The organism is Methylacidiphilum infernorum V4 (genome assembly GCF_000019665.1).
GTDB classification, from domain to species: domain Bacteria; phylum Verrucomicrobiota; class Verrucomicrobiia; order Methylacidiphilales; family Methylacidiphilaceae; genus Methylacidiphilum; species Methylacidiphilum infernorum.
Map to the genome: position 1 here is coordinate 57,672 of NC_010794.1, position 115,343 is coordinate 173,014.

The 115,343-nt window shown below is 45.4% G+C and carries 89 protein-coding genes, 3 tRNA genes and 1 riboswitch (2 of these 93 cut by a window edge); of the genes, 55 read left to right on the forward strand and 37 right to left on the reverse strand.

Going from position 1 to position 115,343, the window contains the following annotated elements; genetic code table 11:
- Positions 1–366 carry the 3' end of an aspartyl protease family protein gene (locus tag MINF_RS00275; protein ID WP_012462406.1) on the forward strand. It extends 873 nt beyond the left edge of the window, so only the last 366 of its 1,239 coding nucleotides appear in the window; its start codon lies off the left edge, out of view; it ends in the stop codon at positions 364–366.
- Positions 367–392: 26 nt separating this feature from the next.
- Here MINF_RS00275 and MINF_RS00280 read toward each other — a convergent pair.
- Positions 393–464 (reverse strand) — tRNA-Lys (locus MINF_RS00280).
- A gap of 143 nt (positions 465–607) precedes the next feature.
- On the opposite strand from MINF_RS00280, the gene folE2 reads away from it, so the two are divergent.
- From folE2 to lpdA, 5 genes are all read left to right on the forward strand, one after another.
- Complete coding sequence (gene folE2, locus MINF_RS00285) at positions 608–1,408, forward strand: GTP cyclohydrolase FolE2 (RefSeq protein WP_012462407.1); 801 nt, start codon at positions 608–610, stop codon at positions 1,406–1,408.
- Between the two features lie 91 nt (positions 1,409–1,499).
- Positions 1,500–1,612: riboswitch (TPP riboswitch) on the forward strand.
- Positions 1,613–1,670: 58 nt separating this feature from the next.
- Positions 1,671–3,581, forward strand: coding sequence for a phosphomethylpyrimidine synthase ThiC (thiC, locus tag MINF_RS00290; protein WP_079200397.1), 1,911 nt, complete (start codon positions 1,671–1,673; stop codon positions 3,579–3,581).
- A 132-nt stretch (positions 3,582–3,713) separates the two neighbouring features.
- Positions 3,714–6,446 carry a 2-oxoglutarate dehydrogenase E1 component gene (locus tag MINF_RS00295; protein WP_048810403.1) on the forward strand — a complete coding sequence of 911 codons (2,733 nt, stop codon included), beginning with the start codon at positions 3,714–3,716 and terminating at the stop codon, positions 6,444–6,446.
- 43 nt (positions 6,447–6,489) lie between these two features.
- Positions 6,490–7,719, forward strand: a complete 1,230-nt coding sequence (gene odhB, locus MINF_RS00300) for a 2-oxoglutarate dehydrogenase complex dihydrolipoyllysine-residue succinyltransferase (protein ID WP_012462410.1) — start codon at positions 6,490–6,492, stop codon at positions 7,717–7,719.
- Positions 7,720–7,747: 28 nt separating this feature from the next.
- A complete protein-coding gene (gene lpdA / locus MINF_RS00305) occupies positions 7,748–9,148 on the forward strand; it encodes a dihydrolipoyl dehydrogenase (RefSeq protein WP_012462411.1) in 1,401 nt (466 codons plus the stop codon).
- Here the strand turns inward: lpdA and alr are convergent.
- The 7 genes from alr to MINF_RS00340 all read right to left on the reverse strand — a co-directional run bounded on the left by alr (position 9,139) and on the right by MINF_RS00340 (position 15,836).
- Positions 9,139–10,302 carry an alanine racemase gene (gene alr / locus MINF_RS00310; protein WP_012462412.1) on the reverse strand — a complete coding sequence of 388 codons (1,164 nt, stop codon included), beginning with the start codon at positions 10,300–10,302 and terminating at the stop codon, positions 9,139–9,141. The two genes, lpdA and alr, sit on opposite strands and share 10 nt — an antisense overlap.
- Position 10,303: 1 nt before the next feature.
- On the reverse strand, positions 10,304–10,879 hold the full coding sequence (tsaB, locus tag MINF_RS00315) for a tRNA (adenosine(37)-N6)-threonylcarbamoyltransferase complex dimerization subunit type 1 TsaB (RefSeq protein WP_012462413.1): 576 nt from the start codon (positions 10,877–10,879) through the stop codon (positions 10,304–10,306).
- Positions 10,880–10,930: 51 nt separating this feature from the next.
- Positions 10,931–11,356 carry a tRNA (adenosine(37)-N6)-threonylcarbamoyltransferase complex ATPase subunit type 1 TsaE gene (gene tsaE / locus MINF_RS00320; protein ID WP_012462414.1) on the reverse strand — a complete coding sequence of 142 codons (426 nt, stop codon included), beginning with the start codon at positions 11,354–11,356 and terminating at the stop codon, positions 10,931–10,933.
- On the reverse strand, positions 11,319–12,245 hold the full coding sequence (gene thiL / locus MINF_RS00325; protein WP_148205066.1) for a thiamine-phosphate kinase: 927 nt from the start codon (positions 12,243–12,245) through the stop codon (positions 11,319–11,321). The genes tsaE and thiL overlap by 38 nt, the downstream gene beginning before the upstream one ends.
- Positions 12,246–12,307: 62 nt before the next feature.
- Entirely contained in the window at positions 12,308–13,087 is a 780-nt protein-coding gene (locus tag MINF_RS00330; RefSeq protein ID WP_012462416.1) for a CPBP family intramembrane glutamic endopeptidase, read from the reverse strand.
- 157 nt (positions 13,088–13,244) lie between these two features.
- Positions 13,245–14,240, reverse strand: a complete 996-nt coding sequence (gene sppA, locus MINF_RS00335; RefSeq protein WP_012462417.1) for a signal peptide peptidase SppA — start codon at positions 14,238–14,240, stop codon at positions 13,245–13,247.
- 69 nt (positions 14,241–14,309) lie between these two features.
- A complete protein-coding gene (locus tag MINF_RS00340; protein WP_048809980.1) occupies positions 14,310–15,836 on the reverse strand; it encodes a class I tRNA ligase family protein in 1,527 nt (508 codons plus the stop codon).
- A 178-nt stretch (positions 15,837–16,014) separates the two neighbouring features.
- Between MINF_RS00340 and MINF_RS00345 the strand changes: the two genes are divergently transcribed.
- From MINF_RS00345 to rlmN, 9 genes are all read left to right on the forward strand, one after another.
- Positions 16,015–16,353: an HU family DNA-binding protein gene (locus MINF_RS00345; protein WP_048809981.1), complete on the forward strand. Its 339-nt coding sequence runs from the start codon at positions 16,015–16,017 to the stop codon at positions 16,351–16,353.
- Between the two features lie 52 nt (positions 16,354–16,405).
- Entirely contained in the window at positions 16,406–17,623 is a 1,218-nt protein-coding gene (gene hisS / locus MINF_RS00350; protein WP_012462422.1) for a histidine--tRNA ligase, read from the forward strand.
- 136 nt (positions 17,624–17,759) lie between these two features.
- Positions 17,760–19,562, forward strand: coding sequence for an aspartate--tRNA ligase (aspS, locus tag MINF_RS00355; RefSeq protein WP_012462423.1), 1,803 nt, complete (start codon positions 17,760–17,762; stop codon positions 19,560–19,562).
- Between the two features lie 36 nt (positions 19,563–19,598).
- Entirely contained in the window at positions 19,599–21,020 is a 1,422-nt protein-coding gene (gene pyk, locus MINF_RS00360; protein ID WP_012462424.1) for a pyruvate kinase, read from the forward strand.
- 17 nt (positions 21,021–21,037) lie between these two features.
- Positions 21,038–21,895, forward strand: coding sequence for an SDR family NAD(P)-dependent oxidoreductase (locus tag MINF_RS00365; RefSeq protein ID WP_012462425.1), 858 nt, complete (start codon positions 21,038–21,040; stop codon positions 21,893–21,895).
- Between the two features lie 70 nt (positions 21,896–21,965).
- Complete coding sequence (locus MINF_RS00370) at positions 21,966–22,712, forward strand: alpha/beta hydrolase (protein WP_012462426.1); 747 nt, start codon at positions 21,966–21,968, stop codon at positions 22,710–22,712.
- Positions 22,713–22,949: 237 nt separating this feature from the next.
- Entirely contained in the window at positions 22,950–23,078 is a 129-nt protein-coding gene (locus tag MINF_RS11780; RefSeq protein WP_274377014.1) for a hypothetical protein, read from the forward strand.
- A 123-nt stretch (positions 23,079–23,201) separates the two neighbouring features.
- Positions 23,202–23,771, forward strand: a complete 570-nt coding sequence (gene dcd, locus MINF_RS00380; RefSeq protein WP_012462428.1) for a dCTP deaminase — start codon at positions 23,202–23,204, stop codon at positions 23,769–23,771.
- A gap of 37 nt (positions 23,772–23,808) precedes the next feature.
- Positions 23,809–24,933: a 23S rRNA (adenine(2503)-C(2))-methyltransferase RlmN gene (rlmN, locus tag MINF_RS00390; RefSeq protein ID WP_079200398.1), complete on the forward strand. Its 1,125-nt coding sequence runs from the start codon at positions 23,809–23,811 to the stop codon at positions 24,931–24,933.
- A gap of 225 nt (positions 24,934–25,158) precedes the next feature.
- Here rlmN and MINF_RS00395 read toward each other — a convergent pair whose 3' ends face one another.
- Both MINF_RS00395 and MINF_RS00400 read right to left on the reverse strand, forming a co-directional pair.
- A complete protein-coding gene (locus MINF_RS00395; protein ID WP_012462430.1) occupies positions 25,159–25,503 on the reverse strand; it encodes a DUF3088 family protein in 345 nt (114 codons plus the stop codon).
- 32 nt (positions 25,504–25,535) lie between these two features.
- Positions 25,536–27,176, reverse strand: a complete 1,641-nt coding sequence (locus tag MINF_RS00400; protein WP_238523498.1) for an outer membrane beta-barrel protein — start codon at positions 27,174–27,176, stop codon at positions 25,536–25,538.
- Positions 27,177–27,318: 142 nt separating this feature from the next.
- On the opposite strand from MINF_RS00400, the gene MINF_RS00405 reads away from it, so the two are divergent.
- From MINF_RS00405 to MINF_RS00430, 6 genes are read left to right on the forward strand one after another with little or no spacing between them, the layout of a single operon-like run.
- Entirely contained in the window at positions 27,319–28,758 is a 1,440-nt protein-coding gene (locus tag MINF_RS00405) for an NfeD family protein (RefSeq protein ID WP_148205269.1), read from the forward strand.
- 18 nt (positions 28,759–28,776) lie between these two features.
- Positions 28,777–29,247, forward strand: coding sequence for an NfeD family protein (locus MINF_RS00410; protein WP_012462433.1), 471 nt, complete (start codon positions 28,777–28,779; stop codon positions 29,245–29,247).
- 43 nt (positions 29,248–29,290) lie between these two features.
- Complete coding sequence (gene floA, locus MINF_RS00415; RefSeq protein ID WP_012462434.1) at positions 29,291–30,307, forward strand: flotillin-like protein FloA; 1,017 nt, start codon at positions 29,291–29,293, stop codon at positions 30,305–30,307.
- Positions 30,308–30,323: 16 nt separating this feature from the next.
- Positions 30,324–30,797, forward strand: a complete 474-nt coding sequence (locus MINF_RS00420) for a hypothetical protein (protein ID WP_148205067.1) — start codon at positions 30,324–30,326, stop codon at positions 30,795–30,797.
- A 56-nt stretch (positions 30,798–30,853) separates the two neighbouring features.
- On the forward strand, positions 30,854–32,263 hold the full coding sequence (locus tag MINF_RS00425; protein WP_012462436.1) for an efflux RND transporter periplasmic adaptor subunit: 1,410 nt from the start codon (positions 30,854–30,856) through the stop codon (positions 32,261–32,263).
- A gap of 3 nt (positions 32,264–32,266) precedes the next feature.
- Complete coding sequence (locus MINF_RS00430; protein ID WP_012462437.1) at positions 32,267–35,497, forward strand: efflux RND transporter permease subunit; 3,231 nt, start codon at positions 32,267–32,269, stop codon at positions 35,495–35,497.
- Positions 35,498–35,629: 132 nt separating this feature from the next.
- Here the strand turns inward: MINF_RS00430 and MINF_RS00435 are convergent, their stop codons facing one another.
- Together MINF_RS00435 and MINF_RS00440 are read right to left on the reverse strand one after the other, a co-directional pair.
- On the reverse strand, positions 35,630–36,043 hold the full coding sequence (locus MINF_RS00435) for a hypothetical protein (protein ID WP_012462438.1): 414 nt from the start codon (positions 36,041–36,043) through the stop codon (positions 35,630–35,632).
- A 306-nt stretch (positions 36,044–36,349) separates the two neighbouring features.
- Positions 36,350–37,243 (reverse strand): YihY/virulence factor BrkB family protein, encoded by an 894-nt coding sequence (locus MINF_RS00440; RefSeq protein ID WP_012462440.1) that lies wholly within the window; start codon positions 37,241–37,243, stop codon positions 36,350–36,352.
- A 115-nt stretch (positions 37,244–37,358) separates the two neighbouring features.
- Between MINF_RS00440 and MINF_RS00445 the strand changes: the two genes are divergently transcribed.
- The 4 genes from MINF_RS00445 to MINF_RS00465 all read left to right on the forward strand — a co-directional run bounded on the left by MINF_RS00445 (position 37,359) and on the right by MINF_RS00465 (position 39,525).
- Entirely contained in the window at positions 37,359–38,015 is a 657-nt protein-coding gene (locus MINF_RS00445) for a lytic transglycosylase domain-containing protein (protein WP_012462441.1), read from the forward strand.
- Between the two features lie 6 nt (positions 38,016–38,021).
- A tRNA-Arg gene (locus MINF_RS00450) sits at positions 38,022–38,095 on the forward strand.
- Between the two features lie 377 nt (positions 38,096–38,472).
- A tRNA-Gly gene (locus MINF_RS00460) sits at positions 38,473–38,543 on the forward strand.
- Between the two features lie 148 nt (positions 38,544–38,691).
- Positions 38,692–39,525: a L,D-transpeptidase family protein gene (locus MINF_RS00465; RefSeq protein ID WP_238523499.1), complete on the forward strand. Its 834-nt coding sequence runs from the start codon at positions 38,692–38,694 to the stop codon at positions 39,523–39,525.
- 15 nt (positions 39,526–39,540) lie between these two features.
- Here the strand turns inward: MINF_RS00465 and MINF_RS00470 are convergent, their stop codons facing one another.
- From MINF_RS00470 to mutS, 7 genes are all read right to left on the reverse strand, one after another.
- On the reverse strand, positions 39,541–41,202 hold the full coding sequence (locus tag MINF_RS00470; RefSeq protein WP_012462443.1) for a nitroreductase family protein: 1,662 nt from the start codon (positions 41,200–41,202) through the stop codon (positions 39,541–39,543).
- A 44-nt stretch (positions 41,203–41,246) separates the two neighbouring features.
- Entirely contained in the window at positions 41,247–42,638 is a 1,392-nt protein-coding gene (locus MINF_RS00475; protein WP_048809987.1) for a glutamate decarboxylase, read from the reverse strand.
- An 88-nt stretch (positions 42,639–42,726) separates the two neighbouring features.
- Entirely contained in the window at positions 42,727–43,743 is a 1,017-nt protein-coding gene (locus MINF_RS00480; protein ID WP_012462446.1) for a Ppx/GppA phosphatase family protein, read from the reverse strand.
- 17 nt (positions 43,744–43,760) lie between these two features.
- Entirely contained in the window at positions 43,761–44,135 is a 375-nt protein-coding gene (locus tag MINF_RS00485; protein ID WP_012462447.1) for a hypothetical protein, read from the reverse strand.
- Positions 44,132–46,741, reverse strand: a complete 2,610-nt coding sequence (clpB, locus tag MINF_RS00490; protein WP_012462448.1) for an ATP-dependent chaperone ClpB — start codon at positions 46,739–46,741, stop codon at positions 44,132–44,134. The genes MINF_RS00485 and clpB overlap by 4 nt, the downstream gene beginning before the upstream one ends.
- A 33-nt stretch (positions 46,742–46,774) precedes the next feature.
- On the reverse strand, positions 46,775–47,143 hold the full coding sequence (locus MINF_RS00495) for a DUF423 domain-containing protein (RefSeq protein WP_012462449.1): 369 nt from the start codon (positions 47,141–47,143) through the stop codon (positions 46,775–46,777).
- Between the two features lie 125 nt (positions 47,144–47,268).
- Complete coding sequence (mutS, locus tag MINF_RS00500) at positions 47,269–49,773, reverse strand: DNA mismatch repair protein MutS (RefSeq protein ID WP_012462451.1); 2,505 nt, start codon at positions 49,771–49,773, stop codon at positions 47,269–47,271.
- A 38-nt stretch (positions 49,774–49,811) separates the two neighbouring features.
- Between mutS and MINF_RS00505 the strand changes: the two genes are divergently transcribed.
- Positions 49,812–50,606, forward strand: coding sequence for a thymidylate synthase (locus tag MINF_RS00505; protein WP_048809988.1), 795 nt, complete (start codon positions 49,812–49,814; stop codon positions 50,604–50,606).
- A gap of 25 nt (positions 50,607–50,631) precedes the next feature.
- On the opposite strand, the gene MINF_RS00510 is transcribed toward MINF_RS00505, so the two are convergent.
- Positions 50,632–51,669, reverse strand: a complete 1,038-nt coding sequence (locus tag MINF_RS00510; protein ID WP_048810404.1) for a fatty acid desaturase family protein — start codon at positions 51,667–51,669, stop codon at positions 50,632–50,634.
- A gap of 885 nt (positions 51,670–52,554) precedes the next feature.
- Between MINF_RS00510 and MINF_RS00515 the strand changes: the two genes are divergently transcribed.
- From MINF_RS00515 to MINF_RS00535, 3 genes are all read left to right on the forward strand, one after another.
- The gene (locus tag MINF_RS00515; protein WP_012462457.1) at positions 52,555–56,250 is read left to right on the forward strand and encodes an alkaline phosphatase family protein; all 3,696 of its coding nucleotides are present in this window, start codon (positions 52,555–52,557) and stop codon (positions 56,248–56,250) included.
- A 1,660-nt stretch (positions 56,251–57,910) separates the two neighbouring features.
- Positions 57,911–61,102, forward strand: a complete 3,192-nt coding sequence (locus tag MINF_RS00530) for a TonB-dependent receptor plug domain-containing protein (RefSeq protein ID WP_012462459.1) — start codon at positions 57,911–57,913, stop codon at positions 61,100–61,102.
- A 13-nt stretch (positions 61,103–61,115) separates the two neighbouring features.
- Positions 61,116–61,730 carry a hypothetical protein gene (locus MINF_RS00535; protein ID WP_012462460.1) on the forward strand — a complete coding sequence of 205 codons (615 nt, stop codon included), beginning with the start codon at positions 61,116–61,118 and terminating at the stop codon, positions 61,728–61,730.
- Between the two features lie 64 nt (positions 61,731–61,794).
- On the opposite strand, the gene MINF_RS00540 is transcribed toward MINF_RS00535, so the two are convergent.
- A complete protein-coding gene (locus MINF_RS00540) occupies positions 61,795–61,992 on the reverse strand; it encodes a hypothetical protein (protein WP_048809990.1) in 198 nt (65 codons plus the stop codon).
- A gap of 303 nt (positions 61,993–62,295) precedes the next feature.
- On the opposite strand from MINF_RS00540, the gene MINF_RS00545 reads away from it, so the two are divergent.
- The 9 genes from MINF_RS00545 (at position 62,296) to MINF_RS00585 (ending at position 79,267) form a co-directional block, all read left to right on the forward strand.
- Complete coding sequence (locus tag MINF_RS00545) at positions 62,296–65,922, forward strand: phospholipase C (protein ID WP_012462462.1); 3,627 nt, start codon at positions 62,296–62,298, stop codon at positions 65,920–65,922.
- Between the two features lie 204 nt (positions 65,923–66,126).
- The gene (locus MINF_RS00550) at positions 66,127–67,077 is read left to right on the forward strand and encodes a Fic family protein (protein ID WP_048809991.1); all 951 of its coding nucleotides are present in this window, start codon (positions 66,127–66,129) and stop codon (positions 67,075–67,077) included.
- 77 nt (positions 67,078–67,154) lie between these two features.
- Positions 67,155–69,368: an efflux RND transporter periplasmic adaptor subunit gene (locus tag MINF_RS00555; RefSeq protein ID WP_012462464.1), complete on the forward strand. Its 2,214-nt coding sequence runs from the start codon at positions 67,155–67,157 to the stop codon at positions 69,366–69,368.
- A gap of 59 nt (positions 69,369–69,427) precedes the next feature.
- Positions 69,428–70,303, forward strand: coding sequence for an efflux RND transporter periplasmic adaptor subunit (locus MINF_RS00560; RefSeq protein WP_052292023.1), 876 nt, complete (start codon positions 69,428–69,430; stop codon positions 70,301–70,303).
- Between the two features lie 17 nt (positions 70,304–70,320).
- Complete coding sequence (locus MINF_RS00565; RefSeq protein WP_238523500.1) at positions 70,321–71,793, forward strand: TolC family protein; 1,473 nt, start codon at positions 70,321–70,323, stop codon at positions 71,791–71,793.
- Between the two features lie 71 nt (positions 71,794–71,864).
- Entirely contained in the window at positions 71,865–74,054 is a 2,190-nt protein-coding gene (locus MINF_RS00570; RefSeq protein ID WP_148205068.1) for an efflux RND transporter periplasmic adaptor subunit, read from the forward strand.
- Positions 74,055–74,230: 176 nt separating this feature from the next.
- Positions 74,231–76,771: a TonB-dependent receptor gene (locus MINF_RS00575; RefSeq protein ID WP_238523501.1), complete on the forward strand. Its 2,541-nt coding sequence runs from the start codon at positions 74,231–74,233 to the stop codon at positions 76,769–76,771.
- Positions 76,772–76,890: 119 nt separating this feature from the next.
- Entirely contained in the window at positions 76,891–78,216 is a 1,326-nt protein-coding gene (gene mnmE / locus MINF_RS00580) for a tRNA uridine-5-carboxymethylaminomethyl(34) synthesis GTPase MnmE (RefSeq protein WP_012462469.1), read from the forward strand.
- Positions 78,217–78,220: 4 nt separating this feature from the next.
- A complete protein-coding gene (locus MINF_RS00585; protein WP_012462470.1) occupies positions 78,221–79,267 on the forward strand; it encodes a quinone-dependent dihydroorotate dehydrogenase in 1,047 nt (348 codons plus the stop codon).
- Here MINF_RS00585 and MINF_RS00590 read toward each other — a convergent pair.
- Both MINF_RS00590 and MINF_RS00595 read right to left on the reverse strand, forming a co-directional pair.
- Positions 79,256–79,936 carry a metal-dependent hydrolase gene (locus tag MINF_RS00590; protein ID WP_012462471.1) on the reverse strand — a complete coding sequence of 227 codons (681 nt, stop codon included), beginning with the start codon at positions 79,934–79,936 and terminating at the stop codon, positions 79,256–79,258. The two genes, MINF_RS00585 and MINF_RS00590, sit on opposite strands and share 12 nt — an antisense overlap.
- Before the next feature lie 165 nt (positions 79,937–80,101).
- The gene (locus tag MINF_RS00595; protein WP_048810406.1) at positions 80,102–80,911 is read right to left on the reverse strand and encodes an arylamine N-acetyltransferase family protein; all 810 of its coding nucleotides are present in this window, start codon (positions 80,909–80,911) and stop codon (positions 80,102–80,104) included.
- Positions 80,912–81,280: 369 nt separating this feature from the next.
- Between MINF_RS00595 and MINF_RS00600 the strand changes: the two genes are divergently transcribed.
- Together MINF_RS00600 and MINF_RS00605 are read left to right on the forward strand one after the other, a co-directional pair.
- On the forward strand, positions 81,281–83,671 hold the full coding sequence (locus MINF_RS00600; RefSeq protein ID WP_238523502.1) for a TonB-dependent receptor: 2,391 nt from the start codon (positions 81,281–81,283) through the stop codon (positions 83,669–83,671).
- A gap of 47 nt (positions 83,672–83,718) precedes the next feature.
- Positions 83,719–84,804, forward strand: coding sequence for a class I SAM-dependent RNA methyltransferase (locus MINF_RS00605; RefSeq protein ID WP_012462475.1), 1,086 nt, complete (start codon positions 83,719–83,721; stop codon positions 84,802–84,804).
- A 54-nt stretch (positions 84,805–84,858) separates the two neighbouring features.
- Here the strand turns inward: MINF_RS00605 and MINF_RS00610 are convergent, their stop codons facing one another.
- Complete coding sequence (locus MINF_RS00610; protein ID WP_012462476.1) at positions 84,859–85,272, reverse strand: hypothetical protein; 414 nt, start codon at positions 85,270–85,272, stop codon at positions 84,859–84,861.
- A 55-nt stretch (positions 85,273–85,327) separates the two neighbouring features.
- A complete protein-coding gene (locus MINF_RS00615) occupies positions 85,328–85,903 on the reverse strand; it encodes an O-acetyl-ADP-ribose deacetylase (protein ID WP_048809992.1) in 576 nt (191 codons plus the stop codon).
- Positions 85,904–86,332: 429 nt separating this feature from the next.
- Between MINF_RS00615 and MINF_RS00620 the strand changes: the two genes are divergently transcribed.
- Entirely contained in the window at positions 86,333–86,578 is a 246-nt protein-coding gene (locus MINF_RS00620; protein WP_012462479.1) for a hypothetical protein, read from the forward strand.
- Between the two features lie 90 nt (positions 86,579–86,668).
- Positions 86,669–86,821: a hypothetical protein gene (locus MINF_RS11275; protein ID WP_187146949.1), complete on the forward strand. Its 153-nt coding sequence runs from the start codon at positions 86,669–86,671 to the stop codon at positions 86,819–86,821.
- Between the two features lie 557 nt (positions 86,822–87,378).
- On the opposite strand, the gene MINF_RS00625 is transcribed toward MINF_RS11275, so the two are convergent.
- A complete protein-coding gene (locus MINF_RS00625; RefSeq protein ID WP_048809993.1) occupies positions 87,379–88,170 on the reverse strand; it encodes an arsenite methyltransferase in 792 nt (263 codons plus the stop codon).
- 248 nt (positions 88,171–88,418) lie between these two features.
- Positions 88,419–89,135, reverse strand: a complete 717-nt coding sequence (locus MINF_RS00630; protein ID WP_012462484.1) for a class I SAM-dependent methyltransferase — start codon at positions 89,133–89,135, stop codon at positions 88,419–88,421.
- A gap of 559 nt (positions 89,136–89,694) precedes the next feature.
- On the opposite strand from MINF_RS00630, the gene MINF_RS00640 reads away from it, so the two are divergent.
- Both MINF_RS00640 and MINF_RS11280 read left to right on the forward strand, forming a co-directional pair.
- A complete protein-coding gene (locus MINF_RS00640; RefSeq protein ID WP_012462486.1) occupies positions 89,695–90,570 on the forward strand; it encodes a hypothetical protein in 876 nt (291 codons plus the stop codon).
- Between the two features lie 13 nt (positions 90,571–90,583).
- Positions 90,584–90,760, forward strand: a complete 177-nt coding sequence (locus MINF_RS11280) for a hypothetical protein (RefSeq protein ID WP_187146950.1) — start codon at positions 90,584–90,586, stop codon at positions 90,758–90,760.
- 875 nt (positions 90,761–91,635) lie between these two features.
- On the opposite strand, the gene MINF_RS00655 is transcribed toward MINF_RS11280, so the two are convergent.
- From MINF_RS00655 to MINF_RS11075, 4 genes are all read right to left on the reverse strand, one after another.
- Positions 91,636–92,469, reverse strand: coding sequence for a hypothetical protein (locus MINF_RS00655; protein WP_148205069.1), 834 nt, complete (start codon positions 92,467–92,469; stop codon positions 91,636–91,638).
- A gap of 662 nt (positions 92,470–93,131) precedes the next feature.
- Positions 93,132–93,542, reverse strand: a complete 411-nt coding sequence (locus MINF_RS00660; protein ID WP_012462490.1) for a HEPN domain-containing protein — start codon at positions 93,540–93,542, stop codon at positions 93,132–93,134.
- A complete protein-coding gene (locus tag MINF_RS00665; protein ID WP_012462491.1) occupies positions 93,539–93,889 on the reverse strand; it encodes a nucleotidyltransferase family protein in 351 nt (116 codons plus the stop codon). Before MINF_RS00665 ends, MINF_RS00660 begins: the two co-directional genes overlap by 4 nt.
- A 25-nt stretch (positions 93,890–93,914) precedes the next feature.
- Positions 93,915–94,121, reverse strand: a complete 207-nt coding sequence (locus MINF_RS11075; protein WP_148205070.1) for a hypothetical protein — start codon at positions 94,119–94,121, stop codon at positions 93,915–93,917.
- Positions 94,122–94,580: 459 nt separating this feature from the next.
- Here MINF_RS11075 and MINF_RS00670 point away from each other — a divergent pair, with 459 nt between their 5' ends.
- Both MINF_RS00670 and MINF_RS00675 read left to right on the forward strand, forming a co-directional pair.
- Positions 94,581–95,246 carry a hypothetical protein gene (locus MINF_RS00670; protein ID WP_012462492.1) on the forward strand — a complete coding sequence of 222 codons (666 nt, stop codon included), beginning with the start codon at positions 94,581–94,583 and terminating at the stop codon, positions 95,244–95,246.
- A 236-nt stretch (positions 95,247–95,482) separates the two neighbouring features.
- A complete protein-coding gene (locus MINF_RS00675; RefSeq protein ID WP_012462493.1) occupies positions 95,483–95,680 on the forward strand; it encodes a hypothetical protein in 198 nt (65 codons plus the stop codon).
- Between the two features lie 992 nt (positions 95,681–96,672).
- On the opposite strand, the gene MINF_RS00680 is transcribed toward MINF_RS00675, so the two are convergent.
- Positions 96,673–98,847, reverse strand: a complete 2,175-nt coding sequence (locus MINF_RS00680; protein WP_012462494.1) for a thioredoxin domain-containing protein — start codon at positions 98,845–98,847, stop codon at positions 96,673–96,675.
- A 90-nt stretch (positions 98,848–98,937) separates the two neighbouring features.
- On the opposite strand from MINF_RS00680, the gene MINF_RS00685 reads away from it, so the two are divergent.
- Positions 98,938–99,816: a hypothetical protein gene (locus MINF_RS00685; RefSeq protein ID WP_238523504.1), complete on the forward strand. Its 879-nt coding sequence runs from the start codon at positions 98,938–98,940 to the stop codon at positions 99,814–99,816.
- A gap of 24 nt (positions 99,817–99,840) precedes the next feature.
- Positions 99,841–100,605, forward strand: coding sequence for a lipid-binding SYLF domain-containing protein (locus tag MINF_RS00690; protein WP_012462496.1), 765 nt, complete (start codon positions 99,841–99,843; stop codon positions 100,603–100,605).
- Here the strand turns inward: MINF_RS00690 and MINF_RS00695 are convergent.
- Together MINF_RS00695 and MINF_RS00700 are read right to left on the reverse strand one after the other, a co-directional pair.
- Positions 100,602–101,921, reverse strand: coding sequence for a sensor histidine kinase (locus MINF_RS00695; RefSeq protein ID WP_012462497.1), 1,320 nt, complete (start codon positions 101,919–101,921; stop codon positions 100,602–100,604). The two genes, MINF_RS00690 and MINF_RS00695, sit on opposite strands and share 4 nt — an antisense overlap.
- A 54-nt stretch (positions 101,922–101,975) precedes the next feature.
- Positions 101,976–102,692 (reverse strand): winged helix-turn-helix domain-containing protein, encoded by a 717-nt coding sequence (locus tag MINF_RS00700; protein WP_048810407.1) that lies wholly within the window; start codon positions 102,690–102,692, stop codon positions 101,976–101,978.
- Between the two features lie 305 nt (positions 102,693–102,997).
- Here MINF_RS00700 and gyrB point away from each other — a divergent pair, with 305 nt between their 5' ends.
- Together gyrB and gyrA are read left to right on the forward strand one after the other, a co-directional pair.
- Positions 102,998–105,523 (forward strand): DNA topoisomerase (ATP-hydrolyzing) subunit B, encoded by a 2,526-nt coding sequence (gene gyrB / locus MINF_RS00705; protein ID WP_012462499.1) that lies wholly within the window; start codon positions 102,998–103,000, stop codon positions 105,521–105,523.
- 32 nt (positions 105,524–105,555) lie between these two features.
- Positions 105,556–108,165 (forward strand): DNA gyrase subunit A, encoded by a 2,610-nt coding sequence (gene gyrA / locus MINF_RS00710; RefSeq protein ID WP_048809998.1) that lies wholly within the window; start codon positions 105,556–105,558, stop codon positions 108,163–108,165.
- Between the two features lie 602 nt (positions 108,166–108,767).
- Here gyrA and MINF_RS00715 read toward each other — a convergent pair.
- Positions 108,768–109,742 carry an L-threonylcarbamoyladenylate synthase gene (locus tag MINF_RS00715; protein WP_012462501.1) on the reverse strand — a complete coding sequence of 325 codons (975 nt, stop codon included), beginning with the start codon at positions 109,740–109,742 and terminating at the stop codon, positions 108,768–108,770.
- Between the two features lie 154 nt (positions 109,743–109,896).
- On the opposite strand from MINF_RS00715, the gene fmt reads away from it, so the two are divergent.
- The 5 genes from fmt (at position 109,897) to MINF_RS00745 (ending at position 113,560) form a co-directional block, all read left to right on the forward strand.
- A complete protein-coding gene (fmt, locus tag MINF_RS00720) occupies positions 109,897–110,859 on the forward strand; it encodes a methionyl-tRNA formyltransferase (RefSeq protein ID WP_012462503.1) in 963 nt (320 codons plus the stop codon).
- Complete coding sequence (locus MINF_RS00725) at positions 110,849–111,307, forward strand: hypothetical protein (protein WP_012462504.1); 459 nt, start codon at positions 110,849–110,851, stop codon at positions 111,305–111,307. Before fmt ends, MINF_RS00725 begins: the two co-directional genes overlap by 11 nt.
- A 44-nt stretch (positions 111,308–111,351) precedes the next feature.
- On the forward strand, positions 111,352–111,993 hold the full coding sequence (locus MINF_RS00730; protein ID WP_238523505.1) for a DUF4412 domain-containing protein: 642 nt from the start codon (positions 111,352–111,354) through the stop codon (positions 111,991–111,993).
- An 827-nt stretch (positions 111,994–112,820) separates the two neighbouring features.
- Complete coding sequence (locus MINF_RS00740) at positions 112,821–113,252, forward strand: winged helix-turn-helix transcriptional regulator (RefSeq protein WP_012462506.1); 432 nt, start codon at positions 112,821–112,823, stop codon at positions 113,250–113,252.
- 65 nt (positions 113,253–113,317) lie between these two features.
- Positions 113,318–113,560, forward strand: a complete 243-nt coding sequence (locus MINF_RS00745; protein ID WP_012462507.1) for a hypothetical protein — start codon at positions 113,318–113,320, stop codon at positions 113,558–113,560.
- 390 nt (positions 113,561–113,950) lie between these two features.
- Here MINF_RS00745 and MINF_RS00755 read toward each other — a convergent pair whose 3' ends face one another.
- Both MINF_RS00755 and acs read right to left on the reverse strand, forming a co-directional pair.
- Entirely contained in the window at positions 113,951–114,277 is a 327-nt protein-coding gene (locus MINF_RS00755; protein ID WP_079200458.1) for a DMT family protein, read from the reverse strand.
- Positions 114,278–114,432: 155 nt separating this feature from the next.
- Positions 114,433–115,343 carry the final stretch of an acetate--CoA ligase gene (gene acs, locus MINF_RS00760; protein ID WP_012462510.1) on the reverse strand. Its footprint extends 1,048 nt past the window's final position, so only the last 911 of its 1,959 coding nucleotides appear in the window; the start codon falls outside the window, past its right edge — the gene reads right to left on this strand; its stop codon occupies positions 114,433–114,435.

The window sequence follows — 115,343 nt, forward strand, 5'->3', positions numbered from 1 at the left end:
TCTAAGATCGTGGCTGAAATTCCTTTTTTTCTTAATCCCCAGGGATTGATCTTTCTTAAAGGAAAATGCCGCTTGAAGGAATTTTTATTTCTCTTCGATACAGGCTCGAGAGATTATCCTATGGAATTTTCTAAAGAATTTGTCCGAGCCTTGAAGCTCACCCGGGGATCTTTAGATGATCCTTTGAGTTGTGTGACCCTGGATAGCCTGCAGATCAAAGGATTAAGGGGCGATTTTACTCCCTTGTCTTTGGAAATGCCTACCTTGGAAAAAATACCTTTTGGGGGAATTATTGGAAATAGCTTGTTGCATCGCTACAAGCTGTTTTTTGATTTCCAGAGAATGGTATTGCGACTTTTTTTATAGAATGAGAGCAAAAAAAAAATATAAAATGGGCAGACAGGGATTCGAACCCTGAACCAAGTGCTTAAAAGGCACCTGCTCTACCGTTGAGCTATCTGCCCTTGATCCATAGAATTTATTTTCTTTAAAAAAAATGTCTAAAAAAAATCTAAAATTTTTGATCTCTTTTTCTTATATGAAAATAACGTTGTTTTTGTCTATCCAAAAGGTATAGTTTCAAAAACCCGGTGATTACCATATTCTTATGAAGAATATCTCAGTGACTGCCTTAGCCGATTGTCAAAGCCAGAAAGACCATAGAAAAATCAAGATCAACAGGGTGGGGGTTAAGGGACTTAAATATCCGATAGAAGTTCGAGATAAGAATTTTGAAAGCCAGCATACCGTTGCGACCGTATCCCTTCTTGTCGATCTTCCCCACCATTTTAAGGGGACGCATATGAGCCGATTTGTCGAAGTGCTCAATGCTCACGGGCGGATGATCCATGTCAGCAATGTTTTTGCCATCGTTCATGAACTTCAAAGGAAACTGCATGCTGAAACAGCTCATGTCATCTTAGAGTTCCCCTATTTTATAGAAAAAAAGGCCCCGGTAACGGAATCAAAAGGGTTGGTGGACTACTGGGTTCGGTTTGAAGCGGCAGCCTATCTCGATGAGACCGATTTCGTGATGTGGGTGACCGTACCGGTTACCACTTTGTGCCCCTGTTCAAAGGCGATTAGTGACAGAGGGGCACACAACCAGAGAGGGTATGTTTCCGTGGCTTTGCGATTTATCCATACGATTTGGATTGAAGACGTCATTGAGATGGTGGAAGCGTCGGCAAGTAGTCCGATTTATTCTCTTCTCAAAAGACCCGATGAAAAGTATGTGACTGAACAGGCCTTTGATAACCCGGTGTTCGTGGAAGACTTGGTTCGCAACGTGGCTCTTAGACTTAATGCCAATCCCGATATTTTCTGGTATAGGGTGGAAGCCGAAAACATGGAAAGCATCCATAATCATGCCGCTTATGCTTGCGTGGAGAAAGGATCAGAAAGTTAAAAAGCTAGATCATCCTCTTTTTTCTTTTCCTAAAAAGAAGAAAGGTTATTTTTATTGCGCAATTTTTTAAATTGAGTTATAAATACTATTTATAGATCCGTGGGGGAGCCTTTATGGCTGAGAGGTTTCCCTTAATGAAGAGGGAAACGACCCTATGAACCTGATCCGGATAATGCCGGCGGAGGGAAAGGATGGATTTTCTTTTTTTTGATCTTATCTTCTTTTCTTCTTGTTGGCTCTTCTCTCAATGGAGGAAGTAGCGATGATTCAAAACCAATCCCGTTTGACTTATCTTGATATTGTTTCTAAAGGAAAAGAATTAAGTTCATTTCTGTTGTCTTTTTTTCCCAATTCTCAAAAGATTTACCTCAAGGGTGATAATCCAGGGGTCAATGTTCCATTTAGGAAAATAAAACTATCGCCAAACAGCGGAACTCGTAGCTCGGAGCCTTCCTTTTTTTATTCGTATGATACCTCCGGCCCTTATACGGATCCTTCATCGGGGGTAGAAATAGGCAAAGGACTTTTTCCAGTACGGGCGCAGTGGATACAACAAAGAGAAGATTGTGAATTTTATGAAGGTCGAATTGTGCAATTGAAAGAGAGGGGACGGCTCCCAGATGCCCAGAAAGAATTGGCCTTTAAAAATGGACAATTAGGGCTTTTCAACCGCATGCCTTTACGGGCTAAAGCGGGAAGAAGGGTAAGCCAGATGCATTATGCCAAAAAAGGAATCGTTACCCCGGAGATGGAATTTGTGGCCATAAGAGAAAACTTAGGGAGAAAAGATTTTTCCTTGCGCCGGGGTGAAGGGTTTCTCTATTCCCAGCATGTGGGTTGCTCATGGGGAGCATCGATTCCCGGGGAAATTACTCCGGAATTTGTCAGAAGAGAAGTGGCCGCGGGTCGGGCGATTATTCCTTCCAATATTAACCATCCCGAACTTGAACCCATGATCATTGGCCGAAATTTCCGGGTTAAAATCAATGCCAACATAGGCAATTCGGCTATCAGCTCTTCGATGTCCGAGGAAGTGGCTAAACTGCTCTGGGCTATTCTTTGGGGAGCGGATACGGTCATGGATCTTTCTACGGGTAAAAATATCCACCAGATCCGTGAATTAATTATCCGTTCCAGTCCTGTGCCCATTGGCACGGTGCCCATCTATGAAGCCTTGGAAAAGGTTGGAGGTGTTCCAGAAGAATTAAGTTGGGAAATTTACAGGGATACTTTAATAGAACAAGCCGAGCAGGGAGTGGATTATTTTACCATTCATGCAGGAGTCCTTTTAAGGTATATCCCCTACACGGTCAATCGGCTCTGCGGTATTGTGAGTAGGGGAGGATCGATCATGGCCAAATGGTGTTTGGCCCACCACCAAGAAAACTTTCTTTATACTCATTTTGACGAAATTTGCGAGATTTTAAGCGCTTATGATGTCAGTATTTCCCTTGGAGATGGATTAAGGCCGGGGGCGATAGCGGATGCCAACGATAAGGCACAACTCAGCGAGCTTTATACTCTTGGAGAATTGACTAAAAAAGCTTGGGATCATGATGTCCAGGTGATGATTGAGGGACCAGGGCATATCCCGATGCAGCTGATCAAAGAAAATATGGATTTAGAATTAAAACATTGTTTTGAAGCCCCCTTTTATACCCTAGGGCCTTTGACTACCGACATTGCTCCCGGCTACGATCATATTACCAGTGCGATAGGGGCAGCCATGATCGGTTGGTTTGGTTGTTCGATGTTATGCTATGTTACTCCTAAGGAACACTTGGGATTGCCCAACTTGGATGACGTAAAAACTGGGGTTATTGCTTATAAAATTGCTGCGCATGCGGCTGACCTGGCTAAAGGTTTCCCCGGTGCGCAACTCCACGATAATTTTTTGAGTGACGCCCGGTTTCATTTCCGATGGGAAGATCAATTTAATTTAAGCCTGGATCCGGTCACAGCACGTAGTTTCCATGACGAAAACTTGCCCCAGCCGGCGGCAAAAACCGCCCATTTTTGTTCAATGTGTGGTCCGAAATTCTGTTCCATGAAAATTACCGAAGAAGTACTAAAATACGCAGAAGAGAACAACTTAGCCCTTAAAGATGCCTTTAAAGAAGGAATGAAAGAAAAAGCCCGTCAATTTAATCAAATCAAAAATATTTATATTTGATATATTTTTTTTTATTTTTCTCCTTTTCTTTTTCGTATAATTATATTTTATAATCGAAACAAAAAAATTTTTGAATCTGTTCTTCGCTCTTTTCTTGTTATTATGGAACGTCATTTTTCATCCTCCGGTTTAATGAGTTCGAAGAAAAGGTCCATTGGGCTTGAGAATCTTTCGCTCATCGAAGAATACTACGAGCGTTGGAAGAAAGACTCTTCGTCGGTGCCTGATGATTGGAATGCGTTTTTCGAAGGATTTGAATTTGGCTATAACGAATCTTTAAAAAACGGGCCGATAGAAGTCGGGAAGAAAAAACCTATTTCCATTGATCTCAAAAAGCAGAGGGCTGTTTATGAACTTATAAATGCTTATCGGACTCTTGGTCATTATATAGCCAATTTAGATCCTTTAGGATTCAACCGTTATGAATTCGACGAGTTGAAGCTAGGGAGATTCGGATTAAATCAAGGAGATCTTGACCAAGAATTCGATTCTGGAGACCTGGCCGGGGGGGGAACAAGAAAATTAAAAGAAATCCTGGACATTCTCAAGGAATCCTATTGTTCAACCCTGGCTGTTGAATTCATGCACATGGACTCTTTTGTCCAGAGACAGTGGATAGCCCAAAAAATCGAAGGGAAATTCTTCAAGCTGAAGTTTTCCAAGGAGCATAAAAAACAGATCCTTTATGATTTGCTTAAAGCCGAACTTTTTGAAGCTTTTTTACACACCCGTTATGTGGGTCAGAAGAGATTTTCTCTCGAGGGATGTTGTACGCTCATCCCCATGATGGATGCCGTCATTGAAAATTGCCCGATGCATGGAATAGAACGTATCGTGATCGGGATGGCCCATAGGGGTAGGCTCAATTTTGTCACGAATATTTTGCAGCAGGATTACAAAGTTATCTTCGATGAATTTTCCGAAAATTACGTTCCCGAGGGGGTGCTAGGGGATGGGGATGTGCGTTACCATCTAGGATTTGAGGCGGCATTAAAAACCCGTTCGGGTGAGATCGTAACCGTGGGCTTGGCTCCCAATCCCAGCCATCTGGAAGCTGTCAATCCAGTGGTGGAAGGCAAAGCAAGGGCGTGGGAGAGAAGATTGCTCGACACGGAAAAAAGAAAAAAAGTTTTACCGGTCCTCATCCATGGGGATGCTTCTTTTATGGGGCAAGGAGTGGTTCAGGAAACATTAAATTTGTCCAGGCTGGAAGGATATAAAACGGGAGGAACGCTCCATATTATTATTAATAACCAGATTGGTTTTACTACGGTTCCTCAAGATGGGCGATCCACTCATCACTGTACGGCGGTAGCCCTCATGTTGGCCGTTCCTATATTTCATGTTAACGGGGATGATCCTTTAGCCGCGGTTTTTGCTGTATTGACGGCATTAGAATACAGACAGGTTTTTGGTCAGGATGTAGTGGTAGACCTCATTGGCTATAGAAAGTACGGGCACAATGAAGGCGATGAACCCAGTTTTACCCAACCGCTTCTCTATAAGGCGATTGCCCAACACCCCAACATCAGTGATGTATTCCTCGATCAATTAATAAAGACGGGGGATATGACGAGGGAAGAAGCCAATGAATACCGCAAGATTTTTGTTGCCGAATTGAACCAAAAAATGGAGGAATCGAAAGCCTGGATAAAGAGTGAAGAACCCCCTACTCTCAGACAAAGGATGTCTTGTCCAAGGATTTTGGATCCGGTAAAAACAGCGGTTCCCTTGGAAGAGTTGCTTTATGTTGGCCGCTGCCTGGTCCAGGAGCCACCCGATTTTAATCTTAATCCAAAAGTGAGAAAAATCCTTGCAGAAAGAAAAGCGATGATCGAGGGCAAAGAGCCCATCCTCATCCCTTTTGCGGAGATGTTGGCTTTCGGCACACTCCTTTACGAAGGTATTCCGGTAAGACTGTCCGGTCAAGACAGCAGGCGGGGAACGTTTAGTCAAAGACATGCCGTTCTTTACGATACGAAAGCAGCCAAGAAATACGTTCCTCTTGAACATATCCATCCTAACCAGGCTATTTTCTGCATTTATAACAGCCCTCTTTCTGAATATTCCGTTTTAGGGTTTGACTACGGCTATTCTTTGGATTATCCCGAAGCCCTGATTATCTGGGAAGCTCAATATGGCGACTTTGTCAATGGGGCACAAGTCATTATCGATCTCTATTTAGTCAGTTCGGAATCAAAATGGGGGGTCACATCGAATATCGTTTTGCTTTTACCTCATGGATATGAAGGTCAGGGTCCAGAGCATTCAAGCGCCCGTGTAGAAAGATTCCTTCAGGCTTGTGCTGAAGATAATATCGTTGTTGCCAATTGCACTACTCCAGCCAATTATTTTCATATCTTAAGAAGACAGGTTCTACGCGGTTTTTCCAAGCCCCTGGTTCTTTTTACCCACAAAAGCTTGTTGCGGAACCCTCATTGTTCATCGGAAATTTCGGAGTTTGTGCAAGGCACATTTGAAGAGGTGTTGGCTGATCCCCAAGTACATCAACCTTCTCCAAAGGTTATTCTTTGTTGCGGCAAAGTCTATTATGACCTGTTGGAGTATAGAAAGAGCATAGGAAAAATGGATGTACCCCTAGTTCGAATCGAGCAACTCTATCCTTTGCACGAAAAGAAACTAAAAGAGATCATCTCACGTTACCAACCTCAATCCCTTGTATGGTGTCAAGAAGAGCCTAAAAACATGGGAGCATGGAATTACATTTTCCCTAAACTGCAAGAACTATTTTCATTGCCTTTGACCTATGCGGGAAGAGAGGCTTCCGCGAGCACGGCGACAGGATCCTTAGCCTATCATCGACTTGAACAACAAAAGTTGCTTTCGGATGCCTTTAAAGAGTGAGTTTTTATAAATTATTTCAATTTAATTTTAATCGAGGAGCTTTATGGCCGTAGATATAAAAATGCCTTCTGTAGGAGAATCTATCCAGTCGGGACTTCTTGGCAAATGGATCAAAAAAGAGGGAGAAAGGGTTTCTCCGGGTGATGCTTTATGTGAAATTGAAACTGAAAAAATTACAACTGAAATCTATGCTGAAAAAGAGGGCATTTTACATATCTTGGTAGACGAGGGTTCGGAGATTAAAGTCGGTCAAGTCATAGCTCGGCTGGAGGAGACACCTCAAGAGGCAACTGAACAAAAACCCGCCGTCCTTCTCACCGGCAAAGAAGAAAAAGCAGCCGGTTTAGCTTCTATCCCTAGCTATAAAGAACCTGGAGAGACCTTGGAAAGTCCTTTGGAAGAAGAACTCCCGGAGGCAGTTCCTTTAAGGGAACCTTTAAAACAGCCATCCCGGATTACAAGGGAAGAAGCTTTACGTAATTTAAACCTGGAAAAAGAAGAAATAGAGGAAGAAAGGCAAGAGATAGCAGAGAAAATCCAGCCTCAAAAAGAGGTTCAGCCTCCCACCTGGGATCTTAAAGGAGCAAGAAAACGGCTCAGTCCCATCCGGGTGAAAATTGCCCAGCGATTGCTCGAGGCCCATGTAGGGACGGCGCATTTGACCACCTTTAACGAGGTCGATATGACCACGATCGTTGAGTTGAGAAAAAATTATGGGAAAAAATTCGAACAAAAATATGGGGTCAAGTTGGGGTTCATGTCCTTTTTTGTTTGCGCCGTCGTTGAGGCTTTGAAAAAAATTCCAGAAGTAGGAGCAAGGATTGAAGGTCAGGAACTTGTTTATCCTTCTACCTTGGATTTGGGAATAGCCGTTTCTACTGACCGTGGATTGATCGTTCCCGTTCTTCGCTCGGCAGAAGAACTGGAATTTCATCAAATCGAAAAGGGAATTGCTGATTTAGCTCAAAAAGCCAGGGAGGGTAAAGTTACCCTTGAAGACATTGAAGGGGGAGTTTTTACGATAACCAATGGGGGAATCTTTGGCTCATTGCTTTCTACCCCTATTATAAATCCTCCCCAGAGCGGTATATTGGGTATGCATGCGATCAAGGAAAGACCGGTAGCCGTTAATGGGAAGGTTGAGATCAGGCCCATGATGTACCTCGCTCTTACTTATGATCATCGGGTAATCGATGGGAAGGAAGCTGTGAGTTTCCTTGTGCTTATCAAGGAATTCCTAGAGCAACCGGCTTCCGTTCTTCTCGGGTTGTAATTTTTTTTCCTCCCCTTTTGAAAGAACAATGAACAACTTTGACGTCGTCGTAATTGGATCAGGTCCAGGAGGGTATGTTGCGGCTATTCGTGCTGCTCAGCTTGGTTTAAAAGTGGCCATTGTTGAAAAGGATAAAACACTTGGGGGGACCTGTCTTAATGTAGGTTGTATTCCAAGCAAGGCCCTGCTTTCCCTCTCAGAATATTTTCACTTTGCCCGCCAAAAGTTTGCCTCCAATGGGCTCATGGTGGAGGAGCTCTCTTTTGATCTTGAGAAAATGATGGAAAAAAAAGAACGCATTGTGCAAAAACTTGTCCGAGGCGTCGATTTTCTCATGAATAAAAATGGGATTGAGCAGTTTCATGGGGTAGGGTCTCTTTCCGATCCTCAAACGGTGATCGTAAAGGATGAAAAACGGGGAGAACTAAAAATAAAAGCCAAAAATATTATTCTTGCCACCGGCAGTCGTCCGGCGACTCTCCCTTTTTTAGCTTCCTTCGACGACCAAATTGTGGATAGCACATCGGCCTTGAGTTTCAAGTCCGTTCCTAAAAGCTTGGCGGTCATAGGGGCTGGAGCCGTTGGCTTAGAACTGGGTTCGGTGTGGAACAGAATGGGTTCCAAGGTTTATGTTATAGAGCTTTTCCCACGCATCTGCCCTTTAATGGATTACGATGTTTCCAAGCATCTAGAAAGCTTTCTTAAGAACCAAGGAATGGAATTTTTTCTTGAAACGCGACTTCTTGGTATAAAAAAAGATAGCGGCGAAGTCGTTCTTGAATTGGCTTCGCAGTCCAAGACTTTATCGTTAAACGTTGAAAAAGTCCTTGTTGCCGTGGGAAGGATTCCCCATTGCCAAGAGCTTCAATTGGAGGAAATAGGGATTAGGAGAACAAAAAAAGGATATGTTGAAGTCAACTCGCGTTGGCAAACGACACAAGCACATATCTATGCTATCGGTGATGTCATAGAGGGACCCATGCTTGCGCATAGGGCCCAGCAGGAGGGAATTGCAGTAGCGCAGCTTATCGCTGATCAAGATCCCTTTCCAGTCGACTATTCGGCTATCCCCTCTATTATTTATACCTTCCCCGAGGCGGGAGGAGTGGGTTTTACGGAAGAAGAATTGCAGGCTTGGGGTAGGCAGTATAAAGTCGGGCATTCTAGGTTTGCTTCTAATGGAAGGGCTTTGGCAGGGGATGTCGCCGAGGGCTTTGTCAAGATTTTAGTCGATGTTAAAACCGATCGAATTTTAGGGATCCATGCAGTTGGCCCCTCTGTTTCCGAACTCATATCCTTATCCACGGTGTTGATTATGAAAAAAATACGGGCAGGAGAATTTATGCAAGTCCCTCTAGCCCATCCGACCCTTTCCGAAGTACTCAGGGAGGCTACTTTTTCTGCATACAAAAGGGCGATTCATTCATAGAGGGAAAGTTCGTTGGAATGGGAAAGAAAATGGCGGTAATTTCGACGGATATGGGAATGGATGTTAGTAATGATTTCATAAGAGATGGTTTGAGACAGCTTGGCTAACTCATCGGCGGTGATGCTCTCTTTGCCTTGAGTCCCTAATAACACCGCTTCATCCCCAACCTTACAAGAGGGCAGATCGGTAATGTCGACCATGAGGAGGTTCATGGTTATGGCTCCCCTCACCGGGCATCGTTTCCCTTTAATAAGAACAGAAGCCTTATTGGATAATGATCTGCAGTAGCCATCCCCGTATCCCACTGAAAGCACGGCTATCCGGGAAGGTTTTTTGAGTTTATAGGTGGCTCCATAACTGATGGGATGTCCTCGGGGAAGCTCTTTAATAAGAACGATTTTACATTTCCACGTCAGGATAGGTTTTAAAAATCTTCGAAGAAAAGGCATGGGAGCTATTCCATAAAGGGCAAGACCGATCCGGACGTAATCACAGGCATAAACGCTTTTTCTCCATAAAGCCGCGCTATTGGCTACATGAATAGGAAGTCCTTTGAAATAGTGTCGAAATTTGAGTAGCTCCAGCCACTGCTTTTCAGTGGCCTCGATATCCGTTTCCGCTTGAGAAAAATGGGTGCAAATAGCGGCAATAGAAAGAGAAGAAAGCCTTTTTATTTTTTCCATCTCTTGGATGAATTGAGAAGGGATAAAGCCTAATCTTCCCATACCGGTATCGATTTTGATATGCACGATCGCTTTTTTGCCTTGGCGTTCTGCAGCTTGACTGAGCCATTTTGCTTCATTGTAAGAAGAAATGACTACTCCAACATTATAAGAGACAATTATAGAAGCTTCCGAAGGTAAGATCGGACATAAAATCAATAGAGCCGATCTGATGCCCGCCTGCCGCAGTTCTATGGCTTCATCGATGTTATTGATACCCAGGACTTCAACACCGGAATGCACGAGCTCCTTAGCAATGGGGATAAGGCCGTGTCCATAAGCTTCAGATTTGACGACGGCAATAATTTTGGTTTTTTTAGGGATTCTTTCCCTGGCCACGCGAATATTAAACCGCAGTGCTCTCCCATCGATCTCAACCCAGCTTCGAGGATGCGCAGGAAAAGAACAAGATGGATATGTCTCCTGGGTCATTTTAAACAGGTCCTCTCAAATAGATAGGTTCAGGAAAGGGATTATCATCAAAGGGTGGACATGAATCGGGTAAAAGAAAAAAGTCTTCAGCCCGTGGATAAGCACGAATAATCTTCTCATGCAGCTCCTCGGTGCTGACGGCTAAATCCAAGCTGTGAATCGTCTCATAAAGTTGATTTTTAGCAATAAGATAAGGGCCCTTTACTAATTTTCCATAAGAGAAAAGAGAACAGAAAAGCTCTCCTCTTCGAGCATCGGAAAAAACTCCAAGGGAAGGAACTTGGGCAAATTGCAAGCCTATGGACCATACACTAGGGAGGGAAAAAAGCGGGGCGTTCTTGGCGATTCCAAGCCCTTGAGCGGCGGCAATGCCTACTCTTATAGAAGAAAAAGAACCGGGCCCTGTCCCGATGAGAATTTTTTCTATCTTTGTTGAGGAAAGATTGAGCCGCTCCAGGCATTGAAACAGGGAAGAAAAGTGACGGCCGCCTTTGAAAAAAGAGCGCCACACTACGGTTCGATTTTGGGCAAGCGCTATGCTCCCTATTTCAGAGGAGGTGTCGATCGCAATAATCATATCCCGGCAACGGTTAATATAGTTGTAGAATGAAATAAAAGAAAAGAGGGATCAGCGCAGTCGTTTAATTTTTCTTTCATTTTCAGAAATGACGGTTATTTCCCAATATTGGGTCCAAGAGGGTAACCATTTTTCTATTTTTTCAGGCCATTCGATAAAGCATACTTCTCCAGAGTATAAGATTTCTTCCAAATAAAGGTAAAGAGAGCTCTCCCCTTTTTCTATCCTATAAAGATCAACATGAAAAAGGGAGTACTTTTCCCCCTCGTAGCAGTGAACTAAATTAAAGGTCGGGCTTGTGACTTCCCCTTGAAAACCTAAAGCCAGGGCTGCCCCTTTGACAATTTGGGTTTTCCCTGCTCCGAGTTCTCCTATTAATGCAAAAACTTCTCCTCCCCGAGTTGTTTTGACAAGCTCTTTGCCGAAATCGATAGTTTCTTTAGGGCTCTTGGAAATGATCGAAACCTCTGAATTCATCGGGGAAATTCCTTTTTCCTCTTTGGCTAAAGAAGCCAATTTTTTTCAAGGGAACATCAAAAGGCCAACTTTGGATCAGTTTATTTTCTTTTTCTTTGGCGACAGAAAAGAGCAGCTCATAGTCTTCCCCTTCTGTTAAAGCGGCTTTGATTGTATAGCCACCGCGGATGGGAATGGCATCAAAGTCAATTTCAAAACCTATTGATGAAGCCTTGGCCATCCTTGGCAAATCCTTGGCTAGGCCATCACTGATATCCATCATCGCTTTTGCCCATCGGCCATTGGCAAGCCATTTACCTTCTTTTATTCTAGGCATGAACACCAGGTGATGGCCGGATTGAAAGCTTCCTCCAAGAACCCCTGTAACAAAAAGGCCATCCCCATCGGTTGCTCCCGATCTCAACACCGGTTTGTAGCCCTCGGTTTTTCCCCATAGGCTTACAACTAAAAAGAGTTGTTCGGAAACGGTGGTTTCTCCGCCGATGATCAAAAGATCGAAGGCTTGGGCTAAGGAACGGATCCCTTCGTAGATTTTTTTTATTTTCTCTATTTTCTGATCCTTGCTGATGCCGATACCGACTAGGGCATAGAGCGGCTCTCCCCCCATGGCGGCGATATCCGAAAGGGCCCGAGCTAAGGCTTTTCTTCCAATCAGTTCAGGAGGGGTGCCGGCCTCGAAATGGACATTTTCAACCGTAGCATCAACTTTAAAAAGATAATAAAGGTCATTTCCCCTTCCTTGAACCACTGCGCAATCCTCTCCGATGCCGACGATTCCAGGCCTGTTGGTCTGAAAGTCCTTGAGAAGGATTTCTAAAAGTTGCTCTTCGTTAATATCTCTGAGCAGAGATTCAGAAGAAAAAGAAAGAGGGATTTTATGGGATTGCACTTGATAAAAAAAGCTTTTAGTTAAAAGGTTCAACTCGGATTCAAGAAGTCAAGAAAGAAACTTTAACCATACTTTGCCAAGAGAAGAAGGCAGGCTGTAAAACCGTTAAACCAGAAGTGAACGGCCATCGAGAGGACCAGAGAACCGCTGAATTCGTAAACGACGGCTAAAATCATTCCGAAGAAGAAGAGGGGAAGAAAAGTGATCCAGTGGATGTGGAGCAAGGCAAAAATAAGGCCACTGATGACAATGGCTTTTCTCCTGGTGAAATGATACCTCAGAAATTGATACAGAAATCCTCTGAAGAGGAGTTCTTCCCCGATAGGGGCAGCTATGAGGATGAGAGATAAGATAATCACAATGTCAATGGGTTTTGAAGCATGTAAAAAAAGATCAACCGCGGGTTGTCTTGGGACAGGAAGATGCAAAGATCTGCCAATAGTTTCGCTCAATCCGGCAAGCATTTGGAGAGGAAGATAGGCTGAAAGGCATATCCAGAAGCTGGCAACAGCGATTTTGAGTGGATCGTACAAAGAGACCCCCAGGTAATCGGAAAGGTTATAACCGTGGAAACGCACCAAGAGAACGACGAGAAAAATGGAGAAAATGCTTAATCCGGCAGCCACTCCGAGCAGTATTCCTGAAAAAAGAAAAAGAGAGACGGCCAGTAACTCCCACCAGCTAAAGGGTATACTGAGAAACTCCCCAAAGGGAGTAAACCCCGATTTTTTCCAGCGGAAAAGGAAAAGGCCCATTAAGAAGTCAGCCAAAAAGGTCAGCAAAATGAAGCCGACGATAAGAGGCTTGTAGTGAACGATGAGTCTTTGGGTCAGTTCATCCACTTTGTTCTCCTTGCTCAGAACCTCTAGAGATCATCCTCTCTTGCTGCTATTCTTGTTCGTTTTTCGGCCCGGGGCAGTTAGTTTTTTATCTTTAACCGATCAACATGAAGGGTGGTTTTCATTTAATCCATAGGGTTGAAAGAAAAAGTTGCGTTATTTACGAACTTAATCCAAAAGCTTGTGGATATAAGTAGTAGAGCTGTCCTGAGGATAAAGGAAAACGAACCGCCGGATAGCCCAGTTCGATTTTCGGCGTCATCCCCTTGGAGAACAACCGGAACAGGTTCGATATCTTAAATGGAGGAACATAGCGAATGAGACGGGCGGATTGCACCTTGGAGAGTTCTTTGCACTTGTTAAAAGCATCTTCAAAATAGCCGAGGCCGTCGATTAACCCGTTTTTTAGAGCATCCTCTCCCATGAAGATCCTTCCATCGGCAAGGTTGCTTTTAAGCTTGTTGATGTCGATATGCCTTTCTTTAGATACAATCGATATAAATTTGTTATAGGCTTCATCGATGAGCCCTTGGACAAAAGCTTGTTCTTCGGGAGTCATTTCCCTCGTGGGATTGAGCAGGTCTTTCATTTTTCCCGACTTAAACACGAAAGCTTTAATGCCCACCTTGTCCATTAAGTCCTTAACAAGGAACGATTCCATGATTACACCAATGCTCCCTGTAATCGTCAAGTCATTGGCCATGAGATAGGATCCTCCGACGGCCGAATAATACCCTCCTGAAGCGGCCATCGATTCCATGTAAATAACGACGGGTTTTACGTTGCGGGTCAGTCGAATTTCATGGTAAATGACATCGCTGGCGTTGACTTCTCCACCGGGAGAATTAATAGCCACAATTATTCCTTTGACTTTTTTGTCTTCCCGGGCGGCTTTGAGTTGAACTTTTATGTCTTCGACACTGTTTTGAGTAAAACTCCCCGCTTCATCCTGACTTATAAGTCCGCGGAGATGGATAAGGGCGATTTTGGAATCTTTCGTGCTAAAATCCCCGCTCACGAATTCTTCTTCTAAGGGAACGGGGGCGATTGCTCCCTTTTTAGATTGCAAAATCGATAAAAAAACGAGGTTTAAAAGAAGACTAAAGCCTAAGATCAAAACTAAAAAAACCGTAAAACAGCCACCTTTCTTATTCATTGTGTACTTCCTTCATTTCGCAGAGTAAACCATTTGGACTCTTCTGCAACATTAAAAAGCTTCATGAGATCATGAGGAAACCTTTCGAGGAAACAACGGGCTGGGAGCCGATATTTCCTTGCCGGCTAGGTCCATGGCAAAGAAAAGGTCGTCGAGTTTCCAGGGTTGGGTTTCAATATTCAGCAATGAAAGTATTTTGTTGGCGGTTTGGGGCATGACGGGATCGATAAGAAGGGCATACCTTTTGAGGCAAATGCTGGAGGCTAAAAGAATGCAATCCAATCGTTGAGATTGCTTGGAATTTTTTGCCAAGGACCAGGGTGCATTGTTCTCTATGTACCTGTTTAGCTTTTTTATGTGCTGCCATATTTCCTGCAAGGCCTGTGCTATGTCATATTTTTCAAAACTAAGGCAATATTTTTCGAACAGGTCTCGATCGAGAAGTTCTTTTTCATTTTCCTCCATCATCGTTTCCGAGCATGAAGGAATGACTCCCGATCGATATTTGTGGATCATCACCGTGATTCTTTGGACGAGATTGCCTAGGTCATTGCACAGATCGCTGTTATATCGAGCCCAAATTTTATCATCTGCAAAATCGGCATCCTGGCCGAAAGCCATTTCTCTTAAAAGATAATAACGCAGGGCATCGGCTCCAAAAATTTCCAGGTAGGGGAGGGGATCGATGAAATTGCCTAAAGATTTGCTCATCTTTGCTCCCTTGTTCATCCACCATCCATGAATTAAGAAATGCCTAGGTTGTTCTAGTTCCAGGGCCTTGAGAATAATCGGCCAATAAATAGCATGGGCGGGAATAAAAATATCTTTTCCGATTACATGGAGTTGGGCTGGCCACCAGCCTTGATTGTCACCCTCTTTTCTGGCAAAAGAAACGTAGTTCAGTAAGGCATCAAACCAGACATAGGTAACATAATTTTCATCGAAAGGCAGGGGAATTCCCCAAGAAAGCCTGCTGACGGGTCTTGATATGCAGAGGTCGGCTAAGGGCCTTTCCAAGGCTCCCAATAGCTCTTTTCTTTTTGATTGGGGAATAAACCAATTTTCGTTGTCTCTTACATAACTTTTCAACCATTCTGAGAATGCCGACAGTCTAAAGAAGTAGTTTGGTTCTTTGGTTTTAATGACTTCTCCGTAGATCTCCGGCCATTTCCCGTCGACTAAATCTTTTTCTGTGACAAATTGTTCTTGTCTTAAGCTGTAGTAGCCTTCGTGTTCTTTGAAATAAATGAGTCCTTTGTCGGCCAGTTTTTGAAGAGCATGACGCACATATTGAACGTGGGAAGGCTGGGTCGTTCGAGCGAAAGCATCATAATGGATCTGGAGTTTTTCCCACAGCTGAAGAAACTTTTCGGCTTGGATATCACAAAATTTTTTTACCTCCATTTTTTCTTTTTCAGCAGATTGCTGGACTTTTTGTCCATGTTCATCAACCCCTGTAAGAAAAAAAACGGCATATCCCCGGTTTCGGTAATAGCGGGCGATGGCATCGGCCAGGATTTTTTCATAGGCATGACCAAGGTGCGGGGAGCCGTTGACATAATCGATAGCTGTGGTGATGAAAAAGGAATCAGGCATAAAGAAGAGGACAAAAGATATGGCTTGGTGCTGTTAATTCATTTTTTCATAAAATTTTTCGAGTAATATTCTTGAGAAAAAAGAAAATATGCTACCTTTTATTTTGATCATTATCACTTTAAGCATAGTCTAAATAAAAGAGGGGAGCATTCACAGGAAAAGTAGAAAGTAATATGATATGGGGAATTTGACAAGAAGAGATTTGGTTGTCAAGGTTTCGACAAAAACCGGTCTGCCTCAGCAAGAGGTGGCTAAAATCTTTGAGGAGATTCTTGACGTATTCATGGAGGTATTCAAGAAAAAAGAAACCATAGAGCTGCGCAATTTCGGGGTTTTCGAAGTCACCTTGAGAAAGGCTAGGATTGGCCGAAACCCAAGGAATCCTGAAAAGGACATCCTGATACCTCCAAGGGCGGTTATTCGGTTTAAACCGGGGAAAGAAGTCAAGGGGATTCTCAATGCGATTACAAAGGATCTCCTAAAGGAAGAAGAAACAAAGAAGAGAAAAAAGATTTAACCTCTTTTTTGCTTTCTTAAAAATTACACCCGGTCTATAAATCTTTATTTTTATGCAGCCGTTGCCAGGTTTTCGCGATTTTTACCCTTCTGATTGCGCTTTCAGGAATTTCATTTTCTCTCGTTGGAGAGAAAGCTGCAGGCGATTTAATTTTGTCGAATATGATGGACCTTTGCTCGAAACGATTGAACTTTACCAAAAAAAATCTGGAGATGAAATTCTAAGCCAAATTTATCATTTTATAGATAAAGGGAGTCGTCATGTAGCCTTAAGACCGGAAATGACTCCAACCTTAGCAAGAATGATTGAAGCCCATTTCAAGGAATACAAAAAACCGATCAAATGGTTTTCCATTCCCCAGCTTTTTCGTTACGAACGAGCTCAAAAAGGACGATTAAGAGAGCACTACCAGCTAAACTGTGATATTGTGGGTGAAGCTGATCTAGAAGCGGATATCGAGCTCATCAATTTAGCGATTGATATTCTTCTTTCTTTTGATTTGGGGAAGGATGATTTTGTAGTTCGTGTCAGTGATCGGTTGTTTTGGACGGAGTTTTTGAAAAAAAAGGCAATCCCTAGGGATGATTGGTATGCCTTTTTTCAAGCCATTGACAAGATTGAAAGGGAGCCCAGGGAGGAGATTGAACGACGATTAGGTGATTTGGCTAAAGAGGTGTTTGCAATACTGGAAAGTCCTCCCTGCTGGGAAAGATTTGAAATCCTGTTGGAAGGGCTTCGTCATAGGGGGCTTGCAGAGTACGTTTGTATAGACCTTGGCATTGTTCGAGGATTAGCCTATTATACGGGAATCGTTTATGAAATTTTTGATAGAGCGGGAGAATTTCGGGCAATAGCCGGAGGAGGAAGGTATGACGATCTTCTGAAGCAGATAGGAGGAGAAGATATACCTGCTGCGGGTTTTGGAATGGGAGACGTGGTTCTGGGTGAGATTATCAGGAAAAAGAAAGTCATTGAACCTTCTTTTCCAAGGCTGGATGTTTACGTGGTCTTTCCAGAAGGGAAGAAAAATCCTCAAGGATTATTTTTAATAGAACAGTTACGAAGGCAAGGCTTTTCGGTCGATTTCTCTTTCTGTCCTTCGAAACTGAAAAAGCAGCTGGCCACGGCTCAATCTTTGAACGCGCGTTTTGCACTCATTGTGTCTGACAAGATAGAGGAAGGTGTTGTTGAGATTAAAAATATGGATGAAAGAACGCAGCTTACCCTGCCTGTTGAGCAACTAGCCGGGTGGCTTAAGGAAAGAAGCTAAAAGAGAGGCTCTTTGATTCATTTTAGGATTAAAGAATGCGGTTTGAGGGGAAAGCCCCTGGCAACAATGGGGCTCTCTTTATAAAAATAACCCTACTCTCAGCAAGGCTAGGATTTGAAATCATGTCGAGGATTAAATGAAAAAAAGTGAAATGAAAGGGTATAGAACTCATCATTGCAATGAACTGAATTTGGCGCTGGTCGGTCATAAGGCAAAACTGTGTGGTTGGGTTCATTCGAAAAGAGATCATGGAGGACTCCTTTTCATCGATTTGAGGGATAGGGAAGGTATTACCCAAGTTGTTTTTCATCCCGAGAAGGATCCCCCTCTTTTCGCTAAGGCAAAACAGCTTAAAAATGAATTCGTGGTTAAAGTCGAGGGCAAGGTTGTCGAGAGACCGGCTGGTACAAAAAATGCATCCATTCCCACCGGAGAAATCGAGCTCGAAGCCGAAAGCCTTGAAATCCTCAATCCTTCTCAGCCTTTGCCTTTTAACCTGGACGAAGACATAGAGAATGAAGAATTAAGACTGTCATTTCGTTTCCTGGATTTGAGGAGAAAGAAGATTCTCAATTGTTTGAAGGTTCGTCACCTTGTTTCGTCTGTCGTTAGAGAATACTTGTCAAGGGAAGGATTTCTTGAGGTCGAGACTCCTATATTATCGAAGAGCACTCCCGAAGGAGCCAGGGATTTTCTTGTGCCCAGCCGGCTTTCACCGGGGAAATTTTACGCTTTACCCCAGGCTCCTCAACAATACAAACAGCTCTTAATGGTAGCGGGCATAGATAAATATTTTCAAATTGCCCGCTGTTTTAGAGATGAAGACCTGCGTTCGGACAGGCAACCTGAATTTACCCAGATTGATCTTGAAGCCTCTTTTGTCGAGGTCGAAGACATAATGAAGTGGGTCGAGGAAATGATCCAACTGATATTTTTAAAAGTTCTTGGAATTGAACTTTCTTTGCCTTTTGTCCGTCTGACTTATAGCGAGGCTTTGGATAACTACGGATCGGATAAACCGGATTTGCGGATAGAATGGCAAATTCAAGACGTGGGGACGGTATTTAAAAATACCCAGTTTAAATTGTTCCGAGACGTTATTGAAAAGGGGGGAGTCATCAAAGCTTTAAATGCAAAAGGCAGGGCTCCAATGGTCAATTCCTCCGCCCTCGAAGAGCTTGTGGGCATTGCGACCTCTATGGGTGCAAAGGGCTTGGCTCATATTCGGGTTGAGAACCAGGAATGGAAATCGCCCATCGTTAAGTTTTTCTCCTCCGAGGAGAGAAAAGAACTGGAAAGATTGCTCCGCATGGAACCTTCCGATTTAGTTTTGTTTAGTGCCGGTCCCCGAGAGCAGGCCTGCCTGATTCTAGGGAAAATAAGGCTCCATCTTGCTGAAATGACCCAGGGTATTCCTGGCAACCAATGGAAGTTTGCCTGGATCACGGATTTTCCGCTTTTTGAATACAGTCCCTTGGAGCAGAAATGGAACAGCGTGCACCATCCCTTTACCCGGCCTCATCCTGAAGATTTAACAAAGTTAAACGAAGGCAAATACGATGCCATTAGGGCTCTTGCTTATGATATCGTGCTTAATGGTGTTGAACTGGGAGGGGGGAGTCTTCGAATATACGAGAAAGAACTCCAGGAAAAAGTTTTTTCGATTTTGGGGATAGGTAAAGAAAGACAAGAACTTCTTTTTGGTCATCTTCTTAAAGCTTTTCAATATGGAGCTCCTCCTCATGGCGGCATTGCCTTGGGTCTTGATAGGTTTGTGATGCTCTTAACAGGATCTGAATCCCTTAGAGAGGTGATCGCCTTTCCTAAAAACAGGCATGGAGTCGATCTGCTTACCCAATCCCCTTCCGAGGTGGATTACCAGCAACTTAAAGAGTTGAATATCCAATTGAGTTTTCCTTCAATAAAAATAGAGCCTTAACTCAAAGATAACAATGAATCGAGAAAGAGAAATTCAATGATTCCTTTTAAAAATTGGAAACGTCGAACGAAAATCATTGCTACTTTAGGGCCGGCCACGGAATCCGGTGAAAAGATTTTTTCACTCATAGAAAAAGGGGTTGATGTTTTCCGATTCAATATGTCTCATGGCAACCCTAACTGGGTAAGAGAAAAGGTAGGTCTTATCCAGGAGTTTTCGAAACGGCTGAGCAAATACGTGGGGATGCTTCTGGATACCCAAGGCCCGGCTATTAGGACAGGGGATCTGCCAGACCCTATGCAATTAAAACCAGGCGATTCTTTTACTTTTACGGTAAGAGGGGAAAAAACCGACGATCTTCATTCTGTTTCGGTCAATTACGATGACATTGTCAATGACATCCACGTAGGCGATGTAATGCTCGTAGACAATGGGAATATCCAGATGAGGGTCATCGCGAAGGAAAAAAATATTTTGCGCTGCGAGGTCTTGACCGCAGGAGTGATGAAGAGCAGACGACATATCAATATTCCCGGAGTAAGGATAAATCTCCCTCCGCTTACCCAGAAGGATCTAAGAGACATCCAATTAGGAATAGAATGCGGCATGGATTTTTTTGCCTTGTCTTTTGTCCGGGAAGCCAACGATTGTGATCTTTTAAGGCAGATCCTTATTTCAAAGGGATCTCATGGGAAAGTGGTAGCAAAAATAGAAGACCAGCTTGCGGTAAAAAACTTATCCCAGATTATCGATTCTTCAGATGCGATCATGATTGCCCGCGGCGATTTAGGCATAGAGTGTCCTTTTGAAGAGTTGCCTATTATCCAAAGACGCATAGTTAAATCCTGTATCCAGAAAAGAAAGCCCGTTATTGTCGCTACCCATCTTCTGGAAAGCATGATCATGAATCCCGCCCCAACACGCGCGGAAATAACGGATATAGCCAACGCTGTTTATGAACAAGCCGATTGCATCATGCTCTCCGGAGAGACAGCTTCAGGAAAGTATCCGTTGGAGTGTATCCAGGTATTGGATCGTGTGGCTGTAAGGACAGAAAAAAGCGGTGGGGCTGGTTATGCTTCTTTGGTAGAACTTTTTGATGATGAAGAAAAATTAGCTAAAACGGCGGTGCACCTTGCCGATGACGTGGGTGCGCCGGCAATTTGCGTGTTTACCCGTTTCGGGCACCTGGCAACTTTGATTGCTGGACTTCGACCTCGTTACTCCTTGATCTATTCTTTTTGTCCTGACGAAGATGTTTGCAGGAAACTTACCCTGCATTATGGGGTTGAACCTTGTTTGGTGGTTTTCCCAAAAAGCCAAGAAGAAAGTATAGAGCTGGTAGAAAGCTACTTAAAGAAAAAAGGGATAGAGAGCGGCCAAAAGATTGTTTTGATTTCTGAAGTTCCTTTAAGAGGAGAAAGAGATCGATATATTTTACTCCACCAGATTCACTAGCATGGAGTTTATGGTTTATGAAATCCTTTAGAGGAATGACTGCCTTGGTTACCGGAGCTTCTTCTGGATTAGGTTCGGAATTTGCCCGTCAACTTTCTTTAGAAGTCAGCCAGTTGTTGATCACATCGAGGAGGGCGGATCGGTTGCAGGCTCTTTCCAAAGAAATCCAAGCCAAATCCCCTCAAATTAAGGTTTTTTGGTTTCCCGCTGACTTAAGTTGTCAAAAGGGAAGAGAAATTCTTTGTGATTGGTTGACTGCAGAACGATTGGAGATAGACATCTTGATCAATAATGCGGGCTGTGGGGATTACGGACTTTTTGAAGAGTCTCGATTCGATCGGATTCGATCCCTTTTGGAACTCAATGTGATTTCCTTGACTTACTTGACCCGGTTTGTTTTGCCGCAAATGATCCGCAAAAAACGAGGTATCATCATTAATATTGGATCGATTGTAGGAAGGAAACCTCTTCCTACTTGCGCTGCTTATTCTGGATCAAAGAGCTATGTTCATGCTTTTTCTGAAGCTTTAAGATTAGAAATTGAAGGCAGTGGTGTGACCTTAACGGTCATAGCTCCCGGCCCTTTACATACTGAGTTTTTCTACAGCGCATCGAGGAATGATTCAGAGGAGAAACCCTTTGTTCCGCCATTTATGTGGGTTTCCCTGGAAAAAGTAGTTAATGAGTCATTGGCTGCGGCGAAGGCGGGCAAAGCTTTTTATGTGCCCGGGTTTTATACCCGCATTGCTTCTTTTTTGCACTACTTGACCCCTTCTTTTTTCTTAAAGCCTATTTACCGGATGATCTTACCCATCCATTTGAGGCATGACTCTTCAAAAAAAAACTCGCTGCGTTGTTCTTTGCCTCTCCAATAACGGAAGGATAGTTTTGGGCTTTTGAGAGATTCTTGACATAAAAAATTTCTCCCATTAAAAAGAAAACAGTATGAACCATTCAATTCCTTCAGAAATTCGCAACGCTCATGGAGAGCGGTTAGACTTTATTTATACCCCTGGATCTGCGGATAATAATACCCTTATTATCATTGCCCATGGTATTACTGCCCATAAGGACAGGCCGATGCTTGTGACCTTGACCAACTATCTTGCCAAAAATGGGATTCATTCTCTTCGATTTTCTTTTTCGGGACACGGAAAATCCGAAGGGAAGTTTGAAGAATTCACTCCGACAAAAGAAGTCGGAGATTTGCAATCCGTGTTTAATGCCCTTCCCGGGTGGACCAAGTACGGTTATGTCGGCCATAGCCTTGGTGCTGCCGTGGGTGTCTTATTTGCGAGTCAGGATCCAAGAGTTTCTTTTTTGATTTCACTTGCAGGGATGGCTTATACGGCTGCTTTTGCTGAGAGGGAATTTGGAACGGTTACGCCGGGCCAAGGGTACATGTGGGATATGCCCGAATTTCCTCTCTCCAAGGTTTTAATAGAAGATATGAATCGTATAGACAACGTGAAAGAGGCGGCAAAGAAAATTAAACTGCCCTGGTTATTTATTCATGGGCTTGCCGATGATGTCGTCCCTCCCCAGGATTCCCGCGATCTTTTTGCCATCGCTTCCGGGCCAAAGAAACTGGTTGAGATTCCTGGATGTGACCATCTTTTTCCTCCGCCTCATGATTCCTTCATGGCGGAAACGGTGGTCAATTGGTTAAAAGAACTCCAGCTGATTTCCTGACTATAGGTCAAATTCCAAGCCTAAAAGATAAGGTTCAAGACACGGTTGCTTTTGAGGGGAGACTTGCAAAAAGAAGGGCTTGAACGGTTTTGAGCAGTTAAAAAACTTTTTGCACGTTCATGCTCATCCATGCTTATTTTATGGGTATGTCCTGCAAGGTGGTCCACATCCGCGAGGCCGCGGGATCCCTGGATGTCGCGGTGCAGACCTTGCGGCAGTTGCCCTGCATGGCCTGCGGTGCCGAGCATAACCGCCAGCGTTTACGGCTCGGTCAACGGGAGAGAGATGGCCGTGAGTTCCACGGTGTTAGCCTGGGCAGAGGAGGGTTCTGGCCCAAGACGCCAATGCCGTCTGGATCCAGCCTAGGAGTAACTTGACTTCATTCCAGATTGGACAGAAATGAGCAACTCCGAGGAAACGGTTGCAGGAAAGACGTTGTTTAGGTCGGTTTTGGGCTAAAGAAGAGGATTGAACAGCTAAGGAGGAACGATGGGTGTCCATTCGGATGATTGGATTCGGCAAATGGTAAAAAAACATCGAATGATCGAGCCTTTTGAAGAATCTCAAGTCAGGAAAAAAGTTGATGGCTCACAGGTCATAAGCTTCGGCCTTTCAAGTTATGGTTACGATTTAAGGGTTTCCAGGGAGTTTAAAATCTTTACCAATGTTTTTAATAGCGTTGTCGATCCGAAGGCTTTCGATCCCAGGTCCTTTGTTGAAATGGAGTCGGATTGTTGTATCATCCCTCCCAATTCTTTTGCTTTGGCTAGAAGTGTCGAATATTTTAGAATACCCAGGGACGTGATCACGATCTGCTTGGGAAAATCCACCTATGCCCGCTGCGGTATCATTGTCAATGTTACTCCTTTTGAACCGGAGTGGGAAGGTTATGCAACTTTGGAAATCTCCAATACGACTCCCCTTCCTGCCAAGGTTTACGCTGAAGAAGGACTGGCGCAGGTCATTTTTATCCAGGCCTCTGAGCCCTGTTCTATATCTTATGCGGAAAGAAATGGAAAATACATGTACCAGAAAGGAGTCACTGTCCCCCGATTATAATTTGATCTTTATGGGGATTGTATTCAATTAATAAGAGATGAAGTTTTTTCTCGATCTCTTGCCTTCTGAATGGGATTTTTTCGACTCCGAGCCTGAATACAGAAGAAAACAGGTGGCCGAGTGGATATTCAAGAAGAGGGTTTTCTCCTTTTCCTTGATGACGAATCTCTCCTTGGACTTGCGAAAGAAACTGGCTGAAAATTACCAAGTTAAGACCTTGGAATTGATCCATGAAAAACAATCGATTGACGGCACAAAAAAATTTTTATGGCAGCTTTGCGATGGTCATGCCATAGAAACCGTATTGATTCCTGCAACAGACAGTAGAGGATCTTCGGAGCGTCTTACCCTCTGCGTGTCTACTCAAGTCGGCTGTGCTTTAGGGTGCCATTTCTGCGCCAGCGGCCTTCTTGGATTCAAAAGAAATCTTTCTTGCGGTGAAATTGTTGAGCAGGTACTGCTGAGCGAATCGATTGTTAAGCAAAGAGTCAGCCATATCGTGTTTATGGGCATGGGGGAGCCCCTGCTGAATTACGATCAGCTGATCAAATCGATCCGACTTATTTCTTCTTCTTGGGGAATAGGGATTAGCCCGAGAAAAATAACCATTTCTACAAGTGGGATTGCTCCCCGCATTAGAAAACTAGCCCTTGAGACTTTGCCTTTTCGGCTCGCTGTTTCCCTGCATGCCACAACAGATGAGTTGCGTAGCAAGATTATGCCCATCAATAGCAAATATCCCTTAAGTGAGCTTATTAAAAGTTGTGAAGAGTTTTGCTCGCGAAGAAAGCAGAAAATTACCCTGGAGTATATCTTAATTTCTGGATTAAATGACCGGAGGGAAGACGCAGAAAGACTTGCTCGCATAGCTACCTCACTGAGGGCTAAAGTCAATCTCATTCCCTATAATCCGATAGAGCGGTTAGCTTGGAAGTCTCCAGATCAAAAAGAACAGCTTTCTTTCTTCCGGTGGCTTAAAAACAAAGCTGTCCAGGTTTCCATAAGAAAAGAACGAGGCCGGGATATCGACGGGGCTTGTGGACAGCTTAGACTTCGCTATCTCTTCGAAAGAAGCAAAGAACCAAAAGGGATGCTTGGTGAGGGCTTGAACAGCGTAGGAAAGCCAAAGGAAAGTGAAGAAAAAGAACCAAGCCTACGATAGCCTCTTTTCCCAGTTTAAGAGATGACACAAGGAGAACCCCCCTGGCTTAGTCGCATCATATCCTTCTAGGCCTACGGTCCTGCTTGGCTGCGAGGATCCGGAAGGTCTAGCCAAGACCCTGAAAGCTAATAGCTACAGGGAGTCAACCGCTCAGGATTTTTTAGGTTTTAGCATGGAGAAAGAGCGGTTCTTTTTTAGAGTCCATGCTTTCCTGAATGGCCTCCGTTAGAAATGAGGCCTTGGAATCTGGAAGACCCTTGAAAGAAACAAGCCGATTTCTTCAGGTTCATTAAGAAAAAGCCTATCGCCATAGCGATTAGCCTTGAAAGGAAGCAATGAAGCATAGGATTGATCGAAGACGATCACCGGGCAGGATTGGTTTTCTTCTCCAATGAGATCGATGATCTCTTGCCTGGGTTTTTTGAAATCAACGTATCGGAGCTCCAATTGATGGGTTAACCGGGGATAGACTTTTAAAACACCTTCAAACATCATGCAGTAGGGGCAATAATAGGGATCACCGGGGCCATCATAAAACCCTGGTTTTAAGAGAAACAACAAGGGATTCATAATCTTTTTAAGCTAAAAAAAAATATAATCCACTAGTAGCTGTAGACAAATTCAAGCCCTACGAAATAGACCGGGCCGGTTGAACTGCCCAAGAGAGCCGAAGGACTCCCGGTCGGGTTCTGGAAAGGAAACCCGTAGTAGCCGAGTACTCCTCTTCCCCAGTCCATCCTGTACTCAAGCCTGATCATGAAGTTATCGGCCAGGTCAAACCCAAGCGTTGCCGTGTAAGCCCATATGTCGGTCGGGCTGTTGTGCCCGGCCAGGATCGAGTTCCATCCCGATTCCACCCAGTCGGCCCTCTGCGCTATGCTGATGATGTCGGTTAGCTGGTATTTCATGTGCACCGATGCCCCATACCAGTTGGAGGGCCCGCTCGATAGGTTGACCGGTAGCCCGCTCACCGCCGCTGGCACAACCGTCACGTTGTTGTTGTAAAATCCCCCCGTAAACTCAAATCCCAGAAGAAGCTTGTCATGCGCAAACTTCGGCGCCCACGAACCCCATACATCCCCAAGAAAAAACGCATTGTTCTGGTTGAAGGGCCCCTCCCCCCTTATCCCCTGGGCTATCCCATAAGGCTGAGCTACCCCGTCTATGGGCGAAGCCCCAAAACCCGGCGGGTTGACCCCGTTAAAGCCGTACATCAAGGTCGCACTCAAGGTGGCATTCTTCCCCTTCGCATCCCACTGGCTGTTCAAAAAAAGCAGGTAGGCGTCGCTGTTGTTAATCATGTTGTTGAGATAACCAAAATATTCCATTCCCCCCCGAGAAACGTTGAACCCCCCGTCAGCTATCCCAAAGCGGCTCGTCCACTGCTCATCCCACCGGTAGATCGCCTGCATCCCCGTCAGCGTCGTCGGCAACAGGTTGGCAAACAATAGCCCATAGGTAAAATCCAGGTTCACCGGCCGCTCCACCACCTCGTAGCCCGCCGGATCCACAAACTTCCCTATCTTTATGTCTAAGCCGTTGCCTACAGGGGCCCGGAAAATCACGTAAGCTTGCTCAAGCCAAAAACTGGAAGTGTTGAACGAATACCAGGAACTAAAGGGAACCCCAAGGCCGGTAATCGCATCGGGTGCCCCCACGACCGCGTCCTGGCCTACGATCAGGTCCGCCCTAAAGCCCGCCTGCCAGCGGTTCTCCTCGGTCAAGGGCTTCTCCAAGGCCAGCTTGAAGGCGTTCATGTTAAAGCCTCCCCCGGGAATCGCATCCACCGGTTCCCTGCCCGGAATCGCCGGGTAACCCTGGGCAAAGCCCGCCGCATTGGTCGGTCCCACGTAACCCGGTGGGGGAACAAAACCGGGCACCTTGTTAAAAGCCGGTGCATTGATAAAATTGTAGGTGTAGCTGGCATCAACATAGCCGCTTAAGACTATCCCCTTGGTGTTCGCCTGCACCGGTATGCCCTGGTCTTCCAGCTTCTTGACCAGTTCCGCTATCTCTTTGTTCTTCTCTTCGATTATGGATGAACTATCAGCAGAATTGTCCTGGTTGGTTTTGGGCTTTTGCTTTTTGGAAGTTTTCTTTTTGATTGAGGGAGAACCCTGGGTGTTGGAATCTTCAGCAAGAAGGACCTTGGAAAAACCGAGGAAAAGCAACAACCCTACGCAAAAATACAAAAGAGAGGAAGAAAAAAAACGAGGAATGAAACCAGGAGAAATAATCTTCACGATGATAGGGACCTTGCAATGATTCTTTAAAAGGAATGCCTCATTGTCAACAAGGAAATGCAATATTAATGATCTAGAGAAATACCACCTCGATAAAATAAGAATAAATTAAACATAGGATTTAAAAAAAACACCTTTGAAAATGTTCCAAGAAGCCTACCCAAAAGAGGTTCAAGGGATGAGGTTGGGCATGAGAAAGATCGCTGCAATCTTCTTGTCGTTCTTTTCCTTTTGTTCTCCTTTATTTCTCAACGCCGGAGCGATAAAAGGGGAGGGCAAGATCGTGTATGTCTTACCCATAAGGGATGAAATTGAACAATCGATGGTTTACTTCGTCAGGAGAGCTGTTAATGAGGCGATGAAGAATGGAGCCCAGGGATTGATTTTGGACATCGACACCCCGGGGGGGTTGGCGAACTCCATGGAAAAAATAATTCGGGAGCTCGAACGGTTCCCCCTCCAAGAGAATACCTATGCGTTTATAGATCATAAAGCGTATTCGGCAGGCGCTTTTATTGCCGCTTGTTGCCGGCACATCTACATGGCGCCTGGTTCAGTTATCGGTGCAGCAACCCCTGTAGTATTTTCTCCTCAAGGGGGAGTCCAAAATCTACCGGAAAGCTATGAAAGAAAAATGCTTTCTGCTTACCAAGGGTTGATTCGTGCTATTGCCGACAGGCACGGTCATAATCCCGCCGTTTTCAATGCCATGGTAGACAAGGATAGCGGTCTTAACATTGATGGAGTTGAAATCCTGCCCAAGGGAAAAATTTTAACTTTAACCGACTCTGAAGCCTGTAAAAAGTATGGGCATCCTCCAAGACCCCTCTTGGCAGAGGGGATTGCTCAAAACCTGGAAGAACTGGCTCAAAAGGGATTAGGCGTATCTCAGCCGAAACTGGTTGTTGTGAAACCCACCGGTTTCGAAAAAATAGGCCGGATGATGACCTTGCTTGGACCTATTTTTTTAACCCTTGGGTTAATCTTTGGTTACTTGGAATTACAAACCGGGGGTGTGGTGCTAGGCTTGCTTAGCCTGTTTTTTTTCTCCCTTTATTTTTTAGGTCACTACCTGGCCGGATTAAGTGGTTATGAACCCTTTCTTCTCTTTCTTTTGGGATTATCTCTCGTTCTCTTTGAATTTCTTGTTTTTCCGGGGCTGATCATTCCTACCTTGATCGGCTTCCTGGTTATCCTTGCCGCCTTGCTTTCCTCTGCCGTTGAAAAGATGCCCTCTGAAAGCCTTGTAAGCTGGCTTTCTCGAGCAAAAGAAGCCGCTTTTTCCCTGGTTTTAGCTTTAGGTCTTTCCCTTTTACTCATTTTTATGCTCTCTAGGCTTATTCCTGCCAAAGCCCCGGTGAGCGAGGTATCTAAAGAGGGGAGGGAGCAGCCAAGGGATCTGGCCATAGGCATGAGGGGGCAAGCGCTGACCGTCCTCAGGCCAAGCGGCTTGGGGAAGTTCCAGGATAAAATCGTTGATGTAGTCACCCCAGGCCAGTTTGTTTCTGCAGGGACCCCGATCCAGATCGTCCAGATCGAGGGCATACGGATCGTGGTCGAACCCATAAAAAAGAAAGTTTAGATAGCCAAGAAAAGGAAGATGAAAACCCTCCTATGTATTTTAATTTTTTCGGGAAGTTCCGTCCTTTTTATTGAATTACTTTTTCCTAGTTACATCATGGCATTTTTAGGGTCATTGCTTCTGGTAGGAGCATTGGCCTTGGGTTTTATCTTTTATGGGCCTGGAGGGGCTGTTGTCGTGATAGGGGCTGAACTTCTTGTATTGTTAGTGGCTTTAGGGATAGGAATCAAAATTTTTCCTCGAACCCGGCTCAAGAAGAAAATGCAGCTTGAGGAAACGAATAGAGAGCAAACAGCTTTCGACATAAACCGGTTGGTGGGAAAGGAAGGGAGGTGCGAATCTCCGTGTAAGCCTGAAGGTTTTGTCAGGGTAATGTCGAAAAGGTTGGAGGCGGTATCGGAAACAGGATATATTGAGGAGGGCTTAAGGATAAAAGTCGTGGGAACAAAGGAAGGTAAAGCGATAGTCAGAGCTATAAGAAACGGTTGAAGAGCATGAGCTTTTCATTACTCAAGCCGTTTAAAAAGAAGGGATGAGCATGATCGGTTGGATTTTGATCGGCATTTTACTTGTAGTTTTGCTTATTGTTGCCGCCATCCTCTTTAATTTCATCGGTCTTTGGATTAAGGCGATGATTACAGGAGCAGCAGTCAGCATCCTTAATCTTGTGGCCATGAGACTTAGAGGGATACCCCCTTCCTTGATCGTCAACACAAGAATTACCGCGGTCCGGTCCGGTCTTTCCATATCAACGGCACAACTCGAGTCCCATTTTTTAGCCGGAGGGAATATCGAGCATGTCGTTAGGGCTTTGGTGGCTGCGGATCGGGCAGGCATTCCCCTTACTTTTAATCGGGCATGCGCTATCGACCTGGCAACGATAGGAACCGGCAAAAGCGTGTATGAAGCTGTTCGAACGAGCGTAAATCCTAAAGTAATTGATTGTCCTTTTCAGGCAGGAGGCCCTACCTACATAGCCGGAGTAGCCAAGGATGGAATAACCGTCAAGGTTAAGGCACGGGTTACGGTAAGGACGAACTTGGAAAGGTTTGTTGGGGGAGCGACCGAAGAGACGATTGTGGCTCGGGTTGGAGAAGGGATAGTGACGACTATCGGAATGGCCAATACCTACAAGGAGGTGTTGGAACATCCGGATCGAATATCGAAAATCGTTCTCCAGAAAGGGTTGGATTCAGGGACGGCTTTCGAGATTTTATCCATAGATATTGCCGAGGTGATTATAGGGGATAATGTTGGGGCGAAACTCCAGGCTGAACAGGCTGAAGCGGATAAAAGGGTAGCCCAAGCCAAAGCCGAAGTGAGAAGGGCTGCTGCCGTGGCTTTGGAACAGGAAATGAAAGCAAGAGTCGAAGAGATGAAAGCTAAGGTGGTGGAAGCCGAATCCCAAATCCCGATGGCTATTGCTGAAGCCTTTAAAAAGGGATATCTTGGGGTCATGGATTATTACCGGTTGCGCAACATCCAGGCCGATACGCAAATGAGGACGAGCATTGCAACTGAAGGCTCTTCTTCTGCGGGTCTTCCTTGAGTTGTGTTTGGAGATTATGAGAACTTTACTTCCTTTTCTTTTTTTCCTGTTTATTGTGGCACTCCAACTGCTTTATGGATTGAGAAGAGGCGGCAAACATCCCCCTCAGCCGGATAGAAAACCTTTTCCATGGGAAAAAGAGCAATCGGCCGATGACGACATCCCTCAACCCGAATCTAAAAAAGAGGATTTCAGCACCTCTTTTGAAAAAAATCTTTCCGTTCTCTATGTCCAACCTGAGAAAATTCCAGAAACGAAAGAGCTCCTTTCAGCTTTTGAGCCAACAAAATTCGAAGAGAAAGAATATAGCTGGGAAACATCGGCTTATGATAAACTGAAGACCGCTTCCCAAGAGATGGAGTCTAAGAAGTTAGCCTTTTTTTTGAAAAACCCCGGAGGGTTGAAGAGGGCGATCGTCCTGGCAGAAATTCTAGGTCCACCGCCTTCTATCGCTCCACGGGAAATGAAACCCTCATGGTATGATCTTTGACAACCAAGGCCTTTTTTCTTCGTGAAAAAAATTTTTTCCTCTTCCCCAGATAATCAATGAAAGGAACAAAGCATTTCCTGGAGCTCTTCCTTTATTTTTTTCTCTTTCTTTTTTCTTTTCTTAGCGTTGTTCGGTCCGAAGAAAGAAAGGGGGATATCCTCTATTATACCTGTACCATGCATCCCAGTGTGAAATCGAAAACTCCCGGCAAATGCCCTATCTGCTCGATGGATCTTGTTCCCGTCCATTCGAGCAATGTTGAAACTCATGCCACGGAAATGGTCCAAAAAGAAGTTGCGGAAAGCACTTCCTTTTTTATTCCTCCCGAGAGGCTCCAAGCCATTGGGATAAGGACCGAAGAGGTAGCGATTCGGCCTTTAAAATTAGATATCAAGGCCCCAGCGATCGTTTCCATCAACGAATCTCAAGTTTACGACATCAACGTCAAGGCGGGCAACGGCTATGTCCTCAAATTATATGCCAATTACGTGGGTAAACATTTTTCGAAAGGAGAAGTTCTAGCGACTATCCTGAGCCAGGATTGGGTTCAAGCCCAGATGGATTATATTAGGGCTTACAGGGCTTGGCGAAGAAGCTTGTTGGTCAAAAAAGATAATCCCATTCTGCTAGACCAGCAATTTTATCACGTGCGGGCGAGGTTGCGGGTGTGGGACCTGGACGATGAGCAGATCAAGGAACTGGAAAAATATGCTTGGTCGATGTCTGTCAATGACGTACGGACGGCAAAAGGGATTCGAGGCACTTTTGAGCTGCGATCTCCCGTGGATGGTCATGTGCACGAAAAAAACGTTTATGAAGGGATGTATTTTACGGCGGGTCAATCTTTGCTTAGGATCGTGGATCTTCGAACGGTCTGGATTTTAGCTGAATTGCCTGAAGACCAAGCCAAGTATGTAGCTATCGGCCTTCCTTGTCAAATCCGTTTCCCGGCCCTGCCTGAAAAGATCTACGAAGCCAAGATCGATTTTATTCAACCTCACTTTGAAGAAGAGACGAGGAGGTTGCAGCTCAGGGTCGTTTTGCCTAATCCCCAGCATAGGATTCATCCGGGGATGTATGCCGATTTTAATACGCTAATCGATTTTGGCAAGAGACTTGCCGTGAGTGAAGATGCCGTCATCCCCACCGGAGAAAACTTCGTTGTGTTCATCGATCATGGAGGGGGACATCTAGAGCCGAGATTTGTGGATATTGGAGAAAAAATAGATGGGTATTACATCGTGCGCGGAGGGTTGAGAGAAGGGGACCGCGTGGTCAGTGGAGCGAATTTTTTAATCGATGCTGAAGCCCGGGTGCAAGGAGCGCTTAAAATTTGGACACGGGAAAAGAGCCTTTCCCCTGGAGGTTCAACAACCCAGCCTGGGAAAAAAGGGCAGGAGCCTTACCCGATGGACCATGGTCCCATGCACCATGGTCATATGCATGGGATGCCGGGCATGGAATGAGCCATGATCAACCGAATTATTCTTTGGAGCGGAAAAAATCCCTTCCTTGTGTTTATTTTGGTTTTTTTTGGGATTATTCTTGGCATCTATTCGATTTTGCACGTTCCCCTGGATGCGATTCCCGATCTTTCCGACGTTCAAGTCATCGTCTATACGGAATGGCCGGGGAGAAGCCCTACGCTTGTCGAGGATCAGATCACTTTTCCCATTTCGACCCGTTTTATTTCCGCCCCAAAAGTCAAGTATGTGAGGGGGGAGTCGATGTTTGGCAAATCTTTTGTCTACGTGATCTTTGAAGATGGCACCGATCTTTATTGGGCGAGAAGCCGAGTCCTGGAATATTTGAACACGGTGCGGGCCAATCTCCCACCCAACGTTGTGCCTACCTTGGGACCGGATGCAACGGGAGTAGGATGGGTTTATGAATACGTGTTGGTCGATACTTCCGGGAGGCATACCCTGTCTGAATTGCGCTCTTTTCAGGATTGGACTTTACGCTACGGCCTTGCTTCGGTGCATGGGGTTTCAGAGATAGCCAGTTTTGGGGGTTATGTGAGACAATACCAGGTGAATATCGATCCTAACAAGCTTTTAGCCTATGGGGTCCGCTTTGATGAGGTTGTCCAGGCGATACAAAAGAGCAACCAAGATGTTGGGGGCAAAAGCATCGAGGTATCAACGGTTGAATTTTACATAAGGGGAAAAGGCTATTTTAGAAACCTCCAGGACATCGGCAGTGTCGTTGTAAAGAGAGACAGGAGGGGAATTCCGGTCCTTGTCAGTCAACTGGGGAATTTGACTATAGGAGGAGACCTTCGCTTTGGAGTAACCGATTTCAATGGCCTTGGGGAAGTGGTAGGGGGTGTTGTCGTGATGAGGTATGGAGAAAATGCTTTGCAGGTAATCAATGGAATAAAAAAGAAAATACAAAGCCTCGAACCCTCTTTTCCCAAAGGAGTTAAACTGATCCCGGTTTACGACCGCTCTGAGCTGATCAATAGATCGATTGATACCCTTAAAAAAAAGCTTGTTGAAGAATGTCTTATTGTCAGTGTTGTCTGTGTTATTTTTCTCTGGCATATCCGCAGCTCTTTTGTGCCTATCATCATGCTGCCGACCGCCGTGGTCTTAGCGTTTATTCCCTTCTCCAGTTTTCATTTAACGGCCAATATCATGTCGCTTGGGGGTATAGCCATAGCGATAGGGGCGATGGTTGACGCCGCTATTGTTATGGTTGAAAATGCCCACCGATCGCTTGAGGAATATAAAGTTCTTACAGGTTCTGAGCCTAGTGGCCCTACCCGGAAGGAGATTTTGCTTGAAGCTTCAAGAAACGTGGGCCGGCCCCTGTTTTTTTCTCTTCTTGTCATCACCGTTTCTTTTCTCCCCATTTTCGCCTTGGAAGCCCAGGAAGGAAGGCTCTTTAAGCCTCTTGCCTTTACCAAGACCTTTTCCATGTTTTTTGCTACCCTGCTTTCGGTTACTCTCGTACCCCCTCTTATGATCGGTTTTGTAAGAGGGAAAATCATCCCCGAACAAAAAAACCCGGTGAACCGTCTTCTTTTCTTTCTCTATACGCCCCTGCTCGAACTAGCTCTCAAACACCGGCTGGTGGTGATTGCCTTGGCTTTGGTTATACTCGGATCCACCTATTATCCTTTGTCCAAGTTGGGAGCGGAGTTCATGCCTCCCCTCAATGAAGGAACGATCCTTTATATGCCCACGGCCGTGCCTGGAATAAGTATTTCTGAAGCATCCCGGTTTCTCAATCTCCAGGATCGCTATCTAATGACTTTTCCGGAAGTAGAAATGGTTTTTGGAAAATCGGGACAGGCGGATACGGCAACCGATCCGGCTCCCCTGTCTATGACCGAAACGGTGATCAGCTTGAAACCTAAAGAGAAGTGGAGAAAGGGAATGGATTGGGATAAGCTGATCGCAGAAATGAATAAAAAGCTGCATTTTCCGGGAGTGGCTAACGTGTTTTGGATGCCTATCCAAACGAGGATCCAGATGCTTACAACGGGTTTTCGATCCGTGTTGGGAATCAAGATCTTTGGGAAGGATTTTGAACAGTTGAACAAACTGGGAGAACAGATAGAAAGAGTCCTCCTGGAGATGCCTGAAACCCGGAGCGCTTATGCCGAAAGAATTGAAGGAGGCAATTATATCGATATCGTTCCAAGGAGAGAGAAGCTGGCTCGCTATGGTTTGACTGTCGAAGACGTCAATCAAATTATCGAAGGAGCCATTGGGGGGAACACGGTTACGACGACGGTCGAAGGAAGAGAGCGTTACCCCGTCAGCGTGAGGTATAATAGGGATTTTAGGAAAGACCTGAGTAGCCTTTCTCAGGTTCTCGTCCCCCTGCCTCCACAACCCCCTTTACCCAAGCAGATGGCGGCAGAGGGTATGCCCCCGGTAGCGATTGCTTCTTCGCAAGTTCCCCTGGGAGACATAGCCGATATTCGTTTTAACCAAGGACCTCCGCTTGTCCGAAGTGAAAATGCTCAATTGGTCAATTTCGTGTTCGTGGATACGGCAGAAAAAGACCTTGTCGGCTACATCAAGAAAGCGGGGCAAAAGTTAGCGATGCAAGTCTTTTTCCCTCCCGGCTATTATATTGAATGGGCCGGCTCTTATGAATATTTCTTGCGGGCGAAGGCCAAATTTTCCGTTCTGATTCCTTTAACTTTGTTTATCATCTTTATTTTAATTTTTATTAATACCGGCTCTTTGAAACGGACGCTCATTGTACTGCTGGCGTTCCCTTTTTCCCTGGTGGGAGCCTTTTGGTTTCTTTACATTTTGGGCTATAACTTGAGTGTGGCCGTTGCGGTTGGTCTGATCGCTCTGGCGGGTATCGATGCTGAAACCGGTGTCGTCATGCTCCTTTATCTTGATCATGCTCTTAGGGAAGCAAAGCAACAGGGAAAGATGAACACGATGGACGATCTTTTCAAGGCGGTGAAAGAAGGAGCGGCCGGAAGGATAAGGCCAAAGGTGATGACCGTCTGCGCCATCCTTTTTGGTCTTTTGCCCATATTATGGAGCCAAGAAACGGGAGCGGACGTCATGAAAAGAATAGCCGCTCCCATGGTCGGAGGCGTTATAACCTCGGCCCTGTTGGAGCTGATCATCTATCCGGTAATCTATATTTACCTTGAAAGAAAGTCCGTCCTTTCGGCTCAAAAGCCTTCCGGACGTCGCCTCTTGAAAGCCGTAGATGAATAAACGATTAAACCGTGCCAAACCCGGGATAGGTTTTTTCTTCTGAATATCCATTATGCCCGGCCATTGAGAACGGTCAAAAGTCTCAGAAAGTTCGAAGCGGGCCCTAAGTCAAAAGCCCGCTTCCCACTAGGGTTATTTGACCGAATGCATCTCGGCAACAAGATTGATGTATTCCTTGGCTTTGTCTGCAAGTTTGTGGGTGTAACTCATTTCCGAACTTTCTCCTAACCCCTTGCTATGAAGCTCCTTCATTGTTTTACTTGTCAAAACCCGGTTGATTAAGCTTTGAGCTTCCCTAATGTGATGCCTACCATGTTCAATCGATAGCTCATCTGTACCCGGAGACATTCCCATCTCTCCCAACATGATTAGGTTAGAGCCTTGAGCGGCCATCTCAACGGCATGATTGATCATTTCATGCATGTGGTGGAACTTCATGCTCGTTCCTTCTTCATGGTGGTGATGGCCTTGGGCATAAAGGGGAATAGCCCCTGTGCCAAATCCTAAAAAGGCAAGCGCCGATAGCATATAGGCTATTTTTTTCATAGGTTTCCTCCCTCTTTTTTCTGAATTGTTTTGATTAGGGTCTCATTCTCTAAGAATTTCATGGAGAATGACTTTATTGTAATGTTAAACCATTTGCTTAAAAATAAAAAGTTGAAAAAAGGTATTAAACAATTTTCTTGGACTAGGCGAGGAATAGAAAGAAAATGGTATGAAAAATGCTTTAAAAGGTTGGCTGTGGAGGCCAAAAAACCATTGATACCTCCTTATGGGCCATAACGATCTATTCAATGCCGTTTTAGGATGGCTTCCACAGCTTTTCTAAGTTAGAGCCTTCCTTTCCTTTACCTACTGGATACGAGACAGAAAGGATAATGTTTTTTTGTCTTCCTTTTTTTTCTTTCCGCATCTGGCTTTTAACAGGGCGTATTCTCGGCTGAGTTCGGCTCCAAAGAAGAAAATTTGCGAGCAGTAGAAGATCCACAGCAGGAGCATGATCACCGAACCCCCGGCCCCGTAAATTGAAGCTACGGCACTTTTTCTTAAGGCTATCCAAAGGAGAGATTTCCCTAAAAAAATCAGTAAAGTAGAAAAGGCTGCTCCGAACCAGACATCCTTGAAATAAACTTTGGCATCCGGTAAAATTTTATACAGCAAGGAAAATATAAGGAATTCAGCGAGCAGGCTGGCGAATTGAATTCCCTCAGGGATGTATTTTTTCAACCCCGGTGAAAATTCCCTTATAAAGGTGGCCGTTTCCAAAAATGTAGTCGAAAGCAATAGAAAAAGCAGAAGGAGTAATCCTGATAAAAAAACGATAAAAAAGGACAAGAATTGTTTTCGGACAACATGCCAAAGACCCGCTTCTTTACCCGGACCTATTTCCCATATTTCGTTGAGAGATTTTTGCAATTCTATAAAAGCTCCAGAAGCGCCGAATACCAAGGAAAAAATAACGGTCAGGCTCGTTTGAGGATTTCTCCAGAATCCAATAGAAGCATGAATTTGATAGTTCTTTAAAATATTGATCGATTCCTCTCCCAGGATCTGCAAAAAAATGAAGATGATTTCTTGATTAACTTTAACCGGGTCTACAAAAAAACTCGCTACGGATACAAGAACCAATATCAGGGGAATTATGGAAAAAAGAATGTAACAGGAAAGGGCCGCACCCATTTTTGAGTCGTTATGCTTAGTCCATCTCCAAATTGCTCCTTTGAAAAGATTGAACAGAAATCTCATAACGATGACCCTTATGAATAATTGTCCTTCTTTACCTGAGTCTTTCTTTAGATAAAATAAAATTAGGATTTTTTTTGAAAGGGAGTTCTCTTTCCAGAGGGCTTAATAGATAAAAATGACCAAAACCATCAATCTCATCCTTATTCTTATTGCCTCGCTCGTCATGATCCTTTTTTTGTGGCAAGACATCGCTTCAAAAATTGAAATGCGCTACGATGCGTTTATTGCCGAGTATGCTCATGAATACGGGGTAGATCCCCTACTCATTAAGGCGATTATCTGGAAGGAAAGCCGTTTTCGTCCAAATAAAATTGGAAGATCGGGGGAAAGGGGATTAATGCAAATCCGAGAGCCGGCTGTGCAAGATTGGGTCCAGAAAGAGAAAACCTCTCCTATCCCCATGGATGATCTGCTGGATCCGAAATTAAATATCCAAATAGGGAGTTGGTATTTAGGTCAAGCTTTTAGAAGATGGAAAAACACGGATAATCCCATGGTATTTGCTCTTGCCGAGTATAACGCGGGCAGGCGTAATGCTCTCCATTGGGTAGATCCCCAGAACCCAACCAGTGCGGAGGCTTTTTTAAAGAGGATTGATTTCCCCTCGACCAAAATATATATCTTAAAAATTCTCGAGCGGTATAAGGAATATAAAGGTGGGTTTTTTTGGCTTTCCTGGAACGAGGTTCTTACGTTAATGGGGGGCGAAGACTCCAGGGGAAGTGGGCCAAACCAAAAAACTCCTCCCCTTCAGAAACAGAAGCTTTTCTAAAAAAGAGGGCCCTTAGCTCAGCGGATTAGAGCGGCTGACTACGGATCAGCAGGCCACAGGTTCAAATCCTGTAGGGCCCATAAAAAAAAGAACCGAAAAGATTTTCCCCTTTGTCGGGGTTTGAACAGTTGATTGATTATTTCTTTTTCAATCTTTCTTGTACATTTTACCCCGTATTGGCCGTCCCGGACGGCCCTACGGCAAGTTCCACCGGAAGGCAGGCCTGCGGGAGAGGAAGGCTCTGGCCTGAGGCGAATATGCCGGCCCCGTCCGCCTCGACGAGTAAGTCTGTCAGCTTTGCCCCTGTTTGAGCAGCAGTGAGTAAGTCTGACGGAACGGAAATAAGCTAACAAGGATCACCCAAAAAAAAGAGTTGATTTGGGCTTTGCTTTGAACATATAAAAATATAATCGAAGTTTTTATCCTCCTTTATCTTTTAAACAATGTAGTTCAAAAAGCGGGTGTAGTTCAATGGTAGAACGGCAGCCTTCCAAGCTGCACACGAGGGTTCGATTCCCTTCACCCGCTCATTTTTTAGATATGCTTTGCTTTCTTTCCTTTTATAGCTTAATAAGGTAATTCTAAGTTGTGAATAGGCTCTCGGTGTAATTCCATGAATTCTCACTCTATAAAAAAATATTTATCTCTATTGATCCTTTCTATTTTGCCTTTTTCGATGAGCATTTCGAGAGGTTTTGCAGAAGAGGGAGGATACGAAGGAACTTCGGCAATCAATCCCGGCAACGGCCAGCAAGACAATCAAGGTGATTTGAATTCTTCTTCTCCTTTAGAAAATTCTCCCGAACTGGATACAGGGTTATCCCCAGAACAACTTAAAAAGATTTTAAAACAGAAAGAAAAAGAAGAGAAGAAGAGACTAAAGCAGTTAGAAAAAGAAGAAAAAAAGAGAAAAGAAGAAGAAGAAAGGAAAAGAAAAGAAGAAGAAAAGATACAAAAAGAGCAGCAGAAAAAACAACCGGGGACCAATGCATCAACTTCTCCCCTAGAAAAAAAGCCTGGTACCGAACGAGTTTATACGGTCAGCCGCATTTTGCCCGCTATTTGGTGGAATATTGATCCTTCCCAGAAAGTCACCAAGCTTGAAATCGTCCTTAGCGAACAAAAGCTCTACGTGTATCAAGGAGGAAGACTGGCCGCTATTGCCCCTATATGTTCAGGAACAAAGGACCATCCTACCCCGCTTGGTCGATTTGCGGTCATCAACAAGGAAATCCTTCATCGCTCAAACAAGTATGGCTGTTTTGTCGATTCCAAGGGAAAGATCATTTACGCTAACGCCACGGTGGGAATGACTCCACCGGCAGGCTTGCATTATGAGCCGGCGGATATGCCTTTTTTCCTTAGGCTTACCGATGATGGGGTCGGCCTTCATGGAGGTTACCTGCCGGGTTATGCCGCCTCCCATGGCTGCGTGAGACTTCCTAAAAGTTTTGCTCAAGATCTTTATCCTCTTGTCTCTTTAGGAACACCGGTACTCGTTAGAAATTAATCGACCTAGCGAAGATTACTGAAAAAAATCGGATTGGGACCGGAGTTTTTCGAGAAAACCGTAAGGATCGATTTTTTGAATCCTTTTATCCACGACCTCTTTCCCCAGGGTAAAATGGTATAAAGATTGCCATCTTTTATCTTTAATCCCCAGGATCTTGTGGATTTCATCGTCAAAGAAGCAACCGATCCCCGTGGCTCTCCATCCGTTTGCTTCTGCTTCGAGATAAAGAAATTGTCCTAGCAAGCCGCATTGCCAAAAAAGTTCAGGATAGATGGATTGGCCAAAATTTTGAATGGGCTCCTCAAATTTTACGATCATTCCAAGAGAAAAAAAACTATCAGCCGCAATGGATTGATGGCAATGAACCCTCTTTGCCAAAATATCCGTATTGAGGGGGCGGAGACAAAAAAAGGGCAGAGAGTCAAAAATCTTTTCCCAGAGGAAAGCTTGATCCAGCCTTTCCTTGAAATCTTCAAGCTTTGACAGGAAACTTAATAAGTATATCCCTTGGGATAGCCCTTCGACGTGGTTGACAAAGAACAGGAGGGCCACGATAAAATTCTCTTGGAAAAAGTCAAAAGGAAATAATCGCCCTTTCAGAGAGTCATGTAATTTTTGCAAAAGGAATTGGAATCGGTCTATGGGGCATCGCTCCCATTTATTCATCGCCTGCGCACTTCTTCTTTTACGGATAATTTCCCTAGCGGGCAGGCGGCGATCCAATATGGGGATAGGGGCCGGGGATGTTTTACCCCATCGGATTTTGAGAGGTAAAAAAGAAGGAATTCGGCAGCTATTGGCTACTCTTTCAATTTCCGGCCAAGGAAAATGTTCCTTGCTAAGCGTGTTGGGATGTCCAAGAAGAGTTCGAGGAATAAGCTTTTCTAATTGTTCTTTCCCCAGGGTCGTCTCTCCTCTTTTCTTCTGGTCGGGAACAATCAACAAGAGAGCTTCGGGATGTTCCTTTTCGGGACCTTCTTGGGAAGCAAGGCCAAGGATGGAACCGAGCAAGTCCGTTCCAATTCCTTGAACTAAATAGCTTTCCCATCCTAACAGGGATGCGGAATAACGGATTGATCCCAGGACATGCCCGATATCCAGTTGACAATACCGATAGGCTCTTTCTCCGTATTTCCAGGCCTCCCGCCAGAATATAGAACTAATCCCTACGAAAAACCCCTGCTCGGGCAAACCGCAATCCGCCAAGAGATGGCTGCCCAGGATCGCCCTTTTTTCCAAGCAGTGGTACAAAGGGCAATAATGATATAAGGCTGTGATATTACCTTCGTCTTCCAGCCAATCGATGAGAAGATAAACTTCCGTAGGATGGAGGTTGCCGCTTGAAGGATTGATTCTCAAACTCCATGGAGAAAGACCAGGAGCCGATTTCCATGCTGAAATGGAAAGGCTGTCAAGAAGAAAAAGACTAAGGGCTTCCTTGTCCACGGGCCTAGCCTCAATGTCCGCAAAGCCGAGCTGATCATAAAATAAAGAGGAGAGTTCTTTGATGATGGCTAGGTGGAGCTTGGGAGCTCCTTCATAAATCCTAAAGGGGAAAGGCTCATTCTCCCAATCCAAAAATAGGGGAGAGGGAGCATAAGCTTCGAGCCGATGTTTTGTCCTTTCATGGTAGTCAAAAACCGTTTCATCCTCGATTTTTATGTTTTTCTCCATGGATTAACGATTGACAAAAGAAAGTTTTAATGAAAAACCCAAAATTAATGAATAAAACGGAGGGATTTTCTAGGTTGGCGGCTGAGGGTGTGAGTCCGAAGCTCTTCAACGGCGGTTTTAATATCATGGAAAAGAACATCGGCCATGTCTCTAGAAAATCCTTCACGAATAACTATTCTCATCACCGCGGTATTTTGAGCCTCTGGAGGCATAAAATAGGCGGGGACCTGCCATCCTTTTTCTCTAAGCCTATGGGAAAGATCAAACACGCTAAATGGCTCTTCTGCTTTAAGCTCAAAGCAGATTACCGGAATATCCTTTCCTCGGCTGATCATTTCAAAGATCCTCAAGGATTCTATTTTCTCTGCCAGATGAAGGCTGATCGATTGCATAGACTTGAGGATTTGGATGTAACCTTCTTCCCCAAGCCTCAGAAAGTTATAATACTGGGCGATAACCTGGCTCCCCGGGCGGGAAAAGTTTAAGCTAAAGGTGGGCAGTTCTCCTCCTAGATAATTGACTTTGAAGATAAGCTCTTCAGGCAAAGACGATTCAGTTCTCCAAATAGCCCATCCTACACCCGGGTACACCAAGCCGTATTTGTGACCCGAAACATTAATCGATTCAACAAGAGGGAGCTGGAAATCCCACTTGAGCTCGGGGTGAATAAAAGGAGCCACGAAGCCCCCGCTTGCGGCATCGATATGAAGGGGGATTTTCATTCCCCGGGTGAGACAAAAATCTTTTATCGCCTCATGGATCTGCTCTATAGGCTCAAACTCGCCGGAATAAGTCGTTCCCAAGATGGCTACAACCCCGATCGTATTGTCATCTAAATATGAAGCTACTTTTTCTGGATTAGTAACATAGCTTCCTGCAACGACAGGAATAAACCTCGGTTCAACTTCAAAATACCGGCAAAATTTTTCCCATACGACCTGAACATTGGTTCCCATCACTAAGTTAGGCTTATCGAAAGACCTTCCTGAATTTTTTTGTCTTTTCTTCCAATTCCATTTCATGGCCAGCCCGGCGAGCATAATCGCTTCAGAAGAACCTACTGTGGAAGTTCCAACAGGTTTTTCATTGTCCGATCCATGGAAAAGCCGGGCGATCATGCGTACGCAGCGTTTCTCAATTTCGGCCGTTTTAGGATATTCGTCTTTATCAATTAAGTTCTTATCATAGGTTTCAGCTATCAACTCCCTGGCTTCTTTTTCCATCCAGGTCGTTACAAAGGTGGCCAGGTTCAGCCGAGGATTGCCTTCGAGCATTAATTCATCTCTTATGAGCTGAGCGGCAACTTCAGGAGGCATGCCTTTTTGAGGAAGCCGATATTTTGGAACGGCCTCTACCATAGCCCGCTTGGCATAGGCAGGATAGAGAAGTTCTTCAATTTTATCCTCTTGGAGATGATTATCAAAAAATTTATGCATAGTCTGTTGGCTCTTTTATTTTCAACGGATAAAACGGCATAAAGTTTTAAATAAATTTTTTTTAACAAAAGAACAACGGGAGCCCGAATCATCCAACTTGGAGTTTTTCAGTTACCAGCAAGTCAAGAAGACCGTAGCGCAGGCCTCGAATGCTTGAAACAAGGGTAGCTGATCCAAGAACAGACAGCGTTGCAAAGACAACAGCCATTCCGGGAATGATGATTTCAACGCGGTTAAGGGGCAAACCGGGAACCGTGCTTAACTGCTCAAGATCGTAGTGGGCGAGCTCCTCAATTTTTTTTTGAATAGAATCGGTATCCATGGAGAAAAGGTGGGTTTTCAAAAAATCTTCTTTAGAAGATTGCTGGAAAATATTGGCCATGGTCGAGATCGTTCCTCCTGTACCCATAACTTTTTGACAGCCCCCTTTTATCTCCCTTAACGGATCTTGGAGTTGTTTTTCCAAGCAAAGAAGCATCCTTGCAACGGTTTTAGTGCCGACGGGATAGCCCCTGACAAACCGATCCCTTATCCTTATTGCTCCCAGAGGAAGACTAAGAAAATATTCGGGTGTTTTTTCTTTTCCTTGGATCCATTCCGAACTTCCCCCCCCGACATCCACGACGGTCAGTGGACTTGCCTGCCCCTGCAATAATGGATCAGAGCATACTCCCCGGTAAATTATCTTGGCTTCGTCATCCCCGCTTAAGAGAAGGATTTTATGGCCGAGGATTTCTTCGGCCTTCTTCAAGAAATACTTGCGGTTTTTGCTGTCTCTTACAGCACTGGTGGCTGCCGCAATACGGCTCCTAAGGCCTAATTCATCAGCCTGGCGTCGAAGCAGGCTTAATATGTCCAGCGTTCTATAGATGGCTTCGGGGCTGAGTTCCCCGGTGAAAAAAAGGCCTTCGGCAAGCCTTGTGGTAAAACTTTGATGCAGGAGAAACTCAATCGTGTTATCCCGTTTCTGCCGTGCTGCAAGGAACTTGATCGTGTTGCTTCCAATATCAAAGACGGCAAAACCTTCTGTATCTTCAACCAAGGAATAATAACTCTCCGGCCTGTCTTTATTTTCAACAAAAGGATTTTTCCGCGGAAAGATCATGCAAGCTTATTTTCTTTTTATTTGATTTGTCTTTCTAGGGAAATTAAAAAAGAAGACACCTTTAATTCCTTGCCGCTTTTTTCAAGCATTTCAGAAAGGAAGCCGATCAAAGAATCTATTTTTTTGAGATCCTTCCTTCTTCCTTTTTCCGGTTGAATCTGTACTTCTTCAAGAGTTTTAAGAATTTGGCTGAGCGCCTTCACTTTCTTTTGGCTATCAAGGGCATGATTATTGAGAAGAGAAACCTGTAGGGAAAGATTGTCTATTTCTCTATGTAACCTTAAAAGGTAGGCGGCGGCAAGCTGGTCGAGCTGGACAGAGAGTTCAGAGAGTTTTGCCCGGATTTTTTCCTCCAAGGCAGAGGAAAAAAGGGTGGGAGAAGACTCTTTCATTGCTCTTTTCTTACTTCAAATTGGAGTTTTCCTTCTCTAAAGTCAATGCAAACATGATCATGCTCGGCGATCTCTCCCTGGATAATTTTTCTTGAAAGAGGAGTTTCTAATTCTTTCTGAATAACTCTCCGAAGAGGTCTTGCCCCATAAACAGGACTGTAACCCTCTTGGGCAAGATGTTCTTTTGCCGCATCGCTAAGTTCGATTTCAATATATTTTTCCTTGAGCCTATTCTTGAGAAGGACGACCTGCAGATCGACGATCTGCTTTATTTCCTTTAGACTCAGGGGCTTAAAGATCACCACTTCATCGATTCTATTGAGAAATTCAGGACGGAAAACAGCCCGCAACTCGTCCATGATTTTCGCCCGGACATGATCGGGTATGACGCCTCCGGCCAGTGCTGCTTCTGTCAAATAAACACTTCCAATGTTGGAAGTCATGATGATGATGGTATTTCTAAAATCAACTGTTCGGCCATGTCCGTCGGTAAGCCTACCATCTTCGAGGATTTGCAAAAAGAGATTGAAAACTTCAGGATGAGCTTTTTCTATCTCGTCGAGTAAGAGCACAGAGTAGGGTTTCCGGCGTACCGCTTCGGTCAGCTGGCCACCTTCTTCAAAGCCGACGTAACCCGGAGGAGCACCGATCAGGCGGGCAACCGTATGCTTCTCCATGTATTCGCTCATGTCGAGTCGAATCATGTTTTCTTCGCTGTCAAAGAGGGCCTCGGCAAGAGAGCGAGCCAGTTCGGTTTTTCCCACCCCTGTCGGTCCTAAAAAGATAAACGAGCCAATGGGTCTTTTAGGATCTTTTAGTCCTGAACGTGCCCGCAGAATGGCGTCCGTCACCGCTTGAACCGCCTCATCCTGCCCCACCACTCTCTTATGAAGGATCTGGTCGAGCTTAAGAAGCTTTTCTTTTTCACCTTCAAGAAGGCGAGATACCGGGATACCCGTCCATCGGGAAACAATTTCAGCTATGAGGTCGGGGGTGACCTCTTCCTGGATCATGCGCTCTTTGGATTCTCCCTTTTCCGAGATTTTTGATTCGAGTTCTTGGATCTGTTTATTCAGAACAGGAATTTTCCCATAGCGCAGTTCGGCCACTTTATTTAAGTCATATTCCCTTTGAGCTTTTTCCATTTCCTGTTCCGCTTTTTGGAGTTCTTCACGCAGTTGCTGCAACTTAATAATTGCTCCTTTTTCTCCTTCCCAATGGGCTTTTAGCCGGTCCCTTTCAGCCCTTGTCTCCGCAAGTTCCTTTTCTAATTCTTTCAATCTTAATTGAGAAGCTTCATCTTTTTCTTTTTTCAAAGCTTCCCTTTCGATTTCCAACTGGAGAACTTTTCTTTCCAAGGATTCGAGCTCTTCGGGCATGCTTTCTATTTCTGTCTTGAGCTTTGCCGCCGCTTCATCGACCAAGTCAATGGCCTTATCGGGCAAAAACCGGTCGGAAATGTAACGGTGGGATAAAACGGCTGCAGCAACAAGAGCGCTGTCCCTAATCCTCACCCCATGATGAACTTCATAGCGGTTTTTGAGTCCCCGGAGAATGGAAATGGTGTCTTCAACGCTAGGTTCTTCCACCAGCACTGGCTGAAACCTTCTTTCCAGGGCTGCATCTTTTTCAATGTATTTGCGGTACTCATCCAAAGTCGTGGCCCCGATACAATGGAGCTCTCCGCGGGCTAACATCGGCTTGAGCATGTTGCCTGCATCAATCGCCCCCTCCGCTTTACCCGCTCCCACCACGGTATGGATTTCATCGATAAAAAGAATGATCTGTCCTTGGGATGAACTAATTTCTTTAAGAACAGCCTTAAGCCTTTCTTCAAACTCCCCGCGGTATTTTGCTCCCGCTATCAATGCTCCCATATCCAGGGCTACGATGCGCCGGCTTTTTAAGCTTTCAGGGACATCCCCTTTGACAATCCTTTGAGCAATCCCTTCGACTATGGCGGTCTTGCCTACACCCGGCTCCCCTATTAATACGGGATTGTTCTTTGTCCGTCTGCAGAGTACCTGAATGGTTCTCCGGATTTCACTATCTCTGCCGATAACGGGGTCGAGTTTTCCAAGTTCCGCTAGCTTGGTTAAATCCCTGCCGTACTTTTCCAGGGCTTCATAGGTCACTTCGGGGTTTGGAGAAGTCACTCGTTGTGATCCGCGAACCTCGGTGAGAACCCGCAGTAGAGCTTCCCTTGTCAGCCCGTGGGATCGGAAAAGCCTTCCCACCACGGTTTTCGAGGATTCTTCGAGCATGGCCAAAAGCAGGTGTTCGACGCTCACATATTCATCTTTGAGTCTTTTTGCTTCTTCCCTGGCCTTGACCAAGAGTTCGCTGAAGCGTTGACTGATGTAGTTGCCCGTGGTTGCAGTTGTTCCCGTGATCCTAGGGAATTTTTCGAGTTCCCCTTCGAGCTCTTCACGAAAGATTTTAAGGGGAATACCACATCTTTCCAAGAGGCGCGGAATCAGCCCTCCTTCTTGGGCTATTAGGGCTTCAAGGAGGTGTTCGACATCAACGACTTGATGCCCATAGTGCGTAGCAATTGCCTGGGATTCGGCAATCGCTTCCTGTGCTTTTTCGGTAAATCGGTTCATTCCTCTTTGTTCTCGCTAAAAAAACATTCTTTATCAATTTGAGATTTTTCTAAAAAGGGATTCAATGCTCAACCCTAGCCATCCAAGAATAAAAGCCATTCCTCCAAAAGGGGTAAACTTTGCCCAGAAGAACGACTTGGTTAAGACTAAAATATAAAGAGAACCGCTGAAAAAAACAATGCCTAAAAGAAACAAAAGGTAGGGGAGCCAAAATCCCTGTTTGTGGGAACCCACAAAAAGAAGGCCAAGGACATGAACCAAGTGATATTGCACGGCTGTTTTCCACATTTCCAGGTAGTGAGAATCTTGGGGAGGAAGTTTTAATCCGTGGGCCCCGTACGCCCCACAGATTACGGCCAAGCAACCGAGAAGAGCAGCTAAGGCAATTTTTAACCTGTTCATTTTTACTTTGGCTTATGCTGGCCTAATTGTAACGGAGTGAAAGAGGAGAAGAAAAGATAAATTTTGGATTTTTAAATGCGCCACCTTTTGATCGATCAAGTCGCGGCCAGTTTTTGAAACACCCTTTACTGCTCTTGGTCGAAAAGGTAAGGGAAAAGAGAAGGGCCATCAAGGCTATCTTTAATTTTTTTGGATGGGCTTTTCTTTTTTTGTCCTGATTCCATCATGGAGAGGATTTTTTTTGCTTTTTCTATGACTCGATCTGGGATTCCCGCCAGTTTGGCTACCTGAATGCCGTAGCTTTTATCTGTACTTCCCTTGACCACTTTTCGAAGGAAAACCACATTCCCCCCGCTTTCCACAACAGCCATTGAATAGTTCTTGATTTCGGGATAAATATCGGCCAGCTTGGCAAGCTCATGGTAATGGGTGGCAAAAAGGCTAAGAGAGCGGTTTGTCTTGTAAAGCTCTTCAACTATGGCCCATGCGAGGGATAAACCATCGAAGGTGCTCGTTCCTCGTCCCACCTCGTCAAGGATGACTAAACTCCTTGAGGTTGCATTGTGAAGAATGTTGGCCGTTTCATTCATCTCTACAAGGAATGTGCTTTGCCCCATGGCGAGATCATCATTGGATCCAATCCGGGTAAATATTCTGTCAAGCAAGCCGATTTTGGCTTTCTTTGCGGGAATAAAGGACCCCGTATGGGCCAAAAGACTTAAAAGGGCGACCTGTCTTATGTAAGTACTTTTGCCAGCCATGTTGGGACCGGTAATCAACAAAATCCGTTGATCGGGACCGAGATAAGTAGAATTAGGAACAAAATCTCCTGAAGCCATACATTGCTCAACGATGGGGTGCCTCCCCTCCTCGATTTCGATAACCGGTTCATCGACCATCGTCGGCTTGCAATAATTTCTTTCTTGGGCTAAATCAGCAAGGGAAGTCAGGACATCCAGCTTGTTAATCGCCTCCATTGTCTTTTGGATGGAGGGAATCCTCGAAGCGATCTTTTCTTTTAAAACTTCGAATAGGTTCTGTTCAAGTTCAATGGCTCGATTTTTTGATCCGAGGATCTTAAGTTCAATTTCTTTAAGCTCTGGGGTAATAAACCGTTCGACATTAGCGAGGGTTTGGCGCCTTTCGTAGTGTTGGGGGACCCATTTCGACTGGGAATGGCTGACTTCGATTAAGTAGCCGAAAACCTGGTTATATTTAATTTTCAGAGTCTTTATGCCCGTTTTTTCCCTTTCCTTTTGCTCGAAATCGATGAGCCATTTTTTCCCCTGTTCCGACATTTCCTTGAGTTCGTCTAAAGCCGGGCAATACCCTTTTTTAATTATCCCTCCTTCTTTAGTCGAAAAAGGAGGATTTTCTTCCAAAGCCTTTTCCAGTTCCTCGACGAGTTCGTTTTCTAAAGCGATATCCTCGCAAAGCCTGCAGATCAATCCCTCGTCAAGGGAGCTGAGAAGACCCTTCACTACAGGAAGTTGCCTTAAAGATTCCTTGATGCTGCTCAGTTCTCTAGGGTTTACATAGCCTTGAGAAACTTTGGAAAGAAGCCTTTCCAAATCTCCTATCTTTTCGAGTATTTCTCGAAGTTCCTTCCTCTTGTTGGGATTGTTTAGCCAAAAAGAGATAGCCTGCTGTCTTTCTTCAATCACGCCCAGTTGGTTGGAGGGTTCAGAAAGCCATCGCCGCAATAGCCTTCCTCCCCCGGGGGTGACGGTTCGATCGATGGCTTCAAAAAGACTTTTGCCCGATTTAGACTGGGTATGGTTAATTTCAAGAGTTTTTTGAGCAATCGCATCGATCCAGAGGATATGTTGGGGAACTATCTGGAGAATCTTAACGATGTGGGAAAGGCTTTGGTGGAGTTCCTCCCCAAAATAGCGAAGAAGGGCTCCGGCAGAGCAAACGGCAGCAGGCATTTCTCCAAGGCCATAGCCTTCCAAAGAGGATACTTTAAAATGGTTTACCAGAAAGCTTTGGGCTTCTTCGTAAGAAAATGCCCAGCTAAAATAGCGATGGATAAAACAATCCTGGACGGGTCCTTCCAAGGCTTCTTTGCCCTGTGCATCTCTCCGAATGAAAGGAAAATCTACTCCTTCGGGGACAATGATTTCAACGGGCTTGTAGCGGACAACCATTTCGAAAAATTCCTTGTCGGTATCGAGTTGTCCGGCTAGGAATAATCCGGTGGTAATATCTATAAAAGAAATGCCTAGCTTGTTTCTCCAAGGGAAAAGACCCATGCAAAATTGGTGCTCTTTAGGATGAAGAAAGGAGCCATAGCCGTTGCTTCCCGGGGAGACGATTCTAACAATCTGTCGCTTGACAAGCTGGCCGGGCTTGGGTTGTTCCATTTGATCGCAAATGGCTACTCTTTTCCCGGCTTTGACCAGTTTACCGATATAGCCTTCGATATTTTCTACGGGCACACCGCACATCGGTACTCCCTGTCTCTGGGTCAAAACCAAATTAAGTATCTTGGCTCCTTCCTTGGCATCCTCTAAAAACAGTTCAAAAAAGTCCCCAAGGCGAAAGAGAAGAAGGACATCGGGAGGAAGATTCCGTTTTGCCTCCCAGTACTGTTTCATCATCGGAGTAAGATTTTCGGTTTCCTTCATTTTCTTTGGCTTTTGTTTTTGCTAATAATAATGGGACTATGCAGCTTTATCTTCAACTTCTAGAAAAAGTCCTGAACTTTGGCATTCCCAAGAAAGATCGGACGGGAATCGGAACCTATTCTCTTTTTGGAGAACAGTTGAAATTTGATCTTACTCTAGGTTTTCCCCTCCTTACAACAAAAAAACTGTACTGGAAAGCCATCGTCTATGAACTGCTTTGGTTCCTCAAGGGGGATACCAACGTAGCCTATCTGCACCAAAATGGAGTGACCATTTGGGATGAATGGGCGGATGAAAACGGGAATTTAGGGAGAATCTATGGCGCACAATGGAGAAGCTGGCGTGGGGCGAATGGAAGAACCGTCGATCAGATAGCTTGGGTCATTGATCAGATCAAAAAAGATCCCGACAGCCGCAGGCTCATAGTCAGTGCCTGGAATCCTGCCGAGCTTGAAGAAATGGCTCTTCCTCCCTGCCATGTTCTTTTCCAGTTCTACGTCCATTACCCTTATCTTTCATGCAAACTCTACCAGAGAAGTGCAGACATTTTTCTTGGGGTTCCTTTTAACATCGCCTCTTATTCCCTTCTTACCCATCTTGTAGCCCAAGTTACCGGTTTAATCCCCAAGGAATTTATACACAGTTTTGGGGATATTCATCTTTATGCAAGCCACCTCTCTCAAGCCCGGCTTCAATTGGAAAGAACACCTAAAGCCTTGCCTTCCTTGTTTATCAATCCAAAGGTGAAATCCATCGATGACATTTCTTTTGAGGACATCGAACTTAAAGGCTATGATCCCCATCCACCGATAAAAGCGGCTGTTGCCGTTTGAAAACCAAAGGAAAACAAACCCCTTATTATTGAGCTTGTTTTTTGGAATGAGAAAGAGTTTTAAGAAATTTAAAATTGACCATCTTTTTACTTTCCTCGTCCCAGAGGTGAAGGTGCAGGGTTTTGAAACTCGAAGGAAGAGTTAAAGTCGTAACCTTTTCAAACAGCGGTAGGCTTTTGTGGCACCGGCTGAGTAAGTAGTTAGGGATTCGAGGACTTAAATGATGAACGTGGTGGTAACCGATATTAGCCGTAAACCATTCCAAGAGTTTGGGAAGTTTATAAAAGGAGCTGCCTGCCAGGGCAACCGATTTATAATCCCACCTCTCTGCCCGTTCCCAGTAAACTTCTTCAAATTGATGTTGAACATAGAATAGCCATATTCCCGAAGCGGCAGCCAGAAAAGCCACGGCAAGCTGGATGAGAATATATTTTTGCCAACCCATGATCAGGCCCAAAAAACAACCCAGTACCAGTATCCCGACATTCGTGACGAATACCGACCGACGTTCTTTTTCCCCGGCCTGTTTGGAAGCAAAACGGTACTTGACGAGAAATAGGCCCAGAGGAGAGATCCCGAATAAGAAAAGAGGATGACGGAGAATACGATAGAGGAGTTTTTTCCACCAGGCTGCGTTTAAATATTCTTTTACCGTCCATGTCCAAAGATCTCCAATGCCTCTCTTATCTAAATTTCCAGCACTGCGGTGATGGATGGAATGTTCCCATCTCCAATGGTGATAGGGAGTAAAAACGAGCAGGCCAAGGATTGTCCCTACGATTTCGTTTGCCTTTTGCGATTTGAAAAAAGAGCCGTGGCAACAGTCGTGGAAGAGAGAAAAAATTCTAACTTGAAAAGCCGCGCATAAAAAAATCAAGGGAATAACGATGAAAACAGAAACAGAGGCAAACAAAGAGATCAGATACCAAAGAGCAGCATAGGGAAGCAGGGTGTTAGAAAGTTGCCAAAGGCTTTTCCACAGAGAAGGCCTTTGATAGGCACGCAGTTTTGCTTTCCAGGAAAGAATTTGAGATGGATCGGATTGATCATTGGAAGAGGACATAGAAAAGAAAGAGAAAGGATTGTTAAAGTTAAAGAAAAAAACAAAGGCCAAACATTTTTCAGGTATTTAAGGCGGTGTAAGAAAGTCTCGCTTCAAATAAAGGCTTTGTAAAGAAAAGTTTATTTTTTTTAAAATTTATAATTTTTTGTACACGGCAAAAAAACAAGGGAAATCAACGCCAGTGCCGAAAAAGGCTCCAATTTTCAAATCAAGGGGAGCAAAAATAGGGGAAGAATAGGCAAAAGGCTATCGATTTCAATTTTTGATACCGGCTTTAAGATTCTTAGCTGCAGTATAAAAATCAAAAGGCCTGTTTATGAAGAAAAGGCCTTTGTTCCATTCGGACTAAAAAGCCATTATGAATCTATTGAAACTGTCGATGCTTCTCTCTCCAAAAAAGACAAATTTAAAAATCTTTCCTTGAGATCCTTTGGAAAAAGAGAAACTAAAAAAACATGAAGATCCTAAAAAGAAAAGGGCCCTATGCAAGCCCCTTGTAACTGGAATCCAGGACGGAACGAAGGCAATTTGCTTTTTTTAAGGCCCAAAAAGGAGAAAACCGGCAAGGTTTTTGCGAGCTTCCACTCCCTAAGGTTTTAGCTTAGAAGGGGTTAATGTTTCTTGGCCGATTCTTTTTTGTTATCGTTTTTTTAAACAATCATTAAATTGAGCCCATGGAAGGGATGTTTTTTGTCTTATTAAAAATGACAAAAATGTCACAAACAAAGGATTTTGTTTAGCTCATTGGTAATCAAGAAGATTCTTTTTTTTATGACTCCATAATGGAGTCATTTTTGTGCCACGCAAAATTAACACTCTTTGGATTGCATCGGGCTTTAGGGGTTTTTATCCTGTAGGGCAAAATCAGATAAAAAGGAGCCCTCGATGAAGAAAAAGCTACGGATTGAGTCTCTTGAGAAGCGGTATTTGATGCATGCAGCCCCGGTTGACCATCAAAGTCATTTGTCAGCGATGCAAGGGGGTGTGGCTCTGGATGGGGTGGAGTCGGCTGGATCTAGGAACATTATCGTCAAGGATTGGAGCCAGTTTAAGGCGGCGGATTTTGCCGATAAGATTTACAACGATGTAACGATCGATAACAAGACGGGGTGGTTTAACGGGAAGAGTGGGGCATTTCTTGGGTTTAACAAGTTGGAGGTGGAAGGGAATTTAAAGGGAAGCACCTTGGAGATATTGGGACTCAATCCTACGGTGAATAATGCTGTGCAGGTGGATGGGAACATGGTCAACAGTTCTGTGGTATCGCCGGCAGCGCAAGTGGAGAAGGTGGAAGTGAAGGGGGGAATGGAGATAGGGAAGGGCTTCATGGTCCTGACTAATGCGTTGGGGAGTTTGGAGGTAGGAGGCAAGCTTTTGGTGGATGGGGGAATAATCGAGACGACTTCCAAGGACTTAGGGAAGGTAGAAGCGACCAAGGGGATAACTCTTCAGGGAGGGTTGATAGGGTCGACTTCTGGGATAGGGGAGATAGAGAGTATGGGGAAGATCATGGAGTCGAAGGGTTCGAGTATATTTGCCTGGAGTGGGATAGGGGCGATCAAGGGCAAGGAGCTTGACCTGAACGGGGTGGTGTATGCGTATAAGGGGATAACCCTGGAAGGGAAGGATGGGGTGGTGATTGGGAAGGAGGGATTGATTGAATCGAAGAGGGGAGTGGTATCGGTGAAGTCGGATGACGAAATTTTAAATAAGGGTGTAGTGGAGGGAGTAGGGGTGATGATGGATTCGAAGGGGGATGATCCCTATAGTTTGGCGGTAGAAAACGAGGGGACGATTCGGGCTTTAGGGGAAGGTTCAGGGGAAGGGAAAGTGATCTTGAAGGCGGAGCAGAATGCGGTACAGGATGAGGGCAAGCTCATAGCCAGGGATGGGGATAAGGGGGGAGAGGTGGAGATCGAAGCACCCTGGGCGGTGTTATGGGGAAAAGGGACGGTGGACGTGAGGGGGAAGGATGGAGGAGGGAAGGTGATCTTGCAGGGGACAAATGCGGTGGTAGGTCCGCAGGATGTTATTGAGGCCAGTGCGGTTGACAAGGGAAACGGAGGGCAGATCCGGATCCTTGCCGATAATACGACCGTCGTGGGTAATCTCTTGGCTAACGGAGGGAAGGATGGAGGCAGTGGCGGGTCTGTCAATATCGGTGGATTGGATAAACTTAATTTTGGTGGCGTTATCCAGGCCGAAAGCTTGAATAAGGGAAATGGTGGCCAAATCCAGTTTACTTCTGCAGGTCCTACAACGGTTAATGGGGATCTTTTTGCCTTTGGAGGAAAGGATTCCGGGAATGGAGGCTCGATTACCATTAGTGCAGGCAGTGAACTCTATAGCAATGGACTTTGGAACGTTTCGGCTCCCGACCGGGGACACGGAGGGACAGTTTCTCTAATCTCATCTGGGGAAAATAGTTTTGGGGCGACCCTTTTAGACCAAGGGGGGAGACTCAAGGGCAATGGGGGAATCTTCTTCATGCAAAGTGGTTGGATCGGGACGGATCTCAACGGCATAGTCGATCTCAATGCCAGGGGTAAAGGCAATGGAGGCATCGCATTACTCACCTCGATGGGTCAAACGGCAATCACGGGGATAATTTCTGCAGAAGGAGGAAAAAATGGGGGTAATGCGGGCAATATCACCATTCAAAGCGATGGGACTCTTTATCAAGTCGGGCAGCTTGATCTCGGTGCTCCAAGTGGGACTAGCGGTACACCGAATTTAGAGGCTCCGGAGGTTAGTCATGATCTCTTTTCTGCCGGTCCTGCAAAATCTCCGGTCCAGCATCTATTCGTGATCATTGGAGAAAACCACTCTTTTGATAATTACTTTGGAACCTATTTACCCCGGCAAGGACAAACCGTCCAAGACCTGCTTACCCAAGGAATAGTCAATCCTGACGGCTCTCCTGGCCCCAATTTTTCTCTTGCCGCTCAAGCTATAGCTTCTGATACGACTAAATACCAACTCGATCCGACCCATACCGGTTTATATGCCCACTTGCCCCAACCCAATACGACCTATGCGGTAGGACAAATTCCCGATATACCCGATCCCAGGTTTCCCTCGAACCTTCCTAACGGTCCTTTCCCCATCAACAAGTACGTAGGCTACAATTCTTATGTAGGGGATCCCGTGCACCGATTTTTCCAGATGTATCAACAAACCGACCTCGGTAAACATGATCTCTATACGTGGGTTGCCCAGACCGTCGGCATAGGAGGAGCTAATTCTGCTCCGGCTCCCACTCCTTCAAATACCTATCAAGGAGCTGTTCAAATGGGATTTTATAACAACCTGGGCAGGGGAGGATCCTTTATCGACTTCCTTGCTTCGAGTGGGACGATCAATGATAATTTTCACCAGTCGATCATGGGGGGAACCGGGGCTAACCACTATGGACTTGTAAGCGGTGGATTAGCTGCCGTATTCAATGTGAATGGGAAACCCGCGACCCCGTTCGCTAACCAGATTGAAAACCCCAATCCCGCTCCCGGAACCAATAATTTTTACACCAATGATGGTTATAGAGGAGGAAGTTATATCAATCCCTCTGATCCCCAGGCTCCGGGGATAAAACCCATTCTACAAATGCTCGATTCGCTTCCTTATAAGCCCTTTATGGGGGGAGATTTTAAGCCGGGGGAATACTACCTAGTCAACAATTATAATCCAGGATATTACGCGAATGGCACTCCTAGGCCCATTGGTCCAAACGATTTTAATGTTCCTCCCCAAAATACGCCCAATATCATGACGGACATGAGTGGTCATGGCGTTTCCTGGAATTGGTTTAGCCAAGGATGGAATAATGGGAAGCCGAGTCCCGTTTTTGATGACTTGGGGGATCCCGGTCTTTTCTTTACCAATATTATGAAAACTTCCCTTAAAAACAACTTGCAGGGAATGCAGCAATTTTGGACGGACATGAAAAGCGGGAACTTCCCTGCTGTTTCGTTCATCAAGCCCAATGATATAAATGATGGACATCCGGCTTCTTCCAATCCAGCCTTGTTTGAGAATTTTGTTCAAAACATAATCCAGCATATCCAGGCAAACAAAAAGCTCTGGTACAGTTCGGCTGTTATGATCACGATGGACGAAAGCGGAGGGTATTACGATAACGGCTACATCCAACCTCTCACGGTTTTCGGCGATGGCCCCAGGATCCCGCTAATTGTGGTTTCTCCTTATGCTCAAGGGGGATTTGTGGATCATACCTATACCGATCATGTTTCCATTGACAAGTATATAGAAGCTAACTGGGGAATACCTCCGATCGCTTCCAATACAATAGATAATCTTCCCAACCCGGTAACCAACCCATCCGACCCTTACATTCCCGAAAATAGGCCTGCGATTGGGGATCTGACCACTTCCTTCCATTATTCGACTTTAACTCCTACTGACAAGGGGAATATCCCCTCTGCCGGGCAGTTCCCTGTCGGCGAACAAAAGGAGCTTAATGGAAAAGGCGGTTCTTCTCCGGCAATACAAATGGTTCCTCGGTCTCAAACTGGGGGTTTAGACCTGGCCAATGAAGATTCTCTAGGGGTATTTAGAGTATAAGGAAAGAGATGCTTGGATGACGAGGTCAATGATCATCTGAAACTAGGGATGAAAGCTGACAATTGAATCTTTTTAACTGCGATATTGAATGAGCCTTATCCCTATTAATCGATTATTAATGTCATTTATTAGCCAAGTAAGGGAAAACGGCTATAGAAACTTCGATAAAGGCATGATCCGCCCAGATTATAGTTTAGTCATAGGGTGAGTTTAGGCGGAAGATTGGTGAAGAAGATTATGTTATACAAGAGCATAAAGATGGGAGACAAAGGATGGCAGTTTAATGGGAATACGAGGTATTTCTGTAACAAGCCGAATATCAATTATTCGGGTTTCTATGAGTAACGCTGACTACCGGCTTCCTTTTTTATTGTAGGGGGAAAAGCTGTTGGTTCTTCAGTATTGTTTTATGGCGGATAGAGCTGATTCGGATTCTTTGCAGTGGGAGCTTTTTGATGGGAGTCCGGGATTGTGGGTTTTGGTTACGATGGTAAAAGGGCAAGAGAACAGTAGTGTATTTATTAGGCAAGATTATGCATCAACCGTTATAGATACTACTACACGCCGAGCTCATTTTGGCTCGAGGTATTGAGCCCTTTGGAAGAAGGTTGGGACTGATCTAAATCAGCTTTGGAAGATCCCAACTTTGGTCATGTTTTGATGTCAAGAATGCTCGTTTCTACCCCCTCGAAATTAGTTCTTTCTGGAAACTGCAACATCGGTCGGTGTGCTGGATATTGCTCAATGTTGTCGACTCATCACTAAGTATGCAGCTGATCACTCAAAAAAAGGTCAAATAATCAGCCTTCATTTCTTAAAACGTCATGTTCTAGGAGAACATAGCCTAGGGCTTCTCCATGAAATCGACTTTCTGGGAATTTTTCAGATCTCAACATTAGAAGTAGACTTGCGATCTGGGATGATAGTGACATTTTCGATTTTGATCTCGGTCGTAAACTCTATGATTATTATGACACTTTCTTAACTCTTCCTCCACTAAGGGAACAGCAAGATTGACAGAATTACTCAACAAGTCTGTGGACAGATTTTGACCAGCAAGACTTGTTTAGCAATATGCCAACGGCCTACCTTGATTTGTGCAAGCCAAAGTCGATGAGATCACGGTTAGTTTAATAATAAATATAAAGCCTAAAAGGGTAAGGCTAGGGATGTCAAATACGCCTGAGCATTGCGATACACTATGCTTTGTTCTAGTGTTGCCATCGGTGCATAGCGGACCATCCTCTTAGATTCGGGATCAAGGGTTCGGAGAAATGCATCTCATTGTAGATCACGCAAAGAATCATCTAGGCAAAGGATTCAAAATCAACCATGGGGAAATTAAATGGTCCAGTGCCGGTAAACGAATTTCTTTTTAAGTTCCTTAAGTTGGTTGATTAATAGTTTCTTGGATCAGGAAAGTAACAAAAATGCCATAAAAGCACCTATTCAATTTACATAATTGAAATTCCAAGAAAGTTGCAAAGAAGGCATGCTTTATATCTCATTGGCCATCATAAAGATGTTTTTTATTTTGTCTCCATATTGACGCCATTATGGAGTCATTTTTGCGCCAAGCAAAATTTACACTCCTCATATTGTATCGGGGTTTTGGGCTCTTTTATTCTAACCGGCAAAACAAAAGAAAAAGGAGCCCTCGATGAAGCAACCGATTGAATACCTTGAGAGAAGATATCGGATGCAGATAACCCCGGTTGGTTATCAGTTAGTCAATAGGGAGGTAATGGCTCAGGATGGGGTGATGGGAGCTGTATCGGCTACCTCTATCCTCAAGGAGAGGAACCGGTTTAAGGGAGGGGGAATTGCGACGGGGGTTTGCAGAGATCTAACGGTAGATAAAAAGGGCGAATGGTTTAGCGGGAAGACCGGGGCATTGCTCGGAGTTAACAAGCTCAATGGGGAAAGGGCCTTGAAGGATTCTTCTCATGGAGGTGGGCAAGATGAACCTCTAGATGGTCAAGGAAGTGAGACCGGACGAACGGCATGGGGAAATAAAGGATGGATCCATGTTCGGCATTGGTTATTCATTGGGTGTCTATGGGCGATGTTCACTTCAGGCTTTTCTTTTTTTCCCCAACCGTATGCGCAAGCGGTGGGGTCAGGGACACTTTGGTGCGGCACGGAGAGCCAATCGGCCGCGGGCACTCTTTCCGGTGGACCGGGATCGTGGGATCAAGCTCCAGTGGAATCGGGGGGTTCGATGGGCGGGAGTGTGTTTGGAGAGGCGACGGGGCCTCAGCCTTTGGAGAAGCTCCTGCGGAATCATCCCCTTTTGGCCGACTCATCGAGCTCTTCGAGGAGCAATGTGGGGACCGACCCTGCTGCCTCTTCTCCCTCCTCGCCCTCTTTGGCCAACCCCAGCACCGGCAGCGTCACGATGCCCGAAACGATCGTTGCGATCACCAGTGAGTCGGTTCTTCCCGGGGACTACGACATTAGCTCGGTCTACGGAACTCCTCTGAATATCGTGGATACCCCGCGGAGTGTCCAAGTGATTACCCAGAAGGAGATCCAGTCCTCGGCCTTTATCTCCCAAAACGTCATGTCCTTGATGTACATGGCCCCTGGGCTTTACATGGGTACCACTTTTGGCGAATTTTCCGTTCCCAACATCCGGGGTATGCCGGCAAACAAGTACATCAACGGGATGCTTTCCTTCTTGCCCGGCACCGGCTACGAGGGCGGACCGATGAACATGAACGATTTTGACCAGATCAACATCGTCCAGGGGCCGACGATGCCAAGCCTGCTTTCTATCCGTGCGGCGGGTGGTTACCTCGATATCCAGACAAAACGTCCCTATTGGGACGGGTTTCATGGGATGGCAACGGTCATGGAAGGGATGTACGATCAAAACCTCTGGCAGGCGGACGTGGGAGGGCCGATCAACGACAAGCTTGCCTTCCGGTTCAGCTACTTGGGAGATTATTCGGGTAGTTATTACGTAAACGACTATCTGCACAACCAGGCTTTTTATTTAGCCCTTTCCTACAAGCCTTACGATAACTACGAGGTGTTTTTCAACAATTCCTTTTATACCGAAGGATACAACGAGATTGGAGGGATTAATCGACCGACCCAAGAACTCATTTCGGATCACGAATACCTTTCCGCCTATTTGCCGAACACCTTCCTTGGTCCTCCTGTCTTTATCGATCATCACAAAGTAAACTATAATATTGGGCCGGAGTTGTATAATTACGGAGTATCCGTTCTTCCGCAAAATTACAATACGATGCGATATGTTCCTCTGTCGGCGATTGGGGGTTATCGAGCCAATCTTCTAAACCCAGGATCAGGAGGGTACGTTGAAAGCGAGCGGGCACAGGTGATCCAAAGACTCAATGTCAACGATGGATTCCAGATTATCAACAATAGCAATTTTGAATATTTCAGTTACAATTACCAGAATCTTACCCCTTATTTCATCTATACTCCCGGCTCCTGGGTCGCGCAGAACAACACCTCGTTCATTTTCAATTTTGACACCCCGATCGGCGGAGGGACTGACAACGACGGAAAAGAAAGCTTGCTTGACCAGAAGAATCCTTCTTCCCAGAAAGAAAACAAGTTCGATATCCATCACACGGTCAACGTGGGGTTCGAGTTCGACTATGCCAACATGATCGTCTACGAAGACGATTTCGAGCAGGTTTTTAATGTCTGGAACATGGGGCCGCTTTATGATGCGGTTTATCCTTCCTATTTTCAATTCAACCTGCCGGGTAAGCCCTGGTTCAGCAAGTATCTTTACCAGGATGTTCCCATTCCTGGCCGACCCGGCGAGTACTTCAACCCAGGCAACTTTAGTTCGACCGATTCGGAGAGCTGGTACTTGAGGCCCTATTGGCAACACCAGGTCGATTTAGGCAAGCATTTTTCGATCTTCATGGGGGCAAGTGTATTGGCCTTGCTTTCCACGGCGCAAAATCCACCGGGAACACCCGCCACCTATTTCGACTTCGGTCAAGCCCTCCATCCAACCGGAGCATATTTTTCGACCGTTATCCCGAATTTCGACTTTAGCCCGCGCTGGAAGCCCAACGAGTGGACGACAGTCTATTTTGATTTCCAGCAGGCATATCTGGCTGAAACCGGAGCTTTCTATGGCGTTTCCCCTTTGACTTCCAACTACGACCTTCACTTGCATCAGCGGCTTTACAGCGGGGGTATCAATTTTAGTCTCCTCAACGGGAAACTCAACATCTTGACTGCCGCCTTTGACCAAGAATTCCAGGAACTAGAAGTCTTCAAAAAGGTGGTTCTTGTCCCGGTTCCAATCGATGTTGTGGGTGGAACGCTACAGGTAGCTTATCAGCCCGACCGTCATCTTTGGCTTGTCGCCAATGCCGGATATATCATAGGTACTTTTAACTATGCACCACCGCTCACCTCGGGTCCGAGCATGGACCAGCCTTATCCAAGTAACTACGTTTTGAACAATCCGGCGAAATATCCCTTCGATCTTTTTGGTTATTTTCCGCAGGGAACCTACCCCTACGTGGGCTGGCCTAACTTCCAAACCTCTTTCATGGCTACCTATACATTCGATTGGGGCCTGGGCTTTTTTGCTTCCTTTAACGCGACGAGTCCCCAGTACCTTGCCTACGATTACATTGTGCGGATCCCCTGGCAGTACACGCTTAACTTGGGTTTAAGCTACACGAGCAAAGATAAGCATTGGGTAGCAAGGCTTTGGGTTTGGAATGTCACCGATCAGCACAACTGGATGACAAGCGGTAGCGGCTTTGCAACTTCCTTTAACAACTACGATGAGCTGATGGTCTCTTATCCATTCTGGATCCAAGGGCAGGTAAGTTATCAATTCTAGGAGGGAAGAGAAGATGAACCCGAGAATAGAAACGGGGAGTAAAGCAAAGTGGCTTGTTTTGGCGGCCCTGGGCATGATTTTTCTTATGTCCTCAGCCGAATTGACATTGGGCGTCCCTGATCCTTCGAAGCTGCCCGCCGGGGGAAAGAAAGTGGCTTTGGCGCCCCAAATGATCTTGGGAGCGAACGGTGAAGGCAAGAAAGCCCAGGAGCTCTTGCAAGAAGGCCGTTTGGCCGAGGCAGAGGCGGTGGCGCAGGCCGATCTCCACACGGCCATTTCTCGATCGGGTTTTAGTTCTTTTGGATTGTTAGTGCCGTATAACAACATGGGAGTTGTTTACACGGTCGAAGGGAAGTTTGCCGATGCCCACAAGATGTTTGTCCGGGCGATCGGGTTGGGGAGGGCAGCGGTGAGCCAAGGAGAGATGGCCTCCGGCTACAGCGGGGGATCGACATATAGACAGGCAGGAGCGGGAGCGGGAAAGGGATTGACGATGCAGAAAAAACTCCTGGCTCTCTGCTTGTTTAACAATGGGCTTGCTTACAGGAAAGAGGGGGAGCCAGCAAAGGCTGAGCGGTTCGAAGCCGAGGCACGCAAGCTTGATCCATCCCTGCCCGAGTTAAAGTAAGATAGCGTAAATAATATTGGATGCTAACCTTAGTCAATCGAGAGCAGGTTGGATTTGCTTGCAATCAGCACAAGGGATTCACCACCGGAGGAGAACAATCTTCAAAGGTTTGTGATTTGGGTTGCTGGCCTTTTTTGATAATCAAATCGCTGGGAATGCGGGGATATTTATTCTTATCGCCTTCAGCTTTTTTTAAAATCCAGGGAAAACTGGCAAGGATATAAAAGCTTTGTTGGAATGCCCTCCTACCGGATATTGCCATTAAAACTTTAGGCTATAGGTTGTTCTTGTCTTTTGGCCAAGCGATTCTTTTTTATGATTTTCCTGTTCAAGTGAGGAATCAATGGGGGTAGAGCTTGTTGCTCACATGAAGTAAATGAAATGCCATGAAGAAAGAGGTTCCCTTTACTATGTTGGTAGCCAAGGAGATTTTTTTATTTTTGACGCTATTATGACTCCATAATGGAGTCATTTTTGTGCCACGCAAAATTCACACTCTTTGGATTGCATCGGGCTTTAGGGGTTTTTATCCTGTAGGGCAAAATCAGATAAAAAGGAGCCCTCGATGAAGAAAAAGCTACGGATTGAGTCTCTTGAGAAGCGGTATTTGATGCATGCAGCCCCGGTTGACCATCAAAGTCATTTGTCAGCGATGCAAGGGGGTGTGGCTCTGGATGGGGTGGAGTCGGCTGGATCTAGGAACATTATCGTCAAGGATTGGAGCCAGTTTAAGGCGGCGGATTTTGCCGATAAGATTTACAACGATGTAACGATCGATAACAAGACGGGATGGTTTAACGGGAAGAGTGGGGCATTTCTTGGGTTTAACAAGTTGGAGGTGGAAGGGAATTTAAAGGGAAGCACCTTGGAGATATTGGGACTCAATCCTACGGTGAATAATGCTGTGCAGGTGGATGGGAACATGGTCAACAGTTCTGTGATCTCCCCGGCCGCGCAGGTAGAGAAGATAGAGGTGAAGGGAAGGATGGAGTTGGCAGAGGGCTCCATGGTCCTGACTAATGCGTTGGGGAGTTTGGAGGTAGGAGGCAAGCTTTTGGTGGATGGGGGAATAATCGAGACGACTTCCAAGGACTTGGGGAAAGTGGAGGCCACCAAGGGGATAACTCTTCAGGGAGGGTTGATAGGGTCGACTTCTGGGATAGGGGAGATAGAGAGTATGGGGAAGATCACGGAGTCGAAGGGTTCGAGTATATTTGCCTGGAGTGGGATAGGGGCGATCAAGGGCAAGGAGCTTGACCTAGATGGGGTGGTGTATGCGTATAAGGGGATAACCCTGGAAGGGAAGGATGGGGTGGTGATTGGGAAGGAGGGACTGATTGAATCGAAGAGGGGAGTGGTATCGGTGAAGTCGGATGACGAAATTTTAAATAAGGGGGTAGTGGAGGGAGTAGGGGTGATGATGGATTCGAAGGGGGATGATCCCTATAGTTTGGCGGTAGAAAACGAGGGGACGATTCGGGCTTTAGGGGAAGGTTCAGGGGAAGGGAAAGTGATCTTGAAGGCGGAGCAGAATGCGGTACAGGATGAGGGCAAGCTCATAGCTAGGGATGGGGATACGGGGGGAGAGGTGGAGATCAATGCACCCTGGGCGGTGTTATGGGGAAAAGGGACGGTGGACGTGAGGGGGAAGGATGGAGGAGGGAAGGTGATCTTGCAGGGGACAAATGCGGTGGTAGGTCCGCAGGATGTTATTGAGGCCAGTGCGGTTGACAAGGGAAACGGAGGGCAGATCCGGATCCTTGCCGATAATACGACCGTCGTGGGTAATCTCTTGGCTAACGGAGGGAAGGATGGAGGCAGTGGCGGCAGGATTCTCCTTGAAGGGCTTAATCAAGCGGATTTTGGAGGGAAGATATTGGCATCGGCCCAATCTAAGGGAGAGGGGGGAATGGTCAGCATTGTTTCGGTGGGACCTGTAGTAGTGGATGGAAAGATAGAACTTCACGGGGGAGAGGAAAAGGGAGATGGAGGGATGTTGAACATATTGGCGGGCAATGACTTGACCACGGGAGGCAGATGGAATTTGGATGCAGGGCAAAGAGGAAATGGGGGAATGGTTGCCTTGGTGTCGCAGGGAGAAAATGAATTTCGAGCAGAACTGACCGCCTTGGGAGGAAAAGAAAGCGGTAATGGGGGAACTCTTTTTTATTCGAGTGGTTGGATTGGAACGGATTTTAATGGCATAGCCGATATGAGTGCACGGGCTAACGGGAATGGAGGATTGGTGATCCTTGAATCTACGGGAGAAAGTGCGATCACGGGAAGCATTCTTGTCGATGGGGGCAAGAATGGGGGCAACGGAGGGCAAATATTTATCCAGGGAGATAAGACGGTCTATAATGTCGGTACATACGGTCTGTCGGCACCCCAGGGAACGGTGGGTATGCTTAATTTTGAAGCCCCAAAGGTAAGTGCGGACCTTTTTTCTAATGCTCCAGGACAAAGTCCCATCCGACATGTAATTATGGTCATGGGTGAGAATCATTCCTTTGATAATTTTTATGCGACCTATGTTCCGAAACAGGGACAGAGCGTAAAAAACTTTTTATCGGAAGGAATTATCAATCCCAATGGAACTCCTGGACCTCATTTTTCGACCGCCGAGCAAGCAACGGCAGTCGATAGAACAATCTACCAGATAGAACCAAAGATTACCGGTTTTTATAAGTATTTGCCTCAACCTTATTCATCGAACTACACGACTCCGGATAAACGGTTTCCTACCAACTTGCCCAATGGGCCCTTTCAGATAACTAAGTGGGCCCCCTACGATTCGAAAACGGGGGATCCCATCCATACCTACTTTACTGAACTCCAGCAAACGGATGGGGGAACAAATCGACTTTATACCTGGGTAGGGCAAACCTTCAGCAAGATTCCAGAAGGCGGGGTCTCGATGGGATTTTATAATGTATTAGCTGGAAATGGAAAATATTTTAATTACTTGGCCAATGCTTATGCTCTTGGAGATAATTTTCACCAATCCCTTTGGGGAGCTACGGCTCCTAATACATTGAATTGGGTTACGGGCGGAGTCCCTCTCTATTATACGGCTGATGGAAAAGCCGCTGTTCCCCCACAAAATCAGATCCAAAATCCAAACCCCGTTTTAGGAACCAACAATAGGTACATCAATGATGGGGCGGCTTACATCAACTTTTCAGATCCTTCCCAGCCTGGAGTAGAAGCGGTGAGAAAATATTTATCTCATCTTCCCTATTCTCTTTATCAAAACGGTGATGCTCAAAAAGGCTACTATTACATGTTAACCGATTACGATCCAGCCTATAATATGAATGGATCGTTACGTCCTTTAGGGCCAAACATAAAGAATGTTCCTCCTTCAAACGATCCAACGATATTCCAGGATTTACAAGATCACGGAGTTTCCTGGGCATGGTTTGCTCAAGGTAAAAATACCGATCCTCAAGCTATATCGATTCATAGGGAAGCACCCCTCTATTTTCAATACATCATGGAAAGTCCCCTGAAAAATAACATCCAGGGAATGACCCAATTTTATCAAGACGTAGCCAACGATTCATTGCCAGCGGTTTCGTTTGTGAGACCGGATGCAACAAACGACGGACATCCGGCCTCTTCGACCCCGGCCGCTCTTCAACATTTCTTTGAGAATCTGGTCAACCATGTCCAGGCTAACAAAAAGCTCTGGTACAGTTCGGCGATTATGTTTACCGTCGATTCAACGGGAGGATATTATCAACCGGGATACAACCAAGCCTTAACCTATTTTGGCGACGGCCCCAAGATTCCCTTTTTAATGATTTCTCCTTATGTTGGAGAAGGTGTCGTCAATCATCAATATGCCGATACTGTTTCTATGGATAAATTTGTTGAAAAGAACTGGAAACTTCCCCCTATTGCTTCCAATACCCTGGATAATTTACCCAACCCGGTAACCAACCCATCCGACCCTTACATTCCCGAAAATAGGCCTGCGATTGGGGATCTGACCAATTACTTTAATTATTCGATGATGACTCCTACCGACAAGGGGAATATCCCCTCTGCCGGGCAGTTCCCTGTCGGCGAACAAAAGGAGCTTAATGGAAAAGGCGGTTCTTCTCCGGCAATACAAATGGTTCCTCGGTCTCAAACTGGGGGTTTAGACCTGGCCAATGAAGATTCTCTAGGGGTATTTAGAGTATAAGAATAGCAACGTTTGGATAACGCTCCCATAATTCATTGAACCGAAGGGAGTAAATAGGGGAATGTTATGCGGAATCATTTGAGATGCCGTAGTTGATGCCTGCAGATCCAGTGATCATCAAAGTCGTTTTTAGCCATGCAGAGGGGGAGTTATTGTGGATGGAGTGGCGGAGGCTAGTTCGTATTTTAAAGGGAAGTGTTTTATATGGACTCTTTAACATTGGATAAAAAAGGAATTGAAGAAAGAAAATCCATAGTCTTGAGTCCAACGATTCCCTCGACGATAACGAAGGAAGCTTGGGGATACCTTCTTCCTACCGGTTCAGAGGGGCTTTTTGCTTTCGTTCCCAAGATGCTTCCTCCAAGGATTTCCTGGAACGCTCAACTTGATCAAACATACAAAGCTGCTACCTATTTTTTAGGAGAATTATCAAAATTATCTTGGATTTTCGACAGGAAAATTCCTTTTCTTTCCCGTTGTTTCAACCAACTCAGGCAACGGAGAAAGGAAAGGGAAGGAAGTTGGAATCCCTATGCTGGAGAAGAGAAAAAAGAGGAAAATTTAAATCCCAGTCCTTTGCTTGAAAAGTCTTATATTGAGGCTATTGAAAACGGGTATAGCCAACTTCATTCCAAAGCTTTTTTGCCCGACCTAGCCTGCCTTCTTCATAAAGTTCTTTTGAGAGGTTGCAAACAAGGAGAACCGGGTAAATATCGAACGGTTCAGATCCGGTGGACTCCCCGTTTAAGCGGCTCTACGATGGCGCTTTATTTATCCCCGCCCCCGGAGCTAATCAGGCCGTGCATGGAATCCCTCTGTTGTTTTTATGACATGGGGAAGAAGATGCCTCCTCTTGTTGTCATTTCCCTGGTTCATCTTCAATTTGTATCCATTCAACCCTTTGAAGATGCTAACCGAAGGGTAGCCAATCTTCTTGCTTCCTTGTTTTGGGTGAAGGAAAGATTTTTTCCCTTTCCCTTGCTTGATTTGACAGGCTATTTCGAATGGAGTGCGATGGATTTTCTCTATTATTTTTTAAAAGTGATTCGCCAGGGAGCTTGGGAGGACTGGCTCCTCTATTATTTTAGGGGAGTAGCGATAGAATCCCGGAGAGCTTACCTGTTCCTTAAAGAAACAATTAAAAAAGAATTCTGATCCCGTTGACTCGAGCTTGAGCTGACAAAAGGCTTTAGGCTTTAACACGGGCTTGGCAATCGGGATATTCGGAAACGATGAGGGCAACCAGTAGTATTAACCTCGACTCTTTGAATCCCAAGGAAGTGGTTTCTAGGCTTGTCGATTTTTCGCACAAGGCCAAGACCATCCAAGAATATCTCTGCTTTCACGGAGAAACTCTCTTGTCTGTTCTTGCAGGGATAGGGTGCTTGTACTGGTTCATAGAAAAGGAAAAAGTAGAAATCGTTTTAGAGCGGGGAGAGCTTAAAGGGATTGCCGCATCGGTAGCGGAAAAAGAGAAATTCCTTCCCATCCTTTACCAGGTTTTAGAGAACAACTCCTACCGGGTTATGACCGGAGAATCGTTGGCTTCGGTTAATTCTGAAAACCTCCTCGAGCATCATTTTATTCCGATCAAACCGTTTGATTATCCTCCCTTTGTTGTTCTCCATTTCCTGTTTCCAGCTTGGGAAAAGGATTTAGCCCCGTTACGGAAAGAGCTTCTCTTTAAAGGAGCTGGATTGTTGGAAGAGTTTTTTAAAAAAATGGGGCCGAAGGAAGGTTCTACAAAGGCTTCTTTTGGCCTATCTTCTTATATCCAGCTCCTGGAAGCTCTTTCTGGAGAATATGACATAGGAAGGCTTGGCCATGTTGTGGCCAATTATAGCAGGGAAATAGCCGGCTGCGATAGAACAACTCTTTTTGTCGCCAAGGACTATAAAGGTTTGCCTGCCGACTCCTATCAATCCAATGCGAATTTTTACTGCCGGTTTCGTTTGCTTTCCTGTAGCGGGGTTAAAAAGCCCTCGGATAAGACCGAACAAGCAAAAATTTTAGGAGAAGTGGGCTTAACTTTGGCCTTTCTTGCCAATGAGCATCTTTTCCCGGAATCGAAAATAAGAAAGCGGTTAAAAATTACCTCCTCATCCCCAAGGAATGCAAAAGAAAGACCCACAAAAGAAGCCCATGAAGGGGAAAAGAACGGATCAATACCAAAAAAGGCTTCTTCTCAAAAAGAAGGGTTTTCTTTTTTTCCTCAAGCTCCCCGGACAGGCTGCCCCCTTGCGGATAGGAATGACAACAGGACTAGTGAAAACCACAAACCGAAAGCACGACAAGGAATCCGGATAGGATTCTCCAGAAGAGATCCGGCTCGAATCCTCTCATGGCCACAGCCGGTCAGGAAATATTTTGAATCTCTACCCATGAATTGGATCGCTTCGCTTCCCCTAGTAGATCGAGGAGGTAGGGTCTCGGGGTTTTTGCTCTTTGAGGGAAGAGAAGCTCCTGAGCCTTCGACTGAACTTCTTGATTCTTTAAGAAATTTGTCAGGGCCTGTGGGCCAGTCCCTTGGAATGGCTTTATCGATAGATAGAGAGTGGGTTTGGAATTTTATTTTCAAGTTCCTCATGAAGGGAGAACGGGGAGAGAAGAAGAAATTTTTTTTGAAGTCTCTAGGCGGAGTCCTGGGCTTAGTCCTTCTCCTTTTGATTCCTGTGCCTTTCAAAATCAAGGGGAAAGCTTTTATTAGGCCCACCCTTGAGATAACTGTCCCTGCACTTGTTTCCGCCAGGATAACGCAAGTATTTGTTCGCATCGGGGATGGGGTTAAAAAGGATGACCTTTTGCTCCAGATGGATCCTACTGAACTCGTACTCAAGTTAAAGGAGGCCGAACAGGATTATAAAAGGCATCTGGCCGAAGCGGACTTGGCGATGAATCTCCGTAAAGAAACCGAGATGCAGGTTGAAAAACTGAATGCACTCAAAGCTGCAACTACGGCTCAAAAACTGTATTGGGATTACAAACAAACGATCGTCCGGTCTCCCATTGATGGGATTATTATGGGGCCGGCTAACCTTCCCTTCATCCAGGGGAAAGTTCCCCAGGTAGGCGAAGTGCTCATCGAGATCGCCGATCCCAGAAGTTGGGAAGTGAAAGTGGTGCTTAGGGAGCAAGACCTTATCATGATTAGGAGATATTTCCAGATGAACAACCATCCAATCAAGGTTCAACTCCGCTTGGCCGCCGATCCGGCCGCTACTTACTCATTAAAGCTTAGTTCTGGAAATATGCTCATTCGAGGGTTAGAAGCGGAAGGAGAGAAATATGAATTTAGCATTGTCCTTCCATGGAACAGTTCGAGTATCGATCCTGAGTTGCTCAAAAAGGGACTTCGAGGACAAGCAGCAATTGAATTAGGAATGAAGCCTGCAGCCGAAGTCTTATTCAGGGACTTCATTAACTACATGAAAATCCAGCTCTTATAAGAATAGCTTTGTAAAGATCGCTAACACCGTGGGATTGCCGGATGATCCCAGATAAGACTATGATTTTGATGATTATTTTCCTCTTATTTTGGGGTAACGCCCTTTGGGGTTCAATGTCCGAGTCTACACTGCCGTTTGATTTATCCCTACAGAGAGATTTCCCGTTAGTTCCAGAGATTGAATCGAATCGGGTTGGTTCTTTGAGGGGTGTGCTCTTGCCCATAGAAGATGTTCGTTTGTGTTCGAAAGAACCGGGGATTCTTGAAGGATACACCGTGGAAGAAGGTCAGGTGGTTCACAAAGGAGACATTGTGGCCAGGCTTAATGCAGAGGAGGAGACAGCCGAAGTAGAAAAGGCCACCGCCTTGATCAAGGGGACAGAGGCAGAAATAGAACACGCACGAGCCGAATTCGAGAGGATTGAAGGGCTCTTTCGAGAGGGGATTTCGAGCAAAAAGCAGTACGAAGAAACAAAGTTCCAGTTGAGCAGCGCTCAGAGCAAGTACGATCAAGCCAAGGCTTCCTTGAGTGCAGCCAAAAGCAAGCTTGAATCGAGAGTTATTCGTTCACCTATTGATGGAATTTTTTTTAAGAAACTAAAAAATCCGGGAGAATCAATAGAGCGGTTCGAGGCCATCGGCAGGGTCGTCAATACTAAGGAACTACAAATGGTAGTTTTTTGTGATGCCAAGTATTTTGGGAAAGTCAAGGTTGCCGACCAATTGCAGGTTGAAATCATAGATGGCCCTTCTTCGGGCAGGCAAACCCTGGCTACTGTTGTGCACGTAGATTCCATCCTTGATCCGATCAGCGGTACGTTCAGGGTCAAGCTCCTCATCCAACCTACCGATTTTATCGTTGCGGGCATGTCCGCCCTTCTTTTGCTTCCCGAAGAAGGAACGGCAAAGAGAAATGAACTTTCAAAAAGCCCTTGATTTTTGCCTATGGATTTATGAAGAGAAAAATATTTTCGGTTTTCTATACGGTATCGCTCATCCTCGTATGTCTTGGAAAAATACCCTTGTTTTTCTCTTCTTTATTTTCCATGGAATCCCCCCAGATGTTTCCCGAGAGTAATCCTTCCCTGGGTCCAGCTCTTTCCGCCCCTCAACTCCTCTCCTCTATCCGTTCCCCTAAGCGTCTTTCCCTTCCGCAGACGGACTCAACCTTGGAACAATGGGACTTAGAAAAAGCCGTTCAAAGAGCCCTTGATGCCAATCCGGATGTGACAGCCGCCCGCAAGGCTATTGAAGAGCAGCAAGGAGTCAAAATGGAATTCAAGGCTAAACTCTACCCTAGGGGAGGGCTTGTATACAATTTTCAAAGGGAACAAAGCTCCCTTCTCATGTTCCTCCCTACGGTTCCCGTCTATCCCCTTACTCGAACGAGTTGGTTTGGAGCAATCCAAGTAAGGCAAACCCTTTTAAATCTATCTGCAGTTAAGGAAGCAAGGCAACAAAAGGAACTCCTTGAAAGGGCGATCTGGTCGTCCATGGATGTGGCTTTAAAAACAGTAGCTAAAACCAAGCAGGCTTTTTATCTCACCCTTTACCGGAGCGAGGTTGTTAGAATCCGGGAGGAGTTGCTTGAAGTTTCCAGGCTTATCATGCAGTCTAGTCGGAGGCTGGCTGAATCCGGAGAAATACCCAACTACCAGGCTTTGACCGCAGAATCCGAATATAGAACGGCTCAAGCGGATCTTTTTCAAGCACGATCCCAGATGATCCAAGCGCAAGAACAGCTAAGGATGCTTTTGAATCTGCCGAGTACAAGCGAAAAGGAGCCGTTGCCTCTAAAAGGAGAACTCGAGTTGCTTTCCTTCGACGTTCCCTTTGAGGAGGCCTTGAAAATCGCCTTGGAAAAACGGACGGATTTGAATGCAGCTAGATATGCACTCAGGGCAGCCGATGCTTCCGTTGCCGCTGCAAAAGCAAGTTATTATCCCAACGTTGACCTTCTATTGCAGTATGAAACGATTAACGATATTTATGTTCTTTATCCAAAATTCGGGTGGACTGCCGGTGCGCAAGGTCAATGGGGTCTTTTTAACATCATGGAAAACGAGGGTAAAATTAGGCAGAAGCAAGCCCAGAAAAATATAGCTGAAATAAGGTTACAGCAGCTTCAAATGGATATTCCGGCACAACTTAGGCAGTATTATGCTCAATTCAAAAAGGCGAAAGAGGCCGTAGCCTCTCAAGAATTGTCCGTAAAGGCGGCGGAGCAAGGATTGAATCAAGCCGTGAATCTTTTTAAAAGCGGAGAGACGGGATGGGTGCAGGCGGTAACAGCAAGGCAGGCCTTGCTTAAAGCCAGGTTAGGTTTTCTTGAAGCTTTGTACAATTACAATACGGCTCTTGCGGATTTAGAATACGCGGTTGGGGGACAGTTTCCTCCGGGTTATCATGCACCTCCTTCCCCTTGAAAGGAACTTTAAAGCTCCATCTTGGTGTTGAGGATTCAACCCAAAATGAAGATGGAATTGAGATTGATCCAATGAGGGAGCGAACAGAGCAAGAACTTTTGGCTTTGGTCCTGGTTTCTACAAGGAAAGATCTAGTGGGGAAGTTGCAACTCTTTGCCGGCAAAGAATTCTACGTGGTTAAAGATCCCCTTTCTCTCAATTATTTCCGCTTTCCTCCTGAAGAGTATGATTTGGCACAGCTGATCGATGGGAAAAGAAGGATAGGGGAAATTCTTTTGCTTTTCCATAGAAAGTATCCTCATCTCCAGATTACTGCTGAAGAAGTGATTTCCTTTCATAAGGACTTGATACAAAAGGGGTTGGTAATTCTCCCCGCTCGATCCTTTGTCAGTGAAGTAACCAAGAAAAGGCCCTTTTCTCTTTTCGGTTTATGGGCTCAACTTATTCATAACTTGATCTTTTTTAAAATTCCCCTCCTCGATCCCAACGATAAAATCGAAAAAGTGGTGCAATTGTTTTCTTTTGTTTGGTCGAAAACGGGAATAACCCTAACCGTTGCTTTTTGGATGATCACCGTTTTCTTCCTCTTTATAAACGAGGAGGCTTTTAAGACTAACGAGGTCAATTTTTTTTCTCCTCAAAACTTCTTTCTTTTATATCTAGCCACCGGCCTTGTTAAAACCTTTCATGAGTTTGGCCATGCCCTGAGTTGTAAAAGGTTCGGTGGAGAAGTTCATGAAATGGGTATCGGTTTTCTTTGTTTTGTCCCCGTAGGTTACGTCGATGCCTCCGATACGTGGATGATTGAAGATAAAAGAAAAAGATTATTTGTTGCCGCTGCCGGGATATACATGGAATTAACGATCGCTGCCTTGGCTTCCTATTTTTGGGTGTTTTCTCCCCTAGGCCTAGCCAAGAATCTCGCTTTCAATGTGATGGTGACCGCCAGCGTCACCACCCTGTTGTTTAATTTAAATCCCTTGATGCGCTTTGACGGCTATTATGCTCTTTGTGATCTCTTGGAAATACCCAACTTGCGCGAAAAAGCCATTGCTTTTTGTTCGGCAAAAGTCCAGAGACTGCTTTTTGGCTATCGCAATCTCATGCAAGAAGAACTTTTCCAGGATGAAAGCAAGGGAAAGGTTTTTATTCTTTATGCCATCGCGGCCTATTTGTACATGGTTTACCTGATTTATGCGGTAGGAGGTGTGCTGTTTGCCAGGGTTCTCAAGCCTTATGGGTTAGAAAATGTTGGATTTTTATTTGGAATTTTTTTTGAAGCTTCTTTTGCCCTTCTGCTTGTGAGCCGGGTGCTTTACGATGCCTTCTCTACGCACAATAAAGCTTATATCGTGAAAATAGAAAATGTTTGGATTCGGCTTTCCAAGGTTACCGCTTTTCTTTGCCTTTTGCTTTCCTTTCTCTTTTTTGTCCCGGTACGGGAAAAGATCAGTGTTCAAGCTGTGGCCAGGGCAGAAAAAGGACAAAGTTTATCCAGTCCTTCGGGAGGGGTTGTTGAAGAAGTCTATGTCCGGAACGGTCAATGGGTGAAAGCCGGAGAGCCCTTGTTAAAACTCAAAAATCCGGAGATAGAAACAGAAGAAAGATGGGAAAGACTAGAATTAGCTTCCCTGATGCTCGATCTTTCCCCTCAACATGGAAGTAGGGAAGTCAAAGAGAAAGAAAAGGGAGCCATCGCCTCCCTTTCACTCAATAGAACGATTTCTAGGTTGCGGTGGGTAGAAAAACTCAAGGAAGGCTTGCTCATTCGGGCAAATGCAGAAGGGATGGTTACGACTCCCGATCCTCAAGCGTTGGTCGGCAAGTATTGTAAAGCTCATGAAGTGATATTAAATATAGCGGAGACAAAAACCCTGTATCTGTGGATACCTCTTGATGAGTCCCAGACTAAAGTCGTTGCGGTGGGCAACAAGATAAAAGCGGCATGGTTGGCAACGGCCGAGTATTTTTATACGACGATTGATAAAATCACTAAAGGAGATTGCCATACTGAAGATCTTCTGCCCGCCCTGTTCGTCCGTAACGGGGGGCCTGTACCCAGCGTGGATTTTGGAAATCCAAGCGCCGTTTTAAAAAAATTTCCCGTATTTTTTGCCCTTGCCCCTGTCCCTCCCTTGAAAGGTGAATTGTTTATTGAGGGCATGCGGGCAAAAGTCCGCATTTATGGCAAGAAAACGACGATCGGAAAGCGGCTATGGAACAAGCTCTGTCTTTTTTTCCTTAAAAAGCAAGAAGGCTAATCCTTTTCTTCTGATCCGACGGTTCCCGGAAAATTGGGTAAAACGGGTGAAATTTCACCCACTTTTTAATTTTTTTTGAGCAATTCTTTCCTATGCTTTTTTCTTTTCTCCCTGCTATTCGGCCAGTAGCGGGAATCGGCATTGTTGGCATAGTATTTGCTCAAAGCTTCTCCGCCATGACTGTTTTGGTCCGAATTACTCTATTGACCATAGGGATTATTTCGCTTATGACCCCCTCTCTATTCCCGGGACAATCTATGGATGGTCAAACGGGTTCACCAACCGACAATCCAAGTTCATTCAACCGCAAAGATCGGTCAACCAACAAAGAGGATAAGACCGGGACCGCCAAGCAAGAGAAACCTTTGGCCGAGAAAAATGACCGTTCAATAGCCTTGGAAGGGAGCCAAAGTGGAGGAGAAACCTTAAAGGCCGATCCCATCCAACCCGGTGCCGGTTATACCCAAAGGACACTAGAAGAAACCGTCAGTCAACTGCCCGAGGTTCAGGTTGTTGCCGTTACCCCTTTACCGGGAATGGGCCAACCCATGGAAAACCTGCCGGGCAACTATCAGTTAGCCAAAGGAGAGAGTTGGTTAAGACAGGAGGAATTCAGCTTGCCGCAGTTCATGGAAAGGAACATGGCCAGTGTTAACGAAGTCAATCTTAACGGCAATCCCTTTCTTCCCAATATCAATTACAGGGGGTTTGCGGCTTCGCCCATTCCCGGGACTCCTGTCGGCATTTCGGTCTTCTACGATGGGGTGCGTATCAACGAACCTTTTACAAACAATGTTTTGTGGGATTATGTTCCCCAACTGGCTGTTTCGACCATGGAAGTCGTTCCCGGCTCAAACCCGATTTATGGACAAAACACGTTGGGAGGGGCGCTGGTCATCCAAACCAAGGATGGGAGGCATAACCCCGGATCCATGATCCAGGACTATGCCGGTGCTTGGGGGACTAATGATCTCGAGTTTCAACACGGGGGATACAAGGGGAACTGGGACTGGTTTTTGGCGGGGAACTGGTTTAGCCAACAGGGATGGAGGCAAGAGAGTTCAAGCTATGTCAAGCAACTCTTTGGGAAAATCGGATACCATAACGAGACTACGGGGACCGACGTCCACCTTGAATATACAGGAGCGGATAACGAGCTCAATATCCTTGGTCCTACACCGCTAGATATGTTAGGTGGGCCGTTTGGCAACTCGATGATTTACACCGGCCCTAACCCCCAGCAGGATAATCTTAATTTTGTCAATCTCTATGGTACTCAAGCCCTGGGAGAGGAGTGGACCCTGGGAGGCAATGTTTATTTTAGGGAATCGGATTTTTCCTTTAACAACGGCAATATCGCTAACGATGTCGTCCAGTTTTTAGGGTTTAATTATCCTTTGAATGCCCAGGCTATAGTGGGCTACAACCCGGATGGCACCCCTCAATTCGGACCTGCAGGGGAGTGGGATTTCGGCAACATCAACCAAACCGGAGCAGGGGCTAGGGTACAGGGACAATGGGATAAAAAGTTCTCCACGATGGAAAATTACCTTGTTTTGGGTGCCAGTTACGATTGGTCTCAAAGCATCTTTAATTCGGGTTTTTACCCGGCAGCAATGGGAGCTAATTATAATAATATCCTCATCCCTGGTTTTCCTTTCCAACAGCAGTTTGTCGTTCCCGGGTTTTCGCAGTTTGTGGGCTTATACCTGACGGATACTTTCTCCCCTACTCCTTGGTTTCATCTTACCGGAGCTTTAAGAGACAACTATGCCCAGATGATTATTGGAGGATTTGGCGTAGATAATAATGGGCAGACTGTCTCATTAAGCGCAGCGGAGAGATTTCAACAACTCACCCCTGCTGCGGGTTTTACTTTCCAACCCCTTGCGGCACTAGGGCTGAAGGAGCCAGCAATTGAAGATTTGACCTTTTATTTCAATTACAGCGAAAGCTTTAGGGCTCCGATGCCCGGAGAAATCGTTGGAGCCAACCCGGCCATTCCCGTGATTTTACCTATCGCCCAACTGGGGGATCCTTCCTTGGCTCCTGTTCTAGCCCAAACCTTTGAAAGTGGTTTTCGAGGGACAATACAACCCGGGGCAATTTCATGGGCCCTTTCTTTTTATCGAACGGACATTTCTAACAACATCGTTTTTCAGAATACGGGGCATTCCAGTGCCGGGTTTTTTCAAAATGTAGCCGCTCAACAAAACCAAGGGGTGGAAGTGACAATCCAAGGAAACTATAAAAAACTGGGTTGGTTTGCCAACTGGTCTTTCCTGGAAGCGACATTCCAATCTTTCCTTTTTCTGGAAAACGCGATCAGCACCTCTGTTCCCGTTTCTCCTGGGGACCGGCTGCCTAACTTGCCCGAGCAGATGTTTAAAGCGGGGCTCAACTATCAAATTTTTCCCTGGTGGTTGGTTTCTCTTGACTTCCAGTATTATTCAAGCCGCTTTCTTTATGGTGACTGGGCCAACATGTATCCTATGATGAGGGGTTTTAGCGTTCTTAACATCCAGAGTTATGTAACGCTAAACAAGTACTTGCAACTTTTTGTCTTTGCTACCAACGTGTTCAACGAGTTTTATGCGGGCGCAGGCTTGATCAGCCAGAACGTTTTTACGGGAGCCCCTAATGGGGGTACTATCGTCCCCTTTATCACTCCTGGTTCTCCCTTTGGAATATGGGGTGGGGCAAGGTTTACTTTTTGACCATTTCAGCGCTGCTCTTCAAGGCTGCCCATTGCCAAAAAACCGGCTCTAAAATATATTTTAGCCGAAAGGTTTTATGGCTCTTTAGATATTCAACTAATTAAAGAGTTGTTATTAATGTGGAAGATACCATCGTTGCCCCGGCTACTCCTCCTGCACTTTCGGCTATAGCCCTTATCCGGATGAGTGGGCCAAAAAGCTTGGAGATCATAAGTTCATTGCTCAGAAAAAGCTTCAAGGGTGATCCTCAAAGACTCTATTACCGGAAGCTCTATTTTGGAGAAGAACTTTTGGACGACGTCGTGTTGTCTTATTGGAAATCTCCCCGGTCCTACACGGGAGAGGACATGATAGAGATCTCTTGCCATGGTAACCCCTACATCGTGGAGAGGATACTCGAAGCCTGTCTTAAGAAGGGGGCTAGGTTGGCTTCCCCCGGGGAATTTACAAAGCGGGCTTTTCTTAACGGGAAAATGGATTTAACGCAAGCCGAAGCGATCATCGACTTGATCCATGCAGGAGGGATGCTGGCTTTAAAATCCGCCCAAGCTTTGCAGTCGGGGGGATTGTCCAAGGAACTTCTCCGCATTCGGGCCGAACTTATAGATATTTTGGCCGAAGTCGAGGCTTACATCGATTTTCCCGAAGAAGATATCCAGCCGGAAGTAGGAGACCAGTTGATTGGCCGGCTTTTGGCCATGGAAAACAAACTTTCAACACTGCTTTCTTCAGCCCCTTTAAGCCGGGTCCTGCGGGAGGGTTTAACCATAGTCTTGGCGGGTTCTCCTAATGTCGGCAAGTCGAGTTTGTTCAATGCCCTACTTAAGGAAAATAGGGCCATTGTTTCTCCGCATCCGGGAACGACAAGGGATACCATCGAGGCTGAATGTCGCATTAGCTCTTTTCTGGTCAAAATTGTTGATACCGCCGGGCAAAGAGTGGCCGATGACCAGATTGAAGCTGAAGGAATAAGAAGGGCCCAGGAAGCGGTTAAAAGAGGGGATCTCATCTTGCACCTGGTTTCGGCTCCAGACGATCCCTCCACTGATCCCTATGTTCTTCCTCAACTACAGGCACAACAAAAGGTCATTGCCATAGCTTCAAAAGCCGACCTGGGGATCCATCCGGCGAATAAAGACAAGCATGCGCTATCGATCGTAACGGGCATGGGGCTGGAAGAACTGGAAGAAAAAATTAAAAAGCTTTTAGAAAGCTTTTTCCCCATGGATTTTTCTTATGGGGTAAATCCCCGCCAGCAGGCAGCCCTTGCCAAGATGGCAGAAGCTCTCAATAAAGCGATCTTAGGAATAAAAAATAGCCTGCCTCCTGAGCTGATCAGCAGTGAATTGCACGAATGCCTGGAAAGAGTAGGAGAAATTGTCGGGCTTGTCAGTTCTGAAGACATTTTAGATAAAATATTCCAGAAATTCTGCATAGGCAAATGATCCAATGATCTACAAAAGCTTTTTAAGGCCGATCCTTTTTTCTCTTGAGCCCGAGTATGCCCACAACCTTTGCCTGGGTCTTCTTAGCCACCCTTTTTATCCTTTCTTTCATAAGCTGTTAGCTTCTTTTCAAAAGGATCTTCCCCTGCTGCCCAAGGAACTTTGGGGAATGCAGTTTCCCAATCCGGTTGGCCTTGCTGCCGGATTTGACAAAAATGGAGTGGGGTTGCGGGCTTGGGAATCTTTCGGTTTTGGTTTTGTCGAAATAGGAACCGTGACTCCCTTGCCTCAAGAAGGCAATCCCGCTCCCCGCCTTTGTAGATTGCCCAAGGAAGGAGCCCTTTGGAATAGCTTGGGGTTTCCCAGCCAAGGAGCACAAAGGGTAGCCGAGAGATTGAAAAAGGTTTTTCTATCGGGCAGGCCCAAAATCCCTGTAGGAATCAATATAGGAAAAAACAGGCACACTCCTTTGGAAGAGACGATAGAGGACTATAAAAAATGTTTTTCTTATTTCAAAGATCTTGGAGATTTTTTTGTCGTCAACGTGAGCTCTCCGAATACCCCGGGGTTAAAATCCCTTCAACAAAAGCGGTTCTTGGAGCTCCTTTTTGACCGTTTGAACCCGCTCAACAGTTCTCCCCGCAAACCCCTGCTTGTCAAGATTGCACCGGATATAGAACTTAAAAACCTTGCTGGAATCTTGGAAGTTCTTCTCCGTAATGAATCGGTGGGGATTGTCATAGCCAACACCCTCCCTGCCAAGGGACCCGGTGGCAAAGAAGGAGGCTTAAGTGGAAAGCCTCTAAGGGAACTTTCTTTAGGGCTGATCCGCTTTGTAAAAAAAGAAACGGCCGGCCGACTCCCCATCATCGGCGTAGGGGGCATTTTCTCTTCAAAAGATGCCTTCGAAAAAATGGAGGCCGGTGCCGACCTCATCGAAATTTTTACCGGTTTTGTGTACAATGGCCCTTCTTTTCCCGCCAACCTGTGCAGGGAACTCGAAAGGTTAAGAAAAACTCCTCAATGTTCGGCTATTTTTTTACAAGATTAGGCTTTCTTTCACCTTGAGGAGACGGAAGGGAATTTCTTCGTCTTGGAATTTCTTTTTTGCTTCTTCATGATCGATCTTAATGGCCTCGAAGGTATCAAAGTGAACGCCCATGACCTGCTTGCAGTTAAGAAGGTGGGCCGCCCGAATGGCTTCGTCTACCCCCATTGTAAAGGTTCCCCCGATAGGAAGAAGGGCGATGTCGATTTGAAAACATTCTCCAAAAAGTTTCATATCGCTCATCAGTGCCGTATCCCCGGCATAATAAAGGATTCCTTCCGGCCCTTCCACGATGAATCCACCGGCGGTTCCCCCGTAAGAACCGTCAGGAAGGCTGCTTGAATGAGCCGCTTGAACATAGTGGATTTTACCGAAATCAAAAGAGCGGTTCCCCCCAAGGTTCATGGGAAGAACTTGACTTAGCCCCTGCTTTTCAAGCCATAGTGTAATTTCGAAGTTGGATAGAATGGGTGCTTGCGTTCTTTTTGCAATTGGGGAAGCATCCGCAATGTGGTCGAAATGACCATGGGAAATGAGGATATACTGCGGATTAAGGGTATCGAGAAGGGTAGGATCGGACAAGGGGTTTTGGGAAATAAAAGGATCGAAAAGAAGGAAAGAACTTCCTATTTCTAATCCAAAACAGGAGTGACCGTAATAGTGGATTTTCATAACTTCATTATAATAAAAATATTAAACCGGGTTTGATGAAAGATTAAAGGGCAAGAAATTTTTTTTTAAAACAGCCGTTGTGCTTAAGGAAGCCTTGCAAAATCCTGCAAGAGTTGCTTGAAAACCATGCCTTGGCGGTTAGCAACGATCAGCCGCTCAAGAGTTTCATTCCTCTTCGAATCTAAAGAAGGTTGTTGGTGAAAAATAAAGGCCAAAATCCGCATTTAAGACTTCTATGAGTTCATAGGCGTCTTTGATCTCTCTGAGTTGAGAGGAATGAGGGCTTAAAAGGGAGAACTTTTTGTTCCGTAAAATTTTTCTTTCCCCGGGGGATAAAGATTGCACGATTAAGCTTCTTGTAAAGGGGGAATCGGGATGAGTAGAAACGTAATAGTTGGCCATTTTGTAATCGACGTATTCTTGAGGTTCAAGAGAAAAAGAGTAAAGAGAATTCCATTCTCTATTTTCCCAAAGTTGGATCACCCACAGGGAATTGAACCGCTTAACCCTGTATTTCCAGCCAAAATGCTCCGTTTCATGGCTATCTTCCAAAAGAAGGGGAAATAAAAGTCCATGGCCGCCAAAGCCGACATCTGCAATCCACATGGCCCCATCACATTGGACCAAAAGGCTCATATGGGTTTTGGGAAGGAGTTTTGTCGTTTTATAATGGACTCGGGCTGCCAGCTTGATGAACGAAAAACCGAGCTGGCTCAGGACATGGGCAAACAAGGTATTTTGCTCAAAGCAGTATCCTCCCCGCAGGTCCCTGACGAGCTTTTTTTCTATGTCTTGAATCTCCAGAGAAATAGTCTTGCCAAGAAGAACATCAAGATTCTCAAAAGGGATAGACTTGGCATGGGCAAAATGAATTTGGAAAAGATTTTCTAAACAAGGGGATCTTTCCCCCTTGTAACCGATCCGTTTGAAATAGCGCTCAATATCTATTTTATAAGCACAAAGCTCTTCTTCCATGACCTTGGTTTTAAGCAAGTTACGGTTTTCTCTCCTTCTGGACAATCATTTTTGAGCTGACAAATTGAGCTAAAAAATATCCGGAATGAGACAAGTCATCCAACCGTTTTATTCTACAAAGCCAACGTAGTTCCCCAATTTTTTTGAAGGAAACGGAAGCCAAGGCTTCCCTCAAAAAGGAATCCAAGCAAGCTGCCGTGACGAGCTAAACGGCTGAAAAGATTGATAAAAAGAGGATTTTATTAAATAATGATAATGAATTATCAGTATTAAGGAAAGGTTGGCATTGACATATATTTAGGCTTTCCTAAATTAGGTAAGGCTAATTTTATGCCTTTTATTATTTTTTTTATCTGCTTTACTTTCTCTATGCTGGATAAGCTTACTGCTCAAAATCCGGCGGCATCCTCCTCTTCCTCCGCAGTCAACGAACCGATTATGTTACCCACGGTCGAAGTGACTGAAGAGGCCCTACCGGGCCCAGCCTCCTCTTCTACGACCGCCTATGGACCTGAGCTCAGTGTCTTAGAAACCCCCAGGCAGATCACCCAGATATCCCGGCAAGCCCTAGATACCCTTTCTCCGGGTAACCTCATGGGATATGACGACCTTGCTCCCTTGGTGCCTTCCATGACAACCATGGCTCCGGCCGGAGATTATTCCGTGGAGCCTTTTATTCGGGGCTTGCCCGCAACGACTTTCCGCAACGGTATGCTTGTCGGGCTAGAAAGTTATGGGACCAGTGGGGTGTTACCCAATTTTTATGCCTATGAAAATATCGATATCGTCCAGGGCCCTGTGCCCGCCGTTTTTGGAGCGAGAGAAATGGCTGCCGGCTATGCCAACCAGATTACCAAGCAGCCCTACTTCGATCGATTCCGGGGTGCAGCCCAATATTCGGTAGGGATGTACGACCAAAACCGGTGGAACGTCGATATAGGTGGGCCCTTTGCGGGAGGCAAAGCGGCTTACCGCTTTGATTATGCCGGGCAATATTCGGGGAGCTACTACGAGGGTGCTTACATGCATAGCCAGGCTTTTTATTTGGCTTTATCGGCCAGGCCTACAGAAAACTACTCTATCGATTCGAATTTTGAATTCGATACCCTAGGCTTTAACCTTCCTTTGGGGATTAATCGGCCCGATCAGGCCTTGATCGATTCCGGTCTCTACCAGAGTGGAAACATGATCGGTTGGCTTGGACCCAACGGGCAATTCCATCCGGGGATCGGTACATCCGTTCCCGGGGAGGGATACATCATCCAGTGGGGACCGCAGGTCCCGATAAGTTTGCGTAGCAACCTGGCCAACTTGGCTGGTTCTGGAAACCGGTCTACCTACGGGGTGGCACAGCTCATCCAGACTTTGAAGCTTTCCGATGAGCTCCAGCTCGTGAATAACTCCATGTATGAATATGTCACCCTTCTTCAAAATCCTTTAGCCAATTCCAATTGGACCTACACACCCGGGGATTGGCTGGTCGAAAACCGGCTCGAAGCCATTGCCAAAACGAACACGGAACTGGGCAAGATCTCCCTCAGCCATGCTCTCGATGGCGGGCTTTTTTTCATGTTCGGGAGTAATACCGATTACACGGAGACAAGCCGGATCGCCGATAACTTTTGGAACATGACCAAGCCCCTTTCCCGGGCCGATCTATTGCCTCCCTTGACCCTGGCCGAGGCTTTGCGTGCCCAAAACATTTATCTTACCGATATCCCGGTTCCGGGCATCCCTTATATCACCTACAATACCAATAACTTCGCAACGGCAAAAGACCAGTTTTTTCAAATTTCCCCTTTTGTTCAGGATTACGTTCAACTGGGGAAGCACTGGAGCCTGCTTTTTGGAGCTCGGCTGCAGTGGTACATGATTGGGGCTACTGATCCTCCCGGCACCCCTCCGGCCTTGATGTTGCAAAGCTACTACTCTGTGCTTGAACCCCAAGTCAATGCGAGCTTAAGCTACAAGCCTTACCCCTGGATGAATGCCTACTTTACTTATGCCAACGCCCAAACGGCCGCTATGGACGTCCTGGGCGGGTTTTGCCCGGAATTTACAAGCCGCTACTACCATCTGACAAACATCGAGTATGAGGCCGGGGTCAAATGGAACCTCATCCATGACAAGCTCTTTGTGACCACCGAGGGATTTTTCTACTCTACCTTTTTCCCCGTTACAGTTCTTCCCGGTGGATTTACCCCGATTACTCCTGCCGATGTGATAGGGGCCGAAATAGCCGCCACCTATCAACCGAACCGAGATTGGTCTTTTAATTGTGGGTTTGATTACTTAACGGGAGAGGAGTTTTGGACCCAGTCGAGTGCGCAAACCGGCCCCACGGTCATCCAAAACTATTCGGCTGCGGTGGCAGCAGCTTATAATCTTCCCGTGGATCCCTACATTACCCTACCCACGGGGATTTATCCCTTCATCGGTTTTCCCCACGAACACGGCACGGCAATGATCAGTTATCATTCTGATAGGGGTTTTGGGATCAATTTTTGGCTCTGGATCCAAAGCGGCATGTTCCTTTCCTATGATTATGCGACTCGGATTCCCGTAGATTACACTCTCAACACAAGCCTTTTTTATGGAACAAACCGGTGGAAAATCCAAGTTCAACTTTACAACATTACCGATAATCATTATTGGTTCCCGACGGGGACGGGTTTCCAGGGAGATAGGGTCTACAATTACGATAAGGTATTGATTGGACTCCCTTTTTGGGTCATGGGAACCTTTAGCGTGTTTTTTTAATTTGTTAAGAATTTTCTAAGAGTGGACAACCGCCTGTATCATTCAGCATGAAAAGAGGAGAAGAACGGGTAGTAACAATAGAAAAAATCGTCTATGGGGGAGAAGGAATCGGAAAATTAGAAGAAGGGCTAGTCATTTTTGTTCCCTTTGCAGCTCCTGGAGATAAATTGCGGGTAGTGACCCGAGAAATTAAAAAAAGCTATGCTAGAGGTACGATAAAGCAGATCATTGAGAAGGGAAAAGGAAGGGTTGATCCACCTTGTCCTTATTATGGTAAGTGTGGAGGCTGCCTCTACCAGCACCTTGATTATAATACAGAACTTTCGATTAAGCAGCAGCAGCTACTAGAAATATTCTTTGGCTTCATCAAAGATGAACCTTCTTTGATCGAACCGATCGTTGCTTCGCCCTCCCCCTACGGTTACCGCAATCGCATCAGTCTTCATGCTTACAGAGGGGTGGTGGGATTTTACGAAAGGGGATCGAACCGGATTGTCCCGCTGGAGTCCTGTCTTATTGCTTCGGAAGAGATCAATAGGCTATTGGCGGAGAAAATCACCCAAGTCCAAGATCGGTGTTCTGAAAGGATAAGACATTTTTCCTTGCGGGAACCGACGATTCCGGGTTCTGGTTTTTACCAGGTCAATCGGTTTCTTTTAGAAAAACTCAAGGAGACGGTTAAAAAACTCATCAGTTCTAATATCTCCTTTATTATTGAAGGGTATTGTGGAGCAGGGTTTTTTACAGTCCCCTTGAGCCAAAGCGTAGAACGGCTGTATGCCATTGAAGCCAATCCTCAAAGCTTAGCGGAAGCAAAAAAACTGGGACTTCGCAATGTTGTATTTATTGAAGGAAAGGTAGAGGAGAAGATAGCCGATTGTTTTTCCCAAGTTGAAAAATCCAAGGCCGCCTATCTTTTTGATCCTCCGGAAGAGGGGCTGGCTCAAGAACTGCTCCTTTGGTTAATCGATCATCCTCTGCCGCAACTGGTGTATGTTTCTTGTAATCCTTTGACCTTAAAAAGAGATATCTTGAGGCTTGAAGAAAGCTACGTGCTTAAAAAAATAATTCCCCTAGATCTTTTCCCAAGAACACCCCAGATAGAATCCGTTGCCGTTTTGATGGCCAAATAAATTCCTTTCTAACAAAAAAGGCCTTCTTCCCTATTCTAATTCGAGAAGGGAGATTTATTTTATTTTCTTAACGATGTAACGAAGGAAGAGTCCGAAAATAGCAAGACTGAGGAGGAGTCCGCTTAAAAAACCCACTTTTTGATGCCAACAGAGATGTCCATGAGAAAATAAAGAAAAAATGAAGACCCCGGCTAAGGGTAAAAAGAAAAGAAGGAAGGGAAAAATTAAAAACAAAAAGATTAAGACCCCATGGATTTTTTTTTCCTTGGAAGGGATAGTGATCGGTTTCCCCAAGCCTAGATCAATAATGAGTGGAGAATCTTTTTCTACCGTAGGTAGAATTTCTTCTTCATCTTCTCTTTCAAGGAAGTCGAAGTCCTTAAGATTTGTTCCTTCTGAATTTTTTTGAGCCGCTTCAAATTCGGCAATTTTATCTTTGGGATAGAAATCTTTTATCCGATTTTTCATAAACAGTTATATCAATATATAACGTATAGGATGAAGGAAAAGGGCTTCATTCCCATTACCCTGATGGATGTTGGCCTTCATTTAAGATTCCTCTTTTTCCCTGGACAAGTTGCTCTTGGATAGAAGCATAAATTTCAAAGGCGGTGCGGTCGAAAAGGCAAAAGATGACCTTTTGGGGAATCAAGTGGGATTCAAGAAATTCTAGAACGATTTTCCATGCGATCCTTGCCGCTTTTGCAATGGGAAACCCGTAAGCTCCCGTGCTGATTGCCGGAAAAGCCACGGAATGAGCTCCAAGTTCATGGGCACGGAGTAGGGCCTGGTGGTAGCAGGAAGCAAGAAGTTCTTCTTCCTTTGCTTGGCCTCCTTGCCAAACGGGACCTACGGCATGAATGATCCATTTGGCCTGGAGGTTAAACCCGGGGGTAACTTTAGCCTGGCCCGTAGGGCAACCCTTTAACTGGGCACAAGCTTCAGCCAGTTTTGGCCCTGCTGCTCTATGGATGGCTCCATCGACACCCCCACCTTTAACAAGCCGCGTATTTGCTGCGTTGACAACCGCATCCACTTTGAGCTTTGTGATATCACCTTGAACCAGCTCGATCCGTTTGATCACATCCTCTATCCCCATGTACAAAACTAATAGGTTTTTAGCCCGGTGTTCAAAAAAATTATTTTTTATTCCAAGTATTTTTTAGGAACAAGCAGCTTTCTAGGAATTGCTTGGAAGATATTGGAGGATAAAGAGTATGCTTCCCTTGAAAGAAAAGCTACTTGCCCTGTCCAGAAGAGCATCCGGAATAGCAAGAAGCCCTTTGCCGTGTAATTTTGGCCGAGGCACTTTTGGAATTAACTTCGGCTGTCAGCTCCCCTGGTTAGCTACTGGGAAGAATGGAGGGGGTTACAGTAGCTTAAGCAACCGGGCTTTTTTCCCATGGCAGCCTGTTGTTCATTTCCCGGGAGTATCGGTGAATCCCAAAGGAGATCTGTTTTCCAGGGAAAAGGCTAGGGAACGACACGAAAAAATTTTTACTTGGGAATATGGCCTTAAAGTAATCGGGTGGTTTGTAGGGAAAGGAAAAAAAAGAGAAAGACCGATGAGCGCGCGCTGCCAAGGCCAAAACGACGTGACGCCCTGGAGAATGCGATTGCCTCGGCTGCAATCGAAAGGCTAGGAATCGACCAGCTAAGTAGGGAAAAGCTTGAATGTGCCGATCGATCCCTTTCCGGGGTTCCCGGAGAGAGAGAAAAAAAAGAACTGCGCCATGGATCCACCCCTTCTGTTACGGAATTCCGCCGGGGTTAAGTCACAACAAGCCTTGGACCGAATAGAGAGCCTATGCTTCCTTGGGAGAGCTTGCGAGCTTTTCCAGTTAGCAATTGTAAAAAATTCGACATGAACCATCTCCTGGCAATCCACCAATTTCTTTTTGGCGGCGTATACCCCTGGGCTGGAGAGCTGTGCAAGCTTACCATAACCCAAGGCGACCCCTTTTTTGCCGGTGAAGCGGCTGTGAGAGGGCGGCTGCCGTTCTCTTCAGCAGGCTAGCCGAAGAAAGAAGCTTGGCTGGCCTTGGCAAAGTCGACTTTTGCAAGCGGGCAAGCCAGCACCTTGGAGAGATTAATGTCCTTCATCCCTCTTGAGAAAAAATGGACGAACCCAGAGAGAGCCTTCCTAGAACAGCTTGTCCGCAATAGGGGCTACGGTATCCATTGGAAAGGGCTCACAGCTTTTTAAATGAAAGAAGCCCCGGTAGCCGCATGCGAAGGGGGCTCAAGACCGCTTTCTTTAATTACCCACCAGCGCCTCTCTTGCGTTGAAATTCCCTAGGATTTATAAAGGAGCCGTGAGGGAGCTATTGTTAAAAGGGCTGGGCGGGGTCCAAAGACCAGATTGAGATACCGGGCCGAAATTGGCGGTTCTGCCTCTGCGTGCCGGTGCATGCGAACATCAGTTGGTTACACCGCTATTGCATCTTGGATTCTGCATGGACTCGATGTATGATTCTAATAGCCCACCGACTTTGAACCTCCCGGCAGCTATTCTTTAGCCTCTGCTCAAGCCTTTGTAGCCGGCCTGGCGATAGAGAGCCTGTAAGCTTTCTTTTAGCTGCGTACCGGGCTCTGTTTTGGCATGGGCTTGATGGCCGTGATCGTTGCCGATACCACGTAATCTTCAGCCTTCAGTTCCGAAGCCCAGTGCTGGATGAACTGCCGGCTTTCAGGCTTGATTTTTACATCTATCTTTTCAAAACCCGCAGCGGCTAGCCCCTCCTCGATCTCAGGGACGGTTAATGCCCCGGCAATACAACAGCCAAGAAGTTCTGGATCCTGTTTCATCGCCTCGGGAAGCGGACCGGTGGCAACCACGTCAGAAATCGCCAGCCGTCCCCCTGGCTTAAGGACTCGGAAGGCTTCGGAAAAAACCTTCTGTTTTTCGGCTGAAAGATTAATGACGCAGTTAGAGATAATGACATCGATTGTAGCGTCGCCCACCGGAAGGTGCTCGATCTTTCCAAGACGGAATTCGACGTTGGTGTAATGGCCTAGGAGAGCGTTTGCTTGTGCCCTGGCTACCATCTCCGGAGTCATGTCAACGCCAATTACCTTGCCGCTTTCACCGACTTGGCGGGCAGCTAAAAAGCAGTCAAAGCCGCCGCCACTACCCAGGTCGAGGACGGTTTCTCCTTCCTTGAGGGAGGCGCTGCTTAGGGGATTCCCGCACCCTAGCCCCATTTCGGCCCCTTCGGGAACAGATTGCAGCTCTTCATGGGAATACCCCAACTCTTCAGCTTTTGTGGACGCAACCGCCGGTTTCCCGCAACATCCCCCTGTGGTCTTTGCCACTTGCGCGTAGAACTGGCGAACGAAATCTTGAGTTGCCTCAGATGTTTTCATATTTCTAGTATGGCAGAAATATAATCCAATGTCAATTGATTGGATATTTTCAAGAGAGTTCAAGAACTTCTATTTCTTTAAGAAGATGGAATTGAAAGAGTCGGTAGGTTAGCTCGGCATGTCAATCGTGAGCTTAAGCGGTCCGGCGAATCATTCTCCAAGGGGGTGTTCCATAAAAAAGGGAACAATCCGCGGGCCTTTTGGTAGAATCCCATCCGTTTAAGCAGGATTGAGCCGACACTGAAGAACTAAGGCTCATTCTTGGGCACAAATTCGAGAAAGTATTGGTAGGGTAAAAAACCATGCTTTTTAAGCAATTTGTAACCGGCGAGTTTGAATTCGGCTATTGCAGTTTCTTCTGAAAGCCGATGCTTTCGAGGTGGTCCATAAGGGGCATGAGGATAAAAATCGATCAAGACAATCTTTCCTCCTTTTTTGAGAGACGAGGAAAGTTTCTTCAAATAGGCTATCCTGTTGTCTATGTGGTGATAAACTTCACAGAGAAAGATGATGTTGACCGATTGGCTTTCCAAACTGGGATTGCCAGGTTGCACCTGCTTGACGACAACATTTTTAAGTTTCTTCTCTTTGACTTCTTTTTTTAGGTACTTGATCATGGCGGGTTCCGAATCTAATGCGTATACCGTCCCCTTTTCTCCTACCTCTTTAGAAAATCGCCTCGTGAAATAGCCCGTTCCCGCACCCAAGTCGGCAATGCTGTAGCCGGGTTTAATGTCAAGGGCTTCAACAACACGATCCGGCTTTTGCCACTTATCTCTTTGTCGAGATTCAAATATCTGGGCATAATGTTCTACATCATGAAAACTGTGATGGTAGCCTTCCTTGGCTTTTTGCTGAATGCTCTCCTTGTCCATTTCTTGACCCAAGGCGAGGGATAAGCCCAAGCAGGGGATGAGGAAAAGAACCCAAAAGAAAAATTTTATCGGATAAACACTCGGTATCATTCCTTTGTTTTAAACTATTTCCTATTGTCCTGACAACCTTTATTTAATTTAGAGTGGAAGCTGCAGGCGTTTTTCAAGGGTATCTTTGGCCGTCAAAGTTCAAGCTTGGAGTCTTGCCGATGGCCGATCTTTGATCTGTATATTGACAAGCAAGTTGACTCGGCCATTTTCTAACCGGTAATGATCGTGGATTCATTTTTAATATTTGAAGATAGAAAATTGGAGCCGATAGTATGGGGAGGGAGGATATCCTTTGGTTATCCTATAACCCATTTCTCCATCCCTGGCACTTCATCGCTTTGCTTTTTTTACTTAAAAGATCGAGGTCCCATTACGACCCGCTTTTCTCATGGCCGGTTTGTAAACCTTCTTCTGTTATCGTTGGGTCCTTTCTAGGGCAATAAAGAAAAAAGCCGGTTGCGATCGTTCTCTTTACAGGAGAACCCTTGGGACTGCGGCGGACAAAAAATTTATGAGGAAGGGAGTTAAAAATATTTCCATATAACTAGAAATAATGAATAATAGAGGAAAACCTTGAGGAGCCGATCCTTTCTTATCCATGAAACCGATTTGCGATTTTAGGAAATCCCATGTTCTTGGGTTAAGAAATTCTTTTTTGATCCTCGTTCTTTTTCTTGGATTTTGGAATTTTTTTGTTCATGCCCAAGCTGGAATCAAGGATCTAAGCGAGATCGAGGCCAGCAAGGATCTTGTTTTAAAAGAAGAAAATCTCAAACAAGATTGGACAAAAGATCTCTTTCTAGGGGTGTTTTCAGGGGGATTCTGGCCATCGGTTTCAAGGACATCTTCTACCACCTTTTATCCTTCAGGCAGGGAGGTCCATTCTCAAGGGTACAGCCAATCCCATTCCGGTTATTTTGGAGGACTTTATGTCGGTTATGATTTAAAGGAAGCAGCCCTGGCTCTATGTGCCGATAAAAAATGGAAAATGATTCCCTTTGTGGCTTGCATCTTTAACTATGGTCAGATCAGCAGTTCAGGTTTTTCTTATGATGGGCTCTCTCCTTATCCCTCTTTTTCCAATGCCAGCAGTCAGTCCTTTATCCCTGAAATAGCAGCAGGGGTTAACTTTTCCAACACGACGCGATTTGTCCCTTTTGTGGGTATAACCTTGGGTGCGGCTTTAAATTGGCTTACCGATCCGGCTGTGATCAGTCCACAGGGTGAATCCCTTTTAGCACCCAATCAGACCGCTTTTGCCTTGGCATGGACATCGAAGTTAATTGCGGGAATGGCCTTTAGGCTTGCCCCGCATTGGGATCTTCTCATTGCCTATACGACGAGGTTTATTTCCCCACAGGATTTTAACCTGAAGGGAGAAACGCCCGGGGGAGTGTCTTCAGTTGTTGCCCATTTGGGATGGTACCAGGATTTTGAAGGTTGGGGAGCTATTCAATATAACTTTTGGCCCTAAGAGAAAAAGGAGCATGACTGGTTTTAAAAGGGGGATGAATAAGCCTTTTTTACTCCTTGCTCCATCCCCGGCTCTTCTCAAGGTTGCCGACTGCCTACTATGGCAGGGCTTCGAACCCTGTCGTGAACAGCCCGCTGTCAGTGACTTGGCTGCGTCGGGTGGAATAGGTTGCAGATCGCTTGTGGTTTAAGGCATGGGTTTGCACATTAAATCGCTTAATTCGAAAGAGATGTAAAAGCCTTATCTATATTATTAGCCTATATCCCTATTTTTATCCTTATTAAGAAAAATCACCTAATAGGAAGGAACTAGGACTAAGAAAAAAAGACGAATCACCCATGTCGATCGTATCCTTTTTGTTGATCTTAGGATGACAACCGCTTGGAACCGAGCTCGCTTCCCTTTAAGAAATTCCGTCAAAATCTTAAGTTCCCTTTCTTTTTCAGCCACTCTTCAAGAAGGAAAAAGGTTTTCAATGCAAAGGACAAAGCAACCGGCTCTCTTTCCTGGGATCTACCCAGCCATTCATTAGCTTCTTCTTTGAGAAAATCTAAAGCAAGAAAAGAAAGCCCGCTTTCTCTATTTCCAAAAACCTTAACAAGGTAAACTTAGCCAAGTCACCAACCAATATGGGACTACCTCCTAGTCGTCATCGATTTTCTTTTCTTAAAACCAAACAAATAAAGGAAGTGCTCCTCTTATAAGTTCGCTAAAGGTTGGCTTCTCCAAGACTGCAAGAAGCTAGTCCAATTCCTGAAAAAGAATGGATGGTAGCCATTGCAGCAATCCTACGATCTTTTTGGCTTGTACAGAAACCACCGTGGTGCCGTTGATCGTGTAAAGCATCTGATCTCCGCCAGAATGTCTGGCTTGGCCACCCAGTCGCCCGATCCTGTCAAGAACCTTGCTTGGCTGCTGTTTTTACTGTATTGCTTTACGTGCGGAGGGAAGAAAGTGAAACCCATGCGGCTGGCTCGGCCTTGCAACGATTTATTTTTTTCAAGGAAAAAAGAGAAGTATTGGAGTCAAAATTGTGTTTATTTGGTTTGCTCGTTTGCGCAAACCCTATGACCGATTCTTCTTCTGCCAATCAACAACATTATTTACTGCTGCCCGCACGACCCCCCAACAGATTGTGCAAGTGTCCTTATCTGGCTGCATCTCCATCTCACGTTGTTTTTTGGGGTGAACAATGTTTCTGTACTCGCGCAATATGCGACTAAAGTCATTTACATGCTTCCGAATCCACCCGCGTTTGTGGGCCACGTTGATCAAATCATTTAAGGTCCAATCGCAAAAATCTTTAGGTTGTCCTTTCCTGTCCTTGGGGGAAGCACTTGAGCGATTGGCTTCCTCTGGATTGGCTTCAGCCACCGCAAGCAAAACGCCTTCAAGCAGGCTTCCCATCATCACCAATGCGGCCACGTAAGCACCAGAATCCACGCATTTTCTAACTTCTATCCATCGTTCGTGCAAAATATCCCTAAGCAGTTGATCATTCGTCAAAGGCGTAAAATCTGGAGGATCTAAAAATCCAAGCGGATTTTCTGGATCCTTAATCAGTCCTGGTTCTCTATCGATCAACTGAGGCTTGATACCGTCAAGTTTTATTTCGTAGCCTTCGACAATGAGCATTTTGTTCAGCTTGGTTACGACTTCTTCAACTTTCTTGGGATCGCCCCCATACCCACGCGGATCAGCAAGGCTCAGAATTGTATTCTCGATGTTTCCCGGGAATTGGGATGCTGTTAGCAACGTTTGGCATATCCACTCCTGTAGGGCATCTCTATCAGCATTAGAGTGGCGTTTAATTGTCATTACCCATAGAGGACCAGGATCCTCGATGCTACATATAATACCAGCCAGAGAATGTAAGGTACCTATATCCCACTTCTTCATTTTCTTGCTGTCTTGGACCTCCTTAGTCCTCTCCATTAATGTCAACTTTAATCTTATCCCCTCAGCTCTTTACGTCCAATGTTTTCAGCAAATCTTAAGATAAAGTTGCTGGAAAAAATAATCGACGAAATAACTGTTGTGTCTATCGTTGGCGTCTGCCCGGAGGCGGGACGAAAACATTGGACAAAATGATTAAGCTTGCGTGGATTCCGCTTTCAAGCGTTAATCCTCGTCGACGAAACTTTGTGGAACTGGTTTTATGAAGCATGATGAAAAAAATAAAGACAGTAGTCGACTGAAGACTAACATGTCTTAGTGGGAAGGCTTTTTGAGCTGGCAGTTGGGATAGGACATTAGGTGTTATGGGTAGATGCTGAAATCTGTGTGATTGGTGCTGGACTCTGCCATGAATGCCTTGGGCTATTCCAGCAGGTCATCGCTGGCGACCATCAACTAGCTTGACTAGGATTAGGCTCTTGCCGCTTCTTGAGTCTATCCAGAAGCCCATGCGGTTGAAGAGGAGGCGACAGAGGATACGAGCCTTTGGTAGCCTCACATGTGCTTGGCAGGCGATAAGCGAGCCAGGTCTTGGCCCTGTTAGGCAGGGGGTAGGTCGTCGAAGGTGATGTCGTAGAGCATCTCCTTTAGGATAGGGGTTGCTGTCAGTCTGAAAGCCTGAGGCCTGCTTCGACCAGTTTTTCTCGCACAAAAGCCCGGACCCGCTCGGCAAGTTCAACAGCCCCTTGTGTTTCCTCCTGATCGGGTGCATAGGGCTCCTCGCCGTAACGAAGGGCAGTCGCACAACGGGTGAGTTCCCGTACTCCCCATTCCTTTAGCTCGTAAAACGAAGGGAAAATTTGTGCACAAAGGTTGACGAGAGAAAGAATGTTATGAGTTCGAGGATGCTCTCGACCGTGAAAGATGAGAAAGGCCTTCAGGTATTTTTCGACGCACTGCTGCATGTGAAAGCACGTGACCCAGTAAATGGGATGGTTAGATCGCATTAGGATCTTGCCAGCCTCCAGGTCGTCTTCTGCCCTCCGGATCCATGCCCGAACTGTCTCTTCGTTCACAGCTCAATCCCTTCCTTGAGCACGTAATAGGTGAGGCTGCCGGTGTCCCCGGCTCGCTGGATAGCGGTCTCCTCGGACTGGACGAACACGTCGGCCCAGATCTGCTCTTCGGCCAAACGATCGCAGATGCGGTCGGCAATCTCCCACCGGGTCTTCCGTGGGGCAGCAGGAGCGATGATGATGTAGAAGTCCCAATCGCTGTCAGGCCGGCATTCCCCGCGGGCGCGGCTGCCGAAGAGTAGCGCGCGGCGGACTTGGAATCCCGCTCGCTCCACTTCCTCTCGGATGATCTGCCTAGCCTTGCCTAAGATAATTTCTATTGGCTCACTATCCGTTGGATGGGACATCGATCTGGTCCTCCTGTACCTGTTCCTATCGCGAGGGCTTATGCCGAATTACATTCCTGACCGTCATGTTTATCCGAATTCCCAATAGGGATTCCGGCTCCTCGTGATGGTCTGCACCTCCCGGCCGATGGCTTGCTCCAGCCTCTACTTTGGCTTCGCAAATTCCTCCACGCGCCCAGATATATTGCGGTCCCCGTTGAGGAAAGCGGCCGCTCATCTCATGCGCGGACACGGGCGTCGTCTTTCAAAAAGCCTTTAGTATTTATTTTATAGCAAAAATTGGAATCAGTATAAACGGAAATATGGAAATAAAGATATGTGCAAAAAGACATATCTGTCGCTTTCTCGATAAAAGCGGAAAAAAGAAAAATAAAAGTGCTAGCAGAAAGGAGACCTACTATAGGTAGCAGTTAAGACGGTACGAGGCGTTAGGAACCATTTATTAAGCTTTCTTTTGTAAAACGACTTTTTTCTGATAAGGTGAGTTTACGGGCTAGGCCCAAACTACAACAATTATCGTTTCTCTATGAATCTTTTTTCCATCTTTTTAGATCACGTATTCCACTGGGTATTATTTCTTCGAAAATACACAAGGTAAGGTAAAGAAATGACAAGCTGCAGTAAAAAACCCAAAAAAGAGGAATTAAAATGCATTTACTGAGGTGGGCCGTATGAAACTAGAGATCATGCGGTGCCGAAGGGTATTTTCCCTGCTCCGGCACCGGAAAACCTGATCACCGTGCCTTCGTGTAAATCTTGTAACAATGGTTATTCACGGGACGAAGAGGAGTTTCTGATTGACCTGGTCCTTTCGGCAACGGCTCTTGATAAGAACAACGAAGCCAATAAGGTCTTGGGTAAGGTTGTGCGCGAGCTTCGAGGAGAGAGAAAAGGAGTGATCCGTTCAGGAAGAAGGAAAAAATCGTTCCGAGTGGTTCAGTCTGCTCGTTTGGTTGATGTGTTCACTCCTAGCGACGTCTTCCTTGGACAGGTAGTTGCCTTCCCGGCTAACGGAGACGCTTTCTATCGGGTTATAGATAAAATTGTTAGAGGCCTTTACTACCACCACTTCGGGAAGGCGTTGAGCAGGGACGCGCTTGTTTGGCAGCAACCGGTCGACAGGTCATCTCCGGATTGGAGGGAGGAATTCATTAAAATGGTGGCGCCGTTCAAGTGGAAAAAATTCATGATAGGAAACGGAAAGACATTTCAATACTTGCTTGCAACGGGCCAAACTGACGGTTTCGACGAAACTTACTGGATACTTGTGTTTTATGAAGGTAACGGCCATCTCTCGCTTTACTTGTGCGGCACGAGGGAAACCGGGATGGGGAATGCCGACGACATCCCCTCATAAATTGGTTAAAATAATTGAAGATCATTAGAGATTTCCTCAGCAGGAATGAATACGCTAAAACGTAATTGTACTGATCCGGTTCTGTGAAGAAATAATAAAACGAAAAGTATAATTTGAGAACAATACAACTGAGTAAATACTCCAATCTGTAAGAGCACATGAACGTCAAGTCGAAGTTCCGGCCGTCTATCCGGAAAATCTCTTGTAATGCAGGTTTTTTCTGGTAGGATGGATCTGTGGATTGGGTTCAGACTGTAACAATTATCGTCTCTCTGGGAGGCTTTGTTTTCTACCTATTTAGAAACCAGGAGAAAAGGATAGAGGATCTCAGGTCGGACATGAATGTGCGTTTCGCTGAGCAGGGGAAAAGGATCGAGCTTGTGGAAAAGATCCTAGCCAAGGCGGTCCGGATCGATCCGCAGACTCTAGACTGATTTTTTTACTCCTAGTAAACCGGATCAGAATCAGCGGCTCAGTGAAGAATTCCGGCCCATCTTTAACTGTCGGCCTGCTCTCTGTCTTAACCGGCATTGGCCGGCAGCCGGAAGTAGCCGAACTTCCCGGCCCCAAGAAAAAGAACAAATTAACCAACGGATTGCAGCACACAACTGCTCGCTTACTTATACAACCTTGTATCCTTATAACCTCATATTCTTATAACTACACCTCCTTACATATACTTTAAGCTTTATATCATTATAACTATAGATCCTTACAATCGCATGTCCTTATAGCCTTATAGACTTGCATCATCAAAACCGCATAATCTTACATCCGGACATAAGTCCAGGTCCATTCGACAGTGAAGCCCAAAAAACCCTAGAGAAGAACACCGGCAGAGCACCCGCGGCCTAGCCAAGCAGGGCAAAAGGATAGTCGACTTTAATGGCGGATTTAAACTCGATGCTGCCTACTTGAGAGCGGATGTAATTCGACAACTGCCGGGCTGAGGACTGATGTGCACTTGCGGTTTGCCGATCGCGACAAGAGAATCGACAAGGCAAGAGAATTCCTATGCGAGCTATTGTTCAGCACGAAAAAGCGGGATTCGGCGTTGCTAAAGAGATATTAAGTCGTACCAACCGGATTTTTCATTAGGGAACAACTCACCGCAAACTCTAGGCAGTCCCCTTTGCCTTTTTCTTTACAAAGAAAATTTCTTGGCCGATGTTAAGTTAAAAATTCCTTTTTGCTCATGAAATCAAAAATATTAGCGATATTCCTCTTCTTGCTCGTTGGGGGGGTCCCGTTGGGATCCCAAGCTAAGCCTTTAGGAGGGAAAGCCCATTGTAATTGTGGGAAGAAATGTGCCCATGCGCAAAACTGTTTTGGCTTTAAAGCTCGGTGCGATCATGGCCAAAGGAAATAACCCTTCGGTATGGATCAAAGAGCAGGGATAAAGAAGACCGCAAAAAAAACTGGAACGCTAAATCGGCTGATAGCTCTTCTCAGGAAATAAAACCGCAAAAGGTTTCAGAATCTCCAAGGCTTTATCCCTCTCTGTTTGGGCTAAGTGGCATTGGCCGTTTGTACAGATATAAATTAAGGGTAGCCCCTCGTAGTGCCGGGTAAGAGTCGTGTAGAAATCGGGAGATTTTAACAAGGAAGGGAGTTTTTCCTGGGGGTCCAAGACGACTAACAACCGGTTAGGGATGAGCAACTTGGATAAGCTGTGGAATAGCCGTTTTGTCTCTTCATTTTTTTTCTCGCCGACAAGGATAATTTCAACAAGGGGCGCTCTATATTCGCAGTATACCCCAAGTAAATAGGGCAGTGCGGTAGGAAATCTTTCTAAAATGGGCCATGCATAGCTAAAGAGCTCTTCTAGCCTTTTCCGCCATTTTTCTTCGCCTGTAAGGGTATAGAGTTTTAAAAGAGAATGAGCGGCCAAGGAAAGGGTGGCCGGTTCGGCTCCATCATATTCTTCTCGAGTCTGGATAGATTTTGCAGAGATTTCCACCGCTTCCACCATGTAGTTGTGCCTATAGGGATCCACGAACTTTTCTTCAAGCAGTTCTTGGAAGAGCTTTGCCAAGGAAAGCCATTTTTCGTCCTGATCGGCTTCAAAGAGATGAAGCATGCTTAGGGCAAGGGAAGCATAGTCAGAAGAAAATCCGGGCGTTCCCCTGCCGTTGCGATAAATGCGGTAAAGGGTTTTACTGCTTGGATCCCAGAGGTTCTCTAAAAGAAATGTTGCCGTTTTTTTGGCCTCGTTTATCAGCCGGCCATCTCCAATGACCATGTATGCCTTTGCAAGGGCTGAAAGGGTATAACCGTTCCAAGCGCAGATGATCTTATCATCCAAAAAAGGCTTCGAACGCTTAAGTCGTTCTTTTTTCAGGCCTTCTTTTGCCTTCAACACGATCTCCCTGGCCTCTTCAAGGGATATGCCCAGTTCATGGGCGAGGTCGGAAAGGGGTTTTTCCATAAGGAGGATGTTTTTTTTAGCCAGGGCTTCTTCAGATATAAGTCCACCCGGAAGGTTACCCTGTTCGGTTGCGCCAAAGAAATGGGCAAGGATCTTGCTTCTGTCTTTCCCTACAATCGGCTCAAGGGTTTGTTGGAGCTCCTGGAAAGTCCACAAGTAGTAAGCTCCTTCTTCTTCTTGTCCAGAGGCATTCAGGCTGTCGGCATCTTCAGCCGAATAGAAGCCTCCTGAAGGGTGGTGAAGATGGCTCAGGAGGTATTCAACAAGAGACTCAAAAGTATCTTTAAAAAGGGGATCATCAGTTGCTTGATAGGCATCAAGATAGGAAAGACCCAGGGTAGCCTGGTCATAAAGCATTTTTTCAAAATGGGGCAGTCGCCATTTTTCGTCTACGGAATACCTGTGGAAACCCCCTTCCAGCTGGTCATGAATGCCCCCACCGCTCATTTTTTGCAGACTATACAAGGCCATTTGGAGGCTTTTTTTCTTGTAATCCTCTGAAAAATCAGCCAATGAGCCGGCTCTAAACAGGAAATAAAATAGGCTAGGACGAGGAAATTTAGGAGAAGGACTGAATCCTCCATGAGTCCTATCAAAGCTTCCCCAAAGCTGTTCTACAGCTTTTCTTGAAGCGATCGCCAGATTGGGAGGACTTTTCGGTTCGAAAGAACTCTGAATTACCTCCCTCATTTTATGAAAAATTTCTTGGCCTTGCTGTTCAAGAAGGGATCGATTGTATTGCCACAGCTCGGCTATCTTTTTGAGAATATCAACAAATCCGGGCTTACCCCATTTGCTCTCCAAGGGAAAATAGGTTCCTCCAAAAAAAGGTTCAAGATTGGGGGTAAGCCAAACGTTCATAGGCCATCCTCCCTGCCCGGTAAAGGCTTGGACAAATTCCATGTAAAACTGATCGATGTCCGGTCTTTCTTCTCTATCTACTTTTATCGGGATAAAAAAGGAATTGAGCAGTTGGGCCACAATAGGATTTTCAAAGGATTCTTTAGCCATGACATGGCACCAGTGGCAGGTTGAATAGCCTACGGAAAGAAAAATGGGCCTGTCTAAATGCTTTGCTTTAAGCAGGCTTTCTTCGGTCCAGGGATGCCAATCCACTGGATTGTCGGCGTGTTGGAGCAAGTAAGGACTTTTTTCTTTGCAGAGAGCATTCATTAAGGAATTGGTGGTAGCGAAAGAATGCTTTTTATAAAAAAAACCGTTCTTTCTTTTTTATTATCTTCGGATAATTCTATTGAATGTCAAATGGCTATGCTCTTCTTTTCCCCAAGAGCCATAATGGGGATAAAAAGCCTGGCAAGGAAGAAAAAGACGGTCCCCAGTTGGGGAAGAGGGGTTTTTGTATTGGCTTTTTCTCTTTTTTTATTCCTCCCCATTATTCCTTGGGCCCATGGTGGAGAAGAAAAAACCCTGAATATCGCCCTTACGGAAAGCCAAGCGGAAGAGATCGGAAAGAAAATCTGGGATAATGAATCGGCTGGAAAAATTTCTGGACTGATCAGTTGGAATGAGGGAGAAGATTTTATTTCTTTAGGCATTTGTCATTTTATCTGGTATCCTATGGGAAAAAGGGGTCCCTTTGAAGAGAGTTTCCCCAAGTACCTTGAATTTGCTGTAGAAAATGGAGCTAGGCTTCCCCGGTGGCTTAATCTGCATTCCAGTTGTCCCTGGTCCAGCCGTAAGGCTTTTTATGCGGCCAGGGGAGGCAGACAGGAGGAGGAGTTAAAACTTTTTTTATTGGATACCATTCCTCTGCAGGTGAAGTTTGCTATTCAGAAGCTTAAAGAAGCCCTCCCTAAAATGTTGGCGATATGCTCTAAGAATGAAAAAGAAAAAGTGAAAAGCAATTTTATTCAGCTTACCCGTTCGCCTCAAGGATTATATGCCTTGATCGATTATGTCAATTTTAAAGGCGACGGCACCTGGCCCACGGAGAGGTACCAGGGGCAAGGATGGGGGCTTTTACAAGTTCTTGAAGAAATGGAAGGAAATGATCCTCTAGATGCCTTTTGCGAAGCGGCTAAAAAGGTGCTGAGAAGGAGAGTAAGAAATGCTCCCCCTTCTCGCCATGAAGAAAGATGGCTTGCAGGATGGCTTAACCGCGTAGAAACCTATCGCCAATGAATTGGTCATTCCTGACACGATGTTATGAGGATAAAATCGAGGACCAGGTCCCCCTGGATGATCGTTAATGGCCTAAAGGGAAAGTTCATTTTCCTTCTTCTTTTTTTTTGTTCTTCTTGCCTTTCTCTTAGGGGATGGAATTTAGAAAAGAAGGTTGAGCAGGGGGCTTCTCTACTCTTAGAGATGAAAAACAGGTATAAAGATACTGTTCCTGAACCCCTCTTCGAGGAAGCTAAGGGAGTAGGTTATCTGAGTATTCTTGAGGCCGGCTTGTTTATGAAAAAAAGAAGGGGCAATGGATGGATAGCTATTCGACTGCCTGAGGGACGCTGGTCTGGCCCCCTTGCTGTGAATGTTTCCGGATGGGATTTGGGATTAGAGGTGGGGATCAAAGCTGTTGATCTTTTGTTGCTTTTCAACGCTCAAGAAACGATCGATCTGCTTGTTAAAGGCAAAAGATGTAATATTGGAGTTGGGCAGAGTGCGCAGCCGGGGTTGGTTGAACTAACCGAAGATCAAGTTTCCTCTCCGACAGCCTCCGTCTACGTTTATCTCATTTCCAAGAATAAAATAAAAGGAATAAAAATAGGCAATTTCGATCTTATCGCTGATCCTGCGACCAATTGGCAGTATTACAAGAATAAATATATACCCTATCAAATCCTTTCAGGAAGGGTTCCTGTCCCGGAAAGTGCCCAGAGATTGATCCAGGCGTTGGCAGAACCCTTTCGCAGCCTCCCTGTAAAACCCGCAGAAAAAGTCGTTGCTTCTCCAGAACCCTTTCATTAGCTCTTTTCCATGGGCTCCTTAAGCCCATTTTCTCGTTGCAAGGGAAAGGTTAATTCCATTGTGGTTCCTTTCTCCGGCTCGCTTATCGCTCGGATTTGTCCTCCGTGGAGTTCAACAATCTGCTTGGTTATGGACAGACCTAGTCCGGTCCCTTTTTGTTCGCTGCTCCGGGATTTGTCTCCACGATAAAACCGGTCAAAGATGAAGGGAAGATCCTTGGAAGGAATTCCAAAACCGTTGTCGATGATTTTTAACACGAAGTTTTGATCGATTTTTTGGGCTTCAATCACCAGTTTTCTAGGCGGAATGGAAAATTTTAGGGCATTGTCGACTAAATTATAAACGGCTTGTTGAAACCAAAAGGGATCGATTTCAACGGTTGGAAGATCGGGCTCGATCAAGAGGTTGACCGTGCATTCCTTTTGCTTGAAAAGAGGGTGGAGATCCTGGATGGTTTCTTCGAGGAATTCAGCGATGGAGACAGGGGTGGTTTCAATGGTTAATTTGCGGGATTCGAGCTTGGCAAGAAGAAGAAGGTCTTCAATTAGAGAAGAAAGCCTTTGGCAGTGTTTCTTTAAAATTTCATAGATTCTTTTTACTTCGCTTTTAGAAAGCCTGGGGTTATCAGTCAAGGTTTCAACGTAACCCTTAAAAATAGCCAGGGGGGTTCGTAATTCGTGGCTGACATTGATTACAAATTCTTTTCTTGCTTCTTCAAACATCTTTATTTCGGTGATGTCGCGAAAAACTAGAACCATAATATCACTGGGCAGATCCTGGGATTTGGTGATTACGGGGACGGCATCGACAACAAAATATCCAGATAGCTTTCCCTTTGTTTCTGTCCCCAGGATTTCCTGGGACAAAGGTTCTTGGGCTTTAAAAGCTTCTTCGATCATTTTTTCCACTTCGGGAAGCTGGATGAGTTCAACCAATTTTTTCCCCTGCGGATTTCCACTTAGTCCTAAAATCCTCGTAAAGGATTCATTGGCTATTTTGATAAGATGGCTGCGGTCGATGATCGCGATCCCTTCAGCCATGGATTTCAGGATGGTGTTTAGATTGATTTCTTCTTCTTTGGAAGCATGGATGAGTCGTTGAAGCTCTGTGGATATAGCCTCGAGATTCCTTGATATGGCGGAAAGCAGTGGATCTCCGGTAAGGAGAAAAGAAGGAGGAATTCGTTTATTTTTTATCGCATCAGTGATCTTTTCGATTTTGTGTAACCTGGATAACCAAAATTTTTGCTTGTGAAAAAAAAGAGCAAGAAAACCGACACACAAGAAAATGACTAGACCGGTCAAAAGCCAAAGCATAGCTTGGGTGGAATGGGGTAAAAATCCAAGATTAGTCTCCCTGTCATAAGAGCCTTAGTTCGTTTTTTTAAACCTGTATCCAATACCTCTGACGGTCCTCAAGTATTGGGAAGCCCTGCCCAGTTTATCCCGGAGTCTCCGGATATGGGTATCGATCGTTCGCGTATCGACTGTTTTATCGTATCCCCAGACTTCCTTTAAAAGCTGTTCACGACTCTGAACGGCCCCTTCTCTTTCAACAAGGGTAGACAAGAGTCGAAATTCGATAGGGGTCAATTCGATCTTCTTTTTCTTAAAATAGGCGACTTTATCGATCGGATCGAGCCTGATGCCGTCCTCTTGCTGGATCTGCTCGGCTAAGGGGTTATCTTCCAATCTCCTGCGCAGTATCGACTGTATCCTCAGGATCAACTCTCTGGGACTAAAAGGCTTGGCGATGTAGTCATCGGCACCCAATTCAAGGCCTAAAATACGGTCCGAGGGGTCGGACTTCGCGGTCAAAATGACAATAGGAATGGATAAGGTATCCGGATCCTTCTTCAAGTATTTGCAAACGTCGAGTCCCGAAAATTCAGGTATCATCAGGTCAAGGACGATCAGATCGGGAAGTTCTTTTCTGGCGATACGCAACGCCTCCATCCCTTCTTTTGCTCCGATGGTCTCAAAGCCTTGGGAGTTGAGGTGTAAGCAGATTAAAGACAAAACATCTTCTTCATCTTCGACCACGAGTATTTTTTTCTTTCTTTTATCTATACCCTTATCGGTAGTCATGGATACACAACACCGCTCGATGATGAAAAAAGAGCTTAAAGAATTATTCTCTACTAACATTAGAATAGAATGAAGAGAATGTTAAAGCGAAAATTTCGTCAAAAAAGTCGCTTTTGCTTGCAATTTCTCACCAAAGGGGATACTCTAGATAGCAACGTCGTTCGATCTCCATTATTTTTTTTCTTTAAATCCCTCCCATTCTAGATATAATAACATTAATGAGTTTCAATTAGATCTTTTTTTAGCCCTTTAAAGATTCTCAAAGGCTTAACCGTTTTTTGCAGTGAATTGAACGAGCACAACTTATGCCGATAGAACCAGGTATTTCTACCTTACCCAAAGGAGATGTAAGTTATGATGCTTCTCGCATAGAGAAGTTGGAAGGATTGGAAGCTGTCCGGAAAAGGCCAGGAATGTATATCGGCCCAACCGATGAAAGAGGCTTACACCATTGCATTTTTGAAGTTCTCGATAATTCAATTGATGAACACTTGGCCGGTTATTGTTCTCGAATAGAACTGACCATCCATGTTGACGGTTCTGTTTCTATTTTAGACAATGGACGAGGAATTCCTGTCGATCCCCATCCTAAGTTTAAAATTCCTGCTGTTGAACTGGTTTTAACCAATCTCCATGCCGGGGGAAAATTTAGTCAAGGAGTGTACAAGTATTCAGGTGGGTTGCACGGGGTGGGAGCCAAGTGTGTAAATGCTTTATCTGAATGGTTCAAGGTTGAGGTGTTTAGGGATGGTAAGGTCTACAGGATGGAGTTTCGAAGAGGAAAAACATCTAAACCTTTGGAAGTGGTCGGCAAAACGCTCAAAACCGGTACGCTGATTACCTTTAAACCTGATCCCGAAATTTTCACCCAAACTTTGGAATTTAAAACGGAAATTATTGCCAAAAGACTTAGGGAACTAGCGTTTCTTAATCCGGGGTTGGAGATCTTGCTTTTGGATGAGAGACAACTCGACGGATCTAAACCGAGCAGTTTGCGGTTTTTTTTCAAAGAGGGCATTGCAGAGTTCGTGTCCCAATTTACCCAGGATTTGAAGCCCCTGTGCCCGCGGCCGATTGTTATCCAAAAGCAGAAAGACGACCTGATTGTCGACTGTGTACTTCAATATACCGAAGGCTATACAGAGCAGATTTTTTGCTATACTAACGGTATCCCTAATCCCGATGGGGGAAGCCATCTTTCCGGGTTAAGAACAGCCCTTACCCGTTCGATCAACCAGTATGGCAAAGCGAACAACCTGTTTAAGGAAAAAGATCCTCCCTTGAGTGGAGAGGATGTCCGGGAAGGGCTTGTCTGTATTCTTTCTCTAAAACATCCTTCACCTAGTTTTGAGTCTCAAACAAAAGTCAAACTCGTTTCTCCGGAAGTAGAAGGAGTAGTCTCCTCGTTGGTTTACGAGGGTCTCATGAATTATTTAGAACTCAACCCTCAAGTTGCCAAGAGGATCGTCGAAAAAGCCTTGACTGCGGCTCGGGCTCGGGAGGCTGCAAAAAAAGCCAGAGAAGCGGTCCGAAAAACAGCTTTAAGCGGGGGAGGCTTGCCCGGGAAGCTTGCCGACTGCTCCGTCAGGAATCCCCAAGAAGCCGAACTTTTTATCGTTGAAGGAGATTCCGCTGGAGGATCGGCAAAACAGGGAAGAAATAGGCAATTCCAGGCCATTCTTCCTATAAGAGGAAAATTAATCAACGTAGAAAAAGCCCGGTTGGACAAGGTCCTTAATAACGAGGAGATCCAGACGATCATTACGGCTGTGGGCACTGGCATTGGGGATGGCGATGGAGAAGGATCTTTTCTGTTGGAAAGGTTAAGGTATCACAAGATTATCTTGATGACCGATGCCGATGTGGACGGTTCTCACATTCGCACCCTCCTTTTAACTTTCTTTTATCGCCAGATGCCGGAGCTGATCAACAAAGGCCATGTGTATATCGCTCAACCTCCCCTCTACCTTATAGGAAAGAAAAAAGAAGAGTACTATGTCCAGAACGACGAGGAGCTCAACAAGATCCTTCTCGAGCAGGGAGTAAAGAACGTCGAACTTTTTAGAGCAAATGCAGAAAAGGTTTTTCGGGGAAGAGAACTCTTTGGTATTCTTTCGAAGTTGGAAAAATTGAGCCAGTTCTGTAAGTACCTTGAGCTTCATGGGATAGATTTTGATTTGCTCCTTGCCAACAAGGATCCCCAGACGGGCAAACTTCCCGAACACATTGTTCGGGTTTGGGAAAACAATCAAGAAAGGCTTTACTTTTTCTTCGATGAAAGACAACTGGGTCATTTTGCCGAAGAAAATCCCGATCTGCTCCTATTTGAAACCCCGGGAAGGGAGAGCCTCCCTCCGACCGGAGGAGAACTCCAAGCAGATGAAGAAAGGCCGAGAGCAAGACGGGCCAGTTACCTGGAATTATTTGAAAGCCCCATGGTGATGAAAATCTTGGAAGAACTTTTACAATTGGGTTTCGAAATCAGCCGCTATAAGTCTAAAGATGTTCCCCTTTATAAAATGATCGTCAAAAAAGGAGAAAAAGGGGAAAAGCAACTAGATATTTTTTCCATAGGACAAATTTTGGAAGTGGTGAAGGAAAATGGAAAGGAAGGGGTTGAAATCAAACGGTTTAAAGGTCTTGGGGAAATGAACCCCAAGCAGCTCTATGAAACGACAATGGATCCTCAAAAAAGGAAGCTTCTCAAGGTAGAGATTGCCGATGCCATTGAAGCCGAAAGGGTTTTTGTAACACTCATGGGCGAAGAGGTTGAGCCTAGAAAACGATTCATAGAAGAAAACGCCCTCCATGTCAGGAACCTAGATGTTTAATAACCGGCTGTTTTTGTATTTTGTTTGAATTTATGCCTCAAGAACCAGAAAACGGTAACCAACAATTGGATAGTCCGGATAACTCTTCGGTTCACTTGGTGGACGTGTCCGAAGAGATGAAGAGCTGTTTCATCGACTATGCCATGTCGGTGATTATCGCGCGGGCATTGCCGGACGTCAGGGATGGTTTAAAACCATCCCAGCGTCGAATTCTTTTTGCCATGCATGAGCTCGGCCTGGCTCCTAACCGGAAGCATTTAAAATGTGCAAAAATAGTGGGTGAAACCATGGGCAATTTCCATCCCCATGGCGATCAAGCTATTTATCCCACCCTGGTGCACATGGCCCAGCCTTGGGCGATGCGCGAAGTGCTGATCGATGGCCAAGGAAATTTTGGTTCTATTGAAGGAGATCCCCCAGCAGCCATGCGTTATACCGAAGCACGGCTTTCCGCGGCGGGGGCTTTGCTCATGGCGGATATGGATAAGGATACCGTGGATTTTGTGCCCAACTATGACGAAACCCGGATGGAGCCCTCGGTATTTCCCGCTTCTTTTCCCAATTTGATTGTTAACGGGGCAACGGGTATTGCCGTAGGTATGGCTACGAATATCCCTCCCCATAATCTTTCTGAAACGATTGATGGGCTGGTTGCCTTGATCGACCATCCCGGTCTTTCTTCCGAAGAGCTTTTGGAATATATAAAAGGCCCGGATTTCCCTACGGGGGGAGTGATTTTAGGGAGGGAAGGAATCGTTAATTATTTTACTACGGGCAGGGGGAGCCTTAAGGTGAGGGGAGAAATCCATGTTGAAGAACTCAGGGGAGGGAAGTCGGCGATCGTGATCGATGAAATTCCTTATAACGTCAATAGGGCCTCTCTTGTTGAAAAAATTGGAGAACTGGTCAATCAAAAAGTTATCCAGGAAATTGCCGATATCAGGGATGAATCCGATGAAAACACCCGGGTGGTCATCGAGCTGAAGAGGGATGCCGTGGCCAAGGTGGTCGCCAACAATCTTTACAGGCATACCCCTTTACAGACCACCTTTGCTGTGAACATGGTCGCGATTGATCGGCTGCGTCCCAAGTCACTTAATTTAAAAGAACTGTTGAGTTGCTATCTGGATCACCGGCATGAGGTCGTAACCAGGAGAACGCGGTTTGATTTAAACAAAGCCTTGGAAAGGGCCGAAGTTCTCGAAGGATTTTTGATCGCTTTAAGTAGATTGCAAGAGTTTATCGAGATTATAAGGCAATCCTCTAATAGAGATGAAGCCCGAAGGAAACTTTTGGATAGGGAGTTTTCCCCTGAATGGATCGAAAGCCTGGGTATACCCCTTGATGGGCAGAGGATGACTGAGGGAGCAATGTATAGACTGTCCCTCAGGCAGGTTGAAGCCATTTTGGATTTAAGATTATATCAACTGACGGGCCTTGAAAGGGAAAAAATAGCCGGCGAATATGCAGAATTGCTGGAAAAAATTAAGCAGTTTCGTCTCATACTGGCCAGCGAGGAAAAAATCTGGGCTATCGTCAAGGCTGAACTCCTCGAGATCAAGGAGAAATATGGGAACCCAAGAAAGACGAAAATTATTCCCGATGAGGGAGAAGTGGCCTTTGAAGACCTGGTTGCCAACCAACGGGTGGTTATTACCCTTACCCACAACGGGTTTATTAAAAGAACGAGTCTAGACAGTTACAGGTCTCAAAGAAGGGGAGGAAGAGGGGTAATAGGGATGTCTACCCAAGATACGGGGGTAGAGGAAGAGAAAGATTTTGTTGAATCTTTGTTCAACGCTTCGACCCATGATTTCCTGCTCTTTTTTACAACGGACGGAAGGGTTTATATCCAAAGAGTCTATGAAATTCCTGAAAAAGAAAGGGCGAGTAAAGGTAAAAATATAGCCAGCATTCTTGAATTAAAGCCGACAGAAGAAATTGCCTCGATGTTGAGGATAGTTGCTAATACGCAGGCTTCAGATGGGAGAGAATCATCGTGGGATAAAGAAGGCTATATATTTTTTTGTACCTTAAAAGGAAAGGTGAAGAAAACCCCTGTCAGTGAGTTTCGTAATATTCGTAAAGGGGGTATAACGGCCATTTCTATCGAGGAAAACGACAAGCTTATCGATTGCTTGTTTACGGATGGACAGAAAGAAATCGTTTTAATTACCAAGGAAGGACAAAGCATAAGGTTTTCAGAAAGCGACGTTCGTCCCATGGGAAGAAATGCCGCCGGAGTCATAGGGATCGACTTGCAGCCCGGAGACGAGGTCGTAGGGATGTCTATCGTTGATCATAGGGCAACTTTGCTGGTTGTCAGTGAAAAGGGAATGGGGAAAAGAACTTCTTTTGAAGAATACCGCAAGCAGAAAAGAGGGGGACAGGGAGTAATAACGATGAAAACCTCCGATAAAACGGGCAAAGTGGTAAAAGCGATCACCGTTTTGGATGATGACGAGCTGTTAGTCCTTACCCTTAAAGGAAATGTAATTCGGATCCATGTTAAAGATCTTCGAAAAACGGGAAGAAATACCCAAGGTGTTCGGCTCGTCCAATTGGACAGCGAAGATAAAGTCACTTCCATCGCCCGGATTATTCCAGACAAAGAAGACAATGAAGAGCCTTTATTTCCTTAATTTATCCCTGGCTAAAGCGGCATCTTCACATCCAGCCTCACCAGGAAACGGGATGAAGAGAGCACTCTTAGGCAACTTTTTTTTGTTGCTCTAGGTTTTTTTCCCATGGATCCGCGCTCTCCTGCTGATCCTAGGTAGCCCGGCGACTCTCCCATAGGCTTGGATGATTCCCAAGAGGATGCCTTGGCAGGAATAAATATAATAAAGATGGACCCAATGACTATCCCTTTAAGTATTTTTTAGCGAACTACAATGTCCCCGTTAACGTGGGTAAAAGGAAAGGGCCGTGCCGCGTGCCGGGTAGGAACAAACCAATAAGGAGATCGACCAAGGATTATTCCTTGGCGATTTTTAAGGCCGTGCGGCCTTAGACTTACGGGTTGTAGATTACCCAGCGATTGCTGCTTACCCAAAAAAAACTACCTAGCCCTTCATTGAGTCCGGTTATCTTGTTGTCTTGGGCTTGAGGGCAGAGCCTGCCCGCTCCAATGGCTCTACTATCCTGAACTTGCGGTCATTTTCTTGGGAATCAACGGCGCAGTCTCCTTCCATTCTTCTCTTGGATATTACCCCTGGACACCCCCTTGAGTAGAATTGGCATATCAGCTCTTCCCTGCTGCTTTTTTTAGCCTATCATTGATGGCTATACCCAGTCCTTTTTCGGGAAGGAGTAAAGCATAAATTTTTTCTACCCCGCTTTTGTCAAGATCGCGAAGCATCTGGAATAGGTTTGCTGCTGCTTCAGTAAGAGATTTCCGGGGAGAAAGGTTCCTGAACGTTTTAAAACCCTGAGTATCTTCTTCTCCCCAAAAAAGCAAAGCACTATTTTTTCTTTTATACAAGGGTAGATCGGTAAGAGTAAAAACGGTTTCTAGAGGGGTTGATGGAGCATAATGCCTTGGGAATCTCCCTGGAGCCAGGTTCCATCCTGTAGAGGGCGGGGGGATAGTTACAGGGCCGATTTTTCTTTCAATTTCTTCTTTGGAAATGGCGCCGAATCGAAGTAACAAGGGAGGAATTTGAGCGAAAGAAACTACGGTAGATTCAATTCCTACTTGGCATGGACCCCCGTCTAAAATAAAGGGGATAATCTGGTCGAACTCTTCGTAGACGGCTTGAGCGGTTGTAGGGCTGATTTTCCCAAATTTGTTGGCGCTGGGTGCTGCTAGGGGCCTGCCGAATTTTTGGATCAATTCTAATGTTAAAGGGTGCTTGGGCACCCTGAAGCCGGCAAAAGGAAGACCTGCAGTGACAATGTCGGGAATAGATTCCTTTTTTTTAAGAACGAGAGTCAATGGACCGGGCCAAAAGCTTTCTCCGAGTATTCTCGCTTCATCAGGCAAATCGCAGACATAAAAGCCCACTTCTTTAAGAGAAGAACAGTGGACGATGACGGGGTCAATTTTGGGTCTTTTTTTCAGCTCAAAAATTCGAGCTACGGCTTCAGGATTTAGACCGTCTGCCGCTAAACCGTAAACCGTTTCGGTAGGGATAGCGACAACTTCACCTTTATTTAAAAGGTCAACAGCCTTTTCTATTGCCTTTTTGATTTCTAGATTAAATTCTTTATCTTTCATGAATTAAAAAACATCGAATAGATGAAAGTAGGCTTTGATTAAAAAATGCGAAAGGGAGCTCTTTATAAAAAGCATGAAAATACAAAAATCCTTCTTTATGCCTATTAAAAAAAATTTTTGAAGAAATCGAATTCTTTACATGAGATAATAGCCAATGATGAGAGTTGTATTTATCGGCACGGGAGATTTCGGTGTCCCAAGCCTTGAAGCGATAGCCCTGGATGGAAGATATACTATACCGGCAGTTGTGACCCAGGCTGACAAACCTTTGGGGAGGCAAAAGGAAGTTATCCCTTCACCTATAAAAAGGACCGCTTTAAAACATCACATATGGGTTTTTCAACCTGAAAACATAAATTCTGCGGGTTCAATTCAACAGATCCAATTTCTTAAACCTGATCTGCTCGTGGTTTGCGACTATGGACAAATATTGTCGAAAGCCGTACTGGAAATTCCTTCAATAGGTGCTCTAAACATCCATGGCTCTCTGCTTCCCAAGTATCGTGGAGCATCTCCGATTCAGGCCGCCATAATGAACAGGGACAAAGAAACAGGAGTGACGGTCATATGGATGGATGAAGGCATTGATACGGGAGATATTTTGATGAGCGATAAGCTGTTGGTTCGCTCTACCGACACGGCTGAAACATTACATCATAGACTTGCCGAGCTTGGGGCTCGATTAATTATCCAATCCTTGGAAGCGATTAGGGCGGGCAAAGCCCCTCGGATCCCTCAAAATAACGCCCTTGCTTCTTATGCTAAGAAAATCAAAAAAGAGCAGGCCCTGATCGACTGGACAAAGGATCGACACGAAATTGACGCGATGATTCGAGCCTTTAATCCGTGGCCCGTCGCTTTTACCACCGTTTGGATCGGAGGAGAGAAAAAAATTTTAAAGATATTTAAAGTGATCATTTCTCATCGGGCAAAAGGTATGCCCGGCGAAGTGGTTCGAATCGATCGGCATGGCATTCTCGTTGCCGCGGGCCGTTCCGGTGGGCTTCTGTTGAGAGAGGTCCAGCTTGAAGGTAGGAAAAGGATGCATGCTGCAGATTTTGCTCGTGGAGCCCGGTTAGCTATAGGTACGGTTTTGGGGCAAAAAGATGAGCAATAGCTCTTATGGAACAATACTTGCAGCAATAAGTCTTGATGGGAAGTACTTAACCCGGGAGTTCTCCCCGGCCTTGCTCTGTCAAAGGCTTTTGCCTTTGAAAGAGGAGGATTCAAGGGAAATTTTGACCGATCTCGATTGGGATGCCCCGGATAAGGCTGCTTTTCGATTAAAAAAAATTAATCCTAGCTCCTTGGAAAAAATCTTTTCCTTGAAGCATCCTTTTTTTCTTTTGGGTTCCCCGACGGCCAATAAGCTGGCCTTGGAGGCTAAAGCAGTAGATAGGATAGCCTTGTTGTGGACGCCTTCTTTATATCCGGAAAGAAAAAAGTTTTTGATTGAAGCTTCTTTCCCTGCTCATCAAAGAATAAAATTCAAACTGGAATCTTGGGAAGTCTTTCCAGAAGGCTGCGCTTGCCATTATAAAGTGGCGGCTAACGAAAAAAGATAATTTTTTGTAGTCTAGAAGTTTTTTCAATGTGTTATAAGGAAATCATGATCAAAATAAGAATATTTTATGTTTTGGTTTTCCCTTTTTTCTTTGTTTTGAGTTTATATGCCCAAAGGCCTTTTAGTTTACCCAAGCAGTTCTCTGTTTCTCAAGTCATCAAGGTAGGCAGTGGAGAGATCATTCAAAGGATTTTTGTTGATGGAGATAAAATCAGGGTTGAGGGACCAACGGGAATCCAGCAGCAAATCAATATTATTCGAAAAGATAAAAAAATCATTTACACCCTTTTCCCCGATGAACACATCTATTTTGAACATCCAATCAAGGAAGAAACTCCCCTATATGATATTACTCCTGGTGATCCCTCGGCAAAATGGACCCTTCTTGGGACAGAGAACCTTCAAGGGGCGCTTTGCAGCAAATACTTGATGGAGTCCAAAGCGGGTAAAGCTACTTTTTGGATTGAAAAAGAGACTGGAGCTCCCATCCAGATTATGCCAGAAAAAGGAAACATCGTTGTAGTCTGGAAAGATTACAAAGTAGGTCCCCAGCCCGAGGATCTTTTCGTGATTCCTTCGGGTTTTCAGCAAATCGAAAACTATTCCATCGACCCGGGGAACAAGGAACCCGGACAAGAGGAAAAAAAACCCTTGCCTCTTCCTGCTTCACCTCACCAAGTACAGTGACTGGGAGCTAAATGTAGTATTGCATGCGCATTAATATAATAATGGTGATTAGGGAAAGTGAGATGAGCAGAATCAAGGCGTCGGACGCTCAAGGATCTGGAATGGACATGCCCGCAATGCAGGACACACCACGACCGTGACCTGAACGCGCCAACAAATCTTGAGTGCCACCTGCCCACTGCGGTGAGTTCCACCGAAAGGCAGGCCTGTGGAGAGGCAGGCTCTGGCTCAGCTCGCAATACCCGAGTAAAACCATCCTCGATGAAGCATGAAGTCAGCTTTGTTCCTGTTTGAGCAGCAGTGAGTAAGTCTGACGGAACGGTTAACAGAGTGGGCTTAGCTAAACACTTTTGATCACGTTTTTAGGAATACCGCGTGAGCTCGACCCCTCCGATGATTATCCCCGACACCTGCCCGCTTTGCTGGCTGACGCTCATCGCGGCCCGTTCGCGCTTTCGTAGCTCCGCTGTAGCCCGTGTAGGGTCGCTGATGAATCGAGCGCCTCTTAGATGCTCAAAAGCCTGCTGTCTAGAGGCAAGCCGGATTCCTGCGATTGCTCCCAAAAGCATCAGAAAGTAGACGAGCAAGACCCGCGGCTCGTGGAGCAGATCAGGCAAGCTATACAGACTGTAGAGGTTGACGCCAATGGCCAGGGAGGAAGCTACAGTCAAGCCAACAAGGGCTCCGGAAAGTGCTCAGATCTGGACCTCTTCGACTCTGACGAGCAGGCTCGGTTCGCTCATCGCTCGTTCTAAAAAATATGCACAATTTTTTAGGAAAATAAAGATGAAATATTTACACTTTCGCTGACGTGATAATTCGGTAATATGAAAATATCAGAGTGGAATTTAGAAATAGTAAAGAAAGTGGCAAAACTGCTCAAGGTCAAGTCACGTCTGCAAGGACAAATGTCACGTCTGCAAGAACAAATTGAAAAGATAAACACGGAACTTGACAGCCTTGAGGAGAAGGAAACCGAGTTGGACAAAATTGGCAAAATAAGGTTGCGCATAAAAAATCCAAAGAACCCGGAACTTGAACAAAAAATTTTAGAAGCCTTGAGGTCCGCGGGGGACGAAGGGCTGACTGCGAAAGAAATCAGCGAAAAGACAGGGTTGTCAGTGCGCAGCATTGCGGAGTGGCTCATTATGGGAATTAGGCGTTTCGGGGTCAAGAAAGTCGGGGGTAGGTGGGTGCATAGCAACCACTCGGTCCACAATCAGCAGGAAGAGAAAAAAGACCTGGAGAAAGTAGTGTAGGCTTCCCCGGCCGTCCATCCGGAAAATCTTTTGCAATGCGGGTATTTATCTGGTAGGATGGATCTGTGAACTGGGTTCAGACTATAACAATTATAGTCTCCTTGGGAGGCTTATTTTTCTATCTTTTTAGGGATCTTAAGTCGGACGTGAACAAGAGGATAGAGGATCTTAGGTCTGAGGTGAACAAGAGGATGGAGGAGTTGAGAGCCGACATGAACGCGCGTTTCGCCGAGCAGGGGAAAAGGATCGAGCTTGTGGAAAAGATCCTGGCCAAGGCGGTCCGGATCGATCTGAAGTCTATAGACTGATTCAGCCAGACTCCAAGAAAAAAGAAAAAAAAACGGGATATTTAAGTTCCGGCAGAATTTAAGATACCAACTTTATTTTATATTTCTAGTAATGACGTAACTGGGCGTTAATGGGGTTAGGATCAAAGTTCAACGGCTGCAATACCCTTAAAGTTGGAATCAGCTTGTTCTTTTCTTATTTCTTTTTTCTTTCAGTCCCGACCGGGTAGTCCGAATCGTCTGAGAAGTCGGAAAAGGTATAAAAAGCTGAAATCTTCTTCTTAAAAGCTTCATCCTTCCCCTTGTTGCCCCTTGGGGGGGGTAGGGGTTGGAGACTTGAGATCTTGCCAATTTTTATCCTACCGACCGCCCTGGGGGGATTAATTTTCGAGGACAAAACAGATCCTTGAATTATCCTTTAAAAGCAAAGAACACTGCACCGATGATCAACAAGTAAGAGATCAAGAGATTCCAGCTTGGGGATTCTTTAAAGATAATCCAGGCTAAGAGAGTGAATACCGCAAGGGTAATGCATTCCTGCAAGACCTTGAGCTGCGTTACGCTGAAAGTGGAAGATCCTATTCTATTGGCGGGAACTTGAAAGATATATTCAAAGAAGGCAAGGCCCCAACTCATCATTATAGCTGCTACTAAAGGCTTGTTTTTAAATTTGAGATGGAGATACCAAGCCAGCGTCATGAAAATGTTAGATAGAATCAAAAGGAAGACGGTTTTCATGGGTTTAAAAGTCATTTTTATGTTTTTAATTTGCATGAAAGGCACCACGAAAAAATGACAACGAATGAAAGGCTATAGGGTTTTACCTGGGAAAAGCCTACAAAAAATTTTCAAAATGGAAGACCTTTTTGAAATAACCGATCAGGGTAAAAAATTCAAGGAAAATCGTTTTTGGCCTTGGCTATTTTATCTATAAACTGGCTGTCTTCAAGTGTTGTAGTATCCCCGGTGATCCGCCCCTCAAGGCTTATTTCTTTTAAAAGCCTCCTTACAATTTTTCCGCTCCTTGTTTTGGGCAAGGTGTCAAGAAAACGAATCTCTTTTGGCCTCGCCAAAGAACCGATCTCTTTGACCACATGGTCCTTGAGGGCTTCCGAGAGTTCGGTTGAAGGCAAATAGCCTTCTTTGAGGGTAACAAAGCCGAGGAGTGCTTCCCCCTTAGTGGAATCGGGAATACCGACAACCGCAGCTTCAGCTACTGCCGGATGACTGACCAAGGCGCTTTCAACTTCCGCAGATCCAATGCGATGCCCCGAAACGTTGATGACATCGTCTATCCGGCCGGTAATCCAGAAATAGCCCTCTTCATCTTTATAAGCTCCATCTCCGGTAAAATAAACTCCGGGTATTCGGCTGAAGTATATTTTTTTGAAACTCGTTTCATCTTTGTGTATTCCCCTGAGCAGGGATGGCCAGGGCCTTTTTATGACTAAAAACCCATTGCGGCCGGGTGGTAAAGACCGGCCCTTTTCATCAACCACATCGGGCAAGATGCCGAAAAAAGGTAAAGTGGCCGATCCGGGTTTCATAGGCGTAGCCCCGGGCAAAGCTGAAATAAGAATGGATCCTGTTTCTGTTTGCCACCAGGTATCCACGATCGGACACCTTTCTTTTCCCACGTGACGATAAAACCACAGCCAGACTTCCGGATTGATAGGTTCACCCACGCTGCCGAGTAATCTTAAGGAAGAAAGGTCGTAATTTTCGATCCAGGGGGTTCCCCACTTAATAAAAGCTCGGATGGCGGTTGGAGAAGTATAGAAAATGGTTATCTTGTGTTTATCTA

Coding starts and splice junctions, on each gene's coding strand:
- folE2 (WP_012462407.1), top strand. CDS start 608: ATGAAGAATATCTCAGTGACTGCCTTAGCCGATTGTCAAAGCCAGAAA.
- thiC (WP_079200397.1), top strand. CDS start 1,671: ATGATTCAAAACCAATCCCGTTTGACTTATCTTGATATTGTTTCTAAA.
- MINF_RS00295 (WP_048810403.1), top strand. CDS start 3,714: ATGAGTTCGAAGAAAAGGTCCATTGGGCTTGAGAATCTTTCGCTCATC.
- odhB (WP_012462410.1), top strand. CDS start 6,490: ATGGCCGTAGATATAAAAATGCCTTCTGTAGGAGAATCTATCCAGTCG.
- lpdA (WP_012462411.1), top strand. CDS start 7,748: ATGAACAACTTTGACGTCGTCGTAATTGGATCAGGTCCAGGAGGGTAT.
- alr (WP_012462412.1), bottom strand. CDS start 10,302: ATGACCCAGGAGACATATCCATCTTGTTCTTTTCCTGCGCATCCTCGA.
- tsaB (WP_012462413.1), bottom strand. CDS start 10,879: ATGATTATTGCGATCGACACCTCCTCTGAAATAGGGAGCATAGCGCTT.
- tsaE (WP_012462414.1), bottom strand. CDS start 11,356: ATGAATTCAGAGGTTTCGATCATTTCCAAGAGCCCTAAAGAAACTATC.
- sppA (WP_012462417.1), bottom strand. CDS start 14,240: ATGAATAAGAAAGGTGGCTGTTTTACGGTTTTTTTAGTTTTGATCTTA.
- MINF_RS00340 (WP_048809980.1), bottom strand. CDS start 15,836: ATGCCTGATTCCTTTTTCATCACCACAGCTATCGATTATGTCAACGGC.
- MINF_RS00345 (WP_048809981.1), top strand. CDS start 16,015: ATGGGGAATTTGACAAGAAGAGATTTGGTTGTCAAGGTTTCGACAAAA.
- hisS (WP_012462422.1), top strand. CDS start 16,406: ATGCAGCCGTTGCCAGGTTTTCGCGATTTTTACCCTTCTGATTGCGCT.
- aspS (WP_012462423.1), top strand. CDS start 17,760: ATGAAAAAAAGTGAAATGAAAGGGTATAGAACTCATCATTGCAATGAA.
- pyk (WP_012462424.1), top strand. CDS start 19,599: ATGATTCCTTTTAAAAATTGGAAACGTCGAACGAAAATCATTGCTACT.
- MINF_RS00365 (WP_012462425.1), top strand. CDS start 21,038: ATGAAATCCTTTAGAGGAATGACTGCCTTGGTTACCGGAGCTTCTTCT.
- MINF_RS00370 (WP_012462426.1), top strand. CDS start 21,966: ATGAACCATTCAATTCCTTCAGAAATTCGCAACGCTCATGGAGAGCGG.
- dcd (WP_012462428.1), top strand. CDS start 23,202: ATGGGTGTCCATTCGGATGATTGGATTCGGCAAATGGTAAAAAAACAT.
- rlmN (WP_079200398.1), top strand. CDS start 23,809: ATGAAGTTTTTTCTCGATCTCTTGCCTTCTGAATGGGATTTTTTCGAC.
- MINF_RS00395 (WP_012462430.1), bottom strand. CDS start 25,503: ATGAATCCCTTGTTGTTTCTCTTAAAACCAGGGTTTTATGATGGCCCC.
- MINF_RS00405 (WP_148205269.1), top strand. CDS start 27,319: ATGTTCCAAGAAGCCTACCCAAAAGAGGTTCAAGGGATGAGGTTGGGC.
- MINF_RS00410 (WP_012462433.1), top strand. CDS start 28,777: ATGAAAACCCTCCTATGTATTTTAATTTTTTCGGGAAGTTCCGTCCTT.
- floA (WP_012462434.1), top strand. CDS start 29,291: ATGAGCATGATCGGTTGGATTTTGATCGGCATTTTACTTGTAGTTTTG.
- MINF_RS00420 (WP_148205067.1), top strand. CDS start 30,324: ATGAGAACTTTACTTCCTTTTCTTTTTTTCCTGTTTATTGTGGCACTC.
- MINF_RS00425 (WP_012462436.1), top strand. CDS start 30,854: ATGAAAGGAACAAAGCATTTCCTGGAGCTCTTCCTTTATTTTTTTCTC.
- MINF_RS00430 (WP_012462437.1), top strand. CDS start 32,267: ATGATCAACCGAATTATTCTTTGGAGCGGAAAAAATCCCTTCCTTGTG.
- MINF_RS00435 (WP_012462438.1), bottom strand. CDS start 36,043: ATGAAAAAAATAGCCTATATGCTATCGGCGCTTGCCTTTTTAGGATTT.
- MINF_RS00440 (WP_012462440.1), bottom strand. CDS start 37,243: ATGAGATTTCTGTTCAATCTTTTCAAAGGAGCAATTTGGAGATGGACT.
- MINF_RS00445 (WP_012462441.1), top strand. CDS start 37,359: ATGACCAAAACCATCAATCTCATCCTTATTCTTATTGCCTCGCTCGTC.
- MINF_RS00465 (WP_238523499.1), top strand. CDS start 38,692: ATGAGCATTTCGAGAGGTTTTGCAGAAGAGGGAGGATACGAAGGAACT.
- MINF_RS00470 (WP_012462443.1), bottom strand. CDS start 41,202: ATGGAGAAAAACATAAAAATCGAGGATGAAACGGTTTTTGACTACCAT.
- MINF_RS00475 (WP_048809987.1), bottom strand. CDS start 42,638: ATGCATAAATTTTTTGATAATCATCTCCAAGAGGATAAAATTGAAGAA.
- MINF_RS00480 (WP_012462446.1), bottom strand. CDS start 43,743: ATGATCTTTCCGCGGAAAAATCCTTTTGTTGAAAATAAAGACAGGCCG.
- MINF_RS00485 (WP_012462447.1), bottom strand. CDS start 44,135: ATGAAAGAGTCTTCTCCCACCCTTTTTTCCTCTGCCTTGGAGGAAAAA.
- clpB (WP_012462448.1), bottom strand. CDS start 46,741: ATGAACCGATTTACCGAAAAAGCACAGGAAGCGATTGCCGAATCCCAG.
- MINF_RS00495 (WP_012462449.1), bottom strand. CDS start 47,143: ATGAACAGGTTAAAAATTGCCTTAGCTGCTCTTCTCGGTTGCTTGGCC.
- mutS (WP_012462451.1), bottom strand. CDS start 49,773: ATGAAGGAAACCGAAAATCTTACTCCGATGATGAAACAGTACTGGGAG.
- MINF_RS00505 (WP_048809988.1), top strand. CDS start 49,812: ATGCAGCTTTATCTTCAACTTCTAGAAAAAGTCCTGAACTTTGGCATT.
- MINF_RS00510 (WP_048810404.1), bottom strand. CDS start 51,669: ATGTCCTCTTCCAATGATCAATCCGATCCATCTCAAATTCTTTCCTGG.
- MINF_RS00515 (WP_012462457.1), top strand. CDS start 52,555: ATGAAGAAAAAGCTACGGATTGAGTCTCTTGAGAAGCGGTATTTGATG.
- MINF_RS00530 (WP_012462459.1), top strand. CDS start 57,911: ATGAAGCAACCGATTGAATACCTTGAGAGAAGATATCGGATGCAGATA.
- MINF_RS00535 (WP_012462460.1), top strand. CDS start 61,116: ATGAACCCGAGAATAGAAACGGGGAGTAAAGCAAAGTGGCTTGTTTTG.
- MINF_RS00540 (WP_048809990.1), bottom strand. CDS start 61,992: ATGGCAATATCCGGTAGGAGGGCATTCCAACAAAGCTTTTATATCCTT.
- MINF_RS00545 (WP_012462462.1), top strand. CDS start 62,296: ATGAAGAAAAAGCTACGGATTGAGTCTCTTGAGAAGCGGTATTTGATG.
- MINF_RS00550 (WP_048809991.1), top strand. CDS start 66,127: ATGGACTCTTTAACATTGGATAAAAAAGGAATTGAAGAAAGAAAATCC.
- MINF_RS00555 (WP_012462464.1), top strand. CDS start 67,155: ATGAGGGCAACCAGTAGTATTAACCTCGACTCTTTGAATCCCAAGGAA.
- MINF_RS00560 (WP_052292023.1), top strand. CDS start 69,428: ATGATTTTGATGATTATTTTCCTCTTATTTTGGGGTAACGCCCTTTGG.
- MINF_RS00565 (WP_238523500.1), top strand. CDS start 70,321: ATGAAGAGAAAAATATTTTCGGTTTTCTATACGGTATCGCTCATCCTC.
- MINF_RS00570 (WP_148205068.1), top strand. CDS start 71,865: ATGAGGGAGCGAACAGAGCAAGAACTTTTGGCTTTGGTCCTGGTTTCT.
- MINF_RS00575 (WP_238523501.1), top strand. CDS start 74,231: ATGACTGTTTTGGTCCGAATTACTCTATTGACCATAGGGATTATTTCG.
- MINF_RS00585 (WP_012462470.1), top strand. CDS start 78,221: ATGATCTACAAAAGCTTTTTAAGGCCGATCCTTTTTTCTCTTGAGCCC.
- MINF_RS00590 (WP_012462471.1), bottom strand. CDS start 79,936: ATGAAAATCCACTATTACGGTCACTCCTGTTTTGGATTAGAAATAGGA.
- MINF_RS00595 (WP_048810406.1), bottom strand. CDS start 80,911: ATGGAAGAAGAGCTTTGTGCTTATAAAATAGATATTGAGCGCTATTTC.
- MINF_RS00600 (WP_238523502.1), top strand. CDS start 81,281: ATGCTGGATAAGCTTACTGCTCAAAATCCGGCGGCATCCTCCTCTTCC.
- MINF_RS00605 (WP_012462475.1), top strand. CDS start 83,719: ATGAAAAGAGGAGAAGAACGGGTAGTAACAATAGAAAAAATCGTCTAT.
- MINF_RS00610 (WP_012462476.1), bottom strand. CDS start 85,272: ATGAAAAATCGGATAAAAGATTTCTATCCCAAAGATAAAATTGCCGAA.
- MINF_RS00615 (WP_048809992.1), bottom strand. CDS start 85,903: ATGGGGATAGAGGATGTGATCAAACGGATCGAGCTGGTTCAAGGTGAT.
- MINF_RS11275 (WP_187146949.1), top strand. CDS start 86,669: ATGAACCATCTCCTGGCAATCCACCAATTTCTTTTTGGCGGCGTATAC.
- MINF_RS00625 (WP_048809993.1), bottom strand. CDS start 88,170: ATGAAAACATCTGAGGCAACTCAAGATTTCGTTCGCCAGTTCTACGCG.
- MINF_RS00630 (WP_012462484.1), bottom strand. CDS start 89,135: ATGATACCGAGTGTTTATCCGATAAAATTTTTCTTTTGGGTTCTTTTC.
- MINF_RS00640 (WP_012462486.1), top strand. CDS start 89,695: ATGAAACCGATTTGCGATTTTAGGAAATCCCATGTTCTTGGGTTAAGA.
- MINF_RS11280 (WP_187146950.1), top strand. CDS start 90,584: ATGACTGGTTTTAAAAGGGGGATGAATAAGCCTTTTTTACTCCTTGCT.
- MINF_RS00655 (WP_148205069.1), bottom strand. CDS start 92,469: ATGAAGAAGTGGGATATAGGTACCTTACATTCTCTGGCTGGTATTATA.
- MINF_RS00665 (WP_012462491.1), bottom strand. CDS start 93,889: ATGTCCCATCCAACGGATAGTGAGCCAATAGAAATTATCTTAGGCAAG.
- MINF_RS00680 (WP_012462494.1), bottom strand. CDS start 98,847: ATGAATGCTCTCTGCAAAGAAAAAAGTCCTTACTTGCTCCAACACGCC.
- MINF_RS00685 (WP_238523504.1), top strand. CDS start 98,938: ATGGCTATGCTCTTCTTTTCCCCAAGAGCCATAATGGGGATAAAAAGC.
- MINF_RS00690 (WP_012462496.1), top strand. CDS start 99,841: ATGAGGATAAAATCGAGGACCAGGTCCCCCTGGATGATCGTTAATGGC.
- MINF_RS00695 (WP_012462497.1), bottom strand. CDS start 101,921: ATGCTTTGGCTTTTGACCGGTCTAGTCATTTTCTTGTGTGTCGGTTTT.
- MINF_RS00700 (WP_048810407.1), bottom strand. CDS start 102,692: ATGACTACCGATAAGGGTATAGATAAAAGAAAGAAAAAAATACTCGTG.
- gyrB (WP_012462499.1), top strand. CDS start 102,998: ATGCCGATAGAACCAGGTATTTCTACCTTACCCAAAGGAGATGTAAGT.
- gyrA (WP_048809998.1), top strand. CDS start 105,556: ATGCCTCAAGAACCAGAAAACGGTAACCAACAATTGGATAGTCCGGAT.
- MINF_RS00715 (WP_012462501.1), bottom strand. CDS start 109,742: ATGAAAGATAAAGAATTTAATCTAGAAATCAAAAAGGCAATAGAAAAG.
- fmt (WP_012462503.1), top strand. CDS start 109,897: ATGATGAGAGTTGTATTTATCGGCACGGGAGATTTCGGTGTCCCAAGC.
- MINF_RS00725 (WP_012462504.1), top strand. CDS start 110,849: ATGAGCAATAGCTCTTATGGAACAATACTTGCAGCAATAAGTCTTGAT.
- MINF_RS00730 (WP_238523505.1), top strand. CDS start 111,352: ATGATCAAAATAAGAATATTTTATGTTTTGGTTTTCCCTTTTTTCTTT.
- MINF_RS00740 (WP_012462506.1), top strand. CDS start 112,821: ATGAAAATATCAGAGTGGAATTTAGAAATAGTAAAGAAAGTGGCAAAA.
- MINF_RS00755 (WP_079200458.1), bottom strand. CDS start 114,277: ATGAAAACCGTCTTCCTTTTGATTCTATCTAACATTTTCATGACGCTG.